This window comes from Streptomyces sp. NPDC006476, from assembly GCF_040612015.1.
Classification (GTDB): Bacteria; Actinomycetota; Actinomycetes; order Streptomycetales; family Streptomycetaceae; genus Streptomyces; species Streptomyces griseorubiginosus_B.
Map to the genome: position 1 here is coordinate 112,420 of NZ_JBEXPK010000013.1, position 103,832 is coordinate 216,251.

97 protein-coding genes, 5 pseudogenes and 1 riboswitch (1 of these 103 running past the window's edge) are annotated in these 103,832 nt (G+C 69.5%); of the genes and pseudogenes, 54 read left to right on the forward strand and 48 right to left on the reverse strand.

All coding sequences use genetic code 11. The annotated features are described in order from the left end of the window. Both ABZZ74_RS16870 and ABZZ74_RS16875 read left to right on the forward strand, forming a co-directional pair. A protein-coding gene (locus ABZZ74_RS16870) for a response regulator transcription factor (RefSeq protein ID WP_356765484.1) crosses the window boundary here: on the forward strand, positions 1-473 show its 3' portion. It extends 229 nt beyond the left edge of the window; 473 of the gene's 702 nt are visible here — the last part of the coding sequence; its start codon lies off the left edge, out of view; its stop codon occupies positions 471-473. A 38-nt stretch (positions 474-511) separates the two neighbouring features. Further along, on the forward strand, positions 512-1,984 hold the full coding sequence (locus ABZZ74_RS16875; RefSeq protein ID WP_356765486.1) for a HAMP domain-containing sensor histidine kinase: 1,473 nt from the start codon (positions 512-514) through the stop codon (positions 1,982-1,984). A 14-nt stretch (positions 1,985-1,998) separates the two neighbouring features. Here the strand turns inward: ABZZ74_RS16875 and ABZZ74_RS16880 are convergent, their stop codons facing one another. Together ABZZ74_RS16880 and ABZZ74_RS16885 are read right to left on the reverse strand one after the other, a co-directional pair. Further along, on the reverse strand, positions 1,999-3,228 hold the full coding sequence (locus tag ABZZ74_RS16880) for a nucleotide disphospho-sugar-binding domain-containing protein (RefSeq protein WP_356765488.1): 1,230 nt from the start codon (positions 3,226-3,228) through the stop codon (positions 1,999-2,001). Positions 3,229-3,306: 78 nt separating this feature from the next. After that, on the reverse strand, positions 3,307-4,923 hold the full coding sequence (locus tag ABZZ74_RS16885; RefSeq protein ID WP_356765490.1) for an MFS transporter: 1,617 nt from the start codon (positions 4,921-4,923) through the stop codon (positions 3,307-3,309). Between the two features lie 271 nt (positions 4,924-5,194). On the opposite strand from ABZZ74_RS16885, the gene ABZZ74_RS16890 reads away from it, so the two are divergent. The 3 genes from ABZZ74_RS16890 (at position 5,195) to ABZZ74_RS16900 (ending at position 8,185) form a co-directional block, all read left to right on the forward strand. Further along, positions 5,195-5,812: a hypothetical protein gene (locus tag ABZZ74_RS16890; protein ID WP_356765492.1), complete on the forward strand. Its 618-nt coding sequence runs from the start codon at positions 5,195-5,197 to the stop codon at positions 5,810-5,812. A 152-nt stretch (positions 5,813-5,964) separates the two neighbouring features. Then, positions 5,965-6,417: a hypothetical protein gene (locus ABZZ74_RS16895; RefSeq protein WP_356765494.1), complete on the forward strand. Its 453-nt coding sequence runs from the start codon at positions 5,965-5,967 to the stop codon at positions 6,415-6,417. A 103-nt stretch (positions 6,418-6,520) separates the two neighbouring features. Next, complete coding sequence (locus tag ABZZ74_RS16900) at positions 6,521-8,185, forward strand: multicopper oxidase family protein (RefSeq protein WP_356765496.1); 1,665 nt, start codon at positions 6,521-6,523, stop codon at positions 8,183-8,185. Positions 8,186-8,262: 77 nt separating this feature from the next. Here the strand turns inward: ABZZ74_RS16900 and ABZZ74_RS16905 are convergent, their stop codons facing one another. The 3 genes from ABZZ74_RS16905 to ABZZ74_RS16915 form a co-directional block, all read right to left on the reverse strand. Continuing rightward, positions 8,263-9,303, reverse strand: a complete 1,041-nt coding sequence (locus ABZZ74_RS16905) for an NlpC/P60 family protein (protein WP_356765498.1) — start codon at positions 9,301-9,303, stop codon at positions 8,263-8,265. A gap of 135 nt (positions 9,304-9,438) precedes the next feature. Continuing rightward, positions 9,439-9,810 carry a BlaI/MecI/CopY family transcriptional regulator gene (locus ABZZ74_RS16910; RefSeq protein WP_133042507.1) on the reverse strand — a complete coding sequence of 124 codons (372 nt, stop codon included), beginning with the start codon at positions 9,808-9,810 and terminating at the stop codon, positions 9,439-9,441. A gap of 362 nt (positions 9,811-10,172) precedes the next feature. After that, positions 10,173-11,081, reverse strand: coding sequence for a LysR family transcriptional regulator (locus ABZZ74_RS16915; RefSeq protein WP_356765501.1), 909 nt, complete (start codon positions 11,079-11,081; stop codon positions 10,173-10,175). Between the two features lie 132 nt (positions 11,082-11,213). On the opposite strand from ABZZ74_RS16915, the gene ABZZ74_RS16920 reads away from it, so the two are divergent. The 7 genes from ABZZ74_RS16920 (at position 11,214) to ABZZ74_RS16950 (ending at position 18,028) form a co-directional block, all read left to right on the forward strand. Beyond that, the gene (locus ABZZ74_RS16920) at positions 11,214-12,332 is read left to right on the forward strand and encodes a PrpF domain-containing protein (RefSeq protein WP_356765503.1); all 1,119 of its coding nucleotides are present in this window, start codon (positions 11,214-11,216) and stop codon (positions 12,330-12,332) included. After that, positions 12,329-13,762 (forward strand): C4-dicarboxylate transporter DctA, encoded by a 1,434-nt coding sequence (gene dctA / locus ABZZ74_RS16925; RefSeq protein ID WP_356765505.1) that lies wholly within the window; start codon positions 12,329-12,331, stop codon positions 13,760-13,762. The genes ABZZ74_RS16920 and dctA overlap by 4 nt, the downstream gene beginning before the upstream one ends. Before the next feature lie 219 nt (positions 13,763-13,981). Then, a complete protein-coding gene (locus ABZZ74_RS16930; RefSeq protein ID WP_356765507.1) occupies positions 13,982-14,998 on the forward strand; it encodes an NAD-dependent epimerase/dehydratase family protein in 1,017 nt (338 codons plus the stop codon). A gap of 120 nt (positions 14,999-15,118) precedes the next feature. Next, positions 15,119-15,865 (forward strand): phosphotransferase, encoded by a 747-nt coding sequence (locus ABZZ74_RS16935; RefSeq protein ID WP_356765509.1) that lies wholly within the window; start codon positions 15,119-15,121, stop codon positions 15,863-15,865. 459 nt (positions 15,866-16,324) lie between these two features. Next, a complete protein-coding gene (locus tag ABZZ74_RS16940; protein ID WP_356765511.1) occupies positions 16,325-16,816 on the forward strand; it encodes a DUF2975 domain-containing protein in 492 nt (163 codons plus the stop codon). After that, on the forward strand, positions 16,816-17,037 hold the full coding sequence (locus tag ABZZ74_RS16945; protein ID WP_356765513.1) for a helix-turn-helix transcriptional regulator: 222 nt from the start codon (positions 16,816-16,818) through the stop codon (positions 17,035-17,037). The genes ABZZ74_RS16940 and ABZZ74_RS16945 overlap by 1 nt, the downstream gene beginning before the upstream one ends. Before the next feature lie 85 nt (positions 17,038-17,122). Further along, a complete protein-coding gene (locus ABZZ74_RS16950; RefSeq protein WP_356765515.1) occupies positions 17,123-18,028 on the forward strand; it encodes an NAD-dependent protein deacetylase in 906 nt (301 codons plus the stop codon). 74 nt (positions 18,029-18,102) lie between these two features. On the opposite strand, the gene ABZZ74_RS16955 is transcribed toward ABZZ74_RS16950, so the two are convergent. Next, entirely contained in the window at positions 18,103-22,275 is a 4,173-nt protein-coding gene (locus ABZZ74_RS16955) for a beta-galactosidase (RefSeq protein ID WP_356765517.1), read from the reverse strand. Positions 22,276-22,700: 425 nt separating this feature from the next. Between ABZZ74_RS16955 and ABZZ74_RS16960 the strand changes: the two genes are divergently transcribed. Further along, positions 22,701-25,133 carry a SpoIIE family protein phosphatase gene (locus ABZZ74_RS16960; protein WP_356765519.1) on the forward strand — a complete coding sequence of 811 codons (2,433 nt, stop codon included), beginning with the start codon at positions 22,701-22,703 and terminating at the stop codon, positions 25,131-25,133. An 87-nt stretch (positions 25,134-25,220) separates the two neighbouring features. Next, positions 25,221-25,463, forward strand: a complete 243-nt coding sequence (locus ABZZ74_RS16965; RefSeq protein WP_356765521.1) for a DUF5302 domain-containing protein — start codon at positions 25,221-25,223, stop codon at positions 25,461-25,463. 18 nt (positions 25,464-25,481) lie between these two features. Here the strand turns inward: ABZZ74_RS16965 and ABZZ74_RS16970 are convergent, their stop codons facing one another. Next, positions 25,482-26,165, reverse strand: a complete 684-nt coding sequence (locus ABZZ74_RS16970; RefSeq protein WP_356765523.1) for a methyltransferase domain-containing protein — start codon at positions 26,163-26,165, stop codon at positions 25,482-25,484. A 143-nt stretch (positions 26,166-26,308) separates the two neighbouring features. Next, on the reverse strand, positions 26,309-26,845 hold the full coding sequence (locus ABZZ74_RS16975; RefSeq protein ID WP_356765525.1) for a TetR/AcrR family transcriptional regulator: 537 nt from the start codon (positions 26,843-26,845) through the stop codon (positions 26,309-26,311). 76 nt (positions 26,846-26,921) lie between these two features. Here ABZZ74_RS16975 and ABZZ74_RS16980 point away from each other — a divergent pair, with 76 nt between their 5' ends. Next, positions 26,922-27,971, forward strand: coding sequence for an aldo/keto reductase (locus ABZZ74_RS16980; RefSeq protein WP_356765527.1), 1,050 nt, complete (start codon positions 26,922-26,924; stop codon positions 27,969-27,971). Between the two features lie 160 nt (positions 27,972-28,131). Further along, positions 28,132-29,154, forward strand: coding sequence for an aldehyde reductase (locus tag ABZZ74_RS16985; protein ID WP_356765529.1), 1,023 nt, complete (start codon positions 28,132-28,134; stop codon positions 29,152-29,154). A 200-nt stretch (positions 29,155-29,354) separates the two neighbouring features. Here the strand turns inward: ABZZ74_RS16985 and ABZZ74_RS16990 are convergent, their stop codons facing one another. Continuing rightward, on the reverse strand, positions 29,355-29,570 hold the full coding sequence (locus ABZZ74_RS16990) for a hypothetical protein (protein ID WP_356765531.1): 216 nt from the start codon (positions 29,568-29,570) through the stop codon (positions 29,355-29,357). A 455-nt stretch (positions 29,571-30,025) separates the two neighbouring features. On the opposite strand from ABZZ74_RS16990, the gene ABZZ74_RS16995 reads away from it, so the two are divergent. After that, positions 30,026-30,577, forward strand: a complete 552-nt coding sequence (locus ABZZ74_RS16995; protein WP_356765533.1) for a hypothetical protein — start codon at positions 30,026-30,028, stop codon at positions 30,575-30,577. 410 nt (positions 30,578-30,987) lie between these two features. Here ABZZ74_RS16995 and ABZZ74_RS17000 read toward each other — a convergent pair whose 3' ends face one another. Continuing rightward, positions 30,988-31,434, reverse strand: a complete 447-nt coding sequence (locus tag ABZZ74_RS17000; RefSeq protein WP_356765535.1) for a DUF2690 domain-containing protein — start codon at positions 31,432-31,434, stop codon at positions 30,988-30,990. Between the two features lie 118 nt (positions 31,435-31,552). On the opposite strand from ABZZ74_RS17000, the gene ABZZ74_RS17005 reads away from it, so the two are divergent. Continuing rightward, positions 31,553-34,609: a tetratricopeptide repeat protein gene (locus ABZZ74_RS17005; protein ID WP_356765537.1), complete on the forward strand. Its 3,057-nt coding sequence runs from the start codon at positions 31,553-31,555 to the stop codon at positions 34,607-34,609. Between the two features lie 105 nt (positions 34,610-34,714). On the opposite strand, the gene ABZZ74_RS17010 is transcribed toward ABZZ74_RS17005, so the two are convergent. The 3 genes from ABZZ74_RS17010 to ABZZ74_RS17020 all read right to left on the reverse strand — a co-directional run bounded on the left by ABZZ74_RS17010 (position 34,715) and on the right by ABZZ74_RS17020 (position 36,668). Next, positions 34,715-34,987: a hypothetical protein gene (locus ABZZ74_RS17010; protein ID WP_356765539.1), complete on the reverse strand. Its 273-nt coding sequence runs from the start codon at positions 34,985-34,987 to the stop codon at positions 34,715-34,717. 120 nt (positions 34,988-35,107) lie between these two features. Continuing rightward, entirely contained in the window at positions 35,108-36,214 is a 1,107-nt protein-coding gene (locus ABZZ74_RS17015; RefSeq protein ID WP_356765541.1) for a LuxR C-terminal-related transcriptional regulator, read from the reverse strand. Between the two features lie 10 nt (positions 36,215-36,224). Next, positions 36,225-36,668, reverse strand: a complete 444-nt coding sequence (locus ABZZ74_RS17020) for an ester cyclase (RefSeq protein WP_356765543.1) — start codon at positions 36,666-36,668, stop codon at positions 36,225-36,227. Between the two features lie 209 nt (positions 36,669-36,877). On the opposite strand from ABZZ74_RS17020, the gene ABZZ74_RS17025 reads away from it, so the two are divergent. The 3 genes from ABZZ74_RS17025 (at position 36,878) to ABZZ74_RS17035 (ending at position 39,934) form a co-directional block, all read left to right on the forward strand. Beyond that, positions 36,878-38,674 (forward strand): phosphatidylglycerol lysyltransferase domain-containing protein, encoded by a 1,797-nt coding sequence (locus tag ABZZ74_RS17025; RefSeq protein WP_356765545.1) that lies wholly within the window; start codon positions 36,878-36,880, stop codon positions 38,672-38,674. Positions 38,675-38,750: 76 nt separating this feature from the next. Beyond that, a riboswitch (cobalamin riboswitch) is annotated at positions 38,751-38,895 on the forward strand. A 36-nt stretch (positions 38,896-38,931) separates the two neighbouring features. Beyond that, positions 38,932-39,153 (forward strand): CbtB-domain containing protein, encoded by a 222-nt coding sequence (locus tag ABZZ74_RS17030; RefSeq protein ID WP_016432160.1) that lies wholly within the window; start codon positions 38,932-38,934, stop codon positions 39,151-39,153. A 22-nt stretch (positions 39,154-39,175) separates the two neighbouring features. Beyond that, positions 39,176-39,934, forward strand: coding sequence for a CbtA family protein (locus ABZZ74_RS17035; RefSeq protein ID WP_356765547.1), 759 nt, complete (start codon positions 39,176-39,178; stop codon positions 39,932-39,934). A gap of 65 nt (positions 39,935-39,999) precedes the next feature. Here the strand turns inward: ABZZ74_RS17035 and ABZZ74_RS17040 are convergent, their stop codons facing one another. Further along, positions 40,000-40,578: a histidine phosphatase family protein gene (locus ABZZ74_RS17040; RefSeq protein WP_356765549.1), complete on the reverse strand. Its 579-nt coding sequence runs from the start codon at positions 40,576-40,578 to the stop codon at positions 40,000-40,002. A 175-nt stretch (positions 40,579-40,753) separates the two neighbouring features. Between ABZZ74_RS17040 and ABZZ74_RS17045 the strand changes: the two genes are divergently transcribed. Then, complete coding sequence (locus ABZZ74_RS17045) at positions 40,754-41,116, forward strand: hypothetical protein (protein ID WP_356765551.1); 363 nt, start codon at positions 40,754-40,756, stop codon at positions 41,114-41,116. Here ABZZ74_RS17045 and ABZZ74_RS17050 read toward each other — a convergent pair. Beyond that, positions 41,068-42,027, reverse strand: a complete 960-nt coding sequence (locus ABZZ74_RS17050; RefSeq protein WP_356765553.1) for a helix-turn-helix domain-containing protein — start codon at positions 42,025-42,027, stop codon at positions 41,068-41,070. The genes ABZZ74_RS17045 and ABZZ74_RS17050 overlap by 49 nt on opposite strands. Positions 42,028-42,128: 101 nt before the next feature. On the opposite strand from ABZZ74_RS17050, the gene ABZZ74_RS17055 reads away from it, so the two are divergent. Beyond that, on the forward strand, positions 42,129-43,160 hold the full coding sequence (locus ABZZ74_RS17055) for a saccharopine dehydrogenase NADP-binding domain-containing protein (protein ID WP_356765555.1): 1,032 nt from the start codon (positions 42,129-42,131) through the stop codon (positions 43,158-43,160). Positions 43,161-43,185: 25 nt separating this feature from the next. Here ABZZ74_RS17055 and ABZZ74_RS17060 read toward each other — a convergent pair whose 3' ends face one another. Continuing rightward, positions 43,186-43,332, reverse strand: a complete 147-nt coding sequence (locus ABZZ74_RS17060) for a hypothetical protein (RefSeq protein WP_356765557.1) — start codon at positions 43,330-43,332, stop codon at positions 43,186-43,188. A gap of 341 nt (positions 43,333-43,673) precedes the next feature. Here ABZZ74_RS17060 and ABZZ74_RS17065 point away from each other — a divergent pair, with 341 nt between their 5' ends. After that, on the forward strand, positions 43,674-44,000 hold the full coding sequence (locus ABZZ74_RS17065; protein WP_356765559.1) for a hypothetical protein: 327 nt from the start codon (positions 43,674-43,676) through the stop codon (positions 43,998-44,000). 25 nt (positions 44,001-44,025) lie between these two features. Here the strand turns inward: ABZZ74_RS17065 and ABZZ74_RS17070 are convergent, their stop codons facing one another. Continuing rightward, positions 44,026-45,132, reverse strand: a complete 1,107-nt coding sequence (locus ABZZ74_RS17070; RefSeq protein WP_356765561.1) for a hypothetical protein — start codon at positions 45,130-45,132, stop codon at positions 44,026-44,028. Positions 45,133-45,494: 362 nt separating this feature from the next. Between ABZZ74_RS17070 and ABZZ74_RS17075 the strand changes: the two genes are divergently transcribed. Continuing rightward, a complete protein-coding gene (locus tag ABZZ74_RS17075; protein ID WP_356765563.1) occupies positions 45,495-46,364 on the forward strand; it encodes an alpha/beta hydrolase in 870 nt (289 codons plus the stop codon). A 180-nt stretch (positions 46,365-46,544) separates the two neighbouring features. Here ABZZ74_RS17075 and ABZZ74_RS17080 read toward each other — a convergent pair whose 3' ends face one another. From ABZZ74_RS17080 to ABZZ74_RS17105, 6 genes are all read right to left on the reverse strand, one after another. Further along, positions 46,545-47,315, reverse strand: a complete 771-nt coding sequence (locus tag ABZZ74_RS17080) for a methyltransferase domain-containing protein (protein ID WP_356765565.1) — start codon at positions 47,313-47,315, stop codon at positions 46,545-46,547. A gap of 119 nt (positions 47,316-47,434) precedes the next feature. Then, positions 47,435-47,845: a hypothetical protein gene (locus ABZZ74_RS17085; RefSeq protein WP_356765567.1), complete on the reverse strand. Its 411-nt coding sequence runs from the start codon at positions 47,843-47,845 to the stop codon at positions 47,435-47,437. A gap of 42 nt (positions 47,846-47,887) precedes the next feature. Then, positions 47,888-48,751 (reverse strand): DUF6461 domain-containing protein, encoded by an 864-nt coding sequence (locus ABZZ74_RS17090; RefSeq protein WP_356765569.1) that lies wholly within the window; start codon positions 48,749-48,751, stop codon positions 47,888-47,890. 147 nt (positions 48,752-48,898) lie between these two features. Then, positions 48,899-50,491: an alpha/beta fold hydrolase gene (locus ABZZ74_RS17095; protein WP_356765571.1), complete on the reverse strand. Its 1,593-nt coding sequence runs from the start codon at positions 50,489-50,491 to the stop codon at positions 48,899-48,901. 10 nt (positions 50,492-50,501) lie between these two features. After that, positions 50,502-51,845, reverse strand: coding sequence for an alpha/beta hydrolase (locus ABZZ74_RS17100; RefSeq protein WP_356765573.1), 1,344 nt, complete (start codon positions 51,843-51,845; stop codon positions 50,502-50,504). Positions 51,846-52,708: 863 nt separating this feature from the next. Then, positions 52,709-55,384, reverse strand: coding sequence for a LuxR C-terminal-related transcriptional regulator (locus tag ABZZ74_RS17105; protein ID WP_356765575.1), 2,676 nt, complete (start codon positions 55,382-55,384; stop codon positions 52,709-52,711). Between the two features lie 672 nt (positions 55,385-56,056). On the opposite strand from ABZZ74_RS17105, the gene ABZZ74_RS17110 reads away from it, so the two are divergent. Next, positions 56,057-56,419: a VOC family protein gene (locus ABZZ74_RS17110; RefSeq protein WP_356765579.1), complete on the forward strand. Its 363-nt coding sequence runs from the start codon at positions 56,057-56,059 to the stop codon at positions 56,417-56,419. 142 nt (positions 56,420-56,561) lie between these two features. On the opposite strand, the gene ABZZ74_RS17115 is transcribed toward ABZZ74_RS17110, so the two are convergent. From ABZZ74_RS17115 to ABZZ74_RS17130, 4 genes are all read right to left on the reverse strand, one after another. Further along, positions 56,562-56,801, reverse strand: coding sequence for a hypothetical protein (locus tag ABZZ74_RS17115; RefSeq protein WP_356765581.1), 240 nt, complete (start codon positions 56,799-56,801; stop codon positions 56,562-56,564). 40 nt (positions 56,802-56,841) lie between these two features. Next, positions 56,842-57,483 (reverse strand): MFS transporter, encoded by a 642-nt coding sequence (locus ABZZ74_RS17120; RefSeq protein ID WP_356765583.1) that lies wholly within the window; start codon positions 57,481-57,483, stop codon positions 56,842-56,844. A gap of 93 nt (positions 57,484-57,576) precedes the next feature. After that, complete coding sequence (locus ABZZ74_RS17125; RefSeq protein WP_356765585.1) at positions 57,577-58,089, reverse strand: MFS transporter; 513 nt, start codon at positions 58,087-58,089, stop codon at positions 57,577-57,579. Between the two features lie 380 nt (positions 58,090-58,469). After that, on the reverse strand, positions 58,470-59,678 hold the full coding sequence (locus ABZZ74_RS17130) for a hypothetical protein (protein WP_356765587.1): 1,209 nt from the start codon (positions 59,676-59,678) through the stop codon (positions 58,470-58,472). A 360-nt stretch (positions 59,679-60,038) separates the two neighbouring features. Between ABZZ74_RS17130 and ABZZ74_RS17135 the strand changes: the two genes are divergently transcribed. Then, the gene (locus ABZZ74_RS17135) at positions 60,039-60,716 is read left to right on the forward strand and encodes an HdeD family acid-resistance protein (RefSeq protein WP_356765589.1); all 678 of its coding nucleotides are present in this window, start codon (positions 60,039-60,041) and stop codon (positions 60,714-60,716) included. 155 nt (positions 60,717-60,871) lie between these two features. Here ABZZ74_RS17135 and ABZZ74_RS17140 read toward each other — a convergent pair whose 3' ends face one another. From ABZZ74_RS17140 to ABZZ74_RS17150, 3 genes and pseudogenes are all read right to left on the reverse strand, one after another. Continuing rightward, a complete protein-coding gene (locus ABZZ74_RS17140; RefSeq protein WP_356765591.1) occupies positions 60,872-61,993 on the reverse strand; it encodes a PP2C family protein-serine/threonine phosphatase in 1,122 nt (373 codons plus the stop codon). A 360-nt stretch (positions 61,994-62,353) separates the two neighbouring features. Beyond that, positions 62,354-62,972: pseudogene (locus ABZZ74_RS17145) on the reverse strand (transposase family protein); the annotation flags it as partial. A gap of 173 nt (positions 62,973-63,145) precedes the next feature. Then, positions 63,146-63,535, reverse strand: coding sequence for a hypothetical protein (locus tag ABZZ74_RS17150; RefSeq protein ID WP_356765593.1), 390 nt, complete (start codon positions 63,533-63,535; stop codon positions 63,146-63,148). Positions 63,536-63,756: 221 nt separating this feature from the next. On the opposite strand from ABZZ74_RS17150, the pseudogene ABZZ74_RS17155 reads away from it, so the two are divergent. Then, a pseudogene (locus ABZZ74_RS17155) lies at positions 63,757-63,866 on the forward strand (IS5/IS1182 family transposase); the annotation flags it as partial. 20 nt (positions 63,867-63,886) lie between these two features. Here the strand turns inward: ABZZ74_RS17155 and ABZZ74_RS17160 are convergent. Beyond that, positions 63,887-64,180, reverse strand: a complete 294-nt coding sequence (locus ABZZ74_RS17160) for a hypothetical protein (protein ID WP_356765595.1) — start codon at positions 64,178-64,180, stop codon at positions 63,887-63,889. A 331-nt stretch (positions 64,181-64,511) separates the two neighbouring features. On the opposite strand from ABZZ74_RS17160, the gene ABZZ74_RS17165 reads away from it, so the two are divergent. From ABZZ74_RS17165 to ABZZ74_RS17175, 3 genes are all read left to right on the forward strand, one after another. Continuing rightward, positions 64,512-65,096 (forward strand): DinB family protein, encoded by a 585-nt coding sequence (locus ABZZ74_RS17165; protein WP_356765597.1) that lies wholly within the window; start codon positions 64,512-64,514, stop codon positions 65,094-65,096. Positions 65,097-66,215: 1,119 nt separating this feature from the next. Beyond that, entirely contained in the window at positions 66,216-66,773 is a 558-nt protein-coding gene (locus ABZZ74_RS17170; protein WP_356765599.1) for an RNA polymerase sigma factor, read from the forward strand. After that, positions 66,770-67,828 (forward strand): CU044_5270 family protein, encoded by a 1,059-nt coding sequence (locus tag ABZZ74_RS17175; RefSeq protein WP_356765601.1) that lies wholly within the window; start codon positions 66,770-66,772, stop codon positions 67,826-67,828. The genes ABZZ74_RS17170 and ABZZ74_RS17175 overlap by 4 nt, the downstream gene beginning before the upstream one ends. Positions 67,829-67,922: 94 nt before the next feature. On the opposite strand, the gene ABZZ74_RS17180 is transcribed toward ABZZ74_RS17175, so the two are convergent. After that, positions 67,923-68,225, reverse strand: a complete 303-nt coding sequence (locus tag ABZZ74_RS17180) for a TetR family transcriptional regulator C-terminal domain-containing protein (RefSeq protein WP_356765603.1) — start codon at positions 68,223-68,225, stop codon at positions 67,923-67,925. Between the two features lie 1,125 nt (positions 68,226-69,350). On the opposite strand from ABZZ74_RS17180, the gene ABZZ74_RS17185 reads away from it, so the two are divergent. The 3 genes from ABZZ74_RS17185 (at position 69,351) to ABZZ74_RS17195 (ending at position 71,461) form a co-directional block, all read left to right on the forward strand. Beyond that, entirely contained in the window at positions 69,351-69,554 is a 204-nt protein-coding gene (locus tag ABZZ74_RS17185) for a hypothetical protein (protein WP_356765605.1), read from the forward strand. A gap of 25 nt (positions 69,555-69,579) precedes the next feature. Next, the gene (locus ABZZ74_RS17190; RefSeq protein ID WP_356765607.1) at positions 69,580-69,927 is read left to right on the forward strand and encodes a DUF1036 domain-containing protein; all 348 of its coding nucleotides are present in this window, start codon (positions 69,580-69,582) and stop codon (positions 69,925-69,927) included. A gap of 100 nt (positions 69,928-70,027) precedes the next feature. After that, positions 70,028-71,461: a hypothetical protein gene (locus tag ABZZ74_RS17195; protein ID WP_356765609.1), complete on the forward strand. Its 1,434-nt coding sequence runs from the start codon at positions 70,028-70,030 to the stop codon at positions 71,459-71,461. Positions 71,462-71,465: 4 nt separating this feature from the next. Here ABZZ74_RS17195 and ABZZ74_RS17200 read toward each other — a convergent pair whose 3' ends face one another. The 4 genes and pseudogenes from ABZZ74_RS17200 to ABZZ74_RS17215 form a co-directional block, all read right to left on the reverse strand. After that, entirely contained in the window at positions 71,466-71,678 is a 213-nt protein-coding gene (locus ABZZ74_RS17200) for a hypothetical protein (RefSeq protein WP_356765611.1), read from the reverse strand. Positions 71,679-72,326: 648 nt separating this feature from the next. Then, positions 72,327-73,268, reverse strand: a complete 942-nt coding sequence (locus ABZZ74_RS17205) for an aminoglycoside phosphotransferase family protein (protein WP_356765613.1) — start codon at positions 73,266-73,268, stop codon at positions 72,327-72,329. A 166-nt stretch (positions 73,269-73,434) separates the two neighbouring features. Further along, positions 73,435-73,672 (reverse strand): annotated as a pseudogene (locus ABZZ74_RS17210) (transposase); the annotation flags it as partial. 363 nt (positions 73,673-74,035) lie between these two features. Beyond that, positions 74,036-74,704: a Type 1 glutamine amidotransferase-like domain-containing protein gene (locus ABZZ74_RS17215; RefSeq protein ID WP_356765682.1), complete on the reverse strand. Its 669-nt coding sequence runs from the start codon at positions 74,702-74,704 to the stop codon at positions 74,036-74,038. A 325-nt stretch (positions 74,705-75,029) separates the two neighbouring features. Between ABZZ74_RS17215 and ABZZ74_RS17220 the strand changes: the two genes are divergently transcribed. After that, positions 75,030-76,112: a class I SAM-dependent methyltransferase gene (locus ABZZ74_RS17220; protein ID WP_356765615.1), complete on the forward strand. Its 1,083-nt coding sequence runs from the start codon at positions 75,030-75,032 to the stop codon at positions 76,110-76,112. 341 nt (positions 76,113-76,453) lie between these two features. Here the strand turns inward: ABZZ74_RS17220 and ABZZ74_RS17225 are convergent, their stop codons facing one another. Further along, positions 76,454-77,266, reverse strand: a complete 813-nt coding sequence (locus ABZZ74_RS17225) for a methyltransferase domain-containing protein (protein ID WP_356765617.1) — start codon at positions 77,264-77,266, stop codon at positions 76,454-76,456. 156 nt (positions 77,267-77,422) lie between these two features. After that, positions 77,423-77,707, reverse strand: a complete 285-nt coding sequence (locus tag ABZZ74_RS17230; protein WP_356765684.1) for a carboxymuconolactone decarboxylase family protein — start codon at positions 77,705-77,707, stop codon at positions 77,423-77,425. A 191-nt stretch (positions 77,708-77,898) separates the two neighbouring features. Here ABZZ74_RS17230 and ABZZ74_RS17235 point away from each other — a divergent pair, with 191 nt between their 5' ends. Beyond that, complete coding sequence (locus tag ABZZ74_RS17235; RefSeq protein WP_356765619.1) at positions 77,899-78,270, forward strand: WhiB family transcriptional regulator; 372 nt, start codon at positions 77,899-77,901, stop codon at positions 78,268-78,270. A gap of 122 nt (positions 78,271-78,392) precedes the next feature. On the opposite strand, the gene ABZZ74_RS17240 is transcribed toward ABZZ74_RS17235, so the two are convergent. Continuing rightward, positions 78,393-78,938, reverse strand: a complete 546-nt coding sequence (locus ABZZ74_RS17240; protein ID WP_356765621.1) for a CGNR zinc finger domain-containing protein — start codon at positions 78,936-78,938, stop codon at positions 78,393-78,395. 106 nt (positions 78,939-79,044) lie between these two features. Between ABZZ74_RS17240 and ABZZ74_RS17245 the strand changes: the two genes are divergently transcribed. Together ABZZ74_RS17245 and ABZZ74_RS17250 are read left to right on the forward strand one after the other, a co-directional pair. Continuing rightward, on the forward strand, positions 79,045-79,488 hold the full coding sequence (locus ABZZ74_RS17245) for a VOC family protein (protein WP_356765624.1): 444 nt from the start codon (positions 79,045-79,047) through the stop codon (positions 79,486-79,488). 14 nt (positions 79,489-79,502) lie between these two features. After that, positions 79,503-80,390 (forward strand): pyridoxamine 5'-phosphate oxidase family protein, encoded by an 888-nt coding sequence (locus ABZZ74_RS17250; RefSeq protein ID WP_356765626.1) that lies wholly within the window; start codon positions 79,503-79,505, stop codon positions 80,388-80,390. A 38-nt stretch (positions 80,391-80,428) separates the two neighbouring features. On the opposite strand, the pseudogene ABZZ74_RS17255 reads toward ABZZ74_RS17250, so the two are convergent. Continuing rightward, a pseudogene (locus tag ABZZ74_RS17255) lies at positions 80,429-80,752 on the reverse strand (hypothetical protein); the annotation flags it as partial. Positions 80,753-80,915: 163 nt separating this feature from the next. On the opposite strand from ABZZ74_RS17255, the gene ABZZ74_RS17260 reads away from it, so the two are divergent. From ABZZ74_RS17260 to ABZZ74_RS17270, 3 genes are all read left to right on the forward strand, one after another. Continuing rightward, the gene (locus ABZZ74_RS17260; RefSeq protein ID WP_356765686.1) at positions 80,916-81,221 is read left to right on the forward strand and encodes a helix-turn-helix transcriptional regulator; all 306 of its coding nucleotides are present in this window, start codon (positions 80,916-80,918) and stop codon (positions 81,219-81,221) included. Beyond that, positions 81,221-82,756: a helix-turn-helix transcriptional regulator gene (locus ABZZ74_RS17265; RefSeq protein WP_356765628.1), complete on the forward strand. Its 1,536-nt coding sequence runs from the start codon at positions 81,221-81,223 to the stop codon at positions 82,754-82,756. The genes ABZZ74_RS17260 and ABZZ74_RS17265 overlap by 1 nt, the downstream gene beginning before the upstream one ends. 95 nt (positions 82,757-82,851) lie before the next feature. Further along, entirely contained in the window at positions 82,852-83,424 is a 573-nt protein-coding gene (locus ABZZ74_RS17270) for a transcriptional regulator (protein ID WP_356765630.1), read from the forward strand. Between the two features lie 476 nt (positions 83,425-83,900). Here ABZZ74_RS17270 and ABZZ74_RS17275 read toward each other — a convergent pair whose 3' ends face one another. Both ABZZ74_RS17275 and ABZZ74_RS17280 read right to left on the reverse strand, forming a co-directional pair. After that, positions 83,901-85,106, reverse strand: coding sequence for a serpin family protein (locus tag ABZZ74_RS17275; RefSeq protein ID WP_356765632.1), 1,206 nt, complete (start codon positions 85,104-85,106; stop codon positions 83,901-83,903). Between the two features lie 105 nt (positions 85,107-85,211). Next, positions 85,212-85,811, reverse strand: coding sequence for a DUF308 domain-containing protein (locus ABZZ74_RS17280; protein ID WP_356765634.1), 600 nt, complete (start codon positions 85,809-85,811; stop codon positions 85,212-85,214). 210 nt (positions 85,812-86,021) lie between these two features. Between ABZZ74_RS17280 and ABZZ74_RS17285 the strand changes: the two genes are divergently transcribed. The 3 genes from ABZZ74_RS17285 to ABZZ74_RS17295 all read left to right on the forward strand — a co-directional run bounded on the left by ABZZ74_RS17285 (position 86,022) and on the right by ABZZ74_RS17295 (position 89,071). Continuing rightward, positions 86,022-87,206, forward strand: a complete 1,185-nt coding sequence (locus tag ABZZ74_RS17285) for a histidine kinase (protein WP_356765636.1) — start codon at positions 86,022-86,024, stop codon at positions 87,204-87,206. Next, the gene (locus ABZZ74_RS17290; RefSeq protein ID WP_356765638.1) at positions 87,203-87,862 is read left to right on the forward strand and encodes a response regulator transcription factor; all 660 of its coding nucleotides are present in this window, start codon (positions 87,203-87,205) and stop codon (positions 87,860-87,862) included. Before ABZZ74_RS17285 ends, ABZZ74_RS17290 begins: the two co-directional genes overlap by 4 nt. 432 nt (positions 87,863-88,294) lie before the next feature. Further along, a complete protein-coding gene (locus tag ABZZ74_RS17295) occupies positions 88,295-89,071 on the forward strand; it encodes a polysaccharide deacetylase family protein (protein WP_356765640.1) in 777 nt (258 codons plus the stop codon). Positions 89,072-89,472: 401 nt separating this feature from the next. Here the strand turns inward: ABZZ74_RS17295 and ABZZ74_RS17300 are convergent, their stop codons facing one another. Beyond that, positions 89,473-89,769, reverse strand: a complete 297-nt coding sequence (locus ABZZ74_RS17300; RefSeq protein WP_356765642.1) for a hypothetical protein — start codon at positions 89,767-89,769, stop codon at positions 89,473-89,475. Positions 89,770-90,615: 846 nt separating this feature from the next. On the opposite strand from ABZZ74_RS17300, the pseudogene ABZZ74_RS17305 reads away from it, so the two are divergent. Then, positions 90,616-90,711 (forward strand): annotated as a pseudogene (locus ABZZ74_RS17305) (IS5/IS1182 family transposase); the annotation flags it as partial. A gap of 95 nt (positions 90,712-90,806) precedes the next feature. On the opposite strand, the gene ABZZ74_RS17310 reads toward ABZZ74_RS17305, so the two are convergent. Both ABZZ74_RS17310 and ABZZ74_RS17315 read right to left on the reverse strand, forming a co-directional pair. Then, on the reverse strand, positions 90,807-90,998 hold the full coding sequence (locus ABZZ74_RS17310) for a hypothetical protein (RefSeq protein WP_356765644.1): 192 nt from the start codon (positions 90,996-90,998) through the stop codon (positions 90,807-90,809). A gap of 460 nt (positions 90,999-91,458) precedes the next feature. Then, the gene (locus ABZZ74_RS17315; RefSeq protein ID WP_356765646.1) at positions 91,459-92,454 is read right to left on the reverse strand and encodes a winged helix-turn-helix domain-containing protein; all 996 of its coding nucleotides are present in this window, start codon (positions 92,452-92,454) and stop codon (positions 91,459-91,461) included. A gap of 435 nt (positions 92,455-92,889) precedes the next feature. Here ABZZ74_RS17315 and pqqA point away from each other — a divergent pair, with 435 nt between their 5' ends. The 5 genes from pqqA (at position 92,890) to pqqE (ending at position 96,142) form a co-directional block, all read left to right on the forward strand. Beyond that, on the forward strand, positions 92,890-93,027 hold the full coding sequence (gene pqqA, locus ABZZ74_RS17320) for a pyrroloquinoline quinone precursor peptide PqqA (RefSeq protein WP_133042405.1): 138 nt from the start codon (positions 92,890-92,892) through the stop codon (positions 93,025-93,027). Between the two features lie 10 nt (positions 93,028-93,037). Next, complete coding sequence (locus ABZZ74_RS17325) at positions 93,038-94,006, forward strand: MBL fold metallo-hydrolase (protein ID WP_356765649.1); 969 nt, start codon at positions 93,038-93,040, stop codon at positions 94,004-94,006. 62 nt (positions 94,007-94,068) lie between these two features. Next, positions 94,069-94,752 carry a pyrroloquinoline-quinone synthase PqqC gene (gene pqqC, locus ABZZ74_RS17330; RefSeq protein WP_356765688.1) on the forward strand — a complete coding sequence of 228 codons (684 nt, stop codon included), beginning with the start codon at positions 94,069-94,071 and terminating at the stop codon, positions 94,750-94,752. Further along, positions 94,749-95,006: a pyrroloquinoline quinone biosynthesis peptide chaperone PqqD gene (pqqD, locus tag ABZZ74_RS17335; protein WP_356765651.1), complete on the forward strand. Its 258-nt coding sequence runs from the start codon at positions 94,749-94,751 to the stop codon at positions 95,004-95,006. The genes pqqC and pqqD overlap by 4 nt, the downstream gene beginning before the upstream one ends. Beyond that, positions 95,003-96,142, forward strand: a complete 1,140-nt coding sequence (gene pqqE / locus ABZZ74_RS17340) for a pyrroloquinoline quinone biosynthesis protein PqqE (RefSeq protein WP_356765653.1) — start codon at positions 95,003-95,005, stop codon at positions 96,140-96,142. Before pqqD ends, pqqE begins: the two co-directional genes overlap by 4 nt. Before the next feature lie 89 nt (positions 96,143-96,231). Here pqqE and ABZZ74_RS17345 read toward each other — a convergent pair whose 3' ends face one another. Beyond that, on the reverse strand, positions 96,232-96,993 hold the full coding sequence (locus tag ABZZ74_RS17345) for an MBL fold metallo-hydrolase (protein WP_356765655.1): 762 nt from the start codon (positions 96,991-96,993) through the stop codon (positions 96,232-96,234). Positions 96,994-97,256: 263 nt separating this feature from the next. Between ABZZ74_RS17345 and ABZZ74_RS17350 the strand changes: the two genes are divergently transcribed. Next, a complete protein-coding gene (locus tag ABZZ74_RS17350) occupies positions 97,257-97,901 on the forward strand; it encodes a glyoxalase (RefSeq protein WP_356765690.1) in 645 nt (214 codons plus the stop codon). A gap of 377 nt (positions 97,902-98,278) precedes the next feature. Here ABZZ74_RS17350 and ABZZ74_RS17355 read toward each other — a convergent pair whose 3' ends face one another. Together ABZZ74_RS17355 and ABZZ74_RS17360 are read right to left on the reverse strand one after the other, a co-directional pair. Beyond that, the gene (locus ABZZ74_RS17355; RefSeq protein ID WP_356765657.1) at positions 98,279-98,968 is read right to left on the reverse strand and encodes a response regulator; all 690 of its coding nucleotides are present in this window, start codon (positions 98,966-98,968) and stop codon (positions 98,279-98,281) included. After that, a complete protein-coding gene (locus tag ABZZ74_RS17360) occupies positions 98,965-100,632 on the reverse strand; it encodes a sensor histidine kinase (protein WP_356765659.1) in 1,668 nt (555 codons plus the stop codon). Before ABZZ74_RS17360 ends, ABZZ74_RS17355 begins: the two co-directional genes overlap by 4 nt. A gap of 255 nt (positions 100,633-100,887) precedes the next feature. Between ABZZ74_RS17360 and ABZZ74_RS17365 the strand changes: the two genes are divergently transcribed. From ABZZ74_RS17365 to ABZZ74_RS17375, 3 genes are read left to right on the forward strand one after another with little or no spacing between them, the layout of a single operon-like run. After that, the gene (locus tag ABZZ74_RS17365) at positions 100,888-101,748 is read left to right on the forward strand and encodes an ABC transporter ATP-binding protein (RefSeq protein ID WP_356765661.1); all 861 of its coding nucleotides are present in this window, start codon (positions 100,888-100,890) and stop codon (positions 101,746-101,748) included. Further along, the gene (locus ABZZ74_RS17370; protein WP_356765663.1) at positions 101,745-102,623 is read left to right on the forward strand and encodes an ABC transporter permease; all 879 of its coding nucleotides are present in this window, start codon (positions 101,745-101,747) and stop codon (positions 102,621-102,623) included. The genes ABZZ74_RS17365 and ABZZ74_RS17370 overlap by 4 nt, the downstream gene beginning before the upstream one ends. Positions 102,624-102,672: 49 nt before the next feature. After that, complete coding sequence (locus ABZZ74_RS17375) at positions 102,673-103,761, forward strand: ABC transporter substrate-binding protein (protein ID WP_356765666.1); 1,089 nt, start codon at positions 102,673-102,675, stop codon at positions 103,759-103,761. The last annotated feature ends 71 nt before the right edge of the window (positions 103,762-103,832 follow it).

Consider the following 103,832-nt stretch of genomic DNA (forward strand, 5'->3'; position numbering starts at 1 on the left):
CCCGCGCCGACGAGATCGACAAGGTTCTGGGGTTGCAGGCCGGGGCCGACGACTACGTCGTCAAGCCGTACTCCGTGCACGAGCTGCGGGCGCGCATGGAGGCGGTCCTGCGCCGGACCTGCCGCTGTGGCGTCGGCTCGCACGACCATGCCTCGTGCACCGCCGAGCGCCGGGACGTCATCAACGTGGGACCGCTCAGCCTCGACCTGCGCAGTCGCAGCGTCACTCTGAGCGGCAAGCCCGTCCAACTCACCCGCAAGGAGTTCGAGTTGCTCGCCATGCTGGTGGAGGAACCGGACACCTTGCATACCCGGGAGGACATCATCTCCCGTGTGTGGGACGAGAACTGGTTCGGCTCGACACGCACCCTCGACGTCCACATAGGCACATTGCGCCGGAAACTCGGATCATACGACTGGATCGAGACGCAGCGCGGCGTGGGATTCCGCCTCGGTTCCCCGTCGACCACCTGACAGCGCCCGGGCAGCAAGCCACGTAAGAAAGGGCGCACATGCAGCGTCGTCTGCTGATCGTCTACCTCACGCTCACCGCCGTGATCCTGCTGGCCACGGAGATCCCGCTCGGCCTGAACCTGGCCATGAACAACTACCACCACCTGGTGATCCGGCAGGTCTCCAATGCCTTCTCGCTCGCCTCGGCGGCCGAGGCGACCGGCGGTGCCGCTCCGGACGCGGCCTGGAAGGCGCGGGCACAGGCCTACAGCGAAAAGAACGACGCCGTGGTCCTGCTCTTCGACGACCAGGGCCGCAGGACCTACTCCACCCGGCCCGGCACGAAGATCAGCGATCCGGAGTGGCGGCGGACCCTGCTCGGCGCGCTCGTCGGAGAGAGCACCGTGCCGCTGGACTACTCCTTCAACATCAGCGCCCGCCCGCTGTTCGTGGCCGAGCCGGTGCTGAGGCGGGGGCGGCCGGTGGGATCGGTCGCGACCATCTCGCCGACGACGTCGCTGCGTTCGCAGGTCACTCAGGACGCGTTGCTGCTGCTGGGAGTGGCCTTCGTGGGGCTGCTGGCCGCGGCCGCCGTGGGGATACCGCTCGTACGATGGAGCCTGCGGCCGGCCCGGCAGGTGCAGGCGGCGGTCCGGCAGATCGCCCAGGGGCAGTACTCGGTCCGTGCCACCGCGGACCGTGGTCCGCCCGAGCTGCGGGAACTGGCCGAAGCGGTGAACGGCATGACGGACCGCCTGGTCTCGGTACTGGAGGCGCAGCGCTGTTTCGTGGCCGACGCCTCGCACCAGATGCGCAACCCGCTGACGGCGCTGCGCGTGCGGGTCGAGGCCCTGGAGGCCGTCGTCCCGGAGGACGGGCAGGAGAACCTGGCCGTCGCGGTCGCCGAGGCGGACCGCCTGAGCCGCATCCTGGACGAGCTCCTGGTGCTGGCGAACGCCGCCACCGCCGACGGCGGATCGAGCACCATCGACGTCCGGGCCGTCGTGGAGTCGCGGGCGAGAGCGCTGAGCAGCCGGGCGGAGGAAGCGGACGTCACGATCGCGGTCCAGGGGCGCGGCGCGCCCGCCAAATGCCTTCCCGGGGCGCTGGATCAGGTACTCGACGTCCTGCTGGACAACGCCCTCGGATTCTCGCCGCCCGGCGGCCGGGTGACCGTGCGCATCCGCTCCGACGACGCCTCGGTGTTCGTGGAGGTCGCGGACGAGGGGCCCGGGATGTCGGCCCAGGAGAAGGAACGGGCGACCGACCGGTTCTGGCGCGGGCGTCAGCCCGGCCGCCGTAGCGGCTCCGGCCTGGGGCTGGCCATCGCCAAGGCGCTGCTCAAGGCCGGCGGGGCGGAGCTGGAACTGGACGACGCCGAACCGTGCGGTCTGGTCGCCCGCGCGGTCCTCCCACGTGTCGTGCCCGCGACGGCGCTGCCCGGCCGTGACCGGAGGGCCGTGAGCCCTGACGGGCCCGCCGGGAAGCGGAAACCGGCCCCACAGGGCGATGCGGGAGGTGGGGGGCAGTGAGACCGGGGGGTGAGTCAGACCTGCGCGGCGACCAACTTCGCCAGCTCGTCGGCGGCCGCCTGAGCACCGCCGGCGGCCCTGAGCTGTTCCGCCACGCGTACGGCCTGCGGCTTCTTCCCCACCGCCTGCCGCACCGCCTCCCGCAGGCGCCGCGGATTCAGCCGCCCGGAGGGCACGCGTGTTCCGGCACCCGCGAGTTCGACCCGCCGCGCGACCTCCAGCTGGTCCCGGCCGAACGGCACGATGCACACCGGCACCCCGGCCAGCAGGGACTTCTGGGTGATGCCCATGCCGCCGTGGCACACCACGGCCGCGGCCTTCCGCAGCACCAGGCTGTGGGGCACGAAGCGGTGCAGGTGCGCGTTGGCGGGGGCGTTGAAGCGGGCCGGGTCGATGGACGCGGTGGTGACCACGACGTCGTACGGCTCGTCGGCCAGGGCGTCGAGGGCCGCCTGGATCAGCTTGGCGTCGTCCTGGAACACCGTGGAGACGGTCACCAGGACCACCGGCCGGTTGAGGGAGGCCAGCCACTCCGGCTCATCGGTGTCGGAGGCGGGATCCCAGCTGCTGGGGCCCACGAAGTGCACGGACGACGGGAGCAGAGGACGGGGGTACTCCAACGGCTGGGCCGTGTACGACAGGATGAGCGGCGCCGTCATGTACAGGTCCGGGACGTGCTTCACCGTGGGCAGCCCCAGATCGCGCCGCAGCTTGTTCACCGCCTTTGGCGCGGCGAACAGGGGCAGAGCGCTCTGCCGCAGTATCCCGTCGCGCAGCCGGCCCGGCCAGCCGGCCGCAGGCCTCAATCCGAGCCCGAACGGCGGCGCGTCCGGGGTGGTCAGCGGCAGCAGGAAGGTGGCCAACTGCGCCCACGGCAGGCCGGACGCCTGCGCAACGGCGGCGGCGCCCCAGCAGTTGTTGTCCAGGGCGATGACGTCCGGCCGCCACTTCGCGATGGCGTCCTGCATGTCGGTGACCTCGTGCCGGGCCCGGTCCACGTACATGGCCACCGACCGGCGCATCGCCCCGATCGGGGTGACGGCCTTCCAGGTGTCGTCCTCCCGCTTCTCGATCTCGGGGTGGACTGCCGCCGCGCCGAAGCCGAGTCCGCGCAGCGTCTCGAGAGTGGACTCCTCGGCGAACACGACCAGTTCGTGCCCGCGTTCCCGCAGCTCGAGCAACGTCGGGATCAGCGGGTACACGTGGCCGCTGCCCGGTGCGGTGTAGACGAGAAATCGGCTCATGACAGGTCTTCCTCTTCTTCGGTCGGATGGCCGGGGGTGCGCTCGTCGGCGGCGCGTCGTCCGCCGGAGGGATGCCGCTCAGTCGGCGGGTACGCCGACGTCGCTCCGCTCTGGCGCGTCGGCGCTCTGGTCGGGGAAGTCACGTCGCCGCATCAGGGCGAAACCGAGAAGGCCGCCCACGATGGCGACGATCCCGCCGACTCGCATGACCAGGTCGAGCCCGGCGATGAAGGCATCGTTGGCGGTCTTGGCGACGAGGGCGCGCTGTTCGGGTGGCACGGCGCCGGCCACCTCGGTGAGCCGGCCGGCGGAGACCATGTCCGTGAGCTTGGCCGTCTCCTGTGCGGGCAACCGGCCCGAGGCGTCGATGGCGCCCGAGAAGTCGTGCGCCATGCGGCTGTGGGCCATGGAACCGAAGGCGGCGATGCCCAGGGCGACGCCGCCCTGCTGGAAGGTCTCGCTGATGCCGGACGCCATGCCGGCCCGCGACAGCGGCACCAGGGACACGGCGGCCGAGGCACGCACGGGGTTGAACACGCCCATGCCGAAGCCGGCGAGCAGCATGCCGGGCAGCAGGGCGGTCCACTCGGAGTCCGCGGTGATGTCGCGGGCGGCCAGCATGCCCAGCCCGAGCGCGACACAGCCGATCCCGACCAGCAGCCGGGCCGGCATCCGATCGGAGAACGTGCCCGCCACGGCCGCCGCGACGAACAGTGCGAGCGTGAGCGGCAGGTAGCGCACTCCGGTGCCGTACGCCGAGAAGCCGAGGATGTACTGCATGTACAGCACTTGGAGCAGGATGGCCACGTTCAGCGCCGCGTTGGCCGCAACGGTCGCGATCCCGAGGCCGTTGAAGGAGCGGTTGCGGAACAGGTCCAGGTCCAGCATCGGCTCCGGAGTGCGGCGTTCGATCAGGACGAACAAGGGCAGCAGGGCGGCGGGGCCCACGAAAAGGGCGACGATGAGCGGGTCCGTCCAGCCCTGTGCCTCGCCGCGGATCAGGGCGAACACGAGCATGGTGAGCGCGACCGAGAAGACGATGAGACCGAGCCAGTCGATCCGCTTGCTGTTGGGGTCGCGGGACTCGGCGGCCCGGGCCAGCATGACCGCCATCACCAGGAAGCCGATGGGTACGTTCAGCAGGAAGATCCACCGCCAACTGACGGCGGTGAGCGCGCCGCCGATCAACGGCCCGAGTGCGACGGCCAGTCCCGTGACGCCGCCCGAGATACCGAAGGCGATGCCGCGCTGCTTGCCGTGGAAATGGTTGGCGATCAGCGCGGGCGAGACGGCGTACATCACCGCACCGCCGACGCCCTGGACGGCCCGGGCGGCGTTGAGCATCCCCGTGCCGGTGGCCAGACCGCACGTCAGAGAAGCCAGAGCGAAGATCCCGAGCCCGATGACGAAGACGCGACGTCGCCCGAGCCGGTCGGCCAGGGTGCCGGCCGCGAGCAGGAACGCCGCCAGCGTCAGGGCGTAGGAGTCGATGACCCACTGAAGGTCGAAGAAGCTGGAGTCCAGTGAGCGCTGCATGTCGGGCAGGGCCACGTTCACGACCGTCACGTCGAGCAGCAGCATGAACGTCGCCACTGAGACGGCGCCGAGCATCCACCACTTGTCGGGGCGTGCAAAGGAGTTGCGGGGTGGGTCGGGCGTGGGCTTGGTCGTCGTACCGATGTCGCTGTCGGCCATCTCGGGCACTCCGGAGGGGGGAAGAACGCGGAGGAGACGTGGACACACCTGGGCGTGTTCACGTGGCCGAGACTAGGGAGCCGACTGACAGCGGCAGACCAGCCCAACTGCAGGGGAACTTCAAGAATCTGTGCGGGCCGGTGGACGGCGACCCCGTGCAGGTCTGCATGGAAGGGCAGCGCGCCCGGAACGGCGTCCGCGACTGAACGGCTGCGGTTCTCCTTACGTACTAAGGACGTCAGTAGATAAGAAGACATCAAGGGAGAACCCAGTGTCCCGCCACCGTATCGCTCTCGCCCTGGCCGCAGGCGCGGCCTCGACGCTGCTGCTCGCCGCCTGTGGCTCGTCAGCCGGCAGCTCTGCCGACACCGGTGGCGCCGCGCCCGCGGCCGGGGTCGGGTCCACCGCTCCGGCGGACGGCGGCGCCACCGCCGCGGCCGGCAACGGCGGGAGCGGCGACATGGTCAGTACGAACATGCTGATGGCCAAGCAGATGTCCGGCATGGGGACGGTCGTCACCGACGCCAAGGGCTGGACCCTCTACCGCTACGCCAAGGACCAGGTGAACATGTCGATGTGCACGGACAGCTGTGCGCAGACCTGGATGCCGGTGATGGCGGACGGCACTGTCCAGGGGATGGGCGTTCAGGCCAAGATCGGCACGGTGACCCGGAATGACGGCATGAAGCAGGTCACCCTGGCCGGCTGGCCGCTGTACCGCTACATGGGTGACACCAAGGCCGGTGACATGAACGGCCAGGGCAAGAACGGCGCATGGTCCCTCGTCACACCGGGCGGCAAGATGATGGCGATGTCGGACGGTGCGCCTTCCTCGCCCGCGAACGGCTCGGGCGCGAGCCCCAGCATGTCAGGCATGTCCGGGATGTAAGGGCCGGCTCCCTGTGTCACCGTGGCAGGGATTGGTACGAGGTGGGTCACGCGGGACCAGGTGTCCGCGCTCGTGCTCCGGAGGCGCGTGCGTGAGATACCCCTCCCGGGTATAGTGGCGGTCATGGTCGAAACAGGTGGACGCGGAAGGCGATGAGGGCAGCGACGAACCGACGCCCCGTAGCCCGCGGCGGCGCAGTGCGCTGGACGTGGGCCGCTGTCGTCGCGCTCCTGGCCGCACTCGCCGTACTCGCGCACCATGACATGACCGCCGCTGCCCTGCGTGGCCCCGCCATGAGCGCGATGCCCGGCATGGACCACACCTCCGCTGCCATGACGTCGACGGGCGCCGAAGCCGACCACGGCGAGGCCCTGCAGACCGAAGCCCCGGCCACGGACGATGACGGCGGCGCCTGCCCGGGTCCCGCGATGCAGCACTGCTCGTCCGGAGACGTGGGGACGCCCCAGCTGCTCGTGCCGCCTTCCTCGGTGCCTCGGGTCGGCCATGGCGACTCCGCGTACGCCCTGCCCGCCGGCCACGGTCCTCCCACCGTGTCGCACCACGCGCCCCCTGACCTCTCCGTCCTCTCCCGGCTGTTGATCTAGGCCGTACCCCGAGGGCTCATCCGCTGCGTTCGCCATCCGTATGCGAGCGGAGCCGCCCTGACGTACCCCCGATCAACGGCACATCGTGAAGAGGACTCCCATCATGAACAGCATCAACCGCCGCTCCGTCCTGCTGGCCGGAATCGGCGTCGCCGGTGCGGGCGCGCTCGCCGCGTGCAGCAGCGGCTCCGGCAACTCCGGCTCGGACGCCCTGGTCAACCCCTCCGGCTCGGCGGTCGCCGCGGCCGAGAAGAAGCGCAGGAGCACGGGCCGGACCCGGAACGTGACCCTCACCGCCGCCCGCGCCGCGCTCGACCTCGGGGGCGGGATCATGGCGAACAGCTGGGCCTTCAGTGGCCGGGCGCCGGGCAAGGAACTGCGTCTGTCCGTCGGCGACACCCTCGCCGCCGAGCTGTCCAACCAGCTCCCGGACAAGACCACCACCTCCATCCACTGGCACGGCATCGCCCTGCGCAGTGACATGGACGGCGTGCCCCCGGCGACCCAGGCCGCCGTGCGCGCCGGCAGCAACTTCACCTACCGGTTCATCGCCGACGCCCCCGGCACGTACTTCTTCCACCCGCACGTCGGCGTCCAGCTCGACCGGGGCCTGTATGCCCCGCTGATCGTCGAGGACCCCAAGGAGCCGCTGTCGTACGACGACGAGTGGGTGGTCGTCCTTGACGACTGGGTCGACGGCGTCACCGGTACCCCCGACGAGGTCTTCGCCGAGCTCAAGCAGGGCATGGGCGGCATGGACATGGGGGACATGGACACGGGAGGCATGGACATGGGGGGCTCCAGTGCCAGCCCGAGCAGTTCCTCCGGCGACATGGGGGACATGGGCGGGATGGACATGAGCAGCATGAGCATGAACGGCGGGACCTCCGATGAGGCGAGCGCCTCGCCGTCCGCCTCCGGCATGTCGATGAGGTTCATGCTCATGGGCAGCGAGAGCAAGCTGCTCGGTGGTGACGCCGGCGACGTCAAGTACCCGTACCACCTGGTCAACGGCCGCATGCCGGCCGACCCCGACATCTACACCGGCAAGCCGGGCAAGCGGGTGCGGCTGCGCATCATCAACGCGGGCGGCGACACGGCGTACCGGGTGGCGCTCGGTGGTCACCGGCTGACCATCACCCACACCGACGGCTTCCCGGTCCGGCACCAGCAGGTGGACGCCCTGCTGGTCGGCATGGGCGAGCGGTACGACGTGCTGGTCACCCTCGCCGACGGTGTCTTCCCGTTGGTCGCCCTCGCCGAGGGCAAGGCCGCGAGCGGCATGGCACTGGTCCGCACCGGCTCCGGCAGCGCGCCGAAGCCCACGGTCCGTCCGAAGGAGCTGGACGGCATGATCATGACGGCCTCGCAGCTGACGGCGGCGGACGACGTCCGGCTCGACTCCAAGAAGGCCGACCGGGTGCACCGCATCGAGCTGACCGGAAGCATGGGCAGGTACGACTGGGGCATCAACGGCAAGCGGTTCGACATGAACAACCCGACCGCGAACCCCGTCCTGGTGAAGCAGGGCGAGCGGGTCCGGCTGGACTTCGTCAACAAGACCACCATGTGGCACCCGATGCACCTGCACGGTCACACCTACCAGCTCGGCACCGACGGCCCGCGCAAGGACACCACCATCGTGCTGCCGAAGAAGACGGTGTCCGTGTTCTTCGACGCGGACAATCCCGGCCAGTGGATGATGCACTGCCACAACGCCTACCACGGCGAGTCGGGGATGATGGCGCTGGTGGCCTACCAGGCCTGACTCGTCCCGACGGGCTCCTCCCTCCGCACCGCTTGCGCGGTGCGGAGGGAGGAGCCCAGGGCCGGGAAGGGGTGGTGTCAGACGCGGACGCCGAACATGAAGGGCCCGCCGATGGTGCCCATCGACTCGTAGCGCACGTTGGTGCCGGTGCGCGGGGCGTGCAGGATCTGGCCGTTGCCCGCGTAAAGACCCACGTGGTGCAGGTCGTTGAAGAAGAAGACCAGGTCGCCGACCTTGAGGTCGCTGACCGAGGTGATCCGGGTGCCTATGGTGGCCTGCGCCTGCGAGGTGCGTGGTATGGAGACACCTGCCTGGGCGTAGGCCCAGGACGTCAGCCCCGAGCAGTCGAAGGAGGACGGGCCGGTGGCGCCCCACACGTAGGGCGTGCCGATCCTGCCCTGGGCGGCCTGGAAGGCGGCGGCGGCCCGGCCGGAGGCGGAAGGGGTGCTGCCGAGGTTCACGCGCTCGGTGGAAGAGCGGTTGGCGCGGTCCTCCTCGGCGGCGAGCTGCGCCTTCTCCTGAGCGGTGAGGCTGTTGAGGAGCTTCTGTGAGGCGGCGAGTCTGCCCTGGACTTCCTTCTTCTTCCTGCCCAGTTCGGTGCGGGTGGCCGCGAGGTCCTTGAGTTTCTCGGTGGCCTCGGCGCGCTGCTGGGCCAGTGCGCGCTCTTTCTCCTGGATCTGCTTCAGCGTCGCGACCTGCTTGCCGCTCACCTGGTCGAGGGCGGACGCCTTGTCGAGGTAGTCGTCCGGGTCGGCGGAGAGAAAGAGCTGCACGGAGGGGTCGATGCCGCCGCTGCGGTACTGGGCGGTGGCCATGGCGCCGATGCTGTCGCGCAGCGCGTTGAGCTCGTCCTGGCCGCGGGCGACCCTGTCCTGGAGGGCGGAGATCTCCTTCTGCAGCTTGTCCTGCTTCTCCTTGGCTCCGTCGTACTCCTCGGTGGCCTTCTCGGCCTCCTCGGACAGGGCGTCGACTCTGGTCTTGACTTCGTTCTTGCTCGGTTTGACGCTCGGCGCGGCGGTGGCGGCCTGGGCGCTGAACGCGACGGCAGCGGCGGCGGCCGAGGTGAGGACGGTCACACGGGTGCGACTGGGTTGCTTCGGTCGACGATGCGTTGTCATCCTCTGGCGACTCCTCCGAGATGCGCTGCCACATGTGATCATGTCTCGGTTGCAACTTAGTAGGTTAGTAGATTGCCTGGCAAGCCACACCGGTGAGGTGCGGCGCGTGGGCGGCCGAGGAAGATGGGAGCGCCGTCAATCCTCCGTGCGTTTACCTGCGTTGCGCAGGGCCTTGCGGAGTGCGGCGAGTTCGCCGGGCGCCATCTTGTTGATGAAGTGGGTGAGTGCCACGGGGCGGTCCTCGCTGGCCTCGAGGGCGTCCTCCATGAGGGCGGCCGCGTACTCCTCACGGGTGCGCACGGGCTCGTACAGCCAGGCCCGGCCCTCCTTTTCCTCGCGCAGCAACCAGCCCTTGGTGTGGAGGATGTTGGCCACGGTCATCACCGTCGTGTACGCGACGGGCCGGGTCCGGTTGATGTCGTCGACCACCTCGCGCACGGTCGCCGGCCGCCGCCATCTCCAGAGGCGGTCCATGATCTCCGCCTCCAGCTCCCCGAGCCGCCGCATGACCGTGTCTCCCTCTCCGCTGTGGATCCCACGCCAATCGTAGAGTGCGGGCGCGCTGCCAGGAGTGTGAAGGGCACGCACGGCCGACCGCGGCCTCAGCGGGTGAGACTCCGGTCCAGCAGTGCGAGCACCGGTCCACCGGCCAGGCCGAGTACCACACAAGCCGTTGCCGCCCCGTACGCCGTGAGCGCGGCCGTCCGCCAGACCCTGAGGGGCGCTCAGGCCCCGCCCGGCCGTGACCGCCGGCGCGATTCAGCGGAGGTAGTAGAAAGGATGAACGGCGGGCGCCGGTAGGCTGCGTAGGTCAGTTCTGCTCCCTCAGGGCGCATGGTGAAGGACGACATCACCGGTGGCGCGGCTTTTCATCGCCGTCCGGCCACTGCCGCGCTGTCGCGCAGGAAATCCGCGAAGGCCTCGGCGGCCGGGGTCAGGGCGTGGTCGCTCATGCGGACCAGGAGGATGCGGCGCACCGGGGCGGGGGGTAGCAGGGGCAGGACGCTGACGCCCCCTCGGATGCCCTCCAGGGCCAGGGTGGGGGCGAGGGCGACGCCGATGCCGGCGGCCACCATGGCCTGGGCCTCCTGGTAGTCGTGGGCCTCGTAGGCGATCTGCGGCTCGAAGCCGGCCGCGCGGCAGCTGCGGGTGAGGGCCTCGGCCACCGGGTGGTGGTCGGCGCGGGTGATCCACGCGTCGTCGGCGCAGTCGGCGAGTGCGGCCGACGGGCGGCCGGCGAGGGGGTGGTCCTGGCCGACGAGGAGGGCGGGCGGGTCGTCGGCGAGCGAGGTGACGACGATGTCCTCGCGGTCGATGCGGTTCCAGTCGTAGTCCCACATCAGGGACATCTCGATTTCGCGGTTCTCCAGCATCGACCAGAGCCCCGCGATACGGGCGCTGCGCACCGTCAGCCGCACGTCGGGGTGCGTCCGGCGGAAGGCGATCACGGCGCGGGGGAGGAGGGAGGCGCCGACGGTGGGGAAGGTGCCGACGCGGAGGGTGCCGGCACGCAGTCCGGCGAAGTCGGCGAGTTCGTTCTCCGCCGCCGTCAGTTCGCGTTCGATCCGCTCGCCCCGCTCGGCCAGCGCGCGTCCCGCGTCGGTGAGTGTGACGCCCCGCGCATGGCGCTCGAGGAGCGGCTGCCCTGCTTCCGCCTCCAGGCGGCTGACCTGCTGCGACACCGCTGACGGCGTGTAGTTGAGGGCGCGGGCGGTGGCCGTGACCGAGCCCCGCCGGGCGACCTCGGTGAAGAGCAGGATGCGCCGGACGTCGAGCACCTCGCCACCTCCAGCATTCACTTCAGCTTAATACCCCTGCAGATTTCCGAGATTGTACTTCACGCTGTGCGCGGCCACTGTGGATCGCACCAGGCACTGAAGTGCCGTCGGGGTTTCCACGAGGAGTCTGTTGTGTTGCGTCTGCAGGGCGAGATGATCCGCGGAGGTACCAGCAAGTGCTGGATCTTCGACCACCACGACGTGGTGGCGACCGGCGTCGACGCCGACACCCTGCTGCTCGCCGCCTACAACGCCGCCGATCCCCGTCAGATCGACGGCGTGGGCGGTGCCTCCTCCACCACCTCCAAGGCGGCGATCGTCCGGACCTCGACAAGGCCGGGCGTCGACGTCGAGTACGCCTTCGCCCAGGTCGGCATCGGCGACGAGCGCGTGGAGTGGGCCAGCAACTGCGGCAACTGCGCCACCGCCGTCGCCCTGTACGCGGTCCACAACGGCCTGGTGCCGATCACGCCGGACTCGACCACCGTCCGGATGCTCAACGTCAACACCGGTGCCCGGCTCAGCGGCACCATCCCCACCCCCGGACAGGCCGCCCCCGACGCGGGAACGGCCCGGGTGCCCGGCACCGCCGCGCTCGGAGTACCGGTGCTCCTCGGCTTCGAGGACCCCGCGGGTACCTCGACCGGCAGCGTCCTGCCCACCGGCCATGCCGTGGACACCCTGACCGGGCCCTCCGGCACCGTAGAGGCGTCCCTGGTCGACGCCGGCGCCCCGGCGGCGCTGCTGGAGGCCAAGGCGTTCGGACTCGACGGCACGGAGTCGCTCGCCGACTTCGCCGAGGCCGTACCCGCCCTCACCGTCCTGCGTCGGCAGGCCGCCCTGGCCATGGGACTGGCCCGGGAGACCGACCCCGTCAGCCACGCCGTCCCGAAGGTCGGAGTGGTCGCCCGTCCTCTCACCTACCACACCACCGACGGCACCCTCGTCCCACAGGACGAGTACGACCTGGCCGTCCGCATGGTCTCCATGCACGCGCCCCACCCGGCGATCGGCCTCACTTCGGCCGTCGCGCTGGCCACCGCAGCCGCCATCCCCGGCACCCTCGCCCACCGCGTCGCCCGGCAGACCGCCGACGGGACGCTGCGCCTGGGCACCCCGGCCGGTGTCATCACAGCCCGCGCCGTCCCCGCCGCGGACGGCGCGTCCCCCACGGTGCTGCTGCACCGCGCCGCCCGTCGCATCGCCCGAGCCGAACTCCTCGTTCCCGTCCTGGAAGGACGCCCCGCATGAGCCGCAACGACGCCGCCCCGGGTACCGTCACCGCTCCACCCGGCCGCCTGCGCAGGCTGCTGTCCCTGCTCTACGTCCAGTGTCTGATCGGCGTCCTGGCCGGGGCCGCCGTCGGCTGGCTGTGGCCGTCGTTCGGAGCCGATCTCAAACCCCTGGGCGACGGGTTCATCGCGCTGGTCCGCATGATGATCGCGCCCGTCATCTTCTGCACCGTCGTCCACGGCATCGCCTCCATGGGCAACGCGCGCGCCGTCGGCCGGGTCAGTCTCAAGGCGCTGATCTACTTCGAGGTCCTGACGACCGTCGCCATGGTGACCGGTCTGGTGGTCGTGAACGTCGTCCAGCCCGGCAGCGGGCTGCACGTCGACCCCTCGACCCTGTCGGTCAAGGGTCTGCCGCCGGAGGCGACGGCGAGCCACGAGAGCGTCGCCGCCTTCGTCCTCGCCATGATCCCGGACACCCTGCTCAGCGCGCTGACCGGCCACGAGATCCTGCCCGTGCTGCTGGTGTCGGTACTGTTCGGCTTCGGCCTGAACGCCGCCGGCGAGGCGGGCCGGGGAATCACCGAGGGCGTCGAGAGGCTGTCGAGGGTCCTGTTCACGCTCATCCGCTGGATCATGAGGTTGGCCCCGATCGGTGCCTTCGGTTCCATGGCCTTCACCATCGGCAACTACGGACTGGAAACGCTGCGCCACCTCTTCCTGCTGGTCGGCTCCTTCTGGCTCACCGCCCTGTTCTTCGTCCTGGTCGTGCTCGGCGCCGTCATGCGCGTCAACGGCCTGCGCCTGCTGCCCTTCCTCCGCTACATCAAGGAGGAACTGCTGATCGTGCTCGGCACCTCGTCCTCCGAGCCGGTGCTGCCCCGCATGATGGCCAAACTGCAGCACGCGGGCGCCTCGAAGCCAGTCGTCGGAATCACCCTGCCGGCCGGGTACTCCTTCAACCTCGACGGCACCGCCATCTACCTGACCATGGGCTCCGTTTTCCTCGCCCAGGCCCTCGGCATCGACCTCAGCCTCACCCAGCAGCTGTCCATGCTCGCCGTCATGCTGCTCACCTCAAAGGGCGCGGCCGGCGTCACCGGCTCCGGCTTCATCGCCCTGGCGGCCACCCTCAGCGCCGTACCGCACGTGCCCGTCGCCGCCCTGGCACTGATCTTCGGGATCGACCGGTTCATGTCCGAGGCCCGCGCACTGACGAGCGTGGTCGGCAACGGAGTCGCGACGCTGGCCGTGGCCAAATGGGAGGGGCAGCTGGACGCAGAGCGTGCCAGGGCCGTCCTGCGCGGCGACCTCCCGTTCACGCCAGTGCCCGAGGCCGACCCCACCGCTGTTCCGCAGACCGACCCCCAGGCCGGAGCGAAGCCCGAGGACACCGATCCCGAAGCTCCGGCCGAAAGGGACCGCGAACCGGTCCCCGCCGCGGGCTGACCCACCCTCACCACCGGTCCGGAGCACACGGGCTCCGGACCGGCCCCCTCAGCCGGCGGCACGCTCGTCTCCATCAACCAGCCGCGTGCTGCCAAGGTCGAGCTCCCCGCGGCCCTGAATGCGCCAACCCCGGGTTGCTGGTAGACGGGAGAGTGTCTGGTCCCGCTCGGGCCGGGGCAGTGTGGACGCGAGGTCTGGTGCGGAGGGGAGGCGGGGCCGGTGCGGGTGGTTGTCACGGGTGCATCCGGTTTCTTGGGAGGCATGCTGGCTGAGCGTCTGGTCCGGACGCGGGAGTTGGGTGGTGTTCCGATCGGCAGGCTGGTGCTGGCCGACCAGGTGATGCAGTCCAACAGCGCGCTGGTGGCCGACCCGCTGGTGGAAGTGGTCCGCGGCGACCTGGCCGCGTGCTGCCAGGAGCTGTTCGCTCAGCCGGTGGATGTGGTCTTCCACCTCGCGGCCGCGGTGTCTGCGGCTTGCGAGGCGGACTTCGAGCTGGGATTGCACGCCAACGTGGACGCCACGCGGGCCGTTCTCGACGCGGCCCGGGCACAGGCGGTGGCGGGCGGCCCGGTGGTACGGCTGGTGTTCGCCAGCAGCATCGCCGTCTACGGCTCCAGTCCCGATCTGCCGCTGCCCGCGGTGGTGAGTGAAACCACGCTTCCGCTGCCGCAGTCGAGCTACGGCACACAGAAACTCATGTGCGAGCACCTGATCACGGACATGACCCGCCGCGGCCTGCTCGACGGCCGGGTCGCACGGCTGATGACGGTGGCGGTCCGCCCGGGTGCCCCCAACGCGGCCGCCTCCGGCTTCATCTCCGCCCTCATCCGCGAACCACTCGCCGCCCGGCCGACGATCTGTCCGGTCGACCCGAGCCTGCGCGTGGCGGTTGCCTCCCCGCGCCGCACCATCCAGGCGCTGACGCAAATCGCCGAGGCCGAACGCGGCCCCGGCCCCGGCCACCTCAGCGGTGTGCTGCCCGTCAACCTTCCCGCGCTGACCGTCTCCGTGGCCGAGATCCTGGCCGCGCTGCGCGAGGCGGCCGGGGGAGACGCGGCGGACCTGGTGAGCCTGGCACCCGATCCGGCCATCGAAGCCATCGTCGGCTCGTGGCCGGCCGTCTTCGACTCCCGGCGCGCTGCCGCACTGGGACTGCGGCCTGATCCGAGCTTCCTGAGTGTGGTCAGGGAGTACGTCGCCGATCACCGGGACGCCGTAAGCGCGGCCATGCGGTGATCACCCGGACCCCTGTCGTAGGCGAGGCCGCGAAGGCAGGCAGGCGGGCGCCGCCAGCCCCGTCATCGCACGTGAGAAATACGGCGACGGCGTCGATCATCCCCGGGATACTGGTCGCCCATGGATGAGGTCGAGGTCGTCGTCGCCCATTCCGAGCGCGCGACCCTGCGCGTCGGCGATGTGTTTCTGAAGGTGGACGCCGATCAGGCGCGCATCGACGTCGAGATCGAGGCGATGTCCCTCGCGCCAGTGCCAACTCCGCAGGTCCTGTGGCGCAAGCCGCCCGTGCTCGCGCTCGCCGCGCTGACAGGGACGACGCTCGGACGCCTCGGCGGGCCGTCCACCGGGTCGCCGACGGCATGGGCCGCGGCGGGCGCCGCCATCCGGAAGGTGCACGATGCGCCACTGCCGCCCAGGCTCGGCCGGGCCGGCCGGAGCGTCGCCGCGCTGGTGGCGGAGCTGGACGACGAGTGCGAGTGGCTCGTGACCAACGGCGTCCTGCCCGCGGACCTGGTCACCCGCAACCGCCAGGTCGCCGAGGCCGCGCTCCGGCCCTGGACTCCGGCGTTCACGCACGGCGACCTGCAGATCGCGCACGTCTTCGTCGACGGAGACGAGATCACGGGCATCATCGACTGGTCCGAGGCGGGCCGGGGCGACGCCCTGTACGACCTCGCCACCTTCACGCTCGGACACGAGGAGCACCTGGACGACCTCATCGCCGGTTACGGCACCGACGTCGACCTCGACGTGATCCACGCATGGTGGTCGTTACGAAGCCTGCTGGCCATCCGCTGGCTTCTCGAGCACGGTTTCGACGCGTTCGCTCCGGGTTGCGAGGTCGACGTGCTGCGATCCCACATGTGAGATCGTCCGGGCCCGGGACTGCTGTGACGCTGTTGTGGCAGAAGATGTGGGGCGCTCACAGCCGGGTAGGTCTCGTCCTGGTGATGTCGGCGTACGGTGCTCGCGCTGTTATTCCTCATCCCGGCCGACTGGTTCTCGGCTTCGGACTCGCCGGTTACGGCTTTGGCGCGTTAGGACGGTGGCACCGACTCCTCTCCGCTTCGGCCCTGCCGGACGCCGGGCCAGTGGGAGCGGGCGCTGCGCGTATGCCGCCACCACCGTCCCCGGATATCTCAACCCGGCGGTCCTGGGCCTCGCGCTGGCGTCTGCCGCATGTGCCGGCACCGCCACCCTGCGGACGGAGCGCGGCGGCAAGCGGAATCCAACCCGCTGACCAGAACGGACACGCTCCGGCCCCACCCTTGTTCAATCTATCGATATTCGATAGATTCCCATCGTCATTCGATGGAAGGATGGGTCGTGGGAAAGCTGACGGTGGCGGCGCTGCGCGCCGTGCTCATGGTGGTGTTCATCGGCACCGTGTTCATTCAGGTACTGATGGTGTGGACGTTGATCAGCGGGAACGACCCCGAGGACGGCTCGCTCCCGCTGACCGCGTTTCGCATCGTCACGATCGTGGGCATGGTGTCGGTCCAGGTCGCCGTCGTCTGCGTCGGGCGGTTGGTGGCGATGGTGCGACGCGGCACCGTGTTCTCCCACGCCGCCTTCCGGTACGTGGACGGCGTGATCGGCGCGATCGTGGCCGCTGCCCTCCTGTGGTTCACGGTCACAGCCATCAACGCGCCCGGGCAGCGTGACGACCCGGGCGTCACCCTCATCATGGGCGGCATCGGCGTGGCCGTCCTCGGCGTCGCGCTCATCGTGCTCGTGCTGCGGATGCTGCTCGCCCAGGCCGTCGCGCGCGACGTCGAAGCGACGCAGATGCAGGCCGAGTTGGACGAGGTGATCTGATGCCGATCGCCGTCGACATCGACGTGATGCTGGCCAAGCGGAAGATGTCCGTGGGCGAGCTCGCGGACCGCGTGGGCATCTCACCCGCCAATCTGGCGGTCCTGAAGAACGGCCGCGCCAGAGCCGTGCGCTTCACGACGCTGGCCGCGCTCTGCGAAGTGCTCGAGTGCCAGCCGGGCGACCTGCTGCGCTGGGAGGCCGAGGACCTGGCCGGCGGATGAACCGGCACTCCTTCCGACGACTCGGCGCGGGGCGGCGGGTGTGCTCGGCCGCGGATCGTTGGCCCGGCTTCCGTACCCTGGCGCTATGCGCATGCGCCCCACCCTGAGTTGGACTCCCTCCGATGACCTGCCGCCGAGTACGACGGATCTGCGGCCGGTCGTCGACGCCCTGCGAGCCGGCGGCGTGCTGGTGCTCAGTGGTGCGGGCATGTCCACGGAGTCCGGCATTCCCGACTACCGCGGTGAGGGCGGGAGCCTGAGCCGGCACACGCCGATGCTGTACCAGGACTTCACCGGGAGCGCCCAGGCGCGGCGCCGGTACTGGGCGCGCAGTCACCTCGGCTGGCGCGCCTTCGGACGGGCCCGTCCCAACACGGGGCACCGTGCGGTCGCCGAGTTCGGGCGGCAGGGGCTGCTTTCGGGAGTGATCACCCAGAACGTGGACGGGCTGCACCAGGCCGCCGGAAGCGAGGGCGTGGTGGAACTCCACGGGAGCCTGGAGCGGGTGGTGTGCCTGGACTGTGGCGCCCTCAGCCCCCGGCGTGAACTGGCCGCCCGGCTGGCGGAGGCCAATCCGCACTTCGCTCCGGTGGCGGCGGGCATCAACCCGGACGGTGACGCCGACCTCAGCGACGACCAGGTCGGGGACTTCCGCGTGGTGCCCTGCGTCGGCTGCGGCGGCATCCTCAAGCCGGACGTGGTGTTCTTCGGCGAGGCCGTGGCACGTGAGCGGGTCGAGCGGTGCCGGGAGCTGGTGGGCGCCGCGGACACGCTGCTCGTCCTGGGTTCCTCGTTGACGGTGATGTCGGGGTTCCGGTTCGTGCGTCAGGCCGCGGAGGCGGGGAAACCGGTGTTGATCATCAATCGGGACGTGACGCGGGGTGACCGGTATGCCCTCACCCGGATCGAGCTCCCGCTGGGGCGGGCGCTCGCTACGGTGACCGGCCGACTGGGTCATTCCGACGACAGCCTGGCGGCGCCTTCGATCTGACGTGCTGCACCGGTCGTGCCGTCGTGCACCGGCCGGGCCGCTTCCCGGGCTCGCGCCCGGGAAGCGGCTGCGCGCTAGTCGCAGGTCAGGGTCGGCATCGCCCAGTCGCCGTGGTCGTTGCCGTTTCCGTCGCCGGCGTCACCGACCTTGAGGTCGATCACCTGGGCGCCGCTGACGTCGACGTCGATGGGCACCGCGGCCTGTTTGCCGCGGATCGTCGGCGTGGTCACCAGCGTCTTGCCGTCGGCGATCACGGAGAACGTCACCGTTCCCGCGCCGCCGGTCTCGTCGTCGACCCCGACATCCGCCGTGAACCGGGAGCAGGTGCCGGCGAGATAGAGCTGGACGTCGCTGACCGAGTTGGTGCCCAGACCCTTGGTGTAGCCGACTCCGGCGATGGTGATCGGTCGGCCGTCGCCGGCCGCCTGCTCGCCGACGCTGCTGTCGCGCTCCACCGGACCCCAGCCGTTGGTGGACGACAGGAACGTCAGGTCGCTCACCGCGCTCTTGCCGGACGGCGGAGCGGGCGGGATTCCGCCGACGATCCGCTCGTCATCGCCGACGGCCTGGCGTCCGTTCTGCCGGTAGTGCACCGTCGCCGTGATCGCCGAGGCGGACGGCAGCGTCCCGGTCGGCGGCTGGACCTTCCAGGTGAAGGTGGCCGAGCCGCCCGGTGGCACCCGCTTGACGGACGTGGGGCTCGTGGCGCTGAGGCTCCAGCCGTCGGGTGCGGCGAGCGAGCCCGTCAGCTCGGACGCGGACGACCGGTCCTTCGGTACCCGCACCGTCGCCTCGGCTGTGAAGGCCTGGCCAGGCTGAGCGGTGTCGGGCACGTTCAGGGTGACGTCCGCTCCCGGACGCTTCGGCATCGCGTACGTACGGGCGTCGTAGCGCGGGCTGTCGTTCTGTGCGACGCGCAGGGACGAGGCGTAGCTGCCGTAGTTGGTCAGTGACACCTTGCCCAGCCCGCCGGTGCTGCCGTCCAGGTTCCACACGGCGATGGCGATGCTGTTGCGGCCGTTGGGATTCAGGATTCCGTTGGGTACGGGGAAGGTGTGCTGCGGGCCGAGGTAGTTGACGTAGTTGCCGACCTGCCAGCCGTTGACGAAGATCGTCGCACGGTACTTGCGTGACGGGTCGTCGGTGAACGTCAGCCCGAGCGAGGTGTCCTGGCCGTGCGGCAGGTCGAGGCCGACGTCGGTCCGGTACCAGGAGACCCCGGGATGGGTGTCGTTGGTCGGCAGGGAGACCCGGTCCCAGTTCTTGTCCGGGTAGCCCGGCAGGGACCAGCCGGCCCGCTCGCCGTACAGGCCGCCCGTCGAGAGCGGTCCGCGCACCGTGTCCTGCAGGTCCTCGCCGCCGCGTACGCCCTGCAGCCGCCAGGTGACGGAGGTCAGGGGCGCGCCGACGAGGGAGGCGCTGGTCAGGCCGCGCGCGGTCTTGTTGCCGTTGGTGGAGTTGTAGTCCTCCTCGTGTCCCATGTTCACGGTGAGCACGGAGAGGACGTTGTCACCCTTGGACTTCACCGAACCGTCCGGGAAGGTGAAGTCGGCGCTGCCGGTGGTGGAGCTGCCCAGGAAGGTGCCGTTCAGCCAGGCGGAGAAGGCCTGCGCGCCGCCGCCGGAGTCCGACACCAGGTGGATGCCGGTCTCCTTGCCGGTGGCGTGGAAGCGGCCGCGGTACCAGGTGTTGCCGGTGTGGAAGCCGTAGTCGTCGGCGTAGAGGACGGGCAGCGAGTTGACGCCGGAGACGCTGTTGGTGGTGGTCTTGTCGGCCACCGGCCAGGTGGAGTCGTCGAAGGCGGGAGCCGCTTCGGGGGACTCCTCGGCGTGCTTCCAGTTCGTCAGGTCCGGCAGGTGAACCGCGGCGGCAACCGGGATCTTCCCGGTGAGGCTTCCGGTGTCGCCGGCCCGGGTCTTCAGTTCCCTGCCGTTCCAGGTGACGTGGGTGGCGGAGGTGAACACCTCGATGTTCTTGTCGTCGGCGTTGTCGCCGGTGAGCGCCACGGTGCGGCCGCCGCCGAGGCTGGTCGCGGTGCGCAGCAGATGGGTGCCGCGGACGAGTACCGGTCCGTTCGCCGTGTCCTGGCGCCAGAACGTCTTGGCCGTGGCCTTGTCGCCGACGAGCAGGAGCAGCGGGGGCTTTCCGCCGCCGCTGACGCTGATGCGGATCAGGCCCTGGTGGGTGTAGTTCAGCCGCAGGTCACCGGTGGCCTCGTCCCAGGTGGTGGTGGCCGTGCCGCCGCTGGTGGTGACGGTGGGCTTTGAGGAGTAGCGCAGCACGGTCTCTCCGTCGCTGCCCGGGTCGCCGTAGAGCACGGCGACATCGCGGTCGCCGATGGCCGCACTGGTCATGATCTCGGAGGTGGAGTACTGCAACTGCGCGTGGCCGAGCTGGTAGTCGGCGACGATCACGTGGGAGTCGCGGCCGTCGAGCGTGATCGCGGTGCCCGGCTGCTGGGGCACGACCGGGTAGGTCGGCTCGTCGGCGGCGGTGCCCGTCGGTACGTCGATGGCGTCGATGGCCACGTAGTTGTCGGTGGAGGCCGAGCTGTGGCTGCCTGCGACGACGATCTTCAGGGTGTGGGATCCGGCCGGCAGACCGGTCTTCTGGAAGATCACCGCCTGGTTCTCGCCGCCCGAGTCGTCGACCGTCGCCACCTTGGTGCCGTCCAGGTAGACGTCGGCGTAGCCGTGGTTGTCGGTCTTCGACCCGATCCAGCGGATCGCGGTGCCGTCGAAGGGGACGGTGAGGGAGTCGCCGGCCTTGTTGGAGAACGACTCGGTGTGCTTGTAGTCGCCCCCGGTGTAGCTCTGGTTGGCGACGTGCGACCACGAACCGGTGTACTGCAGCGCGGAGTCGGGGTCGTCCCAGGTGTAGGTGGTGTCCGCGGCCGGCTGGGCGTTGAAGTCCAGCGAGATGTGGGTCTTGTCGACCGCCGTGGACGTGGAGTTCCCGTGCCGCAGCACATGGAACTGCGTCTTGGTGTCGGGGTTCATCCGGGCGGTGTCGACGACCGCGGAGTCGTCCGGCGGCGTGGTCCTGATCGCCTCGGTCTTGGTCAGCGGCGCGACCGACTGGGTGAAGTACCCGATCAGCTTGTCCTCGTCGTACTTGGGGTCGAGCTGGCGGGTCTCACGGATCGCCGCTCCGTAGTCGTACGACGTGTAGTTCTCCGGCATGCCCAGCCAGCCCCAGTTGGTACCGCCGTAGGTCATGTAGAAGCTCTGCGCGGTGGCGCCGACGGCTATGTTCTGCTTGTAGAACACGTTGGCGAACTGGTCGTTGATCAGCTGGGCGCACTTGTCGTAGCCCGGCCCGCCCCAGGGGTCGAAGGCGCCGCCCTGGAACTCCGGGGAGTACAGCGGCTTGCCGGCCGGGTGGTCGTAGCTGATGTCGGGGACGCCGTTCCACTTCGTGGGGTTGGAGCAGTCGAAGCCCTGCGGGTAGGAGTCCGGCCCGTCGACGTCCAGGGCGCCGGCACCGGAGTTGAAGGTGCCGTTGTTGTTGCCGGTCAGCGGGACGGTGATGCCGTCGGCGCGGGCCTTGTCCTCCAGGTGCTGCATGTAGGAGCGGCCGGCGGCGGAGCCGTTGTAGTACTCGTTCTCGACCTGGTAGGCGATGACCGTGCCGGTGCCGTTGGTCAACTGGTGGCGGGCGATGATCCGGTCGATCTGCGTCAGCCATTCGTCGGCGTACTTCAGGAACCGCGGGTCGTCGCTGCGGTTGTTCCCGGCCTTGGTGGTCAGCCAGCCGGGCAGACCACCGCTGTCGACCTCCGCGTTGATGTACGGCGCCGGGCGCGCGATGACATAGAGTCCGGCCTCCTGGGCCATGTCGAGCAGCTTGTCGACATCACGCACTCCGCTGAAGTCGTACACACCCGGCTTGGGGGAGTGGTAGCCCCAGTCGAAGTACAGCGAGGTGGAGTTGAAGCCGGCGGCCTTCATCTTCTGGAAGATGTCCCGCCACAGGTCCGGGCTCGGGAGCCGGAAGTAGTGGAACTCGCCGGACCACAGGTAGGTGCGCTTGCCGTCGACGAGGAACGAGTATCCGTCAAGACTCACGGTGTGCGCCTGCGGGCTGCCGGCAGAGGCGGCGGACGTCTTACCGCCACTGTCCTGTGCCACGGCGGGCGCGGTCATGCCCGCGGCCAGGGCGATGGTCGCCGCGGTCGAGAGGACCGCCTTCCACCACCGGCCGCGGCCGGGTCTCGCAGCTCTTGAACCGATTCGATTACTCCGCACTGCGGCCTCCATACCGCCTGAGCAATCAGCATCAAACAGACTCAGGCAAAGTCGAACAGTAGAGCCGCGCAAGGAGCAACACAATGGGTCGGAAGCACACGGTCGAGACGGCAGAGGCCGGCGCGAAACCGGCACCAGGGCAGGCCACTTGACTGCACGTCACGACACCGGGATGAGGTCTGGTGGGCAGGGTCCTGGTCCCGCAGGGGAGGTTGCCCGCGAAGACCCGCACGCCCTCAGCGCCGTCGTCACGCACAGGATCGGGGTGATGTTCTTCCCCGACCGGTCCGCCGCCTTCGTCAGGCGGGTTGAGCACGGGGTGCCTTGGCGGGATGCTGGAGGCAGTGCCCGTCATCGGTGACGTAGCGCCGAGCCGCGGCGCGATTCGTGCTGCGGCGCGAGAGGAACGATGCCGGACACCGCCCATGGACCAGGAACCCGACACGAGCGCAGCGGCGAGGGACTCGGGGACGCCCGAGGACTTCGCCGTCGTCATCGACGCCCGCGGGGCCGTCATGGCCTGGAGCGCCGGTGCGAGCAGGCTGCTCGGGTACGAGGCCGAGGAGGTCGTCGGCCGTCCCGCCGCCTCCCTGCTCGCCGCGAAGCTGCCTTTCGCGATGCGCCGCCGCCTGGCCGCAGGGCAACCGTGGACGAGCGATCTGGCGCTGCACAAACGCGACGGAGACCGCGTCAAGGTGCAGCTGCGGGGCTTGCCGCTGGCGCACTCCGACGCCGGGACCCCTTGGGTCGTCGCCCCGGCGGCGATGGCGTACCCCGCCGCGCCGGCCGACGAGGAGACGGCCGAACTGTGGGACCTCACGCTCGCCCAGCTCCCCCTGCCCGTGGCCGTCTACGACCGCGAGGCCCGGTTCGTGGCGTGCAACCAGGTGATGAGCCGGGCCATGGGACTCACACAGGAGGAGATGAGGGGCCTGACCCTGTGGGAGATCTACCCCGCCCCGCCCCTGGACGAGATCGACCGCCTCCAGCGCCAGGTCGTGGCCACCGGCAAGCTGATCTTCCGCGAGGAGCAGCCGTTCCGGGCCTCCGGCGAGGTCCGCGATCACGCCTGGTCGGTCTATCTCTCCCCGCTCAAGGACCGGGCGGGCGAGGTGCTCGGGGTGTCGGCAGTGGTGATCGACATCACCGAGCAGTACTGGGCCCGACGCCGTCTGGCGGTGCTCAACGAGGCCGGCACCCGCATCGGCAGCACCCTGGACGTGACCCGGACAGCCGAAGAGCTGACCGAAGTGGCGGTGGAGGGGTTCGCCGACTTCGTCACCGTCGACCTGTTGGAGTCGGTCGCCCAGGGCCACGAGCCGCAGCCGATACCGCCTGGCACACCGGTGCAGTGCCGCCGGACCGCACAGCGGTCGGTGCTCTCCGGCTGCCCGGAAGCCGCGGTCCGGGCGGGCGACGTCGACGTCTACCCTCCCGGAACACCACCGGCACAGGCCCTCATCACCGGCCAGGGCGCCTACTACCGTGCGAGTGACCCGAAGCTGCGCGAGTGGACGACGGCCTCCCCGGCCCGTGCCGAGAGCATGCGCCGGTTCAAAATGCACTCGGTGATGATGGTGCCGCTGCGCGCACGGGGCATCACCCTGGGCGTGATGCACCTCCTCAGGCACCGGACGGCGGACACGTTCGGCGAGGACGATCTGCTGCTCGCCGAGGAGATCGCCGCCCGGGCCGCGGTGAGCATCGACAACGCCCGCCGCTACACCCGCGAACGCCGCACCGCGCTCACCCTCCAGCGCAGCCTCCTGCCCGCGCGGCTGCCCCGCGCCGAGGCCATGGACCTCGCCTACCGGTACTTTCCCGCCGGTTCGGGGGAGGAGATCGGCGGCGACTGGTTCGATGTCATCGCGCTGTCCGGCGGGCGGGTCGCGCTGGTGGTCGGGGACGTCGTGGGCCACGGCGTGCACGCCTCCGCCACGATGGGTCGCCTGCGCACCGCGGTACGGACCCTCGCGGACGCCGACTTCACGCCCGACGAGCTGCTCACCCGGCTGGACGACCTGGTCATCCGCCTCGACCGGGAGGAAGGCCCCGACGCGCGACGCGACACCGACGGGGCCTCGGGAGAGGTCGGTGCCACCTGCCTCTACGCCGTCTACGACCCCGTCGCCGGCGTCTGCGATCTGGCCCGGGCCGGACACCCGCCACCCGTCCTGGTCACAGCCGACGGCACCGTACAGCTCCTGGACCTGCCCGCCGGGCCACCGCTCGGCCTGGGCGGACTGCCCTTCGAGGACGCCCGGATCGACATGAGCGAGGGAAGCGTCCTCGCCTTCTACACCGACGGCCTGATCGAGACCCCCGGTCGCGACATCGACGTAGGACTGGAGTTGCTGACCGAGGCACTGCGCCGCCCGGCCGCCGACCTGGAGGAAGTCTGCGACGAGGTGATGCGCAAGGTACGGCCCGACCCGCCGGCCGACGACATCGTCCTGCTGCTGGCCCGCACCTCCGGACTCGGGGCGGACCGGGTGCGCACCTGGAGGCTGCCCGCCGACCCCGCCGCCGTGGCCGGCGCCCGCCGGACGGCGAGCGAACAGCTGACCGCCTGGGGCCTGGCCGAACTCGACTTCTCCACCGAGCTGATCGTCAGCGAACTGGTCACCAACGCCATCCGCTACGGCAGCGAGCCCATCGAGCTACGGCTGATCCGAGCCGACGTACTGATCTGTGAAGTCTCCGACTCCAGCAGCACCGCGCCTCACCTGCGGCGGGCCCGGGTCTTCGACGAGGGCGGACGCGGACTGCTGCTCGTGGCGCAGGTGGCCCAGCGCTGGGGCAGCCGCCACACGTCCACCGGCAAGACCATCTGGGCCGAACAACCGCTGCCCGACTGAGCGTCCCGGAGCCATGGCGCTGACGACGCGCACACCTCCCGGCATGGCAAGCTGTGCTCGCAACTGCCCGAGCCCCAGGAGGACACGATGACCGCAGAGTCCGCAGCCCAGCAAGGTTCGGAGCCGGCTGACGCCGAGACATCCGCTCCTGTTCCCGCAGGCGACGGCCAGGACGACATCAAGCGCAAGTTCCGCGAGGCCCTGGCACGCAAGCGTGGTGCGCAGGCGGACTCCGCCGACGCTGCCGCGAACGGCGACGCGTCGAAGATCCGCGGCGCGCACGGTCCGGCTGCGCACCAGCGGTCGTTCCGGCGCAAGAGCGGCGGCTGAGCGGCTGACGTACCCGGCTCAGCGCAGTCGGCGTACGCGCAGCACCAGATCGTCGGTGTGGTGCGCGCCGGCGCCGCCGTCGGGCACCACACGGGGCCGCTGCTCGTGCACCTCGACCTGCCAGTCGTCGTCGAGGAGGTCGAGGACCATCGAGGGCCAGACGTAGTCAGCCGGGTCGAAGCCGCTTTCGTGGTCCTGCTGGGTCTCCATCCCCGCGTGGTGCACGACCAGCAGAATGCCGCCCGGCGCGACGGCGGCGAGCAGTGCTCGCTCCGCCGCGGCGTCAGGGGTGCGCAGCAGCGCCGGGTACTGCGCCGATACCAGGTCGAAGGAGGCCGGCGGGAGTATCGCGTCGGTCAGCGCGGCGTGTACCCAGTGAACGGTGAGGCCGGCGTCCCGTGCGTGCCCGGCCGCCCGCCGCAGTGCCACGCCGGAGACCTCGAGCGCGGTCACGTCCCAGCCGCGGCGCGCGAGCCAGACGGCGTCCGCGCCCTCGCCGCAGCCGACATCGAGTACCCGGCCGGGGGCGAGCCCCGCGACCTCGGCCACGAGCGCACCATTGGGCCGGCCGCTCCACAACTGCTGCCGGTCTGAGTACCGGTTGTCCCATTCCGCCCGCACCGCCGGGTCCCCGAGATATCCGTCGGCAGGCCGGGTGGTGTCGGACGCGGGTGATCCTTCTGCGATGTTGTTGTCGGTCACGGACCCACCGTCGCCCAACCGGGTCCTGGCCTGCCACTTCTGTTGCCGGACCGGCAAAACGGCAGTTGTCGCGCCGCGTCCGCGCGCTCACGTCCTGGTGGCTCGGTTCTACGGGGCGGGCGGGCGCTGTCGTGTGGGGGCGTCTACCGGTGCGTGCTCAGGCCGTCGAGGATGAGCCCGAGCATGTGGGGGGCGCGGTCTTCAGGTGTGGACGCTGCGCGCCACAGTGCCCCCGTAAGTTGGAGGAAATCGCCGGGGTCGGCGTCCTGGCGGATGGTGTCGTCCTTCTTGCCGGCGTCCAGGAGTTGGGTGAGGGCGGCGATGACGGGGCCGTAGCTCTCCTCGGCGATCGCCTGGTGCGCCCCGGCGCTGAGGGCGTCACCCAAGCCGTGCTTCTTGCGCATGGCTTCGACCAGGTCGGTCGTCCAGTGGCGCAGCGCTTCCAGCGGCGGCATCTCGGCCAGCAGATTCGGCACGGTGCCGGTGATGCGTGCGACCTCGTCCTGGTAGACGGCCAGGACCAGGGCCTCGCGGGTCGGGAAGTTGCGGTACAGCGTGCCCGCGCCGACTCCGGCGCGCTGGGCCACCTGGTTCATCGAGGCGTTGCCGTCCTCGCTGAACGCCTCGCGGGCGGCCGCGAGGATGCGTGCCCGGTTCTCGCGAGCGTCTGAACGAACCACGGGACCTCACCTTGCTAAGTGGAGAACTCTCCACTACGTTATTCGGAGAGCTCTCCACTTACTTTAGAGGGGCGTCATGGACTACATCAAGCTCGGCACCACAGGCATGGACGTGTCACCGATCGCGATCGGCGCGATGACCTACGGCGAGCCCGACCGCGGGCACCCCGTCTGGTCGAAGAGCGAGCAGGAGGCCCGGCCGCTCATCCGGCACGCGGTCGAGGCGGGGATCAACTTCTTCGACACCGCGAACATGTACTCCAACGGTTCCAGCGAGGAAATTCTCGGCCGTGCGCTGAAGGACTACGCCGACCGCGACGCCGTGGTCATCGCCACCAAGCTGCGCCACCCGATGCGCCTCGGCCCTAACGGACGAGGGCTGTCGCGCAAAGCGATCATGACGGAGGTCGACCACTCCCTGCGCCGCCTGGGAACCGACTACATCGACCTCTACCAGATCCACCGCAACGACCACTCCACTCCCTGGGAGGAGACGCTCGAAGCACTCAACGACCTCGTGAAGGCCGGCAAGGTCCGCTACCTCGGCGCCTCGTCCATGCACGCCTGGGAGTTCGCCAAGGCCCTGCACCTGCAGAAGCAGAACGGCTGGGCGCGCTTCGTGTCGATGCAGAACCACTACAACCTGCTCGCCCGCGAGGAGGAGCGCGAGATGATCCCGCTGTGCCTGGACGAGGGTGTCGGCACGGTCATCTGGTCGCCCTTGGCGCGCGGACGCCTGGCCCGCGCGTGGGACGACGCCCGCGCCACGGCACGCTCCGAGACGGACGGAGCGTACGCGGACCTCCTCTACTCTCCCGAGCAGGAGGCATCCAACCAGGCCATCGTCGACGCGGTGGGTCAGGTGGCACAGGCTCACGGCGTCAGCCGTGCACAGATCGCGCTCGCCTGGCTGCGAAGCCGACCGGTCGTCACCGCACCGCTCGTCGGCGCCGGCTCGATCCGGCAGATCGACGAGGCCGTGGCCTCCCTGGAAGTCGAGCTCACCGACGACGAGGTGCGCGCCCTGGAGGCCCCGTACACGCCGCGGTACGACTGGCAGGGCGTCTCGGACGAAGCGGAGATGGAGGCCATCCGCCGGCGTGTCCCCGGAATGGCCCTGGCATGAGGCCCATCATCCGCTCCGGCGCTGCCGCCGATGCCGCAGCCCTCCCCACCCACTCTCCTCGGCCGGCTCGTGTCCTGGCCCGCCGAGTTCATCACCGCCGCCACCTGGCAGGGCCCGCCGTACTCACCCCTCTACAACGTCGCGAGCCGAGGAGACACAGATGACATCGGTACTGGTCACCGGAGGAACAGGATTCATCGGCAGCTGGTGTGCCCTGACCCTGCTCGATGCCGGACACACGGTTCGCACCACGGTCCGCGACCTGCGGCGTGAACGGGCACTGCGCTCCTGGCTCCACGCGGCCGGGCCGTTCGACGACGCCCGCCTCACGGTCGTACGCGCCGACCTCGAACACTCCGAGGGCTGGGACGACGCCGTCGCCGACTGCGACTACGTCCTGCACGTCGCCTCCCCGACCCTGCGGCACACCCCGGCGAACGACGACGACCTGGTCGTCCCGGCACGGGAGGGCGTCGTACGCGTGCTGCGCGCCGCCCGTGACGCCAAAGTCCGCCGGGTCGTCCTCACGAGCGCCTTCGGCGCCATCGGGATCGGGCACCCCCCGCGCTCGACCCCGTTCACCGAGGAGGACTGGACCGACCTCGACAGCGACATCCCGCCCTACCAGCGCTCCAAGACCCTGGCCGAGCGTGCCGCCTGGCGGTTCGTCGAGGAGGAAGGTGAGGGTCTGGAGATGGCAGCGGTGCATCCCGTGGGCGTCCTCGGTCCCCTGCTCGGCCCCGACGACCCGCCGTCCCTGCGACTGGTGCGCAGAATGCTCGAGGGACGGGTTCCGGCGTGCCCGCCCTTCGCGATGGGCTACGTGGACGTGCGCGACGTCGCCGACCTGCACGTGCGCGCGATGACCGATCCGGCAGCCGCCGGGGAACGCTTCCTTGCCGTCGCCGGACACAGCCTCCGCGTCATCGAGATAGCTCGCATACTGCGTGACCGCCTGGGTGAGCGCGCCACGAAGGCCCCGACCCGCGAACTGCCCGTCTGGCTCGCCCGCGCGCTGGGCGTCGTGAACCCGGAACTGCGACTGCTCAGGCACCAGCTCGGCCACGATCTCGACGCCACCGGCGCCAAGGCCGAGCGACTCCTGGGGTGGCGGGCCCGTCCGATCGAGGACACCATCGCCGAGACCGCCGAGAGTCTCCTTGCGCACGGCATCGGCCGCTGACCCGGACGTCGGCCGGCTTCCAAGGACGCACAGCGGGGCGACAGTCCCCAGCGACAGGATCCACGTGGGCGCCGAGCCCGTGGTCAACGCGAGCAGCACACTGAGGGGCCGCGCGCTGCCCGACAGGGGATGTTGGGTCACCCAAGCCGTGCAGTAGTCGTTGTCGTTCATCAAGGCGGTCCGAAGGAGCAGCAGCGGTGTCATGACCATCGCAGTCGGCCACGCGAGGGCGACCAGCAGCCAGTGGGCGCACCGAACCGGTCGCGTAGCACGCGCGACAACACCAGTGCCGTCAACACGTCCGGTATCGCCATCATCGACCCGCCCGCCACCAGCGCGTCGACGCGGGAGCGGGAGTCGACCTGCGGATCGTCGGCCCAATAGAAGGCGATGTACGCCCCGCACACGGCCGTCACGAGCACCAGTGCCGCGAGCGCGTGGGCGGCGACCCGAGCCGTGGGATTGGCCGGAAACGAGGCGCCGCGTCCCGGACCGCCGACGTCAGCAGGCGCTCCGCGAACTCCCTGACGTGACCGACATGGTGAACAGGTGTGACGTGTGCCGCCACCAGGCCTCCCCCCTCGCGCCGTCCGCACGAAGCGGACCGGCCCGAACGGTTCGGGTGTCTCGTGCAGAACGACAAGCCTGTCGTAGGCTGCCCGGCTTCGGCATCAGTGCAAACGCGTAGAGGGGTACGTACCCGCGGTGAGGGCGCCCGTCGCCGTCCCGCTCGCCGGTGACGGCTGTCGACCCGAACGCCCCTTCTACGTGGGAGGAATTCAGTACTTTCCACGATGCTCCCCGGGGCTGCACTCGGCGATCGTGGTGCCGTCGTCGGCTGCGGACCTGCCGACGCGAACGGGGAGGAAACATGCAAGCAGCCCAGAAGCGGCGTGCCGCCGCACGGGAGCGTGCGAACGAACTCGGGCTCGGCCAGTCATACCGGACCTTCGCCATCACTGGGGTCATGGGAGCCCTGGGGCGAGTCGGCCGGGGCTTCGTCCTGGTCGTGCTCTGTCTCTGTCTCGTCGCACTTGTCTTCATGCAACCACCGTCGGCGCTCCTCAAGGGCCTCGTCCTGACAGCCCTGCTGCTCGTCACGTACGGCAGCGGTCTGCTGTGGCGCCGGATGTCCGCCAACCTCGAGCTGAACAGGTGCTATCTGTACCCCGGCGGCGTGGTCGTCACCAATCCGTTCGGTCAGGTACGGGACGCGGTGGCCTGGTCCGAGGTGTCGATGCTGAAACTGACGAACGGGGCCGTGCTGGTGACGGCCATCCACCGGGTCGAGCTCGTACGGCGCGGGTCAACTCCCGTGGGGTTCGCGGTCCTCGGCGCGCAACCCGCCCTGGTCAAGGCACTCCAGGAGCAGGCGAAACGCAACGGAATCCCTCAGCGCGACGTCCACTACCACGTCTCCTAGTGACGCTCCCGTCCGGCACGAAGGAGGATCATGGACGGCACTCCGACGCCGGACTCCGACCCGGGAGAAGACCGCTCTTCCGATCCCACCGCATAGCCTCGACGGCGCCCAGCTCGTTGGGCCACGTCGTCGATTCCGGGTACGAGCCACGGGTCCGGCCCTACACGCGCGAAGTGAGGGGGCCCCGGCAGAGGAGGAGAATCGTGGCGGCGGCTCCCCGTGACGTCGTCATGCTGCCGAACTGCTCGCGCTCCCCTCTGCCGCCGCCGCGTATGACCGCACGGTTCCCCTGATACGGACAGGGCGGTGCACGGGCGGCGCGACCCCCGTCCGCTCGGCCCATGCACCGCGTCCTCGGCGAGACGGGGCCTGCACGCTCAGCAGGCCGGCGCCTCACCGCGCTCGCATGGTCAGTAGGCCCCGGTCGATCCTGTCCAGACCTGCGCGCCGCCGTCGTACCCGCCCTTCGCGAGCGACTTCACGTCGATGTCGTTGACCATCTTGGTGTAGCAGCTCGTCGAGCCATTGGGCACGGTGCAGGGGTACTCCTTGCCGTCGCTGGTGCGATGGACGATCGCCCACGGCTTGGACTGGTCCTGCGGAACGTAGGGCGCGCGGGAGATGCGTGCCCAGGCCGCGCGGCAGCTCGGGCTGTAGCGCAGTTCCAGATAGGCGGGACCGAGCCAGTGAGCGCCGTTGGACGGCGTGATGGCGTCGCTCTGGCAGTACGCGGCCGGGTCCTTGCCTTCGCAGGAGGATCCGTAGCATCCCGCGGCGTTCGCGGGCGTGGCGAGCGCGGTACCCGACGCGGCGAGGACCAGGACGGTCACCGAAGCGGCCCAGTTGCGAACCTTCATTGACTGACTCCTCGTCACGATCTCTGTCACGTATGGCAGTTGGTCCGGCCGTCTGTGCGACGACCGTTAATGTGAGGATCTGGATGGCGTCTTGCGAAAACCTTGTGACGGAGGATTGTTGAAGCTCCTTGTGCTCGGCCCATTGGAACTGCGCCTCGAGCGGGGGGCGCTGGACCTGGGGCAGCCCCGGCGGCGAGCGGTCCTCGCCGCGCTCGCGGCGGACTGCGGGCGCCCGGTGTCCATGGAGACGCTGGTCGACCGCCTGTGGGACGGCGATCCGCCCGACGGTGCGCGTTCGGTCGTCTACTCGCACATCAGCCGCTTACGCAGGCTCCTGGAGGAAGCCGCGGCCGGTGAGGACGCCGGGGCGGTGGGGCAGCCGTCGATCCGCCTGGGCAAGGCGTCCGGCGGGTACGTCCTGGAGGCGGACGACGACGCGGTCGACCTGACGCGGTTCCGCTCTCTCGTCGCGCGCGGGCGTGGGCCGGCCTGCCCGGACGCCGAGCGCACCGGACTGCTGGAAGAGGCGCTGCGGCTGTGGAGGGGCGTTCCACTGGAGGGTCTGTCCGGCGCCTGGGCCGAACGGATACGTACCGGCTGGGACCAGGAGCGTATCGAAGCGACACTGGCCTGGGCACGGGCCTGTCTGCGTCGGCGCAGCCCGGAGAGGGTGCCCGAACTGCTGCGGCCCCTGCTGGCCGACCATCCCCTGAACGAGCAACTGGCCGCGCTCCTGATGAGATCGCTGGCGGACGTCGGCTCGGCCGCCGACGCCCTGCGCGTCTACACCAGGATCCGTGAACACCTGGCCGACGAGCTCGACCTGCAGCCCGGGCCCGAACTCCGCGCGCTGTACGAGGAGTTGTCCACCGGCGCCGCGCTGCCACTGCAGCACCGGCCCGCCCCTCAGCAGACCGCCTCTCCCATTCCCGCGCAACTCCCCATGAACGTCCGGCCCTTCATCGGGCGGGACGAACAGCTCGCCGACCTGACCCGGGCCCTGATACCGGCCGACGGCGGCGAAGGGGCCACGGCGGCGGTCGTCTCCGCCGTCTCCGGCACCGCGGGAGTCGGCAAGACCGCGCTCGCCTTGCACTGGGCACACCAGTCCAGAGGGGCATTTCCCGACGGACAGTTGTACGTCGACCTCAGGGGTTACGACCCGCAGACCCCGCTTTCCGCGGCCCAGGCCCTGGTCGGCTTCCTCACCGCCCTCGGTGTGCCGTTGCAGGAGATCCCGCTGCGTCTGGAGGACCGCGCAGCGCGCTATCGGACGGCTCTCGACGGCCGACGGCTTCTGGTGATCCTCGACAACGCCGCGTCACCCGCGCAGGTGAGACCGCTACTGCCGGGCAGCCCGAACTGCCGGGTGCTGATCACGAGTCGGGACTCGCTGAGCGCGCTCGTCGCCGTGCACGGCGCGCACCGCGTGGTGCTCGACGCGCTGGACCTGAGCGACTCCCTCGCCCTGCTGCGCGCGTTGACCGGCGAGCGCGTCGACGCGGAGCGCGCCAGTGCCGAGGATCTCGCGCAGCAGTGCGCACGCCTGCCCCTGGCCCTGCGGGTGGCGGCGGAGCTGGTGCTGTCCCGGCCTGCCGAGCCGCTCGCCCACCTGGTGGCCGAACTCCACGACCACCAGCGGCGGCTGGACCTGCTGGACACGGGCGACGATCCCCGGGCCGCCGTACGGGCCGTGTTCTCCTGGTCCTACGCCCGACTCGCCGACCTGCCGGCCCGGCTGTTCAGACTGCTGGGTCTGCACCCCGGGCCCGACGCCGACCCCCACGATCTGGCCGCGCTGGCCGGTGAGTCCGTGGACGCCGTACGACGGGCCCTCGACGGACTCGTCCGCGCCCACCTGGTCAACCGCATCATCGGCGGTCGGTACGGAATGCACGACCTGCTGCGGGTGTACGCGGCGGAACTGGCCGCCCAGCACGACCCGGAAACCGAACGGGACGCCGCCCTGACCCGGCTGCTCGACCACTGCCTGGCGGCGTCCGCGGCAGCCATGGACGTCCTCTATCCCGCGGAACGCCACTTGCGTCCGGAGGTCGAGCGACCCGCCACCGGTCTGCCGCCGCTGCGGACCCCGGAGGAGGCCCGAGCCTGGCTCGCCGCCGCGCAGCCCACCCTGGTCGCGCTGTGCTCGCGCGCCGAGGAACCCGGCCCGTCCCGCCACACCGTGCGCATCGCCACCACACTGCACCGCCATTACGAACGCACCGGCCACTACGCGGACGCGCTGACCGTGCACACCCATGCGCTACGGGCCGCACGGTCGGTGGGAGACACCCGGGAGGAGGCCGACGTCCTGGCCTGCCTCGGCGCCGTCCACCGGCGGATCGGCGAGTACGACAGCGCCCAGCACCTCCATGACACCGCGCTCGCGCTGTGCCGCCGTAGCGGCTATACGGCGGGCGAGGCACGCCATCTGACGAATGTCGGAGTCCTCCTCGAACTGCGCGGCCGCTACCGCGAGGCCGCCGAGCAGCACGAGCGGGCTGTGGTGCTCTTCCGCTCGGTCGGCGATGCGCAGGGTGAGGCCGACGTGCTGAACAACCTCGGCATCGTGCTGGAGTTGGTGGAGGACTTCACCGCCGCCGTCGAACGTTACGAGCGTGCCCTGGCGTTGTACCGGTCCATGGACCACCCCTTCGGAGAGGCGAGTGCCCTCGGCAACCTCGGCATCCTGCTCGTGCGGCTGGGCGACCACACGGCGGCGGCGGGGCACCTGGAGCGTGCCCTGGCCCTGTTCCGACGGCTGGGGAACACCTCGGGAACAGGACACGCGCTGTCCAACCTCGGAAACGCGCTCAGCGGCCTGGGCCGGTACGCGGAAGCGGCCGGGCATCAGCGCGAGGCCCTGGAGCTGTTCCGCCGGATCGGCGAGCGTTACGGCGAGAGCGGCGCCCTCAACGGCCTGGGTGAGGCCCTGCACGGCCTCGGACGCCCCGCCGAGGCCCTCGACGCCCACGCGCAGGCTCTCGAGGTGGCGCGCGAGATCGAGGAGCAGGAAGAACAGGCCCGCGCCCACGTCGGTACGGCCGCCGTGCTGCTAGCCGGTGAGGACGTGGCCGGAGAAGTCACCCACCTCCGCGAAGCCCTGACGCTCTATACGGCGCTGGACTCCCCCCGGGCCGAGGAGGTCGCCAAACTCCTCGGCGGCCACTGACGCAGCCTCGGCGCGGCGACATGGTGTTGGGCCGGTGTGGCTGTTCGACAGGCCGGGACAACTGGCGCTTCGGTCATGCGTGCTGCGCGGAATCGACCCGTAGGGTCAGTCGAGATTCTGAAGCCGGCGACCGATCCGGCGCAGCACCGTCGCGCCACCCGGTCCGTCCTCGCCTGGGGGAAACTCCCACGCGACCACCGCGGCGGTCGGACCGGCCTCCGTTCTGAGCACCGCATCGGCGTCACGGATGCCCACCACCCACCGGACCTGTAGGCCGCGGCTGCGGATCCCGTCGGCGATGCGCGCCAACTGCCCGGCGGTGGCGTCGCTGTCCTCCGGATGCTCCGCCGTCGCCACCAGAACCGTGCCGTCGGGCATGCCGTGCCCCTTTTTGCGGGCCGGTCCTTGACGCGACGAGACCGGGCGTGGATCCGCTGGAGGGCGCGCTGGACCACTACGCGGGCGGCCGCCGGGCCGGGGCCCGGCCGGCGCGTGGAGTCAGCGCTGCCCGCTGCCGCCGAGCACCGCCGCCACCAGCTCCCGTCGGCTGCGGACACCGAACTTGTCGAAGGTCGCGGTGAGGTGTTCCTGGACGGTGTTGGCGGAGATGTGCAGTTCGGTGACGATCTCTCGGGTGGAACGGCCTCTGAGGATGAGGGCGGCGACGCGTAGCTGAGCCGTGGTGAGGCCGTGGGCGCTGAGCAGCATGGAGCCGAGTTCGGCCGGAGGGACGGCCTGGATCACGATGGCGATCCGGGGGCCGGAGGGGTCGGGCAGGCGGGTCGCGTGCAGCGAGAGCCATTGTCCGGAGCGACCGCGCAGGCGTACGGACGACGGCGGCGGGGACTGCCGGGGGTCTGCGTGCTCGACGGTGGACAAGTGGGCGGCGACCGAGTGGACGGGTATCGGCAGCTCGCTCGAACTGGGCCAGAGCCGGGTGGGGAAGTCGGCGAGCCATTGCTCGGCCTCGGGACTCATCGACACCAGGGCGAGGCTGCTGTCGAGGACCAGAATTCCGGGCGCCGTGCTTTCGGCGGACGGAAAGGACTGCGCCATAGCAACGGCACCGCCGGTGAGGGCTCCGCGCAGCCCCTCGGCGAGATGCGGGACGAGACGGTGGAGCAGACGCAGCTCGTCGGCGCTGAATCCGGTGGGCGACTTCTCGCGGTGCAGGCACAGCACGCCCCAGCAACGGTTTCGGACGACCAGAGCGGCACGCAGTTCGTCGCCCAGCCCGAGGGGGGCCATCACGTCGCGGTAGCGCGGGCTGGCATCGCGGTGTCCGCCGGTGGCCCGGTCCAGGGAGGAGACCGGATCAGCGGCCTCGGCCAGCGCGGCGAACTTGTTCACGTCCCGGCGTCCGAACTCGTTGTCGAGGAACTGGGGTGTGGCGGAGCCGAGGGGGTCCTCCGCCATCGCGGAGGTGAACAGCAGCGTCTGCGGGTCGACGGTGGCGAAGAACGCCGCGTCCACCGGCACGATCCTGCGAAGGCGGGACAGGACGCCGGCGCGGAAGGCGTCCGCGTCGAGGCCGGCCCGGCACAGGGCCACGATGCCCGACACCTGGCGCTCCTGCCGCGCCGCCGCGGCCGTCGCCCCTGCCATGCCTTCCACGCTACGCCGCTGCCGGGGTGAGCCCCAGTTGCCGCAGGAGGCCCAGTTCGTCGAGCCTGCCCCACCGCTCGACGAGGTGTCCGTCCTGGACTCTGAAGATGTTGATTCCGCGCAAGGTCACGGTGCGGCCCTCGGCGGGGGCCGGCACTCCGAACAGCGAACCGCGTTGTGTGCCGGTCGCGGTGAAGTGCTCGACGACCAGGTCGGCTTCGGCGATCATCAGGTGGGGTTCGCTGTGCCAGTCCGGGCACGCGTCGCGGAACAGCGTGCCGGCGATGCGCATGCCCTCACGGTCGGCGGACGCGTCGAAGGGAGGGTCGTGGTTGACGAAGTCCTCGGCGAGGTAGTCGTCGACCGCGCCGAGGTCGCCCTTGGTGAACAGCGCGTCGATGAACGCGCGAACGATGTCCTTGTTCTTGCTGAGTGTGGTTTCCGAGGTGTTCATGACTTCAGTCTTCAACCGCCGAAAAGGTCGGGGTACCCCAGAAATCTGGGGTTTTGCGCCCTGGGCTCATCGGTAAGACCGCCCGCCCCGGCTTCACACCGTTTCCGTACCCGAGCCGGTCCCCCTTCCGACCTCCGGCAATACACTACAAAGTGTAAGGTCAGCCTTCGTCCCCGTACCCTTCTCCGCCTTCAAGGTGATCGGCCACCATGACCTCACAACTGTCGGCCCCGATACCCACGCGTCCCTCCGCCGCGAAACGCACACCGGGCACCGAGCCGAGCCGCCTGCGCCGCCGGGCCGCAGACGCCACCGTCTGGTACCTGCGGCTGATCGCCGTACTGAACATAGCGGCGGTGATGTCCCTGCCGTTCCGGCAGGAGGTCAACGAGCACAACAACGGCCGTATCACCCTCCATCTGCACCGGCAGCACGCCCATCACTCCGGGCAGTTCTTCACGCCGTACCTGGCCACCGCGGGCCTGGTCTCGGCGGCCCTGGCGATCTTCTTCGTGCTGGTGATGCGCCGCCGCAAGCGGGCCGCGTGGGTGGTCAATCTCGTCCTGTCCGCCCCCCTGTTCGCCCTGTACGTCCTCGCGCTCACGCAGCACGAGTACCGCGCCCACGCCTTCAACTGGCTCTCCGCCGCCCTGACCGGTCTGTTCGTCGCCGCACTGCTGATCAGCCGCCGTGAGTTCAACGCGGTGGGGGACCCCTCCAACCCGAAGCTGGCACTGGCCGTCGGCGTGGGCGGCCTGGCGGTCACCGGCGGCCTGGGCACCCTCCTCGTCCACGCGACGAACAAGCTCCCCGGCGCCACCCTCGCCGACGAGGTCGCCTACGCCCTCCTGCGCGGCGTCAGCGTCGGCCCCCTCGCCGACACGGTCAGCGCGGTCCGCGCCCCCCGCTGGACCGACATCATCATCAACATCCTGCTCGCGGCGGCCTTCTGCCTGGTCCTCTACGCCCTTTTCCGTTCCCCGCGCGGCCGCCGGCTGCTCGGCCCCGAGGACGAGGAACGGCTCCACGCCCTGCTGGACAAGCACGGCGCCCGCGACTCCCTCGGCTACTTCGCCCTGCGCCGCGACAAGGCGGCGATCTTCTCCCCGACCGGCAAGGCGGCCATCACCTATCGCGTCGTCGGCGGCGTCAGCCTGGCATCCGGTGACCCGATCGGCGACCCGGAGGCCTGGCCCGGCGCGATCGACGCATGGCTGACCGAAGCGCGCCAACACGCCTGGACACCCGCGGTGATGGGCGCGAGCGAGGAGGCGGGCACCATCTACGCCCGCCACGGTCTGGACGCCCTCGAACTCGGCGACGAGGCGATCGTCGACATCGCAGACTTCACCCTCGAAGGCCGCGCCATGCGCGTCGTACGGCAGGCGCACAACCGGGTGCGCCGGGCCGGCTACACGGTCGAGATCCGCCGCCACCAGGACATCCCGGCCGAGGAGATGGCGACGCTCATCGAGGCTGCCGACCGCTGGCGCGACGGCGCCACCGAACGCGGCTTCTCCATGGCCCTCGGCCGCCTCGGCGACCCCTCGGACGGCCGCTGCGTGATGCTGGTGTGCCGGGACGCGGACGACGTCCCCCGGGCCCTGCTGAGCTTCGTCCCCTGGGGCGAGCACGGCCTCTCCCTGGACCTGATGCGCCGTGATCGCGACTGCGAGAACGGTCTGATGGAGTTCATGGTGGTCGAACTCCTCCTCAGAGGGGCCGAGTTGGGCATCCGGCGGGTCTCCCTGAACTTCGCGATGTTCCGCTCGGTCTTCGAACGCGGCTCCCGTCTCGGCGCGGGCCCGGTGCTTCGCCTCTGGCACGCCACCCTCACGTTCTTCTCCCGCTGGTGGCAGATCGAGTCCTTGTACCGCGCGAACGCCAAGTACCGCCCCATCTGGGAACCGCGCTACCTGCTCTTCGCTCGCAGCAGTGACATCCCCCGCATCGGCCTGGCGAGCGCCCGCGCGGAGGGGTTCCTCACGCTGCCCTGGAAGAACTGAACGAACTGCCGGCGCCCCGTGGGCGCCGTCGTGGCGAGCGAGAAGAATCACGCCTGGTCGGGCGGTATTGGCCAGGTCCTCGACACACGGTACGGTCGGCGGGATATCGACGACGGCAAGACGGAAGCCGGTGGGAATCCGGAACGGTCGCGCCACTGTGTGCCGCCGCCTCGCATGAGGCGGCGGCGAGTCAGACCCGTAGCCGTCGTCCTGTGCACCACCGAGATGGGACGCGAACTCCCAGAGGAGGCCCTGCCATGGCGCAGCATGTCGCCCAGCCGACCGCCACCACCCCCGCTCTCCCCGCCAAACTGCCGATCGGCGCGATCGTCCCGTGGGCGGTCTTCTTCGGCATCCTGATGCTGGTCCTGCTGTACTTCGTCGGCGCCGAGCAGGGCGCCACCTCCGTCGTCTCCGGCTCGGACGTCCACGAGTGGGTCCACGACGCCCGTCATCTGCTCGGCTTCCCCTGCCACTGACGCAAGGGACACCGACACCCTCATGAACTCCGCAACCGTACGGAACCTGCTCGTACGGGGCATGCTCGCCGGCCTCGCCGCCGGCGTGCTCGCCCTGGTCGTCGCCTACTTCCTCGGTGAACCGAACGTCGACAAGGCGATCGGTTTCGAGGACGCCCACTCCCACGAGCACGAGATGGTGATCGTCTCCCGCTCCCTGCAGTCCACCGCCGGCCTGGCCACCGGCGTCCTCGTCTACGGCGTCGCGTTCGGCGGTGCCGCCGCTCTGGCCTACTGCTTCGCGCTCGGCCGGTTGGGCCGCCTCAGTCCGCGGGCGACCGCGCTGCTGCTGTCCGGCAGCGCGCTGCTGGCGGTCTACGTCGTGCCGTTCCTGAAGTACCCGGCCAACCCGCCCGCCGTCGGCAACCCCGACACCATCGGCAAGCGGACCGCCCTGTACTTCCTGATGATGCTGCTCAGCGTCCTGATCGCGATCGCCGCGACCATCCTGGGCAAGCGCCTCGCGCCCGGCCTGGGCACCTGGTGGGCGACCGTGATCGCGGTGGCCGCCTTCGCCCTCGTGATCGGGCTCGCCTACGCGTTCCTGCCCGTCGTCAACGAGGTGCCGAAGGACTTCCCGGCCACCGTGCTGTGGCGCTTCCGGCTCTCCGCGCTGGCCATCCAGCTCACGCTGTGGACCGGATTCGGCCTGCTCTTCGGCGAGTTGGCCGAACGCCTGCTCAACCCCAATCCCGTGACGGCCGCCGCCGCGGGCCGACGGCCGGTGGCCGCGCCCAACTGACCGACCCGCCGCAGGCGCGAGGGCCGCGGAATGCACCACCCTCCGGGGGCCCTCCGTCAGCGGGATCAGGTCGACTGAAGCGGGTGCCCGAGCCGCAGGTTCCAGCGTTCGGACCGTCCGGTGATCTCGGTCGCCGTCAGGGGAGGAACGTCCGCGCGCCAGAAGGCCCGCGCGGGCGCTCCCAACACGTGCACCACCACGGCCCGTACGACGTCCGGCTCCACCACGGCAATCGTGTGGCCATCCGTGCGTGACGCCGTGTCCAGCCACCGCCCGATCCGCAGGCACAGGTCCCGCACCGACTCTCCGCCGTGAGGCGCGGAGTCCGGGTCGCCGAGCCACAGCGCGACCGCCTCCGGCTCGGACCGGCTCACCTCGTCGAGGGTGAGCCCCTGCCAGCGGCCCACGCGCAGTCCCGTGAGCTCGTCCGGCGACGCATCCGCCCTCAGCCCGAGTGCCGTGGCGGTCTCCCGGCACCGCACGCTGGGAGAGGTGACGACGCGAACGGCCGGGCGCATGGTTCCGGCTGCCGTGCGGACCTGCGCCGCGCCGTCGTCGTCGAGCGAGGTCGTACCGTCGTCGAAGCGCGCCTGGCGCATCGACGGGCCCAGAGCAGGCGAAATGAGGGTCACACGACTGGTCACGTGGTCCGCGGCTCCTGTCTCTACCGGATAGGACCCATACGATCATGCAGGACCGGACCAGGACTACGCGCGCCGTTCTGTCTCCCTTGCTGCGACAGCCATATATGCCCTGCAAAAGGTGAAAAGTCGGTTGTTCTGGGCAGACGGTGAGGATGGAGATGGGCGGCGAAGGGTTTTGACCGGTCCGGATGATCCGCGTACGGACACCGGCCCACTGGATGCCGCGTTCGCGGAAACCGTCCGCCGTACCGGCGCGTCCATCGGCGCCCTCTACCTGCTCGCGCCGGACGGGCGGCTGCTGTGTCTGGACGCGGTGTGCGGGGCGCCGGTCGAGTTCGCCGCGCCCTGGGCGAAGGTCCCACTCGCCTCTCCGGCACCGGTGGCCGAGGCCGTGCGCGAGGAGCGGATGGTGTGGGTGGCCAGCCAGGAGGAGATGGCCCGCTCCTATCCGCGCACCGCGATGGTCTGGGCCATCCGCTGCTTGCGTGGTCACGGGGCGGGGGAGAAGCGGGTCCCCGTGCGGAACGTGCGGCGGTAGGTGTCGGGAGGCACACCGACCGTACGGTTGAAGTGGCGGCGCAGTGTCGTGGCCGTGCCCATGCCGGTGGCCTCCGCGATGGTCTCGACACTGTCGTCGGTCTTTTCCAGCAGTTCCTGGGCGCGGCGGATCCGTTGAGTGAGCAGCCACTGCAGCGGGGTGGTGCCCGTAGCCGCGCGGAAGTGGCGGCTCAGGTTGCGCGAACTCATCCGCGCCTGGCGCGCGAGGTCCTCCACGGTCAGCGGCTGGTCGAGGCGCTCCATGACCCACGGGAACAGGGCGACGAGCGGGTGGTCGTCCCGGGCGGGGACCGGCGTGGTGACGAACTGGGCCTGGCCGCCGGCGCGATGCGGCTGCACGACCAGCCGACGGGCGGCGGCGTTGGCGACGGACGAGCCGTGATCGAGGCGCACGATGTGGAGACACAGGTCCAGTGCGGCCGCCTTGCCCGCGGACGTGAGCACGCTGCCGTTGTCCACGTAGAGCACGTCCGGGTCGACCTCCACCTCCGGATAGCGGGCGGCCAGGGCGTCGGTGTGCGCCCAGTGCGTGGTCGCGCGCTTGCCGTCCAGCAGGCCCGCCGCGGCCAGCACGAAGGCGCCCGTGCAGAGGGAGGCCACGCGCGCGCCTCCCTCGTGGGCGGAGCGCACCGCGTCCACGAGGTCGGAGGGCGGGTCCCGGTCGATGTCTGTCCAGCCGGGAACGATCACGGTGTCGGCGTGGCGGAGCCGGTCGAGCCCGTGGTCGGGCTCCAGCCGGAACCGGCCGAACCGCACCGCGTCCGGTCCGCAGACGTCCAGGTCGTACCAGGGACCCGTCACCTCGGCCGGGGCGCTGCCGAAGACCTCGTACGCCAAGGACAGTTCGAAGGGAAGCATTCCGTCGGTGACAGCCAGGGAGACAGAACTCATGTCCGTAATTGTATGCGGCGTGTCGTTCCGGACACTGGTGGTGACGTGCCCGCCCCGTCAGGATGACCGCAGTTGATCGTGTGAGAGCGAGGGCGGAAGTCATGGGATCAGGGCAGTCGGTGGTGGTGTTCGGCGCGTACGGGCACACGGGGCGGTTCGTGGTGGCCCAGCTGAGGGAGCGCGGGTTCGTGCCGGTCCTCTCCGGCAGGGACGCCGGCAAGCTACGGGAACTGTCGGCGTCTGGTCCCGGACTTGAGAGCCGTACGGCATCGGTCAACGACCCGGCCTCGCTCGACCGCGCACTGACCGGTACCGCCGCGGTGGTCAACTGCGCCGGCCCGTTCGCCACGACGGCCGCCCCGGTGATCGAGGCGGCACTGCGCGCGAAGATTCCGTACGTGGACGTGGCGGCTGAAATCGAGGCCAACGCCGACACGTTCGCGCACTTCAGCGACCGCGCCCGAGCCGCGGGCGTGGCGGTCGTCCCCGCGATGGCCTTCTACGGCGGTCTCGGCGACCTGCTCACCACCGCGGCGATGGCGGACTGGGCCGCGGCCGACGAGGCGCACATCGCGTACGGGCTCAGCAGCTGGCACCCCACGGAGGGAACCCGCGCCGCCGGCCAGGTCTCCGGCAAGCGGCGCAACGGGCGACGCGTCCGCTACGCGAACGGGCGGCTGGAGTACCACGACGACGACCTGCCCACCCTGAAGTGGTCGTTCCCCGACCCGGTGGGCCCCAGGACTGTCATCGGGGAGTTCACGATGGCCGACGTCGTCACCGTCCCCAGCCACCTGACCATCCCTGAGGTCCGTACCTATATGACCGCGGAAGCGGCCGGTGACCTGGCGTCCCCGGACACACCGCCGCCGACCGCCGTCGACGAGCACGGCCGATCCGCACAGACCTTCCTCGTCGACGTCGTCGTCCGCTCCGGCGACGCCGAGCGGCGCGCCGTGGTGAGGGGGCAGGACATCTACGCGGTCACCGCGCCGCTCGCAGTGGAAGCGGTCGAGCGCATTCTCACGGGACGGAACAGGACAGTCGGTGTCGCTTCCGCCGGCGAGATGTTCGACGCGCGCGACTTCCTCGACGCGCTGTCCGCGCACATCTCGCTGGAACTGCGTTCCTAGCGAGCAGCATACGCTGCGGTGCGACCTACGAGTGGCGGACGACCTGGTAGATCGTCTGGGAAGTGGGTGCCGGATGCGGGGTGTTGTTCCAGCCGATCTCCTCGGCCCGGTTCTCGATCGCTTGTCGGGCGGCCTGAGCTGCGGATTCGTCCTCGAAGAAGGCGATGGCCAATCCATTTCCGGTTGCGGGATCGATGAGGTGGTACGCGGTACATCGGCAGCGGCCTCCAGCCCCCAGTCACGGTCATCCGTCGGCATCGGTTCCCAGGCTGCCACCCTCGCGATCATGAGAGCGTGCGAGGCGGGTGCCGTTCTACCTGGCAGGTCGCGGGCGCCTGGGTGCCTACTCGGGAGGGCGTCGTTGCTTGGCCGTGGAATTCCGAAGTGGGAGGTCTGGCGGTCGCGGAGACTCCGCTGGATGGTGGCGGGATGGGGAGACGGGAGACGGGGGAGGAAGTGGTCCGTCGGGTGGGGCGGGACGCTTTGGGTTTCCTGACCGAAGCGGGGTTTGGGATGCCGTCCGACATCGAAGGGGGTCTTGAGTACACCGGTCGCGGTCTGAAGATCGCCGTTTATCACTACGTGTGGGTCCACGAGATCGCGGTGTCGGCGTGCGTGACATTGGCGGACGGGCCCCCTGCTGTCCGTTGCCGGGCTGATGTTGAGGAGCTCTACGCCGAGTGCGGGCTGGGGCCCCCGAATCATCTGCCGGGGACCGCGGGCAATACGCGCCTGACTGGGGTCAGGGTGCGGGCGTTCGCGAGCGCGCTGAGAGAACTGCTGCCGTTCCTGCTTGGTCCCGATCGGGATGCCGTCATCCGGCGGGCCTCAACCCGTTGATCGCAGCGTTCGGTCCTGACCCGCGTTAGAAAAGGCGGGTGCGCCTGCGCGGGGTGAGGTCGTCCAGGATCTCGCGCAGCCACGGGCTGCGGACGGCCGGTAGCCGGACCAAGGTGTTCTGGAAGGTTCTCCAGTCGGCCCTGAACAGGTGATTTGGATGCGGCGGTTGCGGGTCGTCGCGCAGGACCCCGTCGGGTAGGGCACCCGGCGTCCCTATGGGTAGATACGGCTGGGGGAAGGCCAACGACAGCCACATCCCGAAGGGCACCGGCACCGGGTCAGCCCGTGCGGCCGGGCCGGCCGGCGTCCAGGTCTGACCCGTCTGGGGATGTACCGGCACGAGAATGATGTCAACGCCCGTGTCGGGCAGGGCCAATCCCGGCCCCGCCAGGGCGGCGCGCCGCCCTACCGAACCCGCGGGCAACAAGGCGTCGAGGGCGCGTTGGAACACCTCCCCGGTCAGGCCACCCGGGACGGTCACCGGCCCGCCGTGCGAGGCCACCAGCAGGTGGGCGAGCGCAAGTCCGGCTGCAGCCTCCCACTGGGGGCTCCATGACCAGAAGTGGCTCGTCCCCAGCCGCCCGCCCCACGTCGCGACCGGCTCGAACGGAGGCGTGCGTTTCCCCTGCGCCAACAGTTCCTCCCAGGAGAGTGGGGCGGTGACAACGCCGTCGACGAGGAGGCAGCGCACGGCGTTCGGGGCGAGCCACACCGCCTGCCAGAGTGAGCAGTCGTCGATCCTGGTCGCCACGGACAGACCGCACGCCTCACAGACCATGTTGGGACCGTCCGCCCCGTCGGGTCCGCAGCAGCCACTGCCGCTCTTGTCCGGGATCAGCCGGGTGCCGCGGACATCTCCGGGGGCGACGACCATCGCGCCGGCCACGCCGTCGGACAGGGCGTGGACGGGCGCATAGATGCCACGGGCCGCCACCTCCTCCGGATCGACCTCCTCCCACCTCCGCCAAGGCGGCCCCCAGGGTTCCGGATCCACAGCGAACGTGCCCGACTCCATGAGCACCGGAAGTTGGATCCCATTGCCGTAGCGCTGGTGGGCGTGGGTCGGGAGAGCAACCTCGGAGAGCGGTACGGTCAGATGAACGCCACATCCCCCACACACGAAAACGTACAATCAGCCTCCCCCTTGGCAAACAGCGGCATAGTCGCAGCTGGACGCCGCCTGGCCAACGGGTTTTCGCCCGTCACGAGACCCGAGCGCCACCACGGACGTAGTGCAGTGGGACCAGTGCCGCCATGGAGTCTCGTAAATCTCCTGTGGGGCAGCACTCAGGCCGGTGAGAGCGTTGGTGCATGAGGCGGTTACGTCTGGGGACTCGCGCGGGGTGTGGGGCAGGCTGGGCCAGTTCTGGGTTCGCAGGCGAGGGAAGGGCTGCGCGTGCGGTCTGGTGGCGCGATCGTGACGCGGCGCGGGAACGGGGATGCTGGGCCGGTGGTGCCATGAGCGGCGGGTCAGTGACGAGGGAGGCTCCGGCGTTGTTCGAGGGCTTTGAGAGCGGGCGAGTTGAGGTCGACGAGGCGTCGATATTCGTCCGCTACGGCGGGCAGGGGCCGCCGGTGGTGTTGTTGCACGGTCATCCCCGCACCTCTGCGACCTGGCATCGCGTCGCGCCGCTCCTGGTCCAACGCGGTTTCACCGTTGTCTGTCCCGACCTGCGCGGCTACGGCCGGTCCACCGGTCCAGCCCCTACGGCGGACCACACGGGATACTCCAAACGGGCCGTCGCCTCTGACGTCGTGGAGGTGATGCGCCGCCTGGGCCATCCCCGGTTCGCGCTCGCCGGGCACGACCGGGGAGGCAGTGTCGCGCTGCGTCTCGCGCTCGATCACCCCGGCGCCGTCGCGCGGGTGGCGCTGATCGACTGTCTGCCATTGAGTGAGCATCTGTCGCGTATCACGGCCGAGTTCGCAACCCAGTGGTGGCACTGGTTCTTCTTCGCCCAGCCGGACATCCCGGAGCGGGTGATCAACGCCGATCCGGACAGCTGGTATCGCGCCGATCCCCGGAGCATGGGACAGGAGAATTACGACGAGTGGCGCTCGGCCACGAGAAACCCCGACGTGGTGCGGGCGATGCTGGAGGACTACCGGGCCGGCCTGACCGTCGACCGGCGGCACGAGGAGGACGACCGCGCGGCCGGGACACGGATACAGTGCCCGGCGCTGATCCTCTGGTCGCTCCGGGACGACCTGGAGGACCTGTACGGCGATCCGGTGAAGATCTGGCGGCAGTGGGCCGTGGACGTACGCGGCCACGGCATCGACGCCGGCCACCATGTGGCCGAAGAGGCTCCCGAGGCGCTCGCTTCCAGCCTGGCGGAGTTCTTCGACGGACGTCGTGAGTGAGAAACCGTCGGGCCGCTCCGCCGAGGCAGGGGGGCGCTCTGCAAGGCGAGTTGGCCGACTGACACTGCCCTGGTCGCCGGTGGTGCAAGGCGTTGGACGGCGTCAGCCGGACCACTGAATGATCACGACTCGATGCGGGGCATGGTGGCAATGACGAGTTGCCGTGAAGCCTTCCGAGCGTCAGGCCGCTTTTGCGAAAACGAGTACCTCGGTGGAGGCGATGCCCATGGGGGCCAGGAAGCTGGCTTCCAGGCTGCAGCCGAGGGTGGCGAAGAGGTCGACGCATGTCCGGCGTGGCATGGCGGCCGGGTAGGAGTCGTGGCCCGAGCCGCCCTCCGTCGCCCAGGCGTGTACCGCAGCCGGGTCCAGGCAGGTCTCCGTCATGACGTCGAAGACGATCCGGCCACCGGGCCGGGTGACACGCGCCATCTCGAAGAAGTACCGCGAAGCCCCAAGGAAAGTCACGGTGTTGAAGACCTTGTGAGCCTGAACGAGGTCGATGCTCGCGTCGGGTGTAGGGGCGAGGCTGCTCCCTGAGGTCGGTTGGGCGATCACGTCGAACGTGTCCACCAGGTAGGTGGCCCAGGGCGCTGCCGTCTCGTATATCTCGTAGCGCTGTGGTGAACACTCCTTCAGCGTCTTTTCCAAGTACCGCCCGGATCCGGGGCCGATCTCCAGCACCGTGTCCGGTTTGGCTTCGTAGACGCCGAGAGTGCGTAGTTCGTCGATGGTGGACTGGGTGGCGCCAGGCGTTCCGTTCATGACCTCGTCGATGTAGTCACCGACCGATAGACCGGCCGCTCGTGCGGCTTTCATCGTTGCCTCGAACGGGATGAAGTCGTCGACGCCGCCCAGGTTGTTGGTGCTGCGCACGATGTCGAATCCCGTGCGTCCCAGGAGCCGTTTGACGCCCGACTTCAATACGGACTTTTGTTCGTCTGCTGCCTTCATCGAACATACCCCACCAGATCGTGCCAAGTTTGGGTGCCAGCATAGGGATCACGGGCATGGGGGCGCAGTGGGACGGGCGAATTGCTACGCGGCGGGGGATCGGTACCAACTGCCGACGATCACGATGTGACTCCACCACCGCGCGGACCCCGGATGCCGAAGGATGCTGCAGTGGAGGAGCGGCGCAGATCAACGGGGGACGCCGTCCTCCAACAGGCTCGCCGCATACCAGAGCGCATGCCGGACACCGGCACCAGCGGCTCGGACGGCGCTTCGGGAAGGCGCACCAGCAGTGCGCTCGTGCCCCGGGCGACGACGGCGGCTATGTCTTTGGTCGCGAGCACCGGCACCCCGAAGGTCGCCAGGACAGGCCAGTGGGGACCAAGATCGGCCAGTCTGTCGAGGAGATCAGGGTGGGTATGAAGCTCCCACGCTTCGTAGCCGTAGTTACGGTCCTCCTGCGGAACGCCCTGTTTCCGCAACAGGTCCAGCAGTGCCGTGTTCTGAGGCAGAGTCGGCAGCAGCGTCACGTGCCACACGGAACGGGAAGCTACGCCTCGCGCGTTCGCTCGCTACCCGCCTGCCTCGTGCTCCGAATGATCCATGGCCGGCGGCGCGCCGTAGGTGATGACGACCGGTGCGTTCGCCTCCGCCCGCGCGCGTTCCGTCGCCGTCGCGATCTCGTCGTAGGTCCATTCCCTGTACAGGCGCTCCCCGTGGGCATCGGTGATGTCGATCACTACTCCGGTCCACTCCTCGGCGGGCTGTTCGGGAACGAGCCCCAGTTCGTAGGTGGCGTCCTGGAGGAGGGATTCGGTGACGCGTATGCCGGTGAGTCTCTCGGTCAGGGCGAGGACCGCTGCTTTTCGGTCGACGTCCGGGGCGCTCTCGTCGTGCTCTCCGTCGGGAGTCAGGGGGAAACCGACTTCCCGTAGCAGGGGGACCAGTTCATCGGGGGTGTTGCCATCCCGCGCAGAGGGGACCTCGAACGTCGTACGCAGCTCACCATCCTCAAACCAGTGGAAGAGATCGATGGGCTTGCCGCCGTTGGTCGAGTGGGCCACGACTCGGCCGCCCTGCGACAGCGTCTCCACGCACGCGTGCGCGATGCCCAGGCCGCCATCGAAGCCGAGGACGAGTGTCCAGTCGCCCATCTCGCCCCGAGCGTTGAAGGCGCCCGCGACGTAGGACTCGTCCCAGTAGTCGTAGGACTCGTCCCAGTAGTCGTAGTCCACGTCGGCGCGGTGGGCGTCGTCCGCCTCGAGCAGGCCGGCCGTTCCCGCTCCGGTGCCGACGGGCTCCGCCTCCATCGCGCGCAGGACCTCGCGCGGGGTCCTGCCTTGTATCAATGTCAGGGTGTATCCGCTCCCCGTCATGTGGCGGAAGAGCGGCGAGGTGCGGATCCAGGCGTAGTCGTGCGCGGTCACCAGGTTCATATTGCGCAGTGTGCCTGATGCCTCTGACAACGACCGGGGTCAGCGGCATGATCGTTGCGGGTTCCAGGGGAGGGGAAGAGGGCGGCGGTAGGCTCGCTCGCGCCGTTGCTTCGCCTGCGGACCGACGTGAAGGCGGCACTCTGGGCCTCACGTCCCGATCTCGAATGTGGGCGGCTTGACGTTCGCGAGGCATCGTGTGTTGGGCGCGGTCGGAGTGTCGAAGAACGAGTCGGTGATCGTTTGCGCGCACGGTGACTCGGCGTACGTCACATGGGCGACGTAGGGGATTGTGACCGCGGTGGACCGGCTCAGCGTACGTGCCACGTAGGCACCGTTGCTCGGCGCGGTCTGGGCGTCGAACCCGCCCGACAGCACGAGGGTCGGGATATCGCTGTGCGTCACGTTCCGGATCGAGGGCGGCGCTGCGGGGATGTCCCAGGCCCGGCAGTCAGCGTGCAGGAAGGGCAGTTGCGGAGCGTTGGCCAGCAAGGAGCGGGGGAATGACGGGAACGCGCGTCGTCCGACCCGGATCACGTCGGCCTGGCTCTCGTAGGGTGTCCATTCGCTGCAGAAGACGCCGTAGGCGAGCCCGTAGGAAACCCTGCCCATGGCCTGGGGGCTGAGCTTGCCGCCCGCCCACTGTTCGGCGATCCGTTCCGGGTGGCCGTGGGCCAGCTCGTCGATGGAGTGTGGCACTCCGGCCGCGACGTGGGTCGCCGAGGTCAGCCAGGTCACCAGGGCCGCGCCATCCAGTACGACCTTCACCGGGGCAGGCCGGCCCGGGATGGTGACGGTAGTCGTGACCGGGTGTGCGTCGAGCTTGAGGACGAGGCGTTCGAAGGTGGCTTTGAGGTGCGGGTAGCGGCGGTTGCAGGCGGGCTGGTCGGCGCAGGCCTTGAACAGGCCGTCGAAGCCTTCTCGGGCGGCCTTCCAGGTCACGCCTCCGCCTGCCAGGGACGGCGGCAGGACGCCGTCGATGCCGACCGACCGGATGCCCTGCGGGTGCAGGCGCATGTAGAGGAGGGCCAGGTCGGTGCCGTACGAGATGCCGAAGACGTTCCACTGTCTGATGCCCAGCGCCTTGCGCAGGTCGGCGTAGTCCGCGGAGCTCTCGGTGCCGTTGTAGGCGCCGAGGTCGGCTCCGCGGCGCACCAACCGTTCACGGCAGGCCCGCGTCGCCTCGACGTGCAGGCGCCCGGTGGACGGCGCGTTGTAGACGAGGCCGACGGCCTTGGCGTTGAACTCGTCGATGTTCGGGCAGGTGAGTGCCGGGTCGGCCGAGTAGGTGCCCCGCTGGGACATGAAGATCACGTCCCGGTCGCGGTTCAGGCCGCCGTTGAGCGCCATCGGGATCTCCGAGACCGCGTCGTCGCCGGGGCCGCCGGCGAACCACACGATCGGGTCGGACGCCGGTCGGCGCGTGGCCGCCGGCACGATCGCGACTCCGAGGGTGATCTTCCGGCCCCTGGGCCGGTCCCGGTTCTCGGGCACGGTGAGCGTTCCGCAGTGGGCCGTCTGCAGTGCGGGAATCGGGTCCGCGGTCCTCGGGCAGGGCCCGGGCACGAAGCGGGCGTGGCCCGCTGTGCGGACGACCGTGCCGAGCGGTGTCGCGGCCCCGGGGTCGGCCGAGGCCGGGGCCACGGCGAGGCCGGTGAGGAGGACGCCGGCCGTCGCCCCGGCCAGGACGGCCGGGCGCCGTCGAACAGTGTGTCGGAACGGGGAGGGACGAGGGGACATCATGCGGTCTCCGTCAGGGAGTGATGGTGAACGGTTGCGGCGCGAGTCCCGCCACACAACCGGTTTCGGGGGCGCTCGGATGCGCCAGGAAGGAAGCCAGGACGCGCTGCGCGCAGGGCGACTGAGGGACCACCCAGTGGCCGATGCCGGGAATCCGCACCACGGTCGAGCGCGACAGGGTACGGGCCGCGTACGCTCCCCAGCTCGCCCCGGTCTTCGCGTCGAACGTCCCGGAGACGACGAGCGCGGGCACCTTGCTGACGGTGGCCACCCGCTGGACGGCGGTGCGGTCCGGAACGTTCCAGACCCGGCACACCTCGTACTGGAAGGGGAGTTGCGGTGCCTGGGCCAGGACCGTGTCGGGCCATCCGGGGAAGTTCCGGCGCCCCGCCTGGAGCACGTCCCGCTGCGAGAATCCCGGGACCCACTCGCTGCACGCCACCGAGTTCGTCAGGCCGTAGGCGAACTCGCCGACGGCGGGCGTCGCGCCGGCGGCACGCGCCCGGGCGAAGCGTTGCGGATTACCGTGCGCGAGTTCGTCGAGCGCGGCGGGGACGTCGACGGCCGGCAGTGCGCCACCGTCGGCGACCAGTACGTTCACCAGCGCGCCCCCGTCGAGGACGACCTTCACCGGGCTTCCTCCGCCGGGCGGCTGGGCCATCACCGTCAGGGGGTGCGCCTCCAGTCGGCGGACCTGCTCCGTCAGGGTGCGTCGGACGTTGGGGTAGCGGCTTTTGCAGCGCGGCTGGGCCGCGCAGGCACGGAAGATCGCGTCGATCCCTTCCGCCGCGCTGTCCCAGGTCCATGGCAGGCTCACGATCTGCGGGGGCGCGACCGAGTCGATCGCCATCGACCGGATCCCGGCGGGCTGCCGGCGCAGGTAGGTGAGGGCCAGGTCGGTGCCGTAGGAGTACCCGTAGACGTTCCACTGTCTGATGCCCAGCGCCTTGCGCAGGTCGGCGAAGTCTGCGGCGTTCTCGGTCGTGTTGTAGGCGCTCAGCTCGATTCCGGCGGCCGTGAGACGGTCCCGGCACTGTTTCGTCGCACGCACCAGGAGCCGCCCCGTGGACGGAGCGTCATAGCGCCGCCCCACGGCTCCGGCGTAAAACCGGTTGATCTCTGGGCAGGCGAGGTTCGGCTGCGAGTGGAGTCCGCCGCGCTGGGTCATGACGATGAGATCGCGGTCCCGGTTCACATGGGAGTCGATCAGGAAGGGAATCGCCCCGATCGCGTCTCCTCCGGGACCGCCCTCCATGAACACCACCGGGTCCTTGGCCGCCTTCGCCGACGTGGCCGGAACGATGACCACGGTCAGCCGGATGGTTCGCCCGTCGTGGCGGGCGTGGTTCTCGGGCACCTCGAGGTACCCGCAGCGGCCGGGGACCGGCTCGGGAGCGGTCGGGCAGGGGCCGGGTACGAACCGCGCCGGAGTTCCTGGCGAAGGATTGTGGACGGGGACTGATGTGGCACTGCCGGCTGCCGGGCCGACCAGCCCCATGAGGGCCAGACCGGCCGCGGCGAGCGCTGCACCGGTGCGCGCGCCTCTGGGGTGGCGCCTGTGCGGGCCGCGCACCCATGGTCGTCCGGTCCTTCCACCGCTCCTCCGCACGGACGGCAGGCACCCCGGATCGATGTCCGCTTCCGCCATGTGATTCCGTCTCTCTCACGTCGCGCGGCCGCCCCGTCCGGGACGGCACACGTGGTCTGGCCCGTCGGCGCGTGGCTGCGCGGGCATGCGTGGCCAGCCTGTGCGAGCAGGCAGACGTCCACCACTCGGGTACGCCACTCGGGGGTTCGTGGCGTCATTCCACGCGGTCATTCCACGTCCAGTCCGCCGGAGATCCGGGGAGACCTCGGACGTGGGGTGCCGCGGTTCGCCCCCAGCGCTTTGGGACCAGGTCGTCGACCGAGCGGGTGGCGACGCCGTGGACCCACCTGCACGTTGACGTTGCTGATGTCGCCGCCCCAGCTGACGCAGTGTGACTTGCCGTAGACGTAGTCGGCCCCGGTGCCCAGCGAGCCGACAGGTGCCGAATTCACGGTCTCGTCCCGCGCGACAGGGCCGCTACTGACCCGTGAGGTCGGTCTTGGCTCGGACCTGTGCAGGGCTCGGTCGGGGGAGGCAAGTGGGCGGCGCGGAAGGACAGCTCTCGGCCTCGCACTCCCACCGCCGAGACACGGTGATATGGGCCGCCACCCCGAGCCGGCGGTGCGGCGTTGTCAGGGATTCTCTCCGCCCTCGGTGAGCAGGACATGGGTGAGGCTTGCTCGGTTCGCCACGCCCAACTTGCGGTAGATCTGGCTCAGATGGGTTTCCACGGTCCGCACGCTGAGGAACAGTGACTCCGCCACCCGGTGGTTGGTCATGCCGTTGCTGACCAGGCGGGCTATCTCCCGTTCGCGGCCCGACAAGAGGGCCCAGGGCCCCTGCGGCTCAAGTGACCGGGTCTGGTTCGTGAGGTCGTGGCGTCGGCGCGCGGCCGTGTCGGCGAGCTGTGCCGAGCCGCACTGGCCGGCCAGTACCTCGGCCCGGTCCAGCCAGTCGGCCACGTCCTGCGTGCGTCCCACGCTCAGCGCGACTTCGGCCACATCGAGCAAGGTGCGGCAGAGTTCGATGCGTTCCTCACCGGCGGCGAATCCCTCGATGGCGTTCCGCGCGCTGTGCAGGGCGCTGTCGATGTCGCTCCGTACGACGTGGTCCCACATGCGCGCCCGGTGAGCGAAGGCCCGTCGGCCCGGCGACGGGAGCTGTCCGGCGCAGGACTCGGCCAGCTCCGCCCAGTGCGCGGTGCCGGCCGGGTCGGACACGGCGGCGGCCGCTCTGGCCAGCGCGTCGCACCAGCGTGGCTTGCGCCAGCCCGCCACCCGGGAGAGCTCGTCGCCGCCTGCTGCGTCCAGCAGCAGCCAGCGGGCCCGTGCCGCGTTCGACGGGTCGGCATGCAGGGCGAGTTCGGCGTGGAAGCAGCGAACGGAGATGGCCCACGCGGCCTGCGAACCCCCCACGATCTCCAGGGCTCGGTCGGCCGACGCCTGCCAGGTTTTCTGATCCCGCGCTCCGTCCTGCCAGAAGAGCGTCTCGGCACGGACCATCGCGATGATCGCCTCCGTCACCGGGCCACCGTCACCCGCCGTGATCGCGTCGGCGCGGTCGAGTGTGGCCAGTGCGGCACGCAGCCGCCCGGAACGCAACTGGGTGTTGGACAGTACCGTGAGGATGTTGGGCTCGACGTAGACCTGACCGGTCCGCCCGCACAGCGCGGCGGCGCGCTGCAGATGGCGTTCGGCGTCGTCGAGCCGTTCCAGCATCCCTTCGGTCATGCCGAGTTGGAGCATCGCGTCCAGGTTCGTCGACAGCAGGGAATCGCCGGCCGCGTCCACGAGATCGGCGGCGGCCGTGGCCTGCCGGCGTGCTCGGGGCTGGTCGCCGAGGAACAAAGACGCGAGGGCCGCCTGTGCCAGGGCGTGGCACTCGCCGACCCGGTCGCCGTGGCCACGGGCCAGTGCCGCGGCCGTCTCGGCATGGTGGCGGGACGTGTCGTAGTCCCGCACCGAGTAGGCGTGGTCGGCGAGTTCGACATGCAGGGCGGCAGCGATGGCGCCGTTGTGTTCGGTCAGGGCGGCCAGTCCGGCGCGGGCCATGGCTCCGGCCTCCGTGTGCCGGCCGCGGTGGCGTTCCAGGCGGCTCGAATCGGCGAGTGCGGCCGCTTCGTGCGAGCCGGTGATGGTGGACCGCAGCGTGTCCAGCAGCGCGCGGGCGTCGGCCTCCTTGCCGCTCAGCATCCGGGCCCGGGCGAGCAGGACCTGCGCCTCGTACCAGTGCTCCCCTCCGTCGGACAGCAGGGCGACCGCGGCTTCCAGATGGTCGACGGCCGTCGACGGGGAGTCGAACAGCTCGCTGCGGGCCGCGCTGATGAGGGTGGTGGCGTGGTCCGGCCGACTCGGATCGGCGGCCTGCGCGACATGCCGGGCGCGCAGGGTGACGGGTGCGGTCCGCCGTGCCAGTTCGGTCTCGGCCCGTCTGTGCATGGCGTGACGCTGACTCGGCGGCACCCTCTCGTACACGACCTCCCGCACGGCGCGGTGACGAACGGCCAGATACGGCGCACGCTCGGCCGGCCGCACGAGGTCGAGGTGGGTCAGCACGTCCAGCGCTGAGAGAGTCGTCGCCATGCCGAGATCCCCCACCGCCGCCAGCAACTCAGGCTGGAACGGCCCGTCGAGAACCGCCGCAGCCTGTACGGCCGTGAGCGCGTGCTCGTCGAGCCCGGCCAATTCGCCCAGGATCGCCGTCACGGCCCGATCCTGTGCCGGCCCTTTCGGTCCAAGGGCCTTGAGGTACAACGGGTTGCCCAGGGCATCGTCGTACACGCTGTTTGCGCGCAGAGGATCGCCGAGCAGGTGAGCCGCCTCCTCTCGGGAGAGCGGACCGAGCGGCACGCTGGCGAGGTGACCGGACGCCTCCGCACGCGCCAGCAACTCGGCGCTGACCGGGGGAAGTTGGCGGGGACGGTAGCCGAGGAGGCAGAGCGACGGGGTGGTGATGGCGGACCGCATGGCCCGCTCTGCCAGGGCGACTTCTTCCCGGTGCAGAGCGTGCAGGTCGTCCATGACGACCACCAGGGGCACGTCCGGACCAGCCGTCGCGTCGACGACCGCCTCCACCGGCACGACCGGGATTCCGTCGGCTCGTGCCCGGGCCGCCGCAGCAGCAAGGAGGGTGCTCTTTCCGATGCCGGGCTCACCGGTCACCGCGACCACACGCCCGATACCGGCCCGCAACTCGGCGAGAGCCTTCAGGAGTTCGCCGGTCTCCGTGGTGCGGCCCACGAGCGCAGACGTCTCCTCGGTCGCCCGGTCGGATGTGGACAGACCACCGTACTGCCGATCATCAGCCATGACCGCAGCGTAGTCGGGCAAACAGGCAGGAGGGGATGGTAGGTGACCAAGGCCGCACCCATGATCGGCCGCCACGTTGGCACACGCGGGCCAGCCTGACCGTCAGCCTGCCATTGCGTCCGCGCACCCTTTGCACCGCTGAGGAAGACCGCCGCGGTCTTGTCCACCATGGAGACCAACCACCGCATCCCGACGAGGCGTTGGACACCGCGACCGCCGACAGAACCGCCCGGCAGCCCGGGAAGAGCTGCCGATGGGTCTCCTGTCGGCGTGCAGGAGCAGGCCAAAGTCGGCGAGGGGGCCGCTTCGACGACGGGCGCAGTGCAGAGGCGTCGAGCCGGCTGACCAGATCCGCGTGCTGCGCGGGAGCCGTGCAGCGTTACGTGGGATTCCCTTAGCCGAACTCGCCGGTAGGTCTGCTCACGACGGTCAGGTCGGGCTGTCGCGGCCCTTGTTGTGCTGCTGGTCGTCAGTTCGGTGAGCTCGATGCGGTCACACTAGACGCGGCTACCGTGATGCGGATTGAGCGGATTGCCGCCGCATCCCGCGGTTGGCGGTTGTCCGGGGCGGAGTGCGTCGACGTAGCGCGCCGGACGAAAATGCCGTGCCTGCGCTTGGTCGAGAGGGCCCGTATCCCGGATAGGCTCAAGCATGCGATCTCGAGCAGGCGGCATGTGGTGGGGGACGACGATCGAAGCGCCGGACCCCAGCGCTCTGGCGCAGTTCTATGCCGCGCTCCTCGACTGGCACATTGGGCACACGGAGCCGGGAACCGCCATCGTGGCCGCCTCGCCGCAAGGACCGTTCTTCGTGTTCCAGCAGGCGGAGGGCTATCGGGCCCCGGTGTGGCCACCGGCGGACGGCGACCAGCGCCCGATGATGCACTTCGACTTCCAGGTCGGCGACCTGGAATCGGCGGTCGCCGAGGCGGTCGCCCTGGGCGCCACCATCGCTGAGTTCCAGCCGCAGCAAAACGTCCGGGTACTCTTCGACCCGGCCGGCCACCCTTTCTGCCTGTGCCTCGACGATGAATAGATCAGGCCGCTCAGCAATGAGCATGCGCCAGCTTCCGCCCAACGGGCGCCGCGCAACCTGGTGTGCAGCTTGCGCTGGGCGGCACGGCCGGATGATGAACGCCAGCGCGCCTACGCCCATGCGACGTCGTGGGATGACCGGGTCAGGCAGGCAGGACGCGTCCTGGCAGACACGCCCGAGCGCCGGAGAGCACCGCGTCGTTGGATACATGGACCGGCTGGCAGCCGTGCTGCGCAGCAGCCATCGCCAGGCGGACAGCACCTTCGGCGGTGACCACCCAGTCGGATCCGCCGCTCGTCGCATCGACGTCGAGGTGCGGGGAGACCTCAGCCACGACTGGTTCGACATGCTCGGGGTCCCGCTCGACGATGACGCCACACATCGGCATAGCCGTCCATCCAGCATCCGTCTGCGTGTCGGGCTCAGCCCGGCACCGGATCTTCGGAGACGGGCAGTGGTTGTGCAGTCTTCGGGGCCAGTGCGCGGATGGAGGGGGTGGCGACCATGGTCAGGGTCGCCAGGAGGATGAGCGCGGCGGCCGCGTACAGCGCGGCATGGAGGCCGAGGAGGAGTGCCGCGGGTCCGGCGGCGAACTGGGCGAGCGGGAGCGCGAGGTAGGAGCCGAGATCGTCGTAGGCGTAGACGCGGGCAAGGCGGTCCTCGGGGATCTGCTCATTGAGGGTCGAGTACCAGGCGACGCCGGCCTGTTCAACGCCCACGCCGGCCACGAAGTTGGCCACGACCAGCAGCCAGGTGTGCGGGGCGAGCGCAAGCAGCAGCGGGGTCGTCGCTGTCAGGCCCATCAGCGCGCAGCCGACGAGGATCGCGCGCCGGGGCCGCCATCTCAGCGACAGTACGCCACCGGCGACCGCGCCGAGGGAGGATGCGGCGAGGGCCAGGCCCCAGCCGGTGCGGCCGATCGGGGTGGTGTCGGCGACGGCCGGGCCGAGGACGGTGAAGGAGGCGGTCAGGCCGGCGTTGAGGAAGCAGAAGGCAACCACGATCACCCACACCCAGCTGCGAGAGGTGAACTCCCGCCAGCCAACGCGCAGTTCACGGATCACACCAGGGCTCGGCGGGGGCGGCGCGATCTGGACGTGGACCAGCGTGAAGGACGCGGCGGCGAGCGCGAAGCTGAGGGCGTCGAGGGCAAGGCCTCAGCCGGGTCCGATCGCGGCGACCAGTACGCCGCCCAGGGAGGCGCCCGCGATCGTCGCGGTGTTGCCCGCGATCCGGGAGAGCGCGAGGGCGGCGCGGCGGGACTCGGTCGGGACGGTTTGGGGTAACAGGGCCTGGGCGGCGGGCTGGTAGCAGGAACTGGACGCCCCGTTGACCGCGGCGAGCAGCATGAACAGGGGGATGGCCGCACTGTGCGCGAGGACCAGGGCGGCGGTCACCGCTTGGCTCGCTGAGCTGACCAGGCTGCTGCCGACCAGCAGCGGGCCGCGCGGCAGGCGATCCGCCAACACCCCGCCGTACAGCAGGAAGAGGATGCCGGTGAGGGAGCGGGCGCCGACGACCAACCCGAGCGAGCCGACCGAGCCGGTGGCGTCGAGCACGGCGAAGGCCAGGGCGATCGGCGCCACTCCGTTGCCGAGCAGGTTCGCCGTCGTACCGGTGAAGAGGTGACGGAACGGGCGGTGACGCAGAGGCGCCAGGGCGGCGGACATGCGCTCGATCGTCGAGTTGGGCGGCGCACCCGTCAACGTGTTTTTCGACCGCAGGATGGGTGTGGCGGCCCGCTGATCGTCTCTCAAGCTGGCGCTTGTCATTGCAGGCGTGGGGATACTGCCTCGGTGACGCTCGCGTTCCGGAGGCGATCGACGGACACCAATCGCCCGGCGGCCTGGGGTGCCGAATCCAGCGCGGAACGCGCCCCCGCACGAGGCGGCGAAGTAGGACGAGAAGTGCTCACCTCACAGGCACTTACGGTTATGGGCTGGCAACTCCTGCCGCAGACGCCGGGCGGAGACACCCTTGAGGGAGCCTACGAGTCGGGAGACGGCGGCTGGGACGGCGGAAGTGGCTGATCCGACCTGCGACGCTCACGTCACGGCGTCGCGTGGGAAACGGTGACCAGGTAGGTGCCGTAGAAGAGCGAGACGCCGGCCATCGCGGCGAGCAGGACCACGAGAGTGCGCAGGCGGCTGCGCGCCAGATGGAGGGCGAGCGGGAGCAGCAGGGGGAAGGCGGGCAGCAGGAACCTCGGCTTGCTCGTGAAGAAGTGGGTGCCGCCGACGGTGATCACGACGAGTGCCGCGCAGTACGCGAGCAGGGGCGCGGGCATCTTGTTCACGACGCAGAAGACAAAGAGCAGCAGTGAGCCGAGGACGATCGCGGCGGTCACGTAGGCGACCAGGGTGTCGTGCCCGATGATCAGGTGCTTGATCATGTGGGCGGTGTAGTGGCCGAAGTCGAACCGTGAGCCCCACAGGCTCTGCACCCGCAAGTAGCCGAGGGGGCTGTGGGTGCGGAGGCCCACCCAGCCGATGTAGCCGAGCCATCCGAGGGGAGCCAGGGCGGCGGCCGCCCACGCACGCGGAGCGGTGGGCTCACCGGCGCGGCGCAGCTGCCAGAGATGAGCAACGGCTCCGATGACGACGGCGGCCGCCACGGCGATCCCGTTGGGACGGCACAAGCCGGCCAGCACTGCCAGCGTCCCCGCGGCCAGCCAGTGGCGAGTCAGTACCGCATACAGCGCCCAGGCGGCGAAGGCCGTCATAAGGGACTCGGTGTACGCCATCGTCAGGATGATCGCGTGCGGCTGCAGCGCCCACAGTACGACGAGGATGATCCCGACGCGTCGAGTGTGCAGCAGCTCGCCCACCGCGTACACACCCCAGGCCGCGATCAGAGCGGCACTCCACGCGACGAGCAGCGCCGCATTGATCGGGCCGATCGGCAGCACCTTGCTCACTGCCTGGATCAGGCCCGGGAAGAGAGGGAAGAACGCGAGGTCGTTGTAGACGCTGTGGCCTCCGGGCGAGTGGATGATCATGCCGTAGCCGTACTGGGAGATGTGCCAGTACCAGTGGCCGTCCCATTCCAGGCCGAGTACGGTGCGCGGGTGCTTGCCCAGGTGCAGCGACCACAGGGCCGCGAGGATCACACCGGTGAGCCTTAGGGAGGCGAACAATGCCAGCGCCGGCAGCGCATTCCTCGGCTCCGGACGATGCCTCCACTGCCGAGACGGTTGACGGAGCCTCGGTACGAACCGCCGCGTGAGCGTGTCGCTCGCCGTCGTGAGGCTGTCGCCCATTTCGACCTCCTTCTCTGCCCTGCAGGAGGGAGTGACTGGAGGCAAGGTTCCACTGACGGGAAATCTCTTACTTCATGAAACATGGGGACATTCACCGCACCTGCGGATGATCCTGGAGTACAAGTGCGTCAAATGGCCGGATCTTGAGCTGAGGGCACCACGGGCCAAGCGGTCCCGTCCGTCTCACACGTATCCGCGCCGCCGTACGAAGCCCAGGGCGATCCCGACCCGCGGCACGTTCAGCCAGAAGGTGAGCAGCCGGTAGGCGGCATTCTTCGGCTTTGCCGGGCGGCACGACGCTGAGCGGAGGAGGATGGAGGGACCGATCCGACCAATTTGTTCTTGGGAGGAGAGTGCGTCATGACACCACCCTCCGATCCGTCGCTCACCGGTGCCCAGTTCGGCAAAGAACCACAGGACGACTCCAGCACCGAACGCTTCGGCGCATTGGCGAACATGGGCTGGCAGATCCTGCTCACCACGGGCCTGGCCGCCATCGCCCTGGGGGTCGTCTTCCTCGCATGGCCGGGAGAGACGCTCCGGGTCGTCGGTGTGCTTTTCGGCGTCTATCTGTTGGTCACGGGTGTGTTCCAGTTGGCCGCCGCCTTCGGCACACACGTTCCGGGGCATCTTCGGGCCCTGCACTTCATCACGGGTGCGCTCTCCATCGTGCTGGGACTGATCTGCTTCAGGGGTGCGATGGAGTCGATTCTGCTGCTCGCCCTGTGGATCGGCTTCGGCTGGCTCCTGAGGGGCATCATGGTGACGGCCACGGCGGCCTCCACCGCGGCCATGCCTGCACGAGGCTGGATGCTGTTCTCCGGAATCATCGGCATGCTGGCAGGAATCGCGCTCATCGTCGCGCCGTTCGCCTCGATCGCCGCACTCACCCTGACCGCGGGCATCATGGCCATCGTGCTCGGAGTGGTCGAGGTGTTCCACGCGATCCGGATGCGCATCGAAGTCGGCCGCCTCGCTTCCGGTACCGCCGCCGAGCGACGGCCTCTCTTCCGCTCTCAGCCGCATCCCCAGCACTGACAGCAACGGCTTCCTTCGGCAGGCACACCGACCACTCGTGCGCCCGCGCCGCAGATCGCTGATGCCGTGCCCCGACCCCGGGCTCCCCAAGCACAAGCCGCACTACGTACACCAATTTCCGGCATAGGAGTCGCCCGGGCTCAGACTGCGGGAAGTCAGACTGTCAGACGACGGATCGCGACCACCGCCGCGTCGTCATTGAGGTGGTCATGGACGTGCGCCAGCAGGTCGTCCCGGAGGAGGCGCAGCAGTTCGTCGGGGTCATCCTTGGCCCACTGCGGCGCCCGTTCGGTGAGGGGATAGAAAACTCCCTTGGCGTTGCGGGCTTCGATGACGCCGTCGGTGTACAGCAGGAGCAGGTCGCCGACGTCGAACGAGAACGTCTGCACGTCGTAGGCATCAAGGCCGAAGACACCGCCGAGCCCGATCGGCAGATGGCTCGCCTCGGCCACCAGCGGGGTGAGGCGGTCTCCCCGCAGCAGCAACGGCGGCGGGTGGCCGCACGTGATCAGGTGGACTACCGGATCGTGGTCGGGGATGTCGAGCAGTATGGCGGTGGCGAAGTCCTCACTGGTGTCCTGCTCCGCCGGGGGCCGCCACTGGCTGGTGTCCCAGCGCAACGCGGCGTCCAGGTGGACGGCGAGCCGCGGAAGGGTGGCCTGCCGATGAGCGGCCGCACGGAATGCGCCGAGCAGCAGCGCTGCGTTGTTGATCGCGGCCAGGCCGTTACCGCGCACGTCACCGATCAGCAGCCGAGTACTGTACTCGGCGGTTCGCGCGACCGCGTACAGGTCCCCACCCAGATCCGCTTCCTCCTCGGCGGGCAGGTACAGGCCGGCGATCTGGAGCGCACCCGTCTGCGCGGGCAGTGGCCGCAAGAGCACACTCTGCGCCGCCTCGGCCACCGACCGCACCTGATGCAACTGCCGCTCACGTCGATCCCGCACCACGCACACAGCGACACACACGACGGAGACAACGACCAGAGCAGCGATCTGGGCCTGAACGTTGGCGGTGGTCAGGACCCCCCTGAGCAGACCGATCAGCACCTGCGCCAGCACCGCCAGGGCACCCATCAGCGCGGTCACCCGTGCACCGGCGAAAGCCACCGTGACGGCTGGCGCCGCCACGAGCAGCGGACCGAGATGGATGTCCGACGGCGCCAGCACATCCACCACACACACGCTGACGATCAACCCAAGTGGAATCACGACCAGCACGGGGACGTGACCCGGCCGCCAGAAACGCGTGAAATCCAGCCGCTGCCGAAAGCCCATGCCTCAAGCCTTCCACCACTCGCCAATCCGAGTATGCGCCACTCCGCGAACCGTCACCGTGCGAGACCGCAACGATCGCCTCGCATCACATTTCGGCGAGCCTCATGGGCGGCGGTGAAGACTCGGTGTTCGGCATCAGGCGACTCTTCACAAGGAGTGGTGTAGGCGTGCAGAACGGGGATGCTGCCGTCAGCGCCTCCCGAACGGCCGGCACCGGCGCCACGCGGCGGTTCCTGGACCATCTCGCCGGGTCAGCGGTCGGCCGACGAGGTCGAAACGGTCGTAACCAAGGCGCACGCATCGTTGAGCGAGCGGAGGCAAAGGCGCCTTTCTAGCCTGGTCCTCCGCGTCCCACCGCCACCCGGCCAGGGCGCGGTTGTGGAGTCGGGCGATCGGACGATTCCCAGGACGACGTGGTGGACGCCGGCACCTCTCAAGCGGCAATCGCGGACGGCTCTGTGTTCCCGTTTCCAGGCGGTGAGTCCGGCCTGGCGGCACTCGCGTCGGCGCGGGGTGACCAGACCGGTGCCTCCAGGGCCGCCTTCAGCAATGAACGTACTGCGGCCGACGGCGTCCGCCGCGCCGGACAGTTCCCATGCCGTGTAGTCGTCGCGGTTGGCATGCAGAGGCCGGGCGATGACGACCACGAGCCCGGTGTCGGCATCGATGACCACCTGGTGGTTGGTCGAGTACCTGTAGTCCTTCGCCTGCTCGGCGACGGTGTGCCCACGGGCGGGCGCCAGGGTTCCGCCCGCGATGAAGCACGGCGTCCTCACGAAAACGCCTGGGTGGCTGGAGCACGAGCGACGGCCCGAGGTGGTGGATGATGCGATCGGCCGCCGGCTTGGAGATGCCGAACAGCGGTGCGAGCTGGCGGAGCGTGAGGTTTGTACGCCGGTACGCGGTGACCCGCAGTTCTGGTTCCTCCAGCGGCAGACTCCAGTGCTGCCCTGCGAATCGGGTCGGCCCCATCCGGCCGTCCGCGAGGGCTGCTGCCGCCTTGTCGACCACCTGCTCGACCCCGCGTCGATGGACGGTGTTGGTTCAATCCCCACGTCACCTGCGGCGCTGTTCTTCCCGCTACGCACCGGGAGCACGGCGAAGTAGCCGTGTACACAGACGATGGCGTGTTTGGGCGCAACGGCGGTGCGGCTAGGTGGTGTGCAGCGGTTCCCTGAAGGACTTCCGGAATACCGGCCCGGCCAGCGGAATGATCGAAGACTTCACCTTTGAGGTGAACGAGGTGGGGTGCCGTTCAAGTCTGACGTCGACGCGCGTGCCGTTGTCCGTGGGCGTCATGTGAAACTGCCAGCCGCCCGAGCCGAAAGGTACCGAGTCATGCGTGGTGACGGTGACCGTGTTCTTCGAGGGGTCCCATTCGTAGCGTGCGCGTTCCCACGACTTGTTGTTTCCCTCGGTCACCTCCGCCCACATATCTCCCCGCTCGTGGACCTGGAAGTGCTCGGCATCGATGGACGGCCACTCCTCGACGCGGGAGGGACTGAAATTCGTCAATACCGCCATGACCTCGGCTGGGGTCATCGAGGAGTTCACGTGGAAGTGTAGGGATGGCATGACCTGCTCCCTGGTCCGAGAAGGCCGTCTCTGGCGGCAGCCTTCGGTACGCATCGGGTGGGCTGCCTGGCTCGCCCCACCGACGCTGTGCGCTCCACGTCTCAGGATGCACCTCCGCGCGAAGCCACGCACCAGCAGGTTCCTGGCGCATTGCTGTGCGATCAATCCGGCGGCCCCGCGGGTCCGGGCGGACGATCAACCGGATCAAGAACTCATGAGCGTCGCCATTCGCTACGACAAGAGGACCTACGTCTTCCATGGCACCGTCACCACCGCAGCGGTCCGGCTACGGCTCCGGGGCCGAACCGGCCTGGAATCTCAGTCCCCGAGGAACCAGAGGTACAGGCCGTGTCCGTCGAGAACGACCTGACCCAGCTCGATCAACTCGCGCGCGAACTCATCAGTCAGAACGCCTGCGGGCAGCCGCGGTACCTCCTCCAACAGGGTGGACACCTGCCGGTGGTTGAAAACGGTGTCCCCGTACGGCAGCAGGTGTCCCAGCATGGGAAACTCTGACTGATCAAGACCAGCCAGCTCAGGACCCCAGACCACACCGTGCTTCGCGTGGGCCTCGATCGTGCCGTTCTCGCCTCGGACCTGGAGGTCAATCACGCCCAGATCCTACGGCCCCATGATCCGCCGGACACGGCCCAGACGCCGTGATCATGCTGTGGACCGTTGCATTTGCCATCCCACGGTTCCTCTACACGCGGCATTGCACGACCCGGCTCGCGTTCCGCGGGAGGTCGAAGCGAGAGGGCACGTGGAGATCAACGCCTGCGCGCGTGAAAGCGGACCTAAGCGGTTGTCTCATGTGGCAAGTTTCGCGAGCTTCTTGCGGCAGCTCAGGACAGTGGCGATGGCCACGCTTCGGCTTTTCCGGTCGTTGCGTCCACGTACGGGATCTTGAGGCCGCAAGTAGTCCATGGCAGGCTCATGCCGCATGATCGATGAATTCGCCAAGGACAGCCTGCACGGGAGACTGCTGCGGGACCGCAAGGCGCTGCTCTGGAAGCTCGACGGGTTGTCAGAATACGACGCCCGCCGACCATTGACAGCGACCGGGACCAACCTCCTCGGCCTGGTCAAACACGTGGCCAGCGTCGAGGCCAGGTACTTCGGCGAGGTCTTCGACCGCCCTTCCCCGGAACCGCTGCCTCGGTGGCAGGACCATGACGGCAGCGATCTGTGGGCGACTGCGGACGAGACCCGCGATCAGATTGTCGAGTCCTACCGGCGCACGTGGGAACACTCAGACGCGACGATCAATGAGCTTCCCCTCGACGCCCCCGGCCACGTGCCGTGGTGGCCGGAGCCTTATTCCAACACGAACCTGTTCGCCATCCTGGTCCACGTCCTCGGCGAGATAAACCGGCATGCCGGGCACGCCGACATCCTGCGCGAAGGCGTCGATGGCCGAACCGGGCTGCGGCCCGAATACGAGGTGCAGATCGATGAGGAAGCCCGCGACGCCTACTGCGCGAAGATCGAGCAGGCGGCCAGATCGGCCGCATCGGTCAAGGCATAGAAGGCTGTGCCACGTGACTTGATGTTCGAGCGGCATGATGCCGGCCGTGAATGCTGATCTGTCGCAGTGTCTGGTTCCTGATGAGCTCTGGGAGCTGGTCGCCCCGTTACTGCCGACGGCAGCGACAGCAAAAGCTGGATGAAGGTCAACTCCCGGCTGATGGGATGGCGGCGCACGGAGTCGTCCGTCGGCAGGTCGGCTTGGTCCGTCAGGAGAGGAGCCACTCTGTATCGCCGCACCTCGCTGAGGTGCTTGACCGGACTTGCCTTGAGCAGCGTCAAGAAGGCGACGACTCCGACCAACAGGCCGGCGCCGAATGCCAAGTCCCCGGGGGACTTGGCCGAAAGGCCGTGTATCGGCCAGGCCACTGCGGCGCAGACGGCCGCTGCGGTCAGCGCCGAGAAGACCGACCGCAGCTGATGGCTGATGCACCGTTCCATGGCGCCCCCCGCTGTCCCCGCCGGAGGCTCACCCACCCCCGACGCCTTCGTCCGGCACCGCAGCCGCCGGTCGGTGCCCGAACTGACGTGCCGGCCCGGTGCGACCCAGCCGTGCCGTGTGCCAGGTTCCGTATGGCGGTGCTGGACGCGGCCAGCCACCCGTCGTTCCAGCGTGCCCGGTTCGACCATCCGGCGGTCCGAAAGGCCGGTGAGCATAAGGAGGTTGCTGCGGAACTGAAAGGTGACGCGTGCCGTTTCACCGGGCTCCAGCGCGCCCTCGCCGGTAGCCGTTCAGACGGACATCGGGGCAGCGGCGCTCTCGAAGCGGCACATTCCATGGTCGGCGGAAGTACTCGTGCATCGAGCGCCCACGAGCGCCAACGAGCGCCCACGACTGCCCACGACTGTCTTGATAGGCCGGCGATGCAGGCCGCCGCCATGCATGATCGGGCGAGCAGTCCCATGGTGGGGAACCATCGCACGGCATGTGACGCGGGATGTAAACGGATGACTGCCCGATGCTCTCCGAACGCACCGGGCGGTTGTCCGCTTGAGCAGCGCCGACGCCGTACCGTCGTCGACCTGGCCGCATCTCTCACGCTTCCCAGCGAACGCTCCAGGCCCACTGCGACAAGTACGGGGTGAAGCCGCTGTCCATGCGGCGACGACGGGAGGTCCGGTGGAAACGGACGAGGATCTACTCGCCCGCTCGACAAGGGAGCCGGAGGCGTTCGAGCTTTTGGTGGTACGGCATTCGGCGGCACTGCACGGCTATCTGGCGCGCCGTGCACCGGGAGTCGCGGACGATCTGCTGGCGGAGGTGTGGCTGCAGGCGTTCGCCGGCCGTGGTACGTACGACGTGGCCCGGGGTACGGCGCGTACCTGGCTCTTCGGGGTGGCCAGAAACGTGCTCGCTGCACACTGGCGCCGACGCGAACAGGACGGGCGAGCGCTCCCTGGAGGCGAGGAGAGCAGTGATCCATGGCTCGCTGTCGACCAGCGGCTTGATGCCGCGGCGGTCGCGCCGCTGATCCGCGAGACCCTGGCCGAACTGCCGCACGTGGAGCGTGAACTGCTGTTGCTCGTCGCCTGGGAACAGCTCACGCCCTCCGAGGCCGCCGCCGTGGTCGGCATCCCCGCAGGCACGGCCCGTTCTCGGCTGCACCGCGCCCGCACCCGGCTGCGTACGGCGCTCGGACCCGCCCGACCCCTTCCCCTGACAGGAGATTTCGCATGACCGAGCACGACGTCGATGTCCTCGACTTTCCCGGCGCCGACCGTCTGCGGGCCGCGGGCGATGTCGCGCCGCCGAGTCCGTCGGTCGTCAGCGCCGCGCGCACGGCGGTCCGCGCGGCCGCGACGGACAGTGGGACGGTGGTGACCCTCAGGTCCCCGCGGGGCCGCCGCAACCGGCGGCGCGTCCTGGGCTCCGCCGCGGCGGTCGCGGCTATCGCGGTCGGTGCTGCCGTCTACCCGACCGTCGGTATCGGGAGCAGTCCGCCGGCAGCCGAGGCCGACGCGGCGAGCTTCCTGCACCGCATGGCGGACACCGCGGGCGCCGGGTCAGTCCCCAACTCGCCGTATTGGAAGGTCGAGACGCGTACGTCGGTGACCCCTTCGGTCCCCGGCGGGGTGCCCAAGACCAAGACCGAGACCGACACGGAGTGGCTCAGCCGGAACCGATTTCTCCGCACGTCCACCGGTGGCGGCGTCATGGAGTTCACGGGGCTCGCAAATGGCTGGGCCCTCTCACCCGACGGGCGTGCGCGGTTCACGGCCGGTTATCACGTCGCCCGGAAAGGGCGGCACGAGCTGACATCCTGGAACGTCGGCGGCATGGTTCCGGGCCGCGGGGAAGCGATTACCTGGGATCAGCTGAAGACACTTCCGACCGAGCCGAAGGCTCTTAGGGCGAGGCTCCTCGGCGGCGGCGGCGACGGCGCACCGGAGGCCGACCAGCAACTCTTCAACGGTATCGACGCCTTGCTGGCCAACGCACCCGCCGACCCCCGGCTGCGCACTGCTCTCTTCGAGGTCCTCGCCGACATCCCGCACGTACGGCTGGTCGGGCGCGCCAAGGACAGCGCCGGACGGAGCGGCACCGCTGTCGAGCTGAGGATGGGGCGCGGCAGTAGTCGGCTGATCATCGATCCCGAGACGTCCAAGCTTCTGGAGGCCAGCACGGTCGTCCAAGCGAACCCGAAGAGCGGCCCCGCTGTCATTCGCACCACGTACCTCTCCGCCGGACCGTCCGACACCGCTCCCCAGCCGGGTCGTGGAAGCGTGGCCTGAAAGGCGGCCTGCGGAGCCCGTGTTGTGTGTTCATGACGCCGAGGCCCAGCCGCCGCGGTGGCCCCGGCCGGGCGGCTGGGCATCGGGCGCTCGATCAGTCGTTGATCGCGCCGAGGATCAGTGCCCGCAACTGCTCGGCGGTGTCGTCGAGGGGCTGGATGCTGCGCTTGGCGCGGCACTTGGCCACGGTGCCCTCGACGGCGACGGCGACGAGTGTCGCGAGCTGTGCCGCGTCTCGCGGCTCGGCGCCGCGCTCACGCAGAGAGTCGGCCAGCAGACCTTCCCACTCGGAGAAGACCTCGGCCACGGCCGTGAGCGCGGCGCACGACTCCTCGTCGGGGGGCTCCTCGATGGCGACGGCGAGGACGAGGCAGCCGGCCCGGAAGTCGCTGTCCACGACGATCTTGCGCCACAGAGAGAGGAAGGCCCACCGGCTACCGCCAGCAGCACCCCTACCCCCCTCCACCGGCTACTACCGGATCGTCAACCAACCAGGAATGGCAACTCGTCCCCCTCTAGCAGGTGACGTGAGACAGGGCCGGTGCTGCGCCGCATCGGCCCTGCCACCGTGTCGACCTCACGAAGGTGTTGCGGGCAGTCTGATGCCGACCGCTGACTCGGTGGCGGCGACGAAGAATGCCGCCCTTCTCGCCCCCGGGCGGCTCGATCAAGAACCAGTGCCAGGCGGGCACGTGAAGATCTCGAAGACCTTCTACGGCAGCAGATGTGAGCGGCGAGCGGCCACGACGGCTTCGATGCGAGTACGTGTGCCGGGCTTGGCCGACTTCGGCATCGCTGCACCCGACATCCGCGCGGCTCCCAGTTTCGGGCGCTGCACCGGTCCCGGGGCGTCACGGATCGACCTCGTCACTCACCGCGAGTTGCTGCGAGAGACGCCTGGCCGCGTCTAGGAACGCATTCCTCGTGCGGCCGACCAGGGTGCCGGCCTTGCGGGTGGCGCCTTGGGGCACAATGCGGACTGCTCTGGAACACCGCCACGGGTAGTGGGCCATCCGAGTGGCACAGGCGAGATGGCCACGTGGCACCACCATAAACTCGCTCTGTTCACCACCAGAAACTCGCTCGGTGCGGCCCCGCCCACCCCGCCCACGCCGTCGGCTTCACCTTCGATCACGGCCCGGTGCGCCCAGGCGGTTGATTGCAAAACAGCTTTAGCCGGATTCCTGTGGACCGTATCAAAGGGTGTACTCCGGTCCGGTCCGGTTGCAGAGCCTATCCAGGTGAGGGATGGTGAAGTAGGCAGCGCAGCCGCCTCCCGGAAGTGCGCGGAACGCACCCATGGTGAATTTCCCACGATACGCGCTGCGTTGGATAACCCGTTAAAGAACCCGCCCTCAATTCGCCGCCGTCTGCGATGCGGAGAGAAGTGGGGGTGGGCGCCTGTCCACGGGCCCAACAGAGCGCTGGGCCGCAGCCCGATGAGATGAGCACAGGAGTGGTCATCCGGGTGTGAGCCGCTGCCAGAAATCCCGTCCCTCAGACAAGCGATGAGGTATGAGCGATGGCGAATGACAACCACTACACGGTCGAGGTGGACGCGGTCGCCGACTTCGGTGCGCCCCCCGAAGACAGCAGGTCGCGCAAGTCGGTGAACGTGGTGCACCGTCCCGGTGTCGTCGAGAGCGAGCGTGCCCACGAGTGGCCGAACCCGGCTGCAGGCACATCGCGCGGACCCGAAGTGCGGCCCTTGAGGGAGCAGCCGTAGAACGTGCAAGGACAGGAGAACAATCATGCTGAAATTCATCAGCCAATACCCGCAGCCTCTTTCGGTCTCGATCATGTGGTACACGCCCAACTGCCCTGACGGCGGGGACTGGACGAAGAAGGGGTGGTGGAACCTGGCACCCGGAGAAGGCAAGGTTGTTCACGGCGCCGACCTCGACGACGTCAACCGCTACTGGTGCTACTTCGCCCAGGCCGCGGACGGCGCTTTTTGGGCCGGGGACATCGCTCGGATGGTGCCGCCGGAGAAGTTCGAGTGGTGCGAATGGACCAGCAGCACCGACGCGACCCAGATCGGCTACCGCCTCCAGGATGTAGGAGACGCCGACGACTTCACCATCACGCTGACTCCCTGAGGAGACGGCGTACGTCAGCCAGTCAATTCCCGTATCTGGGAGCGCTTTTCACCTAAAGCGCTCCGCATCCGTAGCCACGCACCTCTCACAGGGAGCTGCCATGACAGTGCAACCGCAGCAAGCGACAGTGCCGACGGTTCTGGTCTACGAGGACGACCCCGGTTTTCCTCCGCAGGTCAACATGCCCGTACCGCACCCCGTCCCCCAGCTGGACACACAGCCCTTCCCGACGGCCATCGCGGAAGCCGCGCCGCATCCGAACGGTGCCGGGCCCGGCACCGAGGCATTCCGCTACTGGGTGGCGGCCGACTCGCTCAGCAGGGCCAGCAAGACCTGGGGTCCGTTGGTTCCGACCGGAACGCAGTGGCATCCGCAGGTCGGACGGGCTCTCACGGCGCACCTCAACGCGGGCGACGATCTCAACGCCTTCTACGACCGTAGAGGCCTGTGGTTCTTCCGCCGTACGGTCGCGGGCGTCACCGTCGCGGCGTGCGAGAGCAACGAGGTCGTCCAGCACGAGGAGGGGCATGCGGTCCTCGACGCCCTGCGTCCTCAGCTGTTCAACACGGCGAGCGCGGAGACGGCCGCCCTGCACGAGGCCTTCGGTGACATCAGCGCCCTGCTGAGCTCACTGGCGCTGGAATCGCTGCGGATCGCCGTACTGGCCGAGACCCAGGGCGACTTGGAACTGTCCTCGCGGGTGTCGCGGATGGCCGAGCAACTGGGCTGGGCCATCCGTCAGGGCCACCCGGACGCGGTGGACCGGGACTGCCTGCGCAACCTGTCGAACAACTTCTTCTACCGCGACCCGGTCCTGCTGTCGCCGAACGAGCCCGCGAGCATGCTTTCCAGCGAGCCGCACTCCTTCTCCCGGGTGTTCAGCGGCGCGTTCCTGAAGATCGTCGCGGGAATCTTCCGCCAGCAGGACCTGCAGGACCAGGCCGGCCTGGCCAGGGCGGCCGAGATCGCAGGGCAACTGCTGGTGGACGCCGTCGTGGCCGCCCCCGTGGTGTCCGCCTACTACGCCCAGGTGGCGGGTCACATGATCGCCGCGGACCAGCGCCGCTACGGCGGCACGTACGGCCAGTCCTTGCGCTCGGCGTTCATCCGTCACGGCATCCTCTCCCTGGAGGCCGCCGCCTCCGTCACTGAGCCGGAAGTGGCACGCCGAGGCGCTGGAATCACTGAGGCAACGCCCGGTGGTGGCGACGACGAGGGCCTGACGGCCGTCACCATCCACGGAGCGACGTACGGTGTCACACAGCCGCTCACGCTGTCCGCCCCGTCGCAGGAGCGGCGCTTCGGCATCGCGGGTTCCGATCCCGCCGGCGGCTCGGTGCGGCCCTCCGACCCCGAGCACGTCGCCACGTCCTACCTCGAGGACCTCTTCCGCCGCGGCCGGGTCGACGTGCCCGAGGAACACCGCACCGACATCGCGTTCACCGACCTGAGCCCCTCCCGGCTCAAGACCCACGAGATCACGCGAAGCGCGACCGGCGAGGGCCTCGCCCTGGTCCGGCGGTGCTTCGACTGAGGAGTCAGCGGAAGCGCAGGCGACGGACGGTGAGCCGTCCGTCGTCCTCGCGCTTGATCACATGCGTCGTCCTCGGCGTCGGCTCCTGACCCTCGAAGACCGCCTCGCCGCGCGCCAGCAGATCGCTGATGAATTTCTCGGCCGCCCTGCGCTCGGCCTCGCCGCTGTGCCCGTCGTCGCTGCCGCTGTTCTGACTTTCATGACTATTTGTGCCCATAACATGCACTTTATTCCTTTGTCGGCCGGATGCCTGCCGGAGACTGGGGATGCGCCCGCCGAGTACGACGCCGTAGACACCTCCCGCGTTGCCGTCTGAACAGAGTGCCCGGACAGCCTGGGGCGGTACCCCCACCCTCAACGCGCCCATCCGTTGACGTCATCGAGGCCACCGAACTCCGCCTCGTCGAAGAGCCGCCACCTCAGCTGTCCGCCGGACACCGAGCGGCACGAGACCGCGTCTGGGACGAACTGGCCCGTACCAACTCCGCCCTTTTCGACGGCGCCGTCGTCGCCTGCACCAACCTCACCCGGTCACACCCGCACGAACTCCACCTCGGCTGGACCCGCGTGACGTACCGCAACTTCGCCCTGCGCCGGGTGCGCGGCGGTGGATCGGTCGAGCACCCCGAAGCCGGTCAGCCCCTGGACACCACGTCACTGTCTCCTCCGCGGCGACGGACGGCGGTCAGCTCCCCGAACTCGACAGGATCGCCTTCGTCCAGGTCCAGCAGACCTCGCGGCGTTGGAAGGGTCCCACGCCGACTACCTCGAACCCCTCGTCGACCAATACGCACGGATACTTCTGAGTGACTCGGCGACCCGCCCATGACCGAGCGATGCCCGCGGCGCTCCCGCGCCGCCGGTATCACGATGCAATTCCTCCCGGGTCCGAAGACCCCGGGTTCCCTGCAAGATCGGACTGAAGAACGCGATCGAGTGCTGCCCGGCCGGCAGGTCCCCAGTGCGGCTTGCCGCCAGGAAGGCCACGGTCCCCGTTCTGCCCCATGAGCATCAGGAAGAGGCTCTTCACAGCGGCCAGCCCGCGGGCACGTCGGATCGCCGCTTCGTCCGCACGCGCGTACGTGTCGAAGAACCGTGCGGCCGTACCCGCCGGCAGCAGCACCCATGCCGCGGCGAGATCCCACGCCGGATCGCCCGCGCACATGGCGCCGAAGTCGACGATGCCTGAGAGCGTTCCGTCCGAGACGACGACGTTCGCGGGATGAAGATCGCCGTGAACCCAGAGCGGCGGACCCTCCCACTCCGGCGCCGCGACAGCGTCGTCCCAGACGGCGCGGACATCGGCGGCGAGGTCGTCGGGAACGACGGCGTGGAAGAAGTGGTCGAAGCCGTCCGTGCACTTGTTGGGGTGTGTGCCGAAGTCCGAGCTGGTCGGCGCTTCGGCAGGCGCCTCCACGTGGAGCGCCCGGAGAAAGCCCGCCAGTGTGTCGGCCGCGTGGTCGCCGCGGCTGATCGAGCCGTGGTCCAGCGGCTCACCGGGAACCCACGTCATCACCGTCCAGTGCTTGGGGAAGCGATCGGACGGTTCACCGAACCGCACCGGTGTCGGCACCGGGAGCGGCAGGTGCGGGGCAAGCACCGGTAGCCACCGGCGCTCCTTGAGCTGGAGTTCCGGGGTGGGGTCCATGCGTTGCATGCGCACGGCCAACTCGTCCCCGAGGCGCCACATTTGGTTGCCCCAGCCGCCCGCGACCTCATGGATGGCCAGCCCTGCGAGGTCTGGATGCTGCTCCCGGAGGAGGTCACGGACCAGGTCTGCGGTGATCTCGATCTCGGAGGTGGTCATGTGAAGCAACAGTATCGGGGCACGTGGGCCAGGCCTCACTCTCCCGAGGTCGCGCCACTCGACCTCCTGGCGAGTCCAGTTGACGCCACTGGGTTGGATGATCCGGGTTGTAGCTGCGGCGAGTTGGGCCATAGAACCTTCGGAGATGGAGCCGCGGTGGCTGATGCCACTCGTCGTGTTCCTCGGTCAGAACGGCGCCCGGCAGGCGGGGTTGGGGAAGACGCCGACGACGTCCGCGCGGCGTTTCATCTCCCGGTGCAGGCGACCGTGCTCAGCTGGGTCCGACGGCGGTCGCGTCGCGTTGCGCGAGCACGGTGCGGATGGTCGCCACGACCATCTCCGCGGAGCCCTTGGGGACGCGGGCCAGCACGTTGCGTACGTAGTGCGCGGCAGCGCTGCCAGGCGTCGAGTTCTCCCAGTCCGGGGCGCCCGCCGTGATCGAGGTCCCCCCGGACCGGGACGCCGCGGGCCCTGGGGCCCGCGGCTGTAGGGACTTTCCGATCCCGGCGTACATCACCGACGAACGCCAGGACGAGTACCAACGCACCCGGGCCACCGACCAACACCTATGACCGGGCCTCGTGCCCGCAGACAGCGCCCGCGGCCCGTACAACCGAGGACCCGGTTGTACGGGCGGCGGGCGCCGAGGGGTAGGTGCCCGCGAGGTACGTGTCCGCGCCCATTCGGCGGCGAAGAACTCGGCGGCGCGGCGGCGCAACAGCTCCAGCGGATTCTGCCTTGGGCAGGGCTGCCCGCCGTGCGGTGAGTCACGGATGGAACCGCCAGCGGCCTTCGGACACGACGTTCACCTTGCCGTCGCTGACGCGCACGGCCGTGTCGTCATCGATGAAATAGATCGGGAAGTCCGCCCGCGCGACGATGCGATCAGCCCAGGCATCGTCCCGCTCAGGGAAATGCGGCGAGTACAGGTGGGGCTTGAGGTACCAGTCGAAGAGGCCGAACGGCGGCTCCACGGTGGTAGCACCGAGCACGTGGAGGTCCGCGCTGTCCCCGATGACGTCGGCGGAGTGCGCGGTGAGATGACGGCTGAAGATCATCGATCCGGCGCTGACCCCCACATAGACCCGACTCTCCAACGCCTCCAGGAAGCCGTCGGCCAGGTTGTTGCCGGTGATGCTGCGCGCGAGGTGGTAGTGGCTGCCGCCCTCGACGTAGATGACGTCGGCGTGCAGCAGCCGGTCGAGCACCATCTGCCGGGGGAGTCCATTCAGCTCCAGGACGTCGAACTCCCGCCAGCCTAGGCCGTGCAGCCGGTTCAGGTCCTCGACGAACCACCCGTGGTCACCGGGCTCGGCGACCGATGCGGTGGGAACGTAGACGACGTTCGCCGATCCGAACGGCTTTCCCAGCATGTCTTGCAGTGCATCCCGCAGTGTCGCGTTGCGAAGGCCGCTGGCCGTCAACAAAAGGTTCATCGGGCGAGCCAAACACGACTGGCCGACGCGCGCAACGAGCCCGAATTCACCGGTGCCGTCACGGCACATCTGCATCTGCGACTGGCACGGGAGACCAGGGCACCGTCGGTGGACCACCGCCCTGGTTGGAGACGAGAGGACCACGTGGCGGCCGTTGATATCCCACTCCTCGTGCGTGACGGCGTCGAGGCGGCGTTAGCCCCGGGTCAGCGTGGGGCGGGCGTCCTCGCTTCGTAAGATTCATGGCTTTGTGCGGGGCGTAGTGTGACATATGGGGCATCGGGTTTTCCGGTGCACCGCGGCCGCTAAGGCGCAAGGAGTGATCATGTCCACTCTTGACAGGCAGCAGGTTTCCCTGGACCCCGCCAAGCAGGAGGCGTTTGCGGGCGAAGTCGTCGATGTCCTGAACAAGGCCGCGCTCGCTGTGCTGGCCAGTGTCGGCCACCAATGCGGTCTCTTCGACACCCTGTCCGAACTTCCGCCCTCCACCAGCGCCGAGATCGCCAAGGCGGCGGACTTGGACGAGCGGTATGTGCGCGAGTGGCTGGGCGGCATGGTTGTCGGCGGGTTCGTGGAGTACGAGCCGGAGGGCCAGACCTACGTCCTGCCACCCGAGCACGCCGCTTCCCTCACGACCGCGGCGGGACCGGACAACCTGGCCGGGATGATGCCCTACATCGGTCTCATGGGCGAGGTCGAGCAGCAGGTGGTGCGCTGCTTCCGCGAGGGCGGCGGCGTACCGTACTCCGCCTATCCACGCTTCCAGTCCCTGCAGGCCGAGGAGACCGCCCGTGTCTACGACCTGGCGCTGGTGGACACGATCGTGCCGCTGGTCCCCGGACTCGATGAGCGGCTGCGCGCCGGCATCGACGTGCTCGACGTGGGCACCGGGCAAGGGCACGCCCCTCTGGTGCTGGCCCGCGCCTTCCCGGCCAGCCGCTTCCACGGCCTGGACCAGTCGGAGGCCGGCATCGAGACCGCGCGCGCCCAGGCGGCTCGTGCCGGGCTGGACAACCTCCGCTACATACTGGCCGATTCGACGCAGATCACCGGTGAGTACGACCTCATCACGGCCTTCGACGTGATCCACGACCTGGCCCGGCCGGCGGAGACACTGGCGGCGATCGCGCGAGCCCTTCGTGCGGGCGGCACGTTCCTGATGGGCGACATCGCCGCGTCCAGCAGGCTGGAGGAGAACATCGCGCACCCCTTCGGGCCGGCGCTCTACGGATTCTCCGTCTTCTACTGCATGACGACCTCGCTCAGCACGGGCGGAGCCGGCCTGGGCACCGTGTGGGGACAGGAGACGGCAGTGCGGATGCTGAAGGAGGCCGGTTTCGGGACCGTCGACGTCGAGGCCGTGGAGGGCGACCCGATCAACGTCTACTACGTTGCGACGAAGAGCTGAGTCGTATCTCGTGGATGCGCCACGACGCGCCATCTGGGTCTGCGCCGGTGATGTCAACGCCAATACCCCGCCCAAGATCTGCGTCCGCAGGTCCGTGGCGGCCGGCAGCTGGAAGTCGGCGTCCAGCAGGGTGCCGGTGGCACGGCCCACGGCCGGACCCACCGGGTTCGCCATCGCTACCAGGGCCCGGCTGATCGACTCCAGCTCCTTGCGATACGCCTGGCGTGTCCAGTCCGCAGCGCGTCTTCGTCGGCTGCCAGCATCGCACGCCGCTCACCCGAAGCAGCGCTCGCCCGAGACGTACGACGAGCCTCGGACTTCGAGGTCCAGCAGACAGCCAGTCAAGCCTGGCCATGTGCGATCAGGGCTGCGTGCGGCAAGCTCAATACACGGTCCGGACCGGTGAACTCCGCGCACAACGCCTCGAAGTGGTTTTTGATCTCGTCAATGACCACCGGGGGCTGACTCGTCACGATCTGGCCTATCGTCGCCACCCCGGCGGCTGGTCCGCTCCACCACTCCTCGGGCGTCGTCTGGTGGTCCCAGGTCACTGTGTCGCAGACGACGTCCATCAGCCCCGCCTCCCCGAGCAACACGGAGAGGCCCTGTTCAGTACGGGGGAAGTCGTCTTCGGCAGCGAGAGCCGGCAGGTGGGTCGGCCGGGTAACGCCTGCGGCCTGGACCGCTCTACCGAGGAGCGTCTGCCCGGCGGCTGCGGGAGTCGCCCAGATGGTGACGGCTATCCGCCCGCCTGGTCGCGTCACCCTTCGCAACTCCGCCAGGGCTTGCCGAGGCTGTCCGACATGGTTGAGGACGAAGTTGCCGACCGTGACATCGAATGCGTCGTCGGAGAAGGGGAGGTGGGGCAAAGCGGCGAGCCGCACGTCAGCTTGCGGAGCCGCCAGCGCGGCCTGGGAAACCATGTCGGGTTCGGCGTCCACTGCTGTCACCTTCGCTGCCCGCTCACATGCGAGAGCGGCGGCGGTACCCGTCCCTGTCCCCACATCGAGGACCCGGACACCCTCCCTGACTCCGGCAGCGTCGAGGAGCCTCGGCACCGGGTACGCGCAGAGCTTGGCAAAGCCGGCAGCATAGGCACCGGCCTGCCCCGCCCACGCCCGCCGCTCGGACGCATCAAATGCCGTCTGCACCATTCGCCCCTTCCCCGGACCAGCCTCCGCCGCGACAGCCATCCTGTGGGGCAGGCGCTCATCCGTAGCCGATTGGCACGAGGCCCTGCAACTGTTCCGCCGGATCGCTGAGGGCTATGGCGAGACCGGCGCCCTCGACGGCCTGGGGATCGAGGCTGCCTACTGCGGCTTTGCCGCTTCCGCGAAGACCTGCTGGGCCATCTGGTAGCCGTCGAAGGCGCGGGCAGCGCCTGCGTAGGCCTCGATGTGGATGAATGTCTCGACGATCTCTTCGGGGGCGAGCCCGTTGTTGAGCGCGATGCCGAGCTGCCCGCGCAGCGGTTCGTGGGTGCCCGGAGTCGCGGCGATCGTTACGGAGGTCAGTGCGCGGGGTGCGAGTGTCGAGAACGTCGGTCCGCGGCCACACGTCGCCGAAGGTGTGCACCGTGGCGAGGCGCTTGAAATCGGCCCCGCATGTGCGGAGTGCCCATGAAGAGATCAGGCGCACCAGGCAGATCAACTCAGATGGTGACGAACTATGGCTCTTCCCCTTACCGCTGGGTAGGCTGACGCCGACCCCTGCCGGGTGCGCGGCGTGCACACGCGTCGCGTCGTCACCATGGGCAACTGAGCCCGCGAGCCGGCAGAGGCATGCGATGGCCGAACACCACCACTGTGCGACCCCGAATCCGAACTGGCGTGATCGCGCAGCCTGCCTCGGTGAGAACCCCGAGATCTTCTTTCCGCTGTCCGACACCCTCGCCCCTGGCGCGGAAGCCCGGGCCGCCATGGCGGTGTGCCGCCGCTGTCCCGTGCTGTTGAGCTGCCGCACTTGGGCCGTCGAGCACGGTGAGGACGACGGTATCTGGGGCGCCACGACGGCCGCCCAGCGCCGTGCCCTCAGACGCGCCTGCGCCGAAACTCCGGCGTCGCCGACCTATCTGCGCAGGCGAGAGGCAGCGGACGCCGACAGCGACGGCGACACACGGCGGCCACTCGACGACGGGAGGGGGCCGCATGGGTGGTGAGCGTGCTGCGGCGGGCGAGAGCTCCTGAGTCGGCTGGAGGCAGCGCCGCGCGGGCGAGTGCCTTCACCGGTTCTCGCATCCCCAGCAACCCATCCCGCGCCGACGGCTTCAGCAGTCGTACGTCATCTCTTCGAGCGGCTGTAGTGCCGCGATGCCTTCGCGCGGTTGCCGCAGGCCGCCATGGAGCACCAGCGGCGCGTGCCGTTGCGGGAGGTGTCGTAGAAGTGCAGGATGCACGCCTCGTGTGCACAGGCGCGGATTCGGTCCGGAGCGGCGGCGAGCAGTTCCAGGTAGTTGCGCGCCGCCAGCCAGGCCGGCGCCCAGGAAGGGTCGCTGAACTCAGGCATCTCACCGGGTCCGTCGGCGGTGAGGGTGGCGCGGATCCGACCGTGCCCGAGAACCGCGTCGACTGCCTCCGCCCTGTCTTTCGTAAGCGTCCCGGCCACGGCCTTCGCCAGCGCGTCGCGCGCCTGGAGCAGATGGCGCAGTGTCGCGCCGTCCGCGGGGAACCGGCCGCCGAGTCCGTTGACCTGGAGCCAGAGCGCAAGTCCGTCCGTGTCGACGAGCAGGTCCTGAACGGCGCCATCGCTGTTCCAGCGGGTGTTGAGCAGGTCGAGCGCGAGGGGTTCGCTGGTCAGTGGGCGCGGGTCGTGGACGGTGGCGGACATGGTCGACTCCTTCCGGGCTAACCCCTGAAGTCTATGTGACCGGTTGACTCCTTCCGATTCTAACCATTAACGTGATGTTCAACGGTTACGTCTGTAAGGGAGAGCCATGACTCTGCGCACCGGCCACATCGGCCTGAATGTCACCGATCTCCAGCGCTCGCTCACCTTCTACCGCGACGTCCTGGACTTCGTGGTGGTCGGAGAGGGCAAGGAGGAGGGCAGGCGGTACGTGTTCCTCGGCGACGGACAGCAACTGGTCCTCACACTGTGGGAGCAGGCGAGCGACGCGTACGACCCGGGCAGTGCGGGGCTGCACCACCTCGCCTTCGAGACCGATTCCATCGAAAGCGTCAGGGAGTACGAGCAGGCCCTGCGCAGCCGTGGCGTCGACTTCGCCTACGACGGCGTGGTGGCCCACCGCGAGGACTCCGCGTCGGGCGGCATCTTCTTCCATGACCCCGACGGGACGCGCCTGGAGATCTCGGTGCCGTCCGGCGCCGAAGGAGCACCCGCCCCGAACGAGTCCGCTCCGACCTGCGGCTTCTTCTAGTCATGGAAGCAACCATGGCCGTCTACCACGAAGGATCGCGCGCACTGCAGGACCAGGCCGGAGTCCGCGACATGGCCGACCACGTCGGTCGGGCGATCGGTGACCGGATCAAACCGGTGGCGGCAGCCTTCCTCGAACTCCAGCCGCTGCTGATGCTCGGCGCGGCGGCTCCGAACACCGGCCGGGTCTGGGCCACTGCGCTGGCCGGGCAGCCCGGATTCGTCCGAGCCACCAGCGCCCACCGGATGTCCGTCACCGGTCGGCTCCACCCGAACGACCCTCTCCTCCCGGCCCTCACCACCGGCGGCACCCAGGTCGCCACCATCACTCTGGACCCCCGCACCCGCCGCCGGATGCGCCTCAACGGCAGGCTGCGACCCACGGAGAACGGCTTCGAGGTGGAGGCGGAGCGCGTGTTCGCCAACTGCCCCAAGTACATCCAGCGCAGGGAACGCTTTGAGCTGCTGTCCGAGCGCACCGTCGGAACCCCGAGTCACAGCGGTGAACTCACCCCGGCACAGCGGGCGTTCATCGCATCCGCGGACACCTTCTTCGTCGCCAGCGTTCATGGCGGCCAGGTAGAGATCAGCCACCGGGGCGGCAATCCGGGCTTCGTACGGCTGGACTCAACGCGTCGGCTGAGCTGGCAGGACTATCCGGGCAATGCCATGTTCCTCACCCTCGGCAACCTAGCCTCCGACCCCCGCGCGGGCCTGCTGTTCCTGGACTGGACGACGGGCACCACACTCCAACTGACCGGCGAGGGACACACGGAGTTCGCGGCGGACGGCGAGCGCCGGGTGCGCTTCACCGTGTCGGAGACGATCGAAACGCCCGGCGCGCTACCCCTGCGCTGGTCAGATCCCGATCCCTCTCCCGCCAATCCGACGCTGACGACATAGCGTTCACGTGCAATGCGCCGGTTGCGGTCACAAGAACCGCGGATCGGAACGACCGCCGCCTCCTCGACTCGATGCCGCACCGGCCGACGCTTCCACTGCGTGAGGACCATGTCGACGCTGCGCTCGACATCCGCGTCGTAGTCGGTGTCGAGCGCGGCGGTGAACCGCTCGTCCATGACCGAAGGGTCACCACGCGCACCCCGCGGCGAGCGGTGCTGCATAACAGGTCGACGAAGTACGGACCGGGGCCAAAATAGGCGGCGGCTGGCCGAGCCCCGCACCACCTGAACGACCGACGAGCCGTGCTGGGCATGCTCGGTGAAGCGGTCACGGTCGTCGAGGAGTTCGTCGTGACACTCGGCCGACAGCCGGCCGGAGCGAGAGACCGGATGCCCGCCAACCCCCTCCGACCCCATCCGGGTCATCGAGGCGCACCCTGACCGGCATGCCGTATGAACGCCCCTGATGTTGATGCGTCTTACGCATCAGTGATGCGTCCTGGATGATAGATTCCGCGTTGTGAGTATGACGCTGGAGGAGCGGGTGCGGTCGGCCGTGGCGGCGCTTCTGCACGCGGCGGGGGAGTCGCAGACCGAGCTCGCGGTCGCGTTGGGTGTGAGCCAGGCGCAGGTGAGCCGCCGTCAGTCGGGCGTCGCGGCGTGGAGTCTGGCCGACTGTGAGGTGGTCGCCGTGCATTACGGCATCGATGTCCTCGATCTCCTGGCGGGTCCGACCCGGGCTGTGGAGGCGCTGCCGGCCGGGCGGCGTCGTACCGTCGGCCGCCAGTCCGATGCGGCCCGCCCCGCGGCGGTGACGGACGGGGGAGTGTGATGGCCGACTTCGAGGCGATCGACGCGCTGCTCGCCAAAGCAGGGAAGGACGTCGCGCTGCCGCCCGCCGAGGAGCGGCGCGCTCTGCGGGAAGAACTGAACCTCTCGCGTGCGGAACTCGCCCGTACCCTGGGCGTGAACCCCTCCACGGTCGGGGGCTGGGAGGCGGGGCGTGAGCCGAGCGGGGACGTACGGGAGAAGTACGCGTACTTCCTGGAGGGAGCGCGGACCAAGCTGGCGGCCGCCGGTGCGGAGGACCCCCCAGTCGAAGAGCCCGAGAGCGACGTGTCTGCGGTTGCCGGACCGGGCGTCGGGCACGACGACGACGTCGATGTACTCGTAGTCGCGCGGCCGTGCGTGCTGTGCGGGCAGCCGGCCCGCCACGAGGTGGCCGGATACCCGCAGCACCTCGACCCCGCCGAATGCGCCGCAGCCGTAACCAGCACCACCCCAGCCACCCCCGCAATCCCCGCCGCCCCCGCCGCGCCGAGCCCGACCCCCTCCAGTACCCGACCCCCCTCGGGCGCACGACCGGCAGCCGGGGTACCGATCGTCCCTGCCGGCCGCCGCGTACAGGCGGCCGACACACCCGACTTGATCGCCTCCGCGGTCGCCGCCGCGCTCGAAGAGCATGCCGGTGACGCGGACGCGGCCACTGCCGCGCTGATCAAACGGGCGATCCCGGATGCGATGGCGCTGCTGGACCACAGCCGCAAAGGCGGGCGCTACGACGTGATCGCGCACCCGTGGCTGCCCGACATCCTGCGCAAGCAGACCGCGCGCGGCGCGGACCAGGTCTGGGAGGCCCGCCCCAGATGGACCAGGCCCGAACTGCCGCCCGGCGAGCATGAAGTGACGGCGCTGGACGTCAACGGTGCCTACCTGAGCGCGCTCAAGACGCATCTGCCGATCGGTCAGTTGGAGCACTCGACCGGCAACCACCACGACCGCCGTCGCGCCGGTGTCCATCTGATCACCCCGCCCGCCTGGGAACACGACGCGTTCCTGCCGAACCCGATCGGCTCCCGGGACGAGCCCGGCCCGCTATGGGTGACCGAACCGACCCTGCGCCTGCTGCTGCGTCTGGCCGGCCCGAAGTACGGGCTGTGCGAGCCGCCGGAGATCCACGAGTCGTGGACCTCCGGCGCGACCGAGGGGCTGCTGGAGAAGTTCCGCGTCGCCCTCAAGGAGGCCCGGGAGCGGGCGATCGCCGACGGCGACGAGGTGACGCTGGAGTACGTCAAGGCGATGTACTCGAAGTTCGTCTCGACGCTAGGGGAGTCGAACTACAACCGGGAGCTGTACCGCACCGACTGGATGCACCTCATCCGCTCCCAGGCCTTCGCCAACCTGTGGTGGAAGGCCCACCGCGCCTATGACGAGGGTCTGATGGTGGTGCGTGCGATGGGCACCGACGAACTGCACGTCATCGGCGACTGGCGCGCGGTCTTCCCCGAGGGCCGCGGAGTCACCGAGGTGAAGATCAAGGACGTCTACACCGTCGGCGTCGGTCCCGACCCCGCCGACGACAACTGACGCGCGCCGGACCCGCGCGGCATCGACCGCTCGTACGGCCCGTAGACCCCCTACAGTGATCCACACAACGTGTGACCGGAAGACCGGAAGAGCTGATGCCTGAGCGGAACATCGAGTTCGGCAAGTACGGCGCGCGCGGCATCAAGGGCCACGAAGCCGTCGCCCGCCAGTTGGACGCCCTCGCCGGCTACATCACCACCCCCGTCACCGTCCGCCGAGGCCTGCTCGCGCGACTGCACTACCTCACTCGCACCGACCACGCCCGCACTGCCGCCCGCGTGGCCGGCCTGACGGTCACCGACCGCACCCTGCGCGCCTGGCTCGATGGCCGGCGCGCGCCCTCGAGGCGCAACCTTGAGCGGATCGAGCAGGCCTACCGCACCGTGCGCCGCCAGAACATCGCCCGCTATCTCACCGCCCGCCTCAACCGCGAGGGCCGTGGCACCCGCGTCGAGATCCACCCCCTCAACCAGTCCGGCGTCGACCGCCCCCGCCAGCGCGTCGTGGAGTTCCGCACCCTCAACGTGCGCCGGTGGGACCGCATCGTGGCCGCCTGGGCGGCCGGTGACGACCCGGAGCTGGACAACGCCTGGATCGATCAGGTCGTCGACCTCGGCTCGCAGTGGGGCCAGTACGAGTACGTCACGAACATCGGCTTCGCCGCCTGAGCGGGCCTGACCTGGTCATGTGGCCCATCGTGACGGCCGGGCACCCGTCCGGTACTGCCCGGCCTGTGGCGAGAAGCTCGGACCTGACGCCAGCCCAGGGACCCGATTCTGTTCGGCGGTGTGCCGTTCCAGGCAGGGGCATCAGGTCCGCCGGGCGCGGGCGAGAGTGCCGGCCCTGCGGGACAACCTGGATACGACGGAGTGTCCATCGCCCGGCCACAGTGGACGCCGGGGGTGGAACACCCGACCGGGACGGTCCACTGCCCACTGAAGCGCCCGACGAAAGCCTGGCGGCAGCGACAGCGAGCGTTCAGAACAGCGTCACTGGGGCGCTGTCCTGAACGATCACCTGTCCAACTCCCGCAGATTCATCCCAGGGTGAAGCCGAAGTCTTGTTGACGATCTCGTGCCGGGAGGACGCTCCGCGTCGCCTGCGGGCTCGGTGCAAGGCCCAGTCGGATTGGAAAGGCACGCCCTCACCGCCAGTCCTCCTCGTCGTAGCGGGGGTACGGCAACGGATCCGTGATCCAGCCCGCCGTCAGCACGAGCCGTGTGTGACGATGCAGGGCGAGAAAGCCGAAGGGCCGGTCGAAGGCGGCGCTAATGCTGGTAGTGACGTAGCGGAGGTCGGGCGGACCGCCGGCGGCGACTGCACCGAACGCCGTCACCGAGGCGGCCTCGAAGCCCAACGCGCCGAAACGTGCCATGGTGTTCTGCTCGGCCGACCCGATGGCCAGCGGAAAGGCGCTGATGCCTGGGAAATGCCCGCGCGTGGAGTCCCGTGCCGTCGTGAGCCCGAACAACCGGTGCAGCTTCAGCAGATCGTGGCTCGCTTTCATGTCGTACGCCACGGTTGTCACGTCCAGCGACGGCGGCTCGGGCCGCGTACAGCGCACCTTTTCCACCCACAGGCCGGGTCCCACATTGCCGTAGGGCAGCCGCGGCCCCGGCACGACCGAGCGCCGGCCGGCGAGGATGTCCACCCCGGCTCCCAGCACCTGCCCCGGCTTCATGCCCTCTTCGCCGAGCAGCAGATGTACGTCCAGGGCATTGTTGCCCAGCACCTTCAGTTCGGTGACGTATCCGCCGGGTGTGTCCGCCACCCCGACGCGGTCCAGCACGGCACTGCAGCGCCGCAGTCCCAGCCGCGGCTCGGTGGCCCAGGGCTCGTACGCCGTCTCCAGTTCCGTCTCGTCGAAGGGGCTCAGCCACTTCGTGCGCAGGGTCAGCGCGCTCGCCAGCACCATCTCCGTGTCTTCGGTCAGCGTGACCGGCATGCGCTCGATCAGCCCGCCGGTCCGCTTCACCGTCCAGGCGTCCAGCGCCTGGCGGTCGGCCACGGGATCCCCGGTGAGTACGCCGTGGGCGTCGGCCGGCAGGCATGCTTCCCACTCCTGCCTCAGCTGTAGCGTGCGCTTCGTCCACAGCCCCAGAGCCGTGTCCAGTCCTCCCATGGTGCCCATCGCGGCAAGCAACTCGCGGGCCGCGGCCTTCGCTTGCCCGATAGGGAGCCCGAGAGCCTCGGTCAGCTCGGCCCGCGCCGCGCCCTCGGCCCCGTCGGCGAGGTGGGCCAGCAGCGGCCACACCCCCGCGGCCGAGAACGCCGTGCCCTTCTCCGAGGCGCCCGCCCACCGCGCGGTCAACCCGTTCACCGCGCGCACCGTCGTCGAGGCGACTCCCATTCCACCCCCCTGGTCAGCACGCTCATGTGCGCCCAGCCGTACGTCAGTTCAGTGGCGCCGCATGCCTCAGGAACACATTACCTGCGGTGCATGCGACGGCAGCGGTCAACGCCTTTCGCGTCGGCTGCGGATGCTCAGGGCGATGACGGAGACGAGGAACCAGAACGCGCCGAACGCCGAGTATCCGGCCACGGTGGACAGGTTGCTCGTCGCCGAAGCGGACGTAGCGGCGATGGTGGCGCCGGCGAGGACGGACTGTCCGCCGCTGATGGCCATGGGCCACTGGGCGCCGACGGTGCGCCGGCGTCGGATCGCCACGACGAGCTGGATGGCTCCGGAGAGGAGGGCCCAGACGCCGAAGACGAGAAGGGCCGTCCTGATGGTGGAGAAGACGGCGATGATCATCCCGGCGGTGGCGGCGAGGCCGAGACCCATGTTGATGGTGCTGACGCTGTTCGTGGAGCCGCTGCCGGTCAGGCGGCGCTCGATGAGCGTGGCGATGGCGTCCCACAGGGGGTAGACGACGAGCAGTACGGCCGCGATCACTGTGGGCTCGTCCGTCGACACCAGCGAGGCGGAGGTCGTGAAGACGAGTGCCACCCAGATCAGAGAGAAGGCGACCCGGATCAGGTGGAGTGATCGGAGTCCGGAGGACGTCGACCTGGCAGTGGCCGATGCGGTCGAAGTGACGGTGGTCTGAGTCATCGGATGTCCCGTTGTGATCGTGACGGTGTGAGACGGTCGCCTCGATGAGGAGTCTCAGCGGCCTCGGCAGGGGCCGCGTACTTCGAACGAAGTACTTCTGCCATCCACCTTCGACGGAACGAGACCAGCCCTCCCGGTCGACCGAAGCAGCTCGTCCGTGTACATCGTTCGAAGTACACAGCCGCCGCACGCGTCAACGAGAATCGGCTCATGGCCAAGGCACACAACAGTCAGGACGGGCCGGCCGCACCAGTGTGGGTCCGCTGCCCCGAGGTGCTGCACCGGGTCGCCTATGCGGTGGCGGGGCTGGTGTTCACCGGGCAGATCGTGGCGGCGACAGTGAGGGGGTCGGACTGGCCGACGGTGCTGTCCGTGATCCTCGCCGGCGGCGGCGTCGCCCTCTCGTGGTGGAAGCCGTGGGCCGGCCTGGTCGTGACGAGTGCGGCGTCCTTCGCCGTCACAGCGATGGGTGACGACCCGCTGTCGGTGTGGATGATGGCGGTGCTCGTGCTGTTCTCGGTCACCCTCAGGGGAAAGCAACCGTTGGCCGGGACCGGCATCGTGGCGGCGTTCTTCCTGGGCGCGTTCATGACGGTCGGAGGATTCCGTGGCGGTGCGGTCGTGGGAGCCGCCGCCCTCTTCTCGGCCATGGCGGGAGGTGCGACGGGGGCCGCGCTCCGTATCCATCGGGAGCACTGGTGGATCCTGGAGGAACGGGCCGAGACCGCCATCGCCACCCGCGAGATCGAAGCCACCCGACGAGTGACCGAGGAACGTCTCCGTATCGCCCGGGACCTTCACGACGTCATCGGCCACCAGGTCGCGATGCTGAGCGTGCACCTAGGTGCGGCGGAGATCGGGCTGCCCGAGGGCGCCGACTCCTCCCGGCAGGCCCTCGTCTCGGCCAGGTCCAGCGCCCGTACTGTGGTCGTCGAGACGCAGCGCATCCTCTCACTCCTCCGCCTCGGGGACGACGTCTCCGGCGACGAGGCGCTCCGGCCGACGCCGGCGCTGAGCGGCCTCGAAGGACTCATCGCCTCTTTCGAAAGCATCGGCCTCGACGTCCGGCCCTCCATCGACATCCCGGTCGGCTTCGTGGAGCCGAGCGTCGGAGTGACGGTGTACCGGGTCGTTCAGGAAGCGCTCACGAACGCCTACCGGCATGGAGAGGGGACGGCAACGGTGGATGTGCGCGAGCACGACGGCAGGATCCGCGTCACCGTGGAGAACCGCGTCGGTCACTCACCCCATGGCTCCGGCACGAGCAGCGGACTCGGCCTCGTGGGGATGCGCGAACGCGTCGAGTCCTCCAGAGGGCGGCTGACGATCGACAGTCACGACGGGCGATTCCGGGTCCATGCGGAGTTCAGCCCTCTGGGAGAATTCGTCGGATGACACGGATTCTGATCGTCGACGACCAGGATGAGATCAGGGCCGGGATCCGGACGATGCTTCGGCTCGACCCGAGTCTCGTCGTCGCCGGGGACCTCTCCGACGGACTCCAGGTCGTCCCCTTCCTCCGCGACCACCCGGTCGACCTGGTGTTGATGGACATCCGGATGCCGGGCATCGACGGTGTCGAAGCCACCCGCCGGATCCGCGCAGAGCATCCACCCGAGAAGACGCGGGTGATCGTGCTGACCACTTTCGACCAGGACGACATCGTCTTCGCCGCCCTGCGCGCGGGCGCCAACGGCTTCCTGAGCAAGACCGTGAGCCCTGCTGAACTCGTCGCCGGAATCGCCGAGGTCGTGGGCGGTGGCGGTGCGCTGTCGGCCGCCGCGACGGCCGCGCTCATCGGTCACATGACCGACAGTCCGCCCCCGTTGATCGACAAGGAACTGCTGCGACGCTTCAGCGCGCTGACCCCCAGAGAGCGGGACGTGGTCGTTCTGATCGCAAGCGGTCTCGGCAACGACGAGATCGCGGCCCAGATGTCCGTGTCACCGTTCACGGTGAAGACGCATGCGGTCCGAGCCATGACGAAAGTCGGCGCCCGCGACCGAGCCCAACTGGTCTCCTTCACCTTCCGGGCCGGCCTCTACCCCTGAACCTGCTGAGCAGAACCCCGAAGCGGATGAACCCCGTGGCTATGCCGCCGGTGATGGTCTGCACTGACGCGTTCAACGATGTCTGGCCGGGAGGACTCCGCAGGCTTCGGGGCCCGTCACAGCAGGTGCTGGCCCGGGTGGTGAGCAGGTGATACGTACGTTGGGTGGCGGGGGACTGCGGTGCTGGCCTGGGTGATTCAGTGGCGGTCGGGCTGATGCACCGGTCGAGCACCTGGCCGAGGAATTCGCGGAAGCGGAAGCCGAAGTGGCACGCCTGGACGGGGCGGCAGCAGCAGGGCCCAGCGGCGCAAGGCACGCAGCGCCACCGTCGACGGCCGAATACCTCGGAGTTGAGCGCGGTGCGCACATGTGTTCTACCTCACTATCGAGGCTGCCGAGCAACCCTTGGGACGCTGAAATCTTCTCCTTCATGTGAAGATCCTCAGAAAGCGGCCTCGCCTGCTCATATCCCTGACGCTGGCCGTGGTGGCGGCCGTGACGGTGACCGTCGCCATGGTCATCCAGGCGAACAAGATGGAAACCCTTTCCCCGCGCGAAGAACGTGACCGGGTCGCATCGGGAACAGGCGTACCGTCGGGGCAAGTGGACTGCCGCAAGGCCAAGTGCATCGCGCTCACCTTCGACGGCAACCCGGGCGAACCCACTGACCGGCTCATGGACCTCCTGAAGCAGTACAAGGCGCCGTCGACGTTCTTCCTTGAGGGCCGGCGCATCCACAAGTTCCCGGATGTGGTGCGGCGGATCGCCAAGGACGGCCACGAGATCGGGGACCACACCTGGACGCACGCAGTGCTGACCGATGTCTCTGACGCGCAGATCCGTGACGAACTGCGCCGCACGGCACGGGCCATCTCCGGACTCACCGGCAGCGAACCGACGCTGATGCGCCCGCCCCAGGGCCGCACCGACGATCGCGTCTCCAAGGTCGCGAAAGAGCTGGGGATGGCGCAGGTGCTGTGGACGGTGACCGCGAAGGACTACGAGACGGACGACAGCGCGCTGATCATCAAACGTGTGCTCGACGGCGCCAGCCGCGACGGGATCATCCTGCTCCACCCGCTGCACAAGGGCACCGTGCCGGCCATGCCGTCCATCCTGCAGGCGCTGAGCAAGCAGGGCTACACCTTCGTGACCGTCTCCCAGCTCCTCGCTCCGGCCAAGGCCGAGCCGGGCAAGATCTACAGGTGACTGACTGCCTGGCTAACCAACAGGCGATACGTCCGCCTCATGGATCGTCTCGCCACCACGGGGGAAGTGGCCCCCGGTGCGGCGAACTCCGGTGCCTCGGGCGGTATGCCGTCCGGGGACGCTCTCGGCCAGCCGGGCGCGACGAGAGTTGGGACTGGAGTCGCTTGGTATCACTGTGGCGGATGCGGCCGTAGCTAGCAGGCTGCCGTCCCTCCACGGGGGAGGGGTGACAGCCTGGCACATGCGGTGCATGGCGGGGGCATCGCCTCGGTGCCCCGCCGCTGGACACGGGTGGGCGTAGGTCAGGTCCCCGGCGGGCAGCTGTGACCCGGACGTACGTATCCAGCTCACCCGAGGCCGGGGGTGTGGGGCCCCGGCCCCGTCCGGGACCCCACACTCGGCTACGGCATCAGGCGAGCTCTCGCGGCCAGTGCCCGCTGCAACACCATCTCGCGGTACGGGTTCGCCGGGCTGAGGGCCTTCGCCACATCAACGGCCTCGTCGAGCAGGGCCAGCCTACGCTCGGGCAATTCCCGCACCAGGGGCGAGCCGCTCTCCTCCACCAGGACGTACGCCAGCTTCGATCCGTACACCTCCGGCTCGACCTGCGTCAGCAGACGGTAGATCCACAGCCCCTCGACGCCTCGCACCACCCGCCGGTTGGCACTGAGCAGCCTGACCTTCGCCAGCACAACCATGTCCTGATCCATCGATCCCCTTCGTCTCCGCCCCTCCCCGGCCGGTGCATGTCGCACGGCGAGACAGCACGGCGAACGCGCCGGCAGCCGATGACGGATGCCGGCACGTTGGCCGGAAAGTGGATGACGACGAGTCTGCGGGCAGGGCACTATTCGCAACAAGGCTGTAGGGGCGTGCGCTTCGTCCTACCGAAAACTTCTCCGACCAGGCATGATGGACCTGACACTCACTCAAAGCCCTGTCCGGCGAACACTGCACGCCGCGACTCAGGTCAAGCCGCTGCTCGAGGGCATGAGGTGCGATGCGACTGTGCGCGCCGCGGCAAGACGTGTGACAGCTCGAATTGAGCGTGGTTGCACGGTTGCGCGGTTGCCCAAGGGTTGTCCCGGAAGTGCGGGACTTTGCGGATCTACCTGGATTACTCCTCTGCGCCGCCCTGACTCGCGGCGTACCGGGTCGCAGCAGGACCGCGCGAGTGGCCAGGCCGTGCCCCCGCCAGCGAGCACCGCGTCGGCACCCACCCGAATGCCAAACGCGCGGAGCGGCACCGCGGCGTCCCACTGCTCCCGGCGGACAGCTTCCCTTCATGCATCTCGTGATTCTCTGCATCAGGGCGGTGGACGGGCATCCCCGACTCCTCAAGAGCCGGACCGATGTTGGGAGATCTCTCGCAGGGGTTGCACTCGGTGCGGGCGGATCGTCGTTCGGTCAGTACCTCGTCTCGCGCGCGAGCGCCCGGCAACTCGAAGTGAGCCAGAAGCGAGCCTCTGCGGGGCGCTACCTATCGTGATGCGTTCCGCCTTGCTGAGGCACCCCGAGGCGAGCTAACCGACGCGTCCGCACTGGCGGCCGATCGCATCATCGATCACTTTGGACCGTCGCTCGCGTCCCAGCGGCGCAAGCGGTTCCGCAGTGACGACGCATGGACCGTGGACGGCACCAAGAAGGACGGCGTTCTGAGCGACCGCCAGCGTGTTGTTGGCAGGGGCGGGTCCGGGGAGGGAAAGCCCCCGAATCCATGTCCCTGGAGGGTCCTCTACTGGTAACAGCCGCCCACGCACAGAACGGTGACCGTGCCGCTGTCGGTGGCCCGTGTGGACGGGATGTGGTGGGTGGGGGTCTTGCTGGTCTCCCAGGGCATGGGCGCGGCCATGGCCTGGGGGGCGAGGGCGGTGAAGACCGCGGTGGTCATGAGCACGGCGGCTATCACGCGCTTGCGTAGACGCATGTGGACTCCTCGAACGATGACGGACCATTGGGGTTCGGCGGCCGGCGCGGGCCGCCACAGTGGCTGCCGGTCTCACTGCGCGTGCAGGAGCTGATTACCGCTCAGTCACCTGGTGAATACAGGTACAGGACAACCGAGTTGTGCGCCGTCGCTGTGTAGCGGGGTCGTCTCGGCTTTTGCCTGAGTGGGACCGACCGCCGTCACGACGGCAGTTGCTGTTGCTGATGCCACATCACCAGGGATCGGCGGATTCCTCCCCTCATGGATCCGCCTCCATGGCCGGCCAAGTGCTCCATGCGCCCTCCGAGTCAGTCTGGGGTGTGCCGCACAAGCGGGTCCCGTCCCTGCGAGCTCCTGGTGCCGCAATGTACGTTCCGCCGACGATCCTGGCCATGGTTTCGAAGACCGTCGAAACGTGCCGGCTGAGGAGTTCCCTCCCGCTATCGGCCCGGTCGTTGCGTCAGACGAGGGGACCTTGCCCCAGCAGAGCGATGCCCAGTGACGTGACCGTGTGGAGGACCGCCTTGCCCTCGCGTCGGGTGGTGATCAGGCGGGCGTTGCGCAGCGCCGTCGCGTGGTGGCTCGCGGTGGCCGGCGAGATGTGCAGGCGGCGGGCCAGCTCCGTGGTGCCGCATCCGCCGACGGTCGCCCTCAGTACGGCGGCCCTGGTACGTCCCAGCAGGTCGTCGAGTGAGGGGTCGGTGGACTCGACGCCCTCCCACAGCGCGGTGTCGAGTGAGGCCCCGCTGCGGGTGGGGATGGCCAGAACGGGTGCCCGATCCGGGTCCAGCGGCGGGTACAGGAATTCCACCTGCCGGGTCGAGAACATCGTCGGCGCAATGACGAGGCCTCGCCCGTTCAGGTGGATGTCCGCATCGTGTGTGTGGACCACTTCGAGTACGGGCGGCCGCCAGCGGACCAACGGTGGGCAGAGTGTGGTGAGGAGCTGCTCGACGCCGCCGTCGGCCATCGTGCCCACGTACTCGGCTCGGACGTCGCTCAGGTGGGAGCGCACCCTGCTCCAGTAGGGGGCGACGGTGACGTTGTGGCAGGCGCGGAGTGCCGTGGCGACCTGGAGGCGGGCTTCCCGGTCGCCGTCCATCAGGTTCCGGGCCCAGGAGCGGTGGGTGGGATGGAGGTTGAGGTTCCCCAGTTCGATGCGCAGCAGGGTGCGGGGAGCCGCCATCAGGTTCTCCACCGCCTCGTCGATGGATGCGGTGTCTCCCATCAGGCTCGTCGCGTCGATCAGCGGTCCTCGTGCGGGCATCAACGCGGCGAGTGGGCCGGCCTGTTGGCCCAGCCGCCCACGTACCGACAGGTGCCAGCGGCGGAAGGCGAGACTGGCGTCGCGGTCCTTCAACAGCTTCACAGTGTCGATCGTCTCCGCCGCCACGCCGATCGTCGTGGCCACGCGGGTGCGCGCCAGGTCCTCCGCCGTGAAGTGGATGCGTTTCACCGAGCGCCCCGTTCTGCGCGTCACTGTCGGCCCACAGCAGTCTCGGTTCCGGACGGGGAGCCACGCAATGATCAATCAGGCCACTGCCCGCTCCAAGAGCAAGGCGACGACGAACGGCGCGCGTAGACCACCACCTCCTGTGGGCACCGCCCGGTGCGCATGCGGGCCGACGGCATCTTGGAAGGTAGGAGGTGTGACTTGATCCGTCGAGAACGAATGAAGCTCAAAGGTCCATACCTACGCAATAAAACCTCAATAAAAGGACCGAGATAAGCCGGAATGTGGCACTGCAGTGCATGTGGCGGCCCCGGGGTGGTGTGTGATCCGGCCAGAAAAGATCGGAGCAATTTCCTGTCGCGATATTGACCCGGATGGCTCGGCTGAGGATTCTCAACACAGAGCGCCAGCGGTCCCCGACGAAAGGCAGACATCGTTATGGCCGAATCCGTGCAGCATGCGGTGGAGCAGCACTCACAGCCCGAAGATGAGGAATCAGGGACCTGGCAGACCCCCGACTACGCAGTCGTGGAGACCGCCTTGGAAGTCACCGCCTACTCCCTGAGCAGCCGCTAGCAGCGCCGCCGTGCTGCTGCAAGTGCTCGGCACCGCGGCGGGCGGCGGCGTGCCCCAGTGGAACTGCGCGTGTCCCGGTTGCTCCGGGGCACGCGCCCACCCCCACTGGCGCCGCCGCCACGCCTCGCTCGCCGTGCGTGCGTCCGAGGACCGCTGGTATCTCGTCAACGCCACACCCGACATAGGCGACCAGATCGAGGACTGTCCGTCCCTCCACCCCGGCCCCGGGTCGCGGCGTACCCCTCTTGCCGGGCTGGTGCTGACGGACGCCGAACTCGATCACACCCTCGGCATCGCCCGCTTGCGCGAAGCCGGCGACGGCGGCCTGGAGGTGCTCGCCACCGGCGCCGTACGCGAAGCCCTGCTCACCCGGCTGTCCCTGGGCACCGTACTCGGCCCGTACACCCCGCTCACCTGGCGGACACTGACCCCCGACCGGCCCGAACCGCTGTGCGCGGGCTCCCCCGTCACGATCAGCACGATCCCCGTATCCGCCAAACGCCCCCGGTACGCGGCAGATGCGGGGGCGGGCTCCGGGGCGAACAACGGGATGCGCACCGCGCCGTACCCCGCGACGAACCCCCTGGGCGGGGATCAGGACCAATGGGTGGTCGCCCTGCGGCTCACCGACCTCTCCAGCGGTGCGTCCCTGGTCTACGCACCGGCGCTGGCCGCATGGCCGGAGGCTCTGCAGACCGCTGTCGCCGCGGCCGACTGCGTGATCGTCGACGGTACGTTCTGGGACGACGACGAACCCCGGCGCACCGGCATCTCCAAGCGGACCGCGACCGGTATGGGCCACCTCCCGATCGACGGCCCGGGCGGCACCGCGGAGCGCCTCGCCCCGCTGGGCGGACGCTGCTTCTACACCCATCTGAACAACACCAATCCCCTCGTCGACCCCGGCTCGCCGCTGCACGGTCAGCTCGCCGCCCAGGGCATCGAGGTGGCCAACGACGGAATGGTGATCGAGCTGTGAGCACCGGCGCGAGTACGACGACGGCAGGCGGAGCCGGTACGTCCGCCACGGCAGACGGCGCAATCACCGCGCTGGAGCACCGGCTCAGAGCCGTGGCACGAGAGCGCTACCACGACCGCCACCCCTTCAACGTGCGTATGCACCAGGGTGAGTTGACCCCCGACGAGCTGCGCTGCTGGATCCTCAACCGCTTTCACTACCAGCGGCACATCCCCGTCAAGGACGCCCTGATACTCGCCAAACTGGACAGCCCACGGCTGCGCCGGATGTGGATGCGACGGATCAAGGAACACGACGGCCTGACCGAGGGGGAAGGCGGCATCGAACGATGGCTGCGGCTGGGCGAGGCAGCGGGCATCGACCGGTCCGAACTCCTGTCGGGACGGGGTGTGCTCCCCGGCGTACGACTCGCCGTGGAGGGCTACGTCAACTTCTGCCGCCTCCGGTCCCCGCTGGAGGCCGTCGCCGCATCCCTCACCGAGCTGTCCGCCCCGGGCATCATGCGCACCCGCATCGGCGCCTTCGAACGCCACTACCGGTGGATCGACGCCGACGGACTCGCCTACTTCCGTGCCCGCGAAACCCAAGGCCGACAGGACAGCACGGAGGCCCTCGGTCTCGTTCTCGACTGGGCGAAGGGACAGGCAGACGAGGAACGGGCGGTGGCGGCCCTCTCCTTCAAGTGCGATGTGCTCTGGTCACTGCTGGACTCGGTCGAATACGCGGGCACAAAGGCCCGGCCGTGACCGGCTGGCGGCCCACCCTCGAGCGATCGGTCGTGCTCCGGCACGACCGGGTCCGCCGGACTTACCTGCTGGTCCTGCCCGAACGGGTGGTCGTACTGGAGGGAAGGGCGGCGGATGTCCTGCGGCTGTGCGACGGACACCGGTCGGTGGACGAGATCGTCGACGTGCTGGCAGCACGCTTTCCCGGAGCACCCGTGACGGTGGAGGTGCCCCGGTTCCTGGACCGCGTACGGCAGGAGGGCTGGCTGCGATGACCACTCCTCCGTCCACGCCATCTGCATCACCGTCCCCGTCTCCTCCCTGGGCCCTGCTGGCGGAGCTCACTCACGGCTGCCCGCTGCACTGTCCCTACTGCTCCAATCCGCTGGAGCTGGTGCGCCGTTCGCGCGAGCTCTCCGCCGAGGAGTGGGGCGACGTGCTCCGGCAGGCCGCGGACCTCGGCGTCGTGCACACCCATCTCTCCGGCGGCGAACCGCTGCTCCGTCCCGACCTCGCGGCGATCGTCGCCGCGGCCGATGCGGCCGGGATCTACACCCAACTGGTCACCAGCGGGGTTGGACTGAGCGCGCCGAGGCTGTCAGCGCTGGTGTCAGCCGGACTGCGCAGCGTGCAGCTCTCGGTGCAGCACGCGGACCCGGCGTCCTCCGACCGGATCGCTGGAAACCGGTCCTTCGCCGCCAAGGAACGCGCCGCCGCGCTCGTACGCGAGGCCGGACTGCCGCTGGGTCTCAATGTCGTCCTGCATCGCGACAACCTCGACGCCGTCGACGCTGTCGTGGACCTGGGCGTGGCCTGGGGCGCGGACCGCATCGAGCTGGCGAACACCCAGTTCTACGGGTGGGCCCTGCGCAACCGCACCGCGCTCCTGCCCACCCGCGACCAGCTCTCCCGCGCCCGGGACGCTGTCGAGCGGCGTCGGGAGCAACTGGCGGGCACCACCGAGCTGGTGTGGGTCGTGCCGGACTACTTCGACGGCGTACCGAAGCCGTGCATGGGCGGCTGGGGGGCGGTGTCGCTCACCGTCGCTCCGGACGGCGGGGTCCTGCCGTGCCCGGCTGCGGGAGGCCTTCCGGATCTGGACGTGCCGAACGTCCGCGACCGCCCGCTGGAGTGGATCTGGAACAGCTCGCCTGCCTTCAACCGCTACCGCGGCACCGAGTGGATGAGCGAACCGTGCCGCGGCTGCCCCCGCCGTGAGACCGATTTCGGCGGCTGCCGCTGTCAGGGCCACGCACTCACCGGCGAAGCCGCGCGCACCGACCCTGCGTGCGCGCTCTCTCCTGACCATGCCCTCCTACGCGCCGTCGCGGAGACACCGCGTTCCGGCACCACGCCCTACGTCTATCGAGGCCCCGGCCCCCGGACACCCCGCAGCTCCCGGACCGTATGACAGGGGCGCCGGCCGTCGACGCAGCCGGGCCCCGACAAGTGGCGGCCCACTGCCTCGTGTGAGCCCTGACTTCATGATCAGCGGCTCTGTCACCCTCGCGCCTGCTCCAGGTTCGACTGGTGGGGGCCGGACAGCCAGTCCGCATGCGGCCCCAGGCGCGCGTCGACGGGTTCCTCTCCTCGCCGGAGCGCGTCGATGTAGGCGTGATCGGCGGCGAGGCGGGCGGCCGCCTGGGGGCCCTCGGCCACGGCGCCGTGACCGGGTACAACGACATCGACATGCTTGGCGGCCTCGTCCAGCCGGTCGAGAGCGGTCTCGTAGGTGTTCAGCTGATCGTCCTGGCGAACGTCGAAGAGTGGGATCAGCACGTCGGAGAGCATGTCGCCGGCGAGCAGGACGCCACGGTCACGGAGGAGGATCGCGGCGTGGCCGACAGCGTGCGCCCGATGCTCGACGATCTCGCCCGGCACGGGTCCGCCGTCCGCGGGCAACGGGCTGACGAGCGCGATCGGCTCGAGGGGGACGCCCGACGCGCTTTGCGCCGCCATCGCCTGCGCCCGCTCTCGGGCTTCGCCGGCTACATGGGCGGCGGCGGGGGTTGCGTAGCGCGGCACGTCGCCGAACCGGGGATGCCAGAGCAGGTGGTCCCAGTGGGGATGGGTGGAGAACCCGGCGACCACCGGGATGCCGAGCTGGTCCACGGCATCGGCGAGCTGGTCCAACTCGGAGCCGTCGATGCCGGGATCGATCAGGATCAACCCATCCTCCCCACGCACAACGATGGAGTTGCTCCAGACCCACCCGCTCTGCCGGACCCAGACGCCGTCGGCCACCTGATTCAGCTGGTCCATGTCCACTCCCATCGGTTGCCTACGGTGCTGAGACTGCGCTCCGCAGCCAAACTCATCGCTGCCGGCGGCGGGACGTGAAGTCATCGGTGAAGTGAAAGGCATGCCGCCCTCGTGGCGGGTCTGCAGCGGGCTTTCGTCCGAGCCGACGCCCGTCCCGGTCCCCGGTCGGTCACAGAAGTGGGAATGTCGGCGCGCGCGGCGAGGCAAGCGGCGAGACCGGTCAGGATCGGAGAAGCCCCGGCTCGCCTGTCGGCTCTAGCGTGATGGTCATGGCAAACAACACTTCCACCGCTGCTCACACGTCCCTCGCGTCCGTCACCCTTGAGGTGGCCGACCTTGAGGCCGCCCGCCGCTTCTACACGGCCTTCGGCGTGGACGCCTACATTGGCCTGCGGGCCTCGGAGGCCCACTCCAGCGGATTCCGTGGCTTCACCATGGCGCTGACGGTGTCCGGGCCAGCCACTGTCGACGGCTTCGTGGCTGACGCCGTGGACGCCGGCGCCACGGTGCTGAAGCCCGCCGCGAAGTCGCTGTGGGGTTACGGCGGCGTCGTCCAGGCTCCGGACGGGACGATCTGGAAGATCGCGACCTCGGCGAAGAAGCACACCGGGCCCGCCACCCGAGAGATCGACGAGGTCGTGCTCCTGCTCGGCGTCGAGGACGTGAAGGCCGCCAGGGAGTTCTACGTCGGCCAGGGTCTCACCGTGGCCAAGAGCTTCGGCGGCAAGTACACCGAGTTCGCTCCCGGTCAGTCCAGCCCCGTCAAGCTGGCCCTGTACAAGCGCCGTGCCCTGGCCAAGGATCTCGGCGTTGAGGCCGACGGCACGGGCTCTCATCACATCGTCCTCGGCAGCACCGCCGGCACCTTCACCGACCCGGACGGTTTCACCTGGGAGGCCGCCGCGTAGCCGGCCCTGCGCAGTCCTGACTTCCGACCGCACTCGGAAAAGATCCACGCGGATGCCGAACCCGGCATCACCCCTGCTCCGCTCGGCGTCGCCGACACTGCCGCCCGCGCCCTCTGCATCGGTTCCGCCTGGCGATCAGCCTGGACCACCTCACCGCGTGGACGAACAACGCCGCCGACCACGACCACTACCGCAACCATCCCGCCGACGCCCTACGCGGCCGAGCCGACGCGCGAGCGCGGCACCGGCGAGAAGCCCCTATGACGCCGGGTGCGGATGGGGTGGATGGAGAGGGTGCGGTCGGTGGCATGGCTGGTTTCAGGCGCAAGCAGCACGACGAGTCGGCTGCCCTGTCCACGGGGTGTCCGCGGCGCGGTTCAGCGCGCGATGCGGTAGCGGTGTTCGGGGCGGCCGTTGGTGCCGTAGCGGAGTTCCAGGCGTACCGTGCCCTCCTTGACCAGGTAGGAGAGATAGCGCTGGGCCGTGGCGCGGGAGACGCCGGTCGCCTCCGCGGCCTCGGCTGCGGACAGGTCCGTGCGGGCGGTGCGCAGGGCCTGGTGGATCGCCCCAAGCGTGGGCGCGGAGTGGCCCTTGGCCGGGATGCGGGGAACGGCTGGCGGCCGGGCGGCGCTGAACAGGGCGTCCACATCGGCCTGGTCCGCCGCGGCCGTACGGCTGAGGGCGTCCACGCGGGCGTGCAACTGGTGGTAGGCGTCGAGGCGTTCGGCGAGGTCTGCGGCGCCGAAGGGTTTGACCAGGTAGCCGACGGCACCGAGTTTCATCGCGGCGCGGACCGAGGAGATGTCATGGTCCGCGGTGATCATGAGCGCGTCGGGGCGGCTGTCGGCCTGGTCCTGGCTGAGCCTGCGCAGGACGTCGAGTCCGCTGCCGTCGGGCAGGAAGATGTCGAGCAGCAGCAGGTCCGGGCGGAGGGCGTGGACCGCGGCCACAGCCTCCGCCACGCTGGCCGCCACGCCGACCACTTCGAAGCCCTGCACCCGGAGCACGTAGTCGCTGTGGATCTGCCCGACCCGGAAGTCGTCGTCCACCACCAGGGTCCGGATCATCGCCGGTCACCTCCCGTCGGCAGGGCCGTCGTCAACTGGGGGGTTTCGGTTGTCGACGCGGCGTCCGGCCGGGGCAGTACGACCGTGAACACCGCGCCCGGGCCTTCGCCGACCGTGATGGTGCCGCCGTGCCGCTGCACCAGTCGGTGCACCAGGGCCAGACCCAGGCCGCGGCGCGCGGTGCCCCGCTCGGGGCGGGTGGACCAGCCGTCCTCGAAGATCGACTGAGCGGTGCCGGGGGCGATGCCGGGACCGCTGTCCGCCACCCGCACGAAGATCAGCTCGTCGCTCTCGACCAGCGTCAGCCGGATCCTGCGACCGCCGTCGCCGGGCGGCGCCTCGGCCGTCGCGTCGATGGCGTTGTCGAGCAGGTTGCCCACGATGGTCAGCAGCCGGTGCAGGTGCGGCGGGTCGTCGCCGAGCGCCGAGTCGTCGGTGAGGACGACACGTACCCCGCGTTCGGCGGCAACCGTGGTCTTGGCCACGATCAGCCCGACCAACAGCGGGTTTCCGATGTGCCGGCGTACCGCCTCGGTCAGCGCCTGTCCGGAGCGGGCCGTCTCGATGGCGTACTCGTACGCCGACTCGTGTTCGCCGATGTCCAGCAGGCCGGCCAGCGTGTGCATCCGGTTCGTGAACTCGTGCTGCTGGGCCCGCAGGGCGTCGGTGAGCCCGCGCACCGAGTCCAGTTCGCGCAGCAGGCCGATCAGTTCGGTGCGGTCGCGTACGGTGACCACGGCGCCCAGCTCCCGGCCGTGCAGGGTGACCGGCATGCGGTTGACGACGAGGCAGTGGTCGTCGGTCAGGACACTGACGTCGTTGCCGGTCAGCGTGCCGTCCAGCGCGCGGCGCAGCCGGCCGTCGGGCAGCACCTCCTCCAGCCGGTGGCCGAGCCCGGTGCCGAAGCCGAGCAGCCGCCGGGCCTCGTCGTTGACGACCGTGATCCTTCCGTCGGGCGCGAAGGCCACCACGCCCTCCCGGATGCCGTGCAGCATCGCCTCGCGGTCCTGCAGCAGACAGGCGATCTCCTCGAGTTCCAGCCCGAACGTGGTCCGCTTCAGCCGCCGCGCGAGCAGCAAGGCCGCCGCCGCGCCGATCGCCGTGGCGATGGTGGCGTACAGCCCGAAGGTGGGCAGCTCGCGCCACAGTTCCCCGAGTACGTCGTGTTCTGGCATGCCCACCGACACCTCGCCGGCCAGCGCGCCGGAAGGCCCGTACAGCGGGGTCTTGGCGTTGGCGGACCGCCCGGTCGCGCCCTGGTCGGTGCCGACGTGCGCGCGGCCGTCCTTGGCGACGACCGGTTCGGCCACGGGCTCGCCGATGAGGGCCGGGAGGGGATGCGAGTGCCGGATGCCGTGCAGATCGATCACGACCACGTACGACGCCCCGGACGCCCGCCGGATGCGTTCGGCGACCGTCTGCACCACATCGCCGCCGCCTCCGTACTCCATGGCCTGCTTGATCTGCGGTTCCGCGGCCGTGGTCCGGGCGATCGCCAGAGCCCGCTGCTCGTAGGAGCGGTCGAGTTCGGCCCGCTGGGCGAACGCGAACAGGACGAAGCCGATCAGGCCTGTGAGGGCGAGGATGAGCAGCTGGTTGGCGAGGATCCGCGTGGAAAGCCTCCGCTTTCCTCCGCGACCTGTCCGGAAACGTATGGGTCTCACTGGTGCCTCTTCGTTCCGGTGGCGACAAGTGCCGGGGTCCTGTTGGTGATGCGCGCCGGGCCTGTTCGCTGTGCCCGGGTGGCGCGATTGTGCCCCATGGCCGAAACGCTGCCCACCCTCCATCCACTGAGCAAAACGAGCACAAGCCTGCTTTACGCAACTATTGCGAGATAGCTCGGAAACAGCGACGTAATACCGGGGCGCCCCTAGCGTCTGCCTTCCCCGACCTTCAAGGACGAAAGGAGGCAGTCGCCCATGGCTTCGCGAAACGACGTCGCCACGAGCCCGGCCGCCGGCGAAACCGGCCGCGACAGCGCGCACATCGAGATCTCCGGGCTCACCAAGCGATTCCTGACCCCGGCCGGTGAGGTGTTCACGGCGCTGCACGGCGTGTCGTTCACCGTGGAACCGGGCCAGTTCTGCGCCGTGGTGGGCCCCACCGGCTGCGGCAAGTCGACGACCCTGAGCATGGTGTCCGGTCTCGACCGCCCCAGTGAGGGCTCCGTCAAGGTCGGTGGCCGTGAGGTGGACGGCATCACCGATGGAGTCAGCTTCATGTTCCAGAGCGACGCCCTGCTGCCCTGGAAGAGCGTCCTCGGCAACGTCCTGATGGGCCCCGTCTTCCGCGGGGTGCCCAAACAGCGGGCCCAGGCCTCGGCGCGCGACTGGCTGCGCCGAGTCGGCCTCGCCGGGTTCGAGGACCGCTACCCGCACCAGCTGTCGGGCGGCATGCGCAAGCGCGTGGCAATGGCCGCGGCGCTGATCAACGAACCCAAGATCCTGATCATGGACGAGCCGTTCGGCGCGCTGGACGTCCAGACCAAGGCGATCATGTCGACCGAGCTGCTGACCCTGTGGGAACAGATCCGTCCCTCCGTCATCTTCATCACCCACGACCTGGACGAGGCGGTGGCGCTCGCCGACCGGGTGGTCGTGATGACCTCCAGCCCCGGTTCGGTCAAGGCGGTCTTCGACATCGACCTGCCCCGCCCGCGCGGCTCGGTCCAGGAGATCCGCTTCCAGCCCCGCTTCATCGAGCTCCAGCACCAGATCTGGGACACGCTTCGCGAAGAGGTGGAGCGCGCGTACGCACTCACCGCAGGAGGCAAGGAATGAGTACGACGTCCACCGTTTCTGCGGCCTCCGTCGCCGACGGCGGCAAGGGCTCCGCCGCGAGCGGCGCGCGGCGCGCGGCGCGGCGCCGGGTCGCCCGGGTGTGGGCGGGCCGGGTCGGTCTCGCGGTCCTGGTGATCGGCGGCTGGCAGGCGTTCACCACCTGGGGCATCGTCGACCCGTTCTTCTTCGGGCAGCCGTCGGGCATCTGGCATCGGCTGATCGACCTCTTCCAGCACGGCACCCAGTTCGGCTCCTTCTACGCCAACATCTGGACCACCATCCAGGAGGCACTGGTCGGCTTCGTCGTGGGCTCCCTCGCCGGCATCGTCTTCGGCGTCGCGCTCGGGCAGAGCCGCTACCTGTCCGACGTGCTCGGCCCGTACATCAAGATGGTCAATGCGATCCCGCGCATCGTCCTCGGCTCGATCTTCATCGTGGCCTTCGGCATCGGTGTCACCCCGAAGATCCTGCTCGCCGCCGTGCTGGTGTTCTTCATCGTCTTCTTCAACGCCTTCCAGGGCGTGCGCGAGGTCGACCGCAACGTCCTCGCCAACGTACGCGTGCTCGGCGCCTCGCGGATGCAGATCACCCGGCACGTCATCGTGCCCTCCGCGCTGACCTGGATCATCGCCAGCCTGCACAGCGCCTTCGGCTTCGCCATCGTCGGCGCCCTGGTCGGCGAGGTGCTGGGTGCGCAGAGCGGCCTGGGCCTGGTCATCAAGACCGCACAGAACAACTTCGACCCCAACGGCGTGTTCGCCACGATGCTCGTCATCGCGGTGATCGTCCTCGGCGCGGAGTGGCTGATCGGCAAGCTCGAACACCGGCTGCTCGCCTGGCGCCCGCCGGCCCCCTCCGATGCCAACACCCTCTGACTCCCGCTCCTCCCCTCATGACCCTTTCCTGAAAGGCGCAGGTCCCGCCATGCTCAAAAGAACCCTCAGCGCATCGATCATCACCGCCCTCGCCCTCGGCGCCGCCACCGCGTGTTCCAGCGGCTCCGGCAGTTCCGTGTCGGCGGGGTCCGGCGGCGGCACCCCGACCGTCAAGCTCATGGTCGGCGGCATCGACAAGCAGATCTACCTCCCGTACCAGCTCGCCGAGAACCTCGGCCTCTACAAGAAGTACGGCGTCAAGGTCGAGCTGAGCACCGAGCAGAACGGCGGGGTCGGCGCCGAGGAGGCCATGGCCTCGGGCCAGGTGGACATGGCCGGCGCCTGGTACAACCACACCATCGAGTTCCAGGCCAAGGGCAAGGCGGTCGAGGACGTCGTCCAGCTGTCCGGCGCTCCCGGCGAGCGGGAGATGTGCACCAAGAAGAGCGGCGTGACCTCGGCCGCGGACTTCAAGGGCAAGACCCTCGGCGTCACCGACCTCGGCTCCGGCACCGACACCCTCACCCAGTTCATGGCGGCGAAGAAGGGCGTCAAGGCCAGCCAGTTCCACCGGCTCGCGGTCGGCGCGGGCTCCACCGCCGTCGCCGCGCTGCAGAACGGCAAGGCGGACTGTGTCATGACGACGCAGCCGACGGTCGCCGCGATCCAGAAGAAGGGCGTCGGCACCTCCGCGATCGACCTGGCCACCACCGCCGGTGCCAAGGCGGCCCTCGGCGGCGCCTTCCCGGGCGCGAGCATCCTCGCTCGTACCGACTGGGTGAACTCCCACAAGGACGCGACGCAGCGGGTCGTCGACGCGCTGGTGGCCACGATGCACTGGATCAACACTCACACCGCGGCCGACATAGCAGACAAAATGCCCGCCTCGTTCGTGCAGAACCAGCTCGTGACCAAGGCCGACTACGTCACGGCGCTGACCGAGGACAAGGGCCAGTTCCTGCCGGACGGGATCATGCCGGCCGGTGGCCCCAAGACCGCCCTGGCCACCGAGCAACTGGTCGGAAACGTGACCTCGTCGGTGGACCTGAGCAAGACCTTCACCAACGAGTTCGCCCTCAACGCCAACAAGAAGGAGGGCTTCACCACCACCACGACCCCGGCCGGTGCCAACGGCTGAGACACCGACAGGTCAGGGTGCCGCCCGCGAAGGAGAAGCGGCCCAAGACCGCCTACGCCATCTCCAAGACC

What these genes read in the sequence shown, in the direction of transcription:
- ABZZ74_RS17310 (WP_356765644.1), bottom strand. Translation starts at nt 90,998, where the DNA reads ATGCGTCTACGCAAGCGCGTGATAGCCGCCGTGCTCATGACCACCGCG.
- ABZZ74_RS17025 (WP_356765545.1), top strand. Translation starts at nt 36,878, where the DNA reads ATGACCTCACAACTGTCGGCCCCGATACCCACGCGTCCCTCCGCCGCG.
- ABZZ74_RS17020 (WP_356765543.1), bottom strand. Translation starts at nt 36,668, where the DNA reads ATGAACACCTCGGAAACCACACTCAGCAAGAACAAGGACATCGTTCGC.
- ABZZ74_RS17365 (WP_356765661.1), top strand. Translation starts at nt 100,888, where the DNA reads ATGGCTTCGCGAAACGACGTCGCCACGAGCCCGGCCGCCGGCGAAACC.
- ABZZ74_RS17000 (WP_356765535.1), bottom strand. Translation starts at nt 31,434, where the DNA reads ATGAAGGTTCGCAACTGGGCCGCTTCGGTGACCGTCCTGGTCCTCGCC.
- ABZZ74_RS17015 (WP_356765541.1), bottom strand. Translation starts at nt 36,214, where the DNA reads ATGGCAGGGGCGACGGCCGCGGCGGCGCGGCAGGAGCGCCAGGTGTCG.
- ABZZ74_RS17135 (WP_356765589.1), top strand. Translation starts at nt 60,039, where the DNA reads ATGACACCACCCTCCGATCCGTCGCTCACCGGTGCCCAGTTCGGCAAA.
- ABZZ74_RS16910 (WP_133042507.1), bottom strand. Translation starts at nt 9,810, where the DNA reads ATGCGGCGGCTCGGGGAGCTGGAGGCGGAGATCATGGACCGCCTCTGG.
- ABZZ74_RS17030 (WP_016432160.1), top strand. Translation starts at nt 38,932, where the DNA reads ATGGCGCAGCATGTCGCCCAGCCGACCGCCACCACCCCCGCTCTCCCC.
- ABZZ74_RS17080 (WP_356765565.1), bottom strand. Translation starts at nt 47,315, where the DNA reads ATGAAGGCAGCAGACGAACAAAAGTCCGTATTGAAGTCGGGCGTCAAA.
- ABZZ74_RS17195 (WP_356765609.1), top strand. Translation starts at nt 70,028, where the DNA reads ATGACAGTGCAACCGCAGCAAGCGACAGTGCCGACGGTTCTGGTCTAC.
- ABZZ74_RS17010 (WP_356765539.1), bottom strand. Translation starts at nt 34,987, where the DNA reads ATGCCCGACGGCACGGTTCTGGTGGCGACGGCGGAGCATCCGGAGGAC.
- ABZZ74_RS17240 (WP_356765621.1), bottom strand. Translation starts at nt 78,938, where the DNA reads ATGTCCGCCACCGTCCACGACCCGCGCCCACTGACCAGCGAACCCCTC.
- ABZZ74_RS17285 (WP_356765636.1), top strand. Translation starts at nt 86,022, where the DNA reads ATGGCCAAGGCACACAACAGTCAGGACGGGCCGGCCGCACCAGTGTGG.
- ABZZ74_RS16935 (WP_356765509.1), top strand. Translation starts at nt 15,119, where the DNA reads ATGGATGAGGTCGAGGTCGTCGTCGCCCATTCCGAGCGCGCGACCCTG.
- ABZZ74_RS17190 (WP_356765607.1), top strand. Translation starts at nt 69,580, where the DNA reads ATGCTGAAATTCATCAGCCAATACCCGCAGCCTCTTTCGGTCTCGATC.
- ABZZ74_RS17050 (WP_356765553.1), bottom strand. Translation starts at nt 42,027, where the DNA reads ATGAGTTCTGTCTCCCTGGCTGTCACCGACGGAATGCTTCCCTTCGAA.
- ABZZ74_RS17175 (WP_356765601.1), top strand. Translation starts at nt 66,770, where the DNA reads ATGACCGAGCACGACGTCGATGTCCTCGACTTTCCCGGCGCCGACCGT.
- ABZZ74_RS16885 (WP_356765490.1), bottom strand. Translation starts at nt 4,923, where the DNA reads ATGGCCGACAGCGACATCGGTACGACGACCAAGCCCACGCCCGACCCA.
- ABZZ74_RS17235 (WP_356765619.1), top strand. Translation starts at nt 77,899, where the DNA reads ATGGCCGAACACCACCACTGTGCGACCCCGAATCCGAACTGGCGTGAT.
- dctA (WP_356765505.1), top strand. Translation starts at nt 12,329, where the DNA reads ATGAGCCGCAACGACGCCGCCCCGGGTACCGTCACCGCTCCACCCGGC.
- ABZZ74_RS16965 (WP_356765521.1), top strand. Translation starts at nt 25,221, where the DNA reads ATGACCGCAGAGTCCGCAGCCCAGCAAGGTTCGGAGCCGGCTGACGCC.
- ABZZ74_RS17115 (WP_356765581.1), bottom strand. Translation starts at nt 56,801, where the DNA reads ATGTGTGGCGTCATCGTCGAGCGGGACCCCGAGCATGTCGAACCAGTC.
- ABZZ74_RS16985 (WP_356765529.1), top strand. Translation starts at nt 28,132, where the DNA reads ATGACATCGGTACTGGTCACCGGAGGAACAGGATTCATCGGCAGCTGG.
- ABZZ74_RS17200 (WP_356765611.1), bottom strand. Translation starts at nt 71,678, where the DNA reads ATGGGCACAAATAGTCATGAAAGTCAGAACAGCGGCAGCGACGACGGG.
- pqqE (WP_356765653.1), top strand. Translation starts at nt 95,003, where the DNA reads ATGACCACTCCTCCGTCCACGCCATCTGCATCACCGTCCCCGTCTCCT.
- ABZZ74_RS17125 (WP_356765585.1), bottom strand. Translation starts at nt 58,089, where the DNA reads ATGTCCGCCGCCCTGGCGCCTCTGCGTCACCGCCCGTTCCGTCACCTC.
- ABZZ74_RS16945 (WP_356765513.1), top strand. Translation starts at nt 16,816, where the DNA reads ATGCCGATCGCCGTCGACATCGACGTGATGCTGGCCAAGCGGAAGATG.
- ABZZ74_RS17250 (WP_356765626.1), top strand. Translation starts at nt 79,503, where the DNA reads ATGGCCGTCTACCACGAAGGATCGCGCGCACTGCAGGACCAGGCCGGA.
- ABZZ74_RS17270 (WP_356765630.1), top strand. Translation starts at nt 82,852, where the DNA reads ATGCCTGAGCGGAACATCGAGTTCGGCAAGTACGGCGCGCGCGGCATC.
- ABZZ74_RS17350 (WP_356765690.1), top strand. Translation starts at nt 97,257, where the DNA reads ATGGTCATGGCAAACAACACTTCCACCGCTGCTCACACGTCCCTCGCG.
- ABZZ74_RS17375 (WP_356765666.1), top strand. Translation starts at nt 102,673, where the DNA reads ATGCTCAAAAGAACCCTCAGCGCATCGATCATCACCGCCCTCGCCCTC.
- ABZZ74_RS16995 (WP_356765533.1), top strand. Translation starts at nt 30,026, where the DNA reads ATGCAAGCAGCCCAGAAGCGGCGTGCCGCCGCACGGGAGCGTGCGAAC.
- ABZZ74_RS16875 (WP_356765486.1), top strand. Translation starts at nt 512, where the DNA reads ATGCAGCGTCGTCTGCTGATCGTCTACCTCACGCTCACCGCCGTGATC.
- ABZZ74_RS17055 (WP_356765555.1), top strand. Translation starts at nt 42,129, where the DNA reads ATGGGATCAGGGCAGTCGGTGGTGGTGTTCGGCGCGTACGGGCACACG.
- ABZZ74_RS16880 (WP_356765488.1), bottom strand. Translation starts at nt 3,228, where the DNA reads ATGAGCCGATTTCTCGTCTACACCGCACCGGGCAGCGGCCACGTGTAC.
- ABZZ74_RS17370 (WP_356765663.1), top strand. Translation starts at nt 101,745, where the DNA reads ATGAGTACGACGTCCACCGTTTCTGCGGCCTCCGTCGCCGACGGCGGC.
- ABZZ74_RS17185 (WP_356765605.1), top strand. Translation starts at nt 69,351, where the DNA reads ATGGCGAATGACAACCACTACACGGTCGAGGTGGACGCGGTCGCCGAC.
- ABZZ74_RS17345 (WP_356765655.1), bottom strand. Translation starts at nt 96,993, where the DNA reads ATGGACCAGCTGAATCAGGTGGCCGACGGCGTCTGGGTCCGGCAGAGC.
- ABZZ74_RS17110 (WP_356765579.1), top strand. Translation starts at nt 56,057, where the DNA reads ATGTGGTGGGGGACGACGATCGAAGCGCCGGACCCCAGCGCTCTGGCG.
- ABZZ74_RS17130 (WP_356765587.1), bottom strand. Translation starts at nt 59,678, where the DNA reads ATGGGCGACAGCCTCACGACGGCGAGCGACACGCTCACGCGGCGGTTC.
- ABZZ74_RS17205 (WP_356765613.1), bottom strand. Translation starts at nt 73,268, where the DNA reads ATGACCACCTCCGAGATCGAGATCACCGCAGACCTGGTCCGTGACCTC.
- ABZZ74_RS17245 (WP_356765624.1), top strand. Translation starts at nt 79,045, where the DNA reads ATGACTCTGCGCACCGGCCACATCGGCCTGAATGTCACCGATCTCCAG.
- ABZZ74_RS17035 (WP_356765547.1), top strand. Translation starts at nt 39,176, where the DNA reads ATGAACTCCGCAACCGTACGGAACCTGCTCGTACGGGGCATGCTCGCC.
- ABZZ74_RS17105 (WP_356765575.1), bottom strand. Translation starts at nt 55,384, where the DNA reads ATGGCTGATGATCGGCAGTACGGTGGTCTGTCCACATCCGACCGGGCG.
- ABZZ74_RS16960 (WP_356765519.1), top strand. Translation starts at nt 22,701, where the DNA reads ATGGACCAGGAACCCGACACGAGCGCAGCGGCGAGGGACTCGGGGACG.
- ABZZ74_RS17220 (WP_356765615.1), top strand. Translation starts at nt 75,030, where the DNA reads ATGTCCACTCTTGACAGGCAGCAGGTTTCCCTGGACCCCGCCAAGCAG.
- ABZZ74_RS17290 (WP_356765638.1), top strand. Translation starts at nt 87,203, where the DNA reads ATGACACGGATTCTGATCGTCGACGACCAGGATGAGATCAGGGCCGGG.
- ABZZ74_RS17225 (WP_356765617.1), bottom strand. Translation starts at nt 77,266, where the DNA reads ATGGTGCAGACGGCATTTGATGCGTCCGAGCGGCGGGCGTGGGCGGGG.
- pqqA (WP_133042405.1), top strand. Translation starts at nt 92,890, where the DNA reads ATGGCCGAATCCGTGCAGCATGCGGTGGAGCAGCACTCACAGCCCGAA.
- ABZZ74_RS17150 (WP_356765593.1), bottom strand. Translation starts at nt 63,535, where the DNA reads ATGACCCCAGCCGAGGTCATGGCGGTATTGACGAATTTCAGTCCCTCC.
- ABZZ74_RS17165 (WP_356765597.1), top strand. Translation starts at nt 64,512, where the DNA reads ATGATCGATGAATTCGCCAAGGACAGCCTGCACGGGAGACTGCTGCGG.
- ABZZ74_RS17355 (WP_356765657.1), bottom strand. Translation starts at nt 98,968, where the DNA reads ATGATCCGGACCCTGGTGGTGGACGACGACTTCCGGGTCGGGCAGATC.
- ABZZ74_RS16950 (WP_356765515.1), top strand. Translation starts at nt 17,123, where the DNA reads ATGCGCATGCGCCCCACCCTGAGTTGGACTCCCTCCGATGACCTGCCG.
- ABZZ74_RS17215 (WP_356765682.1), bottom strand. Translation starts at nt 74,704, where the DNA reads ATGAACCTTTTGTTGACGGCCAGCGGCCTTCGCAACGCGACACTGCGG.
- ABZZ74_RS16980 (WP_356765527.1), top strand. Translation starts at nt 26,922, where the DNA reads ATGGACTACATCAAGCTCGGCACCACAGGCATGGACGTGTCACCGATC.
- ABZZ74_RS16895 (WP_356765494.1), top strand. Translation starts at nt 5,965, where the DNA reads ATGAGGGCAGCGACGAACCGACGCCCCGTAGCCCGCGGCGGCGCAGTG.
- ABZZ74_RS17300 (WP_356765642.1), bottom strand. Translation starts at nt 89,769, where the DNA reads ATGGTTGTGCTGGCGAAGGTCAGGCTGCTCAGTGCCAACCGGCGGGTG.
- ABZZ74_RS17065 (WP_356765559.1), top strand. Translation starts at nt 43,674, where the DNA reads ATGCCGTCCGACATCGAAGGGGGTCTTGAGTACACCGGTCGCGGTCTG.
- ABZZ74_RS17140 (WP_356765591.1), bottom strand. Translation starts at nt 61,993, where the DNA reads ATGGGCTTTCGGCAGCGGCTGGATTTCACGCGTTTCTGGCGGCCGGGT.
- ABZZ74_RS17280 (WP_356765634.1), bottom strand. Translation starts at nt 85,811, where the DNA reads ATGACTCAGACCACCGTCACTTCGACCGCATCGGCCACTGCCAGGTCG.
- ABZZ74_RS16905 (WP_356765498.1), bottom strand. Translation starts at nt 9,303, where the DNA reads ATGACAACGCATCGTCGACCGAAGCAACCCAGTCGCACCCGTGTGACC.
- ABZZ74_RS17095 (WP_356765571.1), bottom strand. Translation starts at nt 50,491, where the DNA reads ATGATGTCCCCTCGTCCCTCCCCGTTCCGACACACTGTTCGACGGCGC.
- ABZZ74_RS16900 (WP_356765496.1), top strand. Translation starts at nt 6,521, where the DNA reads ATGAACAGCATCAACCGCCGCTCCGTCCTGCTGGCCGGAATCGGCGTC.
- ABZZ74_RS17260 (WP_356765686.1), top strand. Translation starts at nt 80,916, where the DNA reads ATGACGCTGGAGGAGCGGGTGCGGTCGGCCGTGGCGGCGCTTCTGCAC.
- ABZZ74_RS17265 (WP_356765628.1), top strand. Translation starts at nt 81,221, where the DNA reads ATGGCCGACTTCGAGGCGATCGACGCGCTGCTCGCCAAAGCAGGGAAG.
- ABZZ74_RS17090 (WP_356765569.1), bottom strand. Translation starts at nt 48,751, where the DNA reads ATGAACCTGGTGACCGCGCACGACTACGCCTGGATCCGCACCTCGCCG.
- ABZZ74_RS17275 (WP_356765632.1), bottom strand. Translation starts at nt 85,106, where the DNA reads ATGGGAGTCGCCTCGACGACGGTGCGCGCGGTGAACGGGTTGACCGCG.